Here is a 115,343-nt window from a genome sequence, read left to right as displayed (position 1 = left end):
CCTGCGCGACGCGCAGCGTGTCTCAGGCGCCGAGCGCGAAGAGGGACCGCTTCGAGCGGCTGGCCGAGGGCGGGGCGCGTGCGCCGCGTTGCGCCGGTCGACGGCGCAGGCGGGGCAGCAGAAAGCGAGGCAGCGATGGTCGTCCGGTCCGGGACGGCGGCGACGCGAGCAGCGCATGAAGCAGCATGGCGCCCAGCGCGACGAACAAGGATGCCCAGAACGGGCACGGGCCATCGTGCTGGGTGTGCTCGTCGCCATGCCGGTGATGATCGGCATGGCCAGCGTTGCTATCGTTCGCACCATCGCCCAGCGCGGGCATCGCGTGCGTCGCATGCATCGCGCCGGCATGTGTCGCCTGCGCTGCAGATGCCGGCGCGCCGCCCATCGGCAGCGCCCGCTCGGGTTGCACCGCGTGTGCGTGGCGGATCGCACTGTCGGGATCGTTGACGTATGCGTCGCCGTCGTGTGCCTCGTCCCCCGACGCGACGTGGCGGTGGTGCCCGTGGTGCGCGGCCGCGTGGCTCGGCGCGCCCGGTGACGGTGGCTGCGGCTGCGTGGCTCCGACCGTGACGGCAGCGTCGTCGGCGCCAGGCTGGCGTTGGCTCGGGCCCTGGTGTACGCGCCTCGGCGATGCCAGTCCGGAAGGCACTGCCCCGCTCTGTGCCGCTGCCGGCCAGCGCAGCACGCCACCGCCGTCGCACATCGCGAGCGCGAACGGATTCCCATCCGCTACATCGAGCATGTAGCCGGCCGGAATCAGGGCGCGCAGGAGCAGCAGCACGACGGCCAGCAGCAGCCAGGCATGTCGTGGATGGCGCGCCGTCGACGGGGACGAGGTCGGTCGCATGCCGCATTGTACTTAAAGCAGGCCAGTCGCCGCCGCGAGACGAGCGCGGTGCGGGCGCAGGAACGAGGCCACTGCGTTGCAGCACGGTCGGCCCGCCGGCGCGGCCGGGACGGCGCGCGCCAGGGCGCAGACAGGGCGCGGCGGCGCTGGCACAATAGGGCAGCATACCGGACGCCCTGCCGGTTCCATCATGCCGCCCGCGCGGCGAAGCGAGCAGCCGATCGCTTCACTCACGACGCATAGATGAACAAGAAGACCGCTTCCCTCGCCCTGGCTGTTTCCCTCTCCACTTCCTCGTGCGGCGCATTCGCGGGCTGCGGTGGCGGCTGGTTCGACCAGACCTGCCAGCGTATCTCGGATGTGGCGCACAACGGCGCCTGGGATCTCTATGTGACCGGCTATGGCTGGCACATCGACGGCTATGGCGACCGCCGTCACAGCCTGAACGCCAATTCCTACGGCTTCGGCGTCGGCAAGCATCTCACCGGTGCAAACGGTCACCAGGACATGCTGTTCGCCTTCGCCTTCCTGGACTCCCACAAGAACGTGCAGCCGATCGCCGGCTACGCGCGGCAGTGGTTCACCCGGCCCGTCGGCGACTTCTCGGTGGGCGGCGGCTACTTCATCGGTGTGACCGCCCGGCAGGACATCCTTCACTACGTGCCGATCCCGATCGGGCTGCCGATCGGCTCGCTGCGCTACAAGCGCGTCTCGCTGATGGCAACCTTCATCCCGCACCTGGGCAGCCTGAACGAAGGCAATCTGGCGTTCTTCTGGGGCCGCTACGAGTTCTGAGCCAGCGCGGACACCGTGGACGCCGCGGTGTCCGCGTCGGTGACCGCGAACCGGCGCGGCCGCAGCCCGGCATGGAACCACTCGCCCATGCTGACGATATCGAACACCGGCAGTGCCAGCGCCTCGGCGAGATCGGCGGAGTAGGGCGCGAAGTTCGCGCATTCGCTGACGATCGCACCGATGTCCGGATGAGCGGCGTGCAGCGCGCGCGCGCACGCCAGCAGTTCGCGGCCCTGCTCCGCCACGTCGACCCGCGCGGCATTCGAGAGGTTGTTGCGGAAGAACTGTGAATCCGCGGACAGGCCGCCCACCGGCAGGTCGGCGGGCAGGCCAAGCGCGGCGAAGTGTTCGGCACCGAGCGCGTCCGGCTTCGCGCACAGCACGCCAACCCGCTTGCCGGGCGGCAGCATCGCCGCCACCGACGGTATCTGCAGCAGGCTCGACGTGGCGACCGGCACCGCGCAGCGCGCGGCGAGCGCACGTTGATGCTTGACCAGGAAGCCGCAACTGGTCGTGATGCCGTCGACGCCGAGCCGGACCAGTGCATCCGCCGCCTCGACGAAGCGCGTCAGCACCTCGCCGCGCCCGTCGATCACGTCCGGGCCGTGGACGCCGCGAACGACGCCATACTGAACCGGGAACGGCCAGGTCGCCGCATGGCCGATGTCGCCGGGCACGCGCTGGAAGCCGGTGTCGAGCATCAGAATGCCGAGGGTCACGCCATGCACGGTGCGCTGGCGGGGCGTCAGTTCACGAAGCATTGGCATTTCTCGAAAGAGGCCGGCACCGCCATGCCCAGTTGAGCAAGTTTCTGCCGGTTGATCAGCGCGAGGTAGTCGGACGGCTGCGGCCGGTAGATGGCCAACGACGAAGGCTTGACGCCCTTGAGCAACTGCAGCGCCAGTTGCGCGGCGTGCGCCCCCTGCGATTCGTAGGAGGGCGCATACGCCACTGCGATGATGTTTCCCTTGCGGATCAGCTCGTGCTCGGCGCTCAGAATCGGCATCTTCATGCGGTCGGTGACCGAGGCCACGGCCGGCAGCGACGACTGAACCAGATTCGATCCGATCGCGTAGAAGAAGTCGGCGCCCTTCATGGTGCCGGTGCGCTGCGGCACGTCGATCGTGCTGTCGACCGAGGTGGCGAGCATCTTCAAGCCCGCCTTCGCGGCGGCGGTCTTCAGACTGTCGATCGCGGCCACGTCGTTGACCTCGCCCGCGTTGTACAGCACGCCGAACGACTTTGCCTGTGGGAAGACCTTCTTCGCGAAAGACAGCACGGCATCGTAGTCGGTCACGCTGGCCGAACCGACGATCCGATCGCTGCCGTGCTGCCAGTCCGGCACCAGACCGGCCGCCACCGGATTGGTGACCTGCGAGAACACCAGCGGAATCGAGCGGTCGCTGACATTGCGCACGGAGGCCTGCGCGACCGGCGTGGTGACGGTGAGAATCAGCGCCGGCTTCTGGGACACGATCTGAGCCAGCGTCTGCGGGATCAGGCCGGGTGTGAAGTTCGCATCGCTGTACACATAGTGCACCGTCTTGCCGTCGACGTAGCCGGCCTTCGTCATTTCATCCTTGAAACCGGCGATGGTGCGCGCCAGCGCCGGATGCGGGCCGAAGTTGGCAATGCCGATCGTCGTTTCCGCCGCAGCGCTGGCGGCGGTACAGCAGGCCAGAACGGCAGTGGCCAGCGACAGCGCGCGCAGCGCGCGTCGGGGTAAAGCGCATTTCATTGCGTCCATGTCCTTATCACGGTGGCCGGAAACATGGGCATTGTCCCCAGATCAAAAAGACGGGCCACGCGTCGTGAACCAAGCAGGTCCGAATTCCTATCAAAGAAGACGTGCGGGCCAACATCGCCGCGGCGATCGCGTGAGCCCGTGAGCGCGTGAGCGCTCTTTGCCGGCGCCGGCATCGGCGCCATCCCGGCGCGTCCTGCCGACGTGGCGGCGGATCGACGGATGGGGGGCGCATCGCGGCAAACGGCAACGGCAACGGCAACGGCAAGGCCAGCGAATTCCGATCAAACAGAACTGAAACCCGTTAGCAAAGGATTGCCGGCGGCGCCGCTTTTAGAGTGGGCACTATCGTTTCGGCGCGGCGGCCCGTACACGCGTCCGTCCTCGGGATACTGTGATGACTGTTCAAGCTTTCTCGGCCACGGCGGCCCCTGCCACCACGCACCACGCGTCGCGCTGTCGTGTCGGTATCGACATCGGCGGCACCTTCACCGATTTCGTGCTCGAGGCGGACGGCAGCCGTTTCACCCACAAGGTATTGACCACGCCACAGGCGCCCGAGCAGGGCGTGCTCGCCGGGCTCGGCGTGCTGCTGGCACGCGCTGGCATTGCACCCGGTGCGCTCGACGCGGTGCTGCACGGTACGACGCTCGCCACCAATGCGTTGCTGGAACGGCGCGGCGCACGGTCCGCGCTGCTGACGACCGAAGGCTTCCGGGACGTCATCGAAACCGGTACCGAAAGCCGCTGCGACCAGTACGACCTGATGCTCGGCAAGGGCGCGCCGCTGATCGAACGCGACTTGCGTTTCGTGGTGCCGGAGCGTGTCGATGCACGCGGACAGGTGTTGTTGCCGCTCGATGTCGACGCGGTGGCCGGCCATGCGCGGCGCATCGCGGAACTCGGCGTCGCGAGCCTCGCGATCGCGTTCATGCACAGCTACGCGAACCCGGCGCACGAACGCGCCGCCGCGGAAATCGTTGCGCGCCATGCGCCGGGCGTGGCGATCTCGCTGTCGTCGGACGTCTCGCCGGAGATCCGCGAATTCGAGCGCTTCTCCACCACCTGCGTCAACGCCTACGTGCAGCCGCTGATGCAGGCCTACGTCGAACGCCTGCACGTGGGACTCGCGGCGCTCGGCGTGCGGGCGCCGCTGCTGCTGATGCTGTCGAACGGTGGGCTGTGCGATGTCGCCACCGCGTGTCGCTACCCGGTTCGCCTGCTCGAATCGGGGCCGGCTGGCGGGGCGTTGCTGGCCGCCCGGCTGGCGCAGCGCCACGGCTTCGACGCCGTGCTGTCGCTCGACATCGGCGGCACCACGGCCAAGCTGTGCTTCATCGACCACGGCGAGCCGCAGACGGCCCGCTCGCTGGAAGTGGCACGGCACTACCGCTTCAAGCCCGGTAGTGGCATCCCCTTGCGCATCCCCGTCATCGAGTTGGCCGAGATCGGCGCCGGCGGCGGATCGATCGCGCGCGTCGACGCGCTGGGCCGCGTCACGGTCGGTCCGGACAGCGCCGGCTCCGCGCCCGGGCCCGCGTGCTATGGCCGGGGCGGCGTGGCGGCGACACTGACCGACGCGCATCTGCACGCGGGGCGACTCGACCCGCGATATTTTGCGGCCGGCACGCTCGCGCTCGACGCGGCGGCGGCGCGGCGCGTCATCGCCGAGCAGGTGGGCGAAGCGCTGGGCACCGATGCCGACGAGGCCGCGTATGCGGTCGCGGAGGTGGCCGACGAGGCCATGGCGCAGGCGGCGCGCGAGCATGCGGTCGAGACCGGCCGCAGCGTCGCGGGCCGCGTGCTGATTGCCTTCGGCGGCTCGGCCCCACTGCATGCGGCGCGCCTCGCCGACAAGCTGGGCATCGACCGCGTCCTGATTCCGGCGCAGGCCGGCGTCGGCTCGGCGCTGGGATTCCTGCATGCGCCGCTTGCCTTCGAGGCCTCGCAGAGCCTCTATCAACGGCTCGATACGCTCGATATCGACGCGGTCGCGGCAGTGCTCGAGACGCTCGCATCACGCGCCGCTGCGGTGCTTGCCGGTCTGGCGCCCGACGCGCCACGCTGCGTGTCGCGCCACGCGTTTCTGCGCTATGCGGGGCAGGGCCACGAACTGCGGGTGCCGGTGCCCGACGGCGCGCTCGGCAGCGACGCGGCCGCGCATCTGGCGGATGCCTTTGCCACCGCATACCGGGAACGATACGGGCTGACCATCGTGGGGGCGCGCGTCGAGGCACTCGGCTGGACCGTGCGGGTGACCGTCGACGAAGGCGCTCACGCGCAGGTGGCCGACAGCCGCCCGGTCGGTGCCGGGCCGGGGCATGCGGACGAGGCGTCGCGACAGGATGGCGAACCGGTGGTGCCCGAGACCGTGCGCGCGGTGCTGGATTAGGCGACCCGGGCACGCGCGGATCATCGCATCGTTGCCCGTCCGGGCCTGGCACACGGCACGCGCCTCGACGGCCCGGCCGTGCTGCTCGACGACGAGACGACGATCGTCGTGCCGCCCGCTTTCGACGCGCGGATTCTCAACGGCGGCGATCTGCTGATGAGCCGCCGCGTGCCCGCCGTGGACGATGCGGCGTCACCGGCCGCGCGCGCGGCGCGGCCCTCGCCCGGTGCCGCGCCGCTCGACGCGATCGGCCTACAGATCGTCTGGAGCCGGCTGATTGCAACCGTCGAGGAACAGGCGCGTGTGCTGATGCGCACCGCGTTCAGTCCGACGGTGCGCGAGGCCGGCGACCTGTCGGCCGGTGTGTTCGACGCACGCGGCCGGCTTGTCGCGCAGGCGGTCACCGGCACGCCCGGCCACGTCAATTCGATGGCCGAGGCGGTGCGCCATTTCCTGGTCCGCTTCCCGCTGGACACGCTCGGCGACGGCGACCACTTCATCACGAACGACCCCTGGCTCTCGTCCGGCCACCTGCACGACGTGACGGTGGTGTCGCCCGTCTTCGCGAACGGCCGGCCCATCGCCTTCTTTGCCTGCACCTGCCATCAGGTCGACATCGGCGGGCTCGGGCAGGGGCCCGACGGTCGCTCGGTCTACGAAGAGGGCCTGTTCATCCCGATCATGCGGCTGATGCGCGCCGGCAGCGTCAACCAGGATCTGCTCGACATCGTACGCGCCAATGTCCGTCAGCCCGACCAGGTGGTGGGCGACCTGATGTCCTACGTCACGGCGAATTCCGTCAGCGGCCGGCGGCTGGTCGCCACGCTGCACGAATACGGGATAGCGGATTTCCAGGCGCTGGCCGAGCTCGTCATCGAACGGTCGCGCGTCGCCACGCGCGAGGCGATCCGCGCGCTGCCCGACGGCGTGCATCGCTACGCGATGCAGATCGACGGCTACGACAGACCGGTCGACCTCTGTGCCACGCTGACGATCGACGGGGAGCGCCTGAGCGTGGATTTCGGCGGGTCCTCGCCGGCCAGTCCCCGCGGCATCAATCTCGTGTTGAACTACACCCGCGCGTATTCCGCGTTCGGACTGCGCGCCGCGATTGCGCCGCACGTGCCGAACAATGCCGGCTCACTGGCGCCTTTCGAGATCGACGCGCCACCCGGTTCCATCCTGAACGTGCAGCATCCGTGGCCGGTCAGCGCGCGGCACATCATCGGGCAATTCCTGCCGGACGTCGTGTTCGGCTGTCTTGCCGGCGTGCTGCCCGACCGTGTACCGGCCGAAGGCGCGTCCTGCGTCTGGGGCGCGCAGCTGCGCGGCGGTCCGCAAGTGAGCGCTGCGGTCGGCATGCCCGAACTGACGACCGAATCCTTCGAGACGCTGTTCTTCAACAGCGGCGGCAGCGGCGCGCGTCCGGGCGCCGACGGCCTGTCGGCCACTGCCTTTCCCAGCGGGATCAAGGCGATCTCATGCGAAGTGATCGAGGCCGGCAATCCGATCGTCATCTGGAAAAAGGAGTTGCTGCCGGCTTCCGGCGGCGCCGGCCGCTGGCGCGGCGGTGCCGGCCAACGCATCGAGATCGGCACGATCAACGGCGCGCCGTTTCAGTTCTTCGGCATGTACGACCGCGTCCAGCGCCCGGCACGCGGGCGGGCGGGCGGCGGCGATGGCGCGCCCGGCTGGGTCGGCCTGACCGATGGCACGGCGCTGGCCGCGATGGGCCTGCAGACGGTGCCGGCGCACGCGAGGCTGCGGCTCGACGTGCCTGGCGGCGGCGGTCATGGCGTGCCGCCCGACACGGCCGACCACGACCGATGACCACGGATGGTCGCGTGCAGGCGATGGCGGCGCGCCCTAGGCAAGTCAATTTCAGAAAGAGGAATTCGGTTCTAAGTATTTTGGGCACGTTGCCATAGCCGAGGCGCGTTCTTAGTCTTGCCTCCGGCGCCCCGATACCGCTTCGTGCGCCAGCCCGCCACCCAAAACTATTTCGTTGATCTGATCGAGATCCCTCATGAAAAAGGTCGCCGCCACCCTGGTTGTCGCCGCATTGTCCGCAGCCTGCAACACCGCGAACGCACAGTCCTCTCCGACGTCGAGCAGCGTCACGCTCTACGGTGTGCTGATGGGCGGCGTCATCTACACCAACAACTCGATTTCCGGAAAATCGTATTCGACCGCGAACGGGCCGAGCCGCTGGGGCATGCGCGGCGTCGAGGACCTGGGTGGCGGGCTGCGCTCGATCTTCACGCTGGAGGGCGGTTTCAATCCGAACACCGGCAGCAGTTCGCAGGGCGGACGTGAATTCGGCCGGCAGGCATTCGTCGGCGTGCAGGGCGATCATCTCGGCACGGTCACGTTCGGCCGCCAGTACGACCTGACGCAGGACTGGCTTGCGCAATATTCGACGCCGTACCGCTGGAACGGCTACACGGCGCACGTCGGCGACAACGACAACTTCAACTTCCAGTTCCGCACCAACAACACCGTCAAGTATGTGTCGCCGAGCTTCAGCGGTCTGCAATTCGGTGCGATGTACAGTTTCGGCGGCGTGGCCGGCAGCTTCGGCAACCAGGGTGCCGCGAGCTTTGGTGCAACCTACGCGAACGGCCCGCTGTCGCTGTCGGCCGCCTACATGCGCATGAATCATCCGGCCAGCGCCGCCAGCGAAGGCATCTGGACCACGACGCTGTATCCGTCGGTCAGCGCCAACTCGCCGCTCACCGCCTATGCGGTGACGCCGTCGAGCATGGAGATCTACGGCGCGGGCGGCAGCTACAAGATCGGCGAGACCACGCTCGGGCTGGTGGCCACGCACAGCCGCTACGACGACCTGGGCATCGCCGCGCTCGGACTCAGCCGGGCGCGCGCCGGCTACACCAATATCGAAGGCAACGTCAGCCACTTCTTCACGCCCGCCTACCAGGCCAACTTCGCCTATACCTACACGACGGGCAAGATCGAGCCGACCGGTTTTTCGCCGAAGTATCATCAGTTCAACCTGATCAACAACTACTTCCTGTCGAAGCGGACCGCGCTGTATCTGGTCGGCATCTTCCAGCTCGCCGCGGGTGACGCGCAGCACGCGAACATCGAGTATGCGAGCGGCGGCGGCGCATCGACCACGAAGCGGCAGGTGGCGATCACCGCCGGCATCTTCCACCGCTTCTGATCGCTGCCGCCGCGCGGCAGGCTACGGGAAATCCATGGGCGCACAACACGAGACGACGGCGGGCCGGTCCGGCAAGGGATCGGTGCACACGGCACCATCGCGCAACGGTGCGGACCTGTTCGCGCAGACACTCGTCGACTTCGGCGTGCCGGTCGTGACGATGGTGCCGGGCGAAGGCTTGTTCGACCTGCTCGACGCGCTGGCGCGTCGCGCGCCCGCCATCGAGCTGGTCAGTTTCCGGCACGAAGCCGGCAGCGCCTACGCGGCGCAGGCCATCGGGCAACTCAGCGGTCGCCCCGGCGTCTGCCTCGCCGCGCGCGCACCGGGCGCGCTCAACACCTGTCTGGCCTTGCATACCGCGCACACCGACAGCGCGCCGATGGTGCTCGTGATCGGCCAGGCGACGACCCGGCACGCGGGGCGCGAAGCTTTCCTCGGCGGCAACGATCTGATGCGGGTCTTCGGGCCAATCTCGAAATGGGTCGCCGAGATACCCGAGGCGGCGCAGATTCCCGCCTTCCTCAGCCGAGCTTGGCAACTCGCACTGAGCGGCCGCCGTGGGCCGGTCGTGCTGATCCTGCCGGAGGACGTGGCCGCGCAGCCGCTGACCTTGATCGAGGCGGCCGCGCTGCCGGCGCCGCGTGTATCGCGTGCAGCGCCGGCAGCCGCCGACCTGACCGCGTTGGCACAGCTGCTGTCGAGCGCCCGGCGACCGATGCTGGTCGTCGGCGGCACCGGCTGGGACGACGATGCATTGCTTGCGCTCCAGTCGTTCTGCGTGTCGCGCGGGCTGCCCATCGCGACGACGTATCGCCGCCGTGACCTGGTCGATCACGCACTGCCGGTGTTTTGCGGCGAGATCGGTTTGGGCATCGACCCGGCGCTCGCCGCGCAGATCGACGCCGCCGACCTGTTGCTTGTGCTGAACGCGCGACTTGGCGAACTCAACACGATCGGCGCTGGCGCGTTCGCCGGCTACACACTGCTCGATGCGCCGACACCGCGTCAACGGCTGGTTCACATTCATCCCGATGCAGCCGAGCTGAATGCGGTCTACCGCGCCGAGCTCGCCATTCAGTCCGATGCGAACGTCTTCGTCGCTGCGTGGACCGCGCACGCCGACGCGAACGCGACGGCTCCGCACGAGATCGATCGCGACTGGGTCGCGCGCGGCCGGCTCGCGCGCGATGCGTTGGTGAGCAGTGGCGGGTGCCCGGGGCCGCTCGACCTGCGGGTGGTCTATGCGCAGCTGCAAGAGGCACTCGGCGACGAGGGCCTGCTTACCTCGGGCGCGGGCGGCTACGCGCTCTGGCCGCAGCGCTATCTGCGTCACCGCCGGCCCCGAACCCAACTGGGTCCGAAAAGCGGTGCGATGGGCTATGGCCTGGCCGCTGCGATCGGGGCAGCGCTGCTCGAACGCAGCGAGTGCAACGCGCAGCCGGTCCGTCAGCCGCGCCGCATCGTCGCATTGGCGGGAGACGGCTGCTTCATGATGCACGCGGAGGAGCTGGAGACGGCCGTGCGGCTCGGCCTGTCGCTGCTGGTGTTGGTGCTCAACAATCGCAGCTATGGCGCGATCGACGTCGCGCAGCGCCGGATGCACGGTCGCACGACCGGCACCCGGCTTGGCGCGATCGACTTCGCGCAGTTCGCGCGCAGTTGCGGCGCGTTTGGTGAGACGGTCGCCACCACCGACGCGTTCGGGCCCGCGCTGGCGCGCGCCCTGGCGGTGCACGCCGTGTCGCTGATCGAATTGCGTGTTCCCGACTCGCTCGTCAAGCCGGGCGACGCACAGTCCGCCTCGCCGCCTGCTCCAGTCCCAGTTCCAGTTCCAGTTCCAGTTCCAGTTCCAGTCCCTTCCTCGGCTCCTGCCGGACCGCCCGCCGAACACTGATCGCTCCCCTGCGCTCGGCCGTGCCGCGTTCGCGGCCCTGCCAGTCTTGAAACACGTTTTTTCCTTCCGCTTTGTCGACCGGCTCCGCCATGTCTCTCGAATCTCCTTCCGTGATCGTCGTCGGCGCCGGCATTGCCGGCCTGACTGCCGCGCATCGCCTTCGTCGTGCCGGTTGGCGCGTGACCGTACTCGAGGCGCAAGGCGTCGTCGGCGGGCGCATGGGCGAGCGCCGCGATCATGATGTCGTGTTCAACAGCGGTGCGCGGCTGGTCTATCCGTTTGGCGAACCTTTCCACCGTCTGATCGACGAACTCGGCCTGCGCGGCGCACTGCATCCGCTGCGCGGACTGGGCGCGGACTGCGTCGGCCCCAACGGCGTCCATCGCATCGCCCTGATGCCCGGGCCGCGCGCGCTGGCCACGCCGGGTTTGCGAATGCCCGAGCGTTGGCGGCTGGCGGCATCGGCGCTCGAACTGATGCGCTTGCGCCGGCGCGTAGATCCCGACTGGGCCATCACCGCGCTCGAATACGACGACGTGACGCTGGCCGAGTACGTGCGCTCGCATCTCGGTCCAAATGTGCTGTCGCACATGATCGAACCGATCTTCCGCGCCACCCGCAGCTTCAATCCCGAAACCCTGTCGGCCCTGTTCTACGTGACCACCGCGCCGCATCTGCTCGGCGAGGACACCGTCTACACCTTCGACGGGGGCATGGGACGGGCGTGCCAGGCCTTGGCGGCCGGTCTGGACGACGTGCGGACCGGCGCAAGCGTGCGCCGTATCGCGCGTCGCCCTGCAGCCGAGGGTGCCAGTACCGCCGGCGCCGGGGTGCGCATCGATTTGACGGACGGCACCACGCTGCAGGCGGATCGTGCGGTGTGTGCGGTCGAGGGCGTGCTGGCGCGCGAGCTGATCGACGCGCCAGGCCAGGCCGAGCGCGGCATGCTCGGCGCCGTGCGCTACAACGCGCTGGGCGTGGTCCATTACGGCTTGAACCGGCCGCTGCCGCCCGCGCTGTGTTTCGCGATGCGCGGCATGCCGACACGCATCGCCACCTACCAACAGTTGCCGGCGGCGCCGCAGGCCGGCCGTCCGCTGCCGCAGTTGTACTGCCAGCTCACGCCAGAGGCGGCCGACGAAGCGGTGGCCCGCGGCCGCACGGGCGAGCTGGACAGCCTGATCAGGGATGAGTTGCGCGCGCGCTTGCCGGACTTCGACACGCAGGTCGGCCACGTCGTCAATCAGTGGATCCCACGCAAGCTGCCCGTCTTCTATCCGGGATACGGCCGCCGTGTCGCGCATTTCCAGGCCTGGCAGGCGCAAGCGGATGCGCCAGTCGTCTATTGCGGCGACTGGCTCTCGCAGGCCCTCCTGACCGGCGCCTGCGCGAGCGGCGAGCGCGCCGCGGGCTGGTTGATCGAGCGGCAGCTGCGGCAGCGTCAGAAATAGGCAAAACGGCGCATCTTTTAGCGAAACGGCAGGTGCACGCCCCTGCCTTTTTTTTCGCCCGGGCTTCGATGCTAAAAAAGAGGCAAGGCGCACCGCGGACCGTCACGCAGTGCCGCGACGCAGCGAACGCGGCTGCCGCCGCGCCGCGCCATCACCGGAACTTCGAGAGCGAAATGAAAGCAAAGAGCGTGCGGCGCCGGATCGGCTGCCTGGCAGCGATGCTGGTATTGGCGGGCTGCGGCCTGGCGTCATCCGTACAGGCGCAGACTGTGGTCGGGATCGCCAACCTCGGGCCGCACCCGGCGTTGACCAAGGTGATCGAAGGCTTCAAGGACGAGATGGCGCGCGAAGGCTATCGCGAGGGCAAGGCGGCGAACGACGTCGAATACGCCTACAGCGACGCCAACTTCACCCAGTCGATGATGCCGCAGATGTTCTCGTCGCTGATGTCGAAGCGCCCGAAGGCCATCCTGACGGTCTCGACCTCGGTGTCGCAGGTCGCGCGTTCCGCGGTCACCGACCACGCCGTGCCGCTGATCTTCGCGCTGGTGACGGACCCGGTCGCGGCCGGCCTGGTCAGTGGATGGCAGCACGGCAGCGACCGCTTCGCCGGCGCATCCGACCTGCAGGACTTCGACGCGGTCGTCGCATTCGGCAAGAAGCTGTTCCCCGGCGCGACGTCGTTCGGCACCCTGTACAACCCGGGCGAGGCCAACGATGTCGTGACCACCCGTGAACTCGAGGCCGCGGCGAAGCGCGGCGGCCTTGCGTTCAAGGCGATCAGCGTCGATACGGTCAACGACATCCCACAGCGCGCCCAGTTGCTGAAGGGCGTCGGTTTCGTCTACATCACCGGCTCGAACCTGGTGCAGTCGGCGATGCCCAGCGTGGCCGCTACGATGCAGCGGCTCCGGGTGCCCATCCTGAGTTCCGAAACCGAGGCGATCAAGACCGGGCTCGCCACGGCTTCCTATGCGGTGTCCCTGCAGTCGGTGGGCGCCAACTCGGCAAGGATCATGGTACGCGCGCTGCGCGGCGAGAAGACGTCGGCGTTGCCGGTCGTCAAGCCGTCGTCCTCCGACTACGTGACGTCGATCAGCAAGACCCAGTTCTCGAAACTCGGTCTGACCATCCCGTCCGCCTTCAGCGATTGCAAATGCTTCGTCAACTGAAACAACGGCATCTGAGCTCCGTCAACGCCATGCGTGAAACCTATATTCCGATGCTGTCCGTCGAAGGCGTCAGCAAGACCTTCCACGCGGGCACCGTCGACGAGCGCATCGCGTTGACCGACGTGTCGCTCAAGCTGGCGGCCGGCGACTTCGCGGTCGTGGTCGGAGGCAACGGCGCGGGCAAGTCCACCTTCCTCAACATGCTTGCCGGCGAAGTCACGCCCGACAGCGGGGTGATCGCGATCGACGGCCGTGACGTCACGCCGCTGCCGACGCACCGTCGCGCGCAGCACATCGCACGCGTGTTCCAGGATCCGTCGATCGGCACCGCCGCCGCGCTGAGTCTGGAGGAAAACCTGGCCGTCGCGCACCGGCGCGGCGCCAAACGCGGTTTCTCGCTGGGTCTGACGACGGCCTTGTCCGGCGAGTTCCGCGACCGCATTGCGTCCTTCGACCTCGGTCTCGAAAAGCGGCTGAAGGCGAAGGCGTCGCTGCTCTCGGGCGGGCAGCGCCAGGCGCTGTCGCTGCTGATGGCGGTGCTGCAGCGGCCGCAGTTGCTGCTGCTCGACGAGCATACGGCGGCGCTCGATCCCCGCACCGCCGAGATCGTGATGCGCGTCACCCATCAGGTGGTCACCGAGTCCCGGCTGACGACGCTGATGGTCACGCACAACATGCAACACGCGCTCGACTATGGCAACCGCCTCGTCATGATGCGCGACGGTCGGGTGGTCGGCGACCTGAGCGGCGACGCGAAGCGCGCGATGACGATGGAAAAGCTGATGGCCACTTTCAACGAGACGCCCGACGCGGCGATGACGGTGAACGCATGAACGTGATTTCAGGATTCATCGACCTGGTGCCGGTCGGCCTGCTCCAGGGACTGACCTATGCGTTGATCGCGATCGCGATCATGATTCCGTTCCGCATCCTCAACTTCGCCGACATGACCGGCGAGGGCGCGTTTCCGTTCGGTGCCTGCGTCTGCGCGAAACTGCTGATGCTGGGTCTGGATCCGGTCAGCGCGTTGCTGGGCGGCGCGTTCGCCGGGTTTCTGGCCGGGGTGCTGACCGGCTATATCCACGAGAAGGCGAAGATCAACACGCTGCTGTGCGGGATTCTGGTGCTGTCGATGCTGTATTCGGTCGACATCCGCGTGATGGGCCAGCCGAACGCGGCTCTGTTCAGCTACAAGAGCATCTTCTCGGCGCTGCCGGGCGACGGCAGCGGCTATCTGCCGCGCATCGCGATGCTGGGTCTGATCGACGTGGCGATCGCGGCGCTGGTGCTGTGGTTCCTGCGGACCGAACACGGCCTTGCGATGCGGGCGATCGGTTCCAGTCCGTCGATGGCGAAGGCGCAGGGCATCAACGTGAAGGTCTACACGCTGGTGGGGCTGGGTCTGGCCAATCTGTTCGCCGCGATGGGCGGCGCGATGCTCGCGCAGAACCAGGGCTTTGCCGACGTCAACATGGGCTTTGGCGTGTTGGTGAATGGCCTCGCGGCATTGCTGTTGGGCGAGGCCGTCATCGGCAACCGCACGATGACGCGGCAGGTGCTGGCGCCGGTGCTGGGTTCGCTGATCTACTTCCAGTTGATATCGCTGGTGCTGGCGTTCGGCTTCCAGCCGTCCGATCTGAAGCTGGTCACCGCGGTCTTCGTGCTCGTCACGCTGTTGTCGATGGCAACCCGGAAGAAGCGCGCGCCGGCTGCGCGACGCCAACTGGCGGTCGCAAAGCGCTGAGCGCGGACGCCGCGACGAACGCTGCGCTGCGCGACGCCCTGCGAGCCGCACCGACGTAGTGGTGCGCGGGGCGCGGTCTCCGGCCTGACTGAAACGCATTGTCGAGTTGGCGCACCGCGCCGCGCGGTCGCCCGCTCACCGTCGACAGCCGCGCTTGGATGGCATACCGCTGCGTGCAGCCGTGTGCCATCTTGCGTTGCATCGCGAGGCGGCTCGACGTGCGCCACGGGAACGCTCCACTCGACGCAAGCATGCTGGCGGCGTGTCTGCATTGGGCAGTGCCAGGCTGTAGATGCGGGATGAAAGTGTTTTGGCGTGTGCGCAGCTGGCTTTGCCGCGTGGGGCAGGGTTGGCGCGGCGAGTCAAGCGAGCGTCACCGCGAAGCCCGGCGCTCCGTCACCCGCAACGCTCGGTCAGCACGCTCAATCAGCACGCTCAGTAAGCATGCTCAGTCGGCGCGACGCTCAGCCACGCTCGCCGCCGATGCCACGCCAGCGTGCGTAGCTGGCTTCGTCGCTGCAGCCCAGTTGGTCGAGCACGCGCTGCGCCGTGTAGTCGACCAGTGCGGCGATATCGGTGGGCTTCGCATAGAACGCCGGCAGCGGCGGCATCACCACGCCGCCCATTTGCGTGACACGCGTCATGTTGTCGAGATGGGCCAGCGTCAGCGGCGTTTCCCGGGCGAGCAGGATCAACCGCCGGCGTTCCTTCAGCGTCACGTCAGCCGCGCGCGTGACCAGGTTGTCGTCCAGGCCGTGGGCGATTGCCGCGAGCGTCTTCATCGAACATGGAGCGATCACCATGCCGTCGTGCCGGAACGAACCGCTCGCGATCGATGCGCCGATTGCCTGGTGCTCGTGCAGCACGTCGGCCGCTCGTGCGAGCGCGGCGCGTCCGTTGCCGGTTTCGTCGTGCAACGTCAGCCAGCCGGCGCGCGACACGACGGCATGGGTTTCGACCTGCCGTTCGCGCAGCAGTGCCAGGATGCGCAGACCATAGATCGCGCCGGTGGCACCGGTGATCGCGACGACGATCCGCTTCATCGCAGGCCGCCGTGCTGCAGCTCCGGCACGTAGTCGGCCAGCGACAGCGTGTCCACGCCGGGAATGGTCTTGCGCTCGAATTCGCGTTCGCGTCCCCACGGCATGGTGGCATCGATCGCAAGCCGGCCCCAGTGATCCTTGTGTGCGTCGCGGTAGAAGCCGGGTACGTCGTGCAGCACCATGGTCCGGGTGTCCGCGCGTCCACGCGTCAGAAACGCCCAGATCACCTCGTCGAGGCTGTAGATGTCCACGTCCTTGTCGACCACCATCACCAGCTTGTTGTAATCGAGGTGCGAGCCGAGCGCCGCGAGCAGTGCATGCTGCGCGTGACCGTCGTACTGTTTGTCGATCTTGATGATCGTGTTCATCACCGTCGGCTGGCACGAGACATCCAGAACGCCGCGCACCTGCGCCGACACCGCCTTGAAGATGCGAGCGGCGGTGGCGGCTTCGAGCGGGCGCAGATCCTCGTCCGAGCCGCAGATCAGGCCGTGGAAGACGGCGCCCTCGCGCCAGCCGACATGAGTGATCTCGAAAACGTGGTTGTCGCCGACCTCGACGTAGTAGCCCATGAACTCCCCGAACGGTCCCTCGGGACGCCGCACGTTCGGCGCGATCCGTCCCTCGATGACGATCTCGGCGCTGGCGGGAATGTCGAGATCGATCGTGTGGGCGCGTCGCATCGCGATCGGACCGCCGCGCATGGCGGCGGCCAGCGCGATCTCGTCGCCCTCGGGCGGCAGGGAAACGCACGCCGCCATGAAGAGTTCGGGCGCCGCGCCGATCAGGATCGCCGCCTCCAGCGCTTCGCCGCGTGCTTCCGCGCGTTGCTGGTAGCGTGCGAGGTCGTGGCTGCTGCCCAGCCGGATGCGCAGTTCCGTGTCGGAGATCACCATCGAGCGGTGAAACGACAGGTTCGGCACGCCGCTGTCCGGATCGCGCGCGACGAAGATGCCGGACGTGATGTACGGTGCGCCGTCGCGTTCGTGATACGTCAGGATCGGCAGATCGGACAGCGCGCCGCTCACCCAGTCCGCCGGGGTCTCGACGCGCTCGGTGGCTTGCTCCAGCGTGGCGGCAATGCCGATCTCGCGGTCCAACCGCGCGCAGAACGTCTCGTCGACGCCGCAGCGGATGATCTCGCGCAGGCGCTGGTGATCGCTGTACACGTTGAGCAGCACCGGCATGTCGTAGCCGCGCACGTTCTCGAACAGGACGGGTTTGCGTGTCTCGCGCTGCAGGCGGCGCGCGACCGCTGCGGCTTCGTGCTGCGCCGCAACCTCGCGGGTGACGGTGATCAGTTCGCCGCGGGCGCGCAGCCGGTTCAGGTAGTGTCTCATTACAGGATTCCAGGACGCCGGTGGCGCGGTCGCACAGCGAACCGCGAGGCCCGCCGGCGTCGTCGACGAAGGGCATGCAGTGCCGTCAGATATACCGCCGCCCGCCGCCCGCCGTCCTCGCAAAGCCGCCCAGAAGATAGGGAAGCGGGTTTCTTTTTTCGGGTGGCTCCGAATAATGGCGCGGCCCGCTCGGCACCTATAATCGGGCGCAGTGCCGTGCGGGCGAACGCCGGCCCCGGGTCGCGGCACGCCGCGGCATCCAGTGCAGCCACTCCAGCCGATGAGGTGATCCGTCATGGCGCAAGCTGTTTCGACCGGCCTTTTCCGTACCGCGCTCGCCGGCCCCTTCGCCCGCATGAGCGAAGCGTTCCACCAGCTTCGCACACGGCCCGATTGCGTCAGCGCGGCGGACTTCGGGCTCTACGGCGCGGTGGTGCCGGTACCCGGCGATGCGGAGGAAGGCAGTTGGAAGATGGTCAGCATTCGCGACGACATTTTCGTCGTGGTCTCCGACTGCAACTACGCGCGCAGCCGCTGTGAAAACGTCCTGCCGGAAAGCTTCGTCGAGTTCCACTTTGCCGTGGCCGGGCCGGCCAGCGTCGACTTTTCGGACACGGGCCACATGCATGTCGGCTCGCCGGCCTTGCTCGTCTGCCAGCAGGGCAGTGATGTCCGCTACCAGGTGACGTGCGGACCGGGCCCGTGGCGGTCGGTGAGTTTCTATGTCACCCAGCGCTACATCAATCGCATGCTCCGCACCATGGGCGACGAGACGGCCGGTTTGCGGGACGAACTGGCCGAGGTCGGGGGCGACCAGATCTTTCACCGGCAGATGCCGCTGAGCGTGGATGCATTGCACGTTGTCGATCAGCTGCTGTCCAGCCGCTTTCAGGGCGCGCGCGAATTGTTCTACGTCGAGGGAAAATGCGTCGAACTACTGTGCGTCAGCATCGAGATGTGGCTTGCGCACCGGGCTGCCGACAAGCCGGGCGAGACGCTGTCTTCGCGAGACTTGCGCCTGATCGAGAAGGCGCGCGAACTGATCGTCGCCGATCTGCAGCAGACGCCGACGATTCCGGCTTTGGCGCGCGCCGTCGGGACCAATGCTTCCAAGTTGAAGCGCGGCTTCAAATTCCTGTTCGGCATGACCATCTTCGAATACGGGCAGCGCTGCAGAATGAACCACGCGCTGAAACTGCTGGTCGATGAACGCCTGCCGGTCGGGCAGGTGGCGCTGGCCGTCGGCTACCAGCACCAGACGAGCTTTACCGCATCGTTTCGGGATTATTTCGGTTTCTCGCCAAAGGATGCGCGCCGGCTTGCCAGCCCGATCGCGGGTGCGGCGGCCACCGTCGCGACGTCGCCGGCCGCGACGACGCGCACGCTGCCGTAGCCAGTGCCGTCGAGCGTATTGCAATGCGCTCTTTGATTTAGGATTTCGGCTGGATCGCACGACGTCCGCTGTTTTGCGAAAAACGGCGCTGATAGCATCGCCTCACCGATGGCCCCGCCGCGCACGACGCGCAGCCGGCCATGTGTTTGTGGAACGGACGAGGCGAACAATGACGTCGATGGCAGTACGAAACCCGCGGACCGGGGAGCAGGATTATCGTTTCGAGGCAGCCAGCGCGGAACAGGTGCGTGAAGTGGTCGGCGCGGCGCGGCGCGCGCAGCGGACATGGGCCGCTGGCGGCATCGAGCACCGCAACCGCGCCTTGCTGGCATGGGCCGATCAGTTGGAAAAGCACGGCGCGGACATCGTCGACGCGTTGAGCGTCGACACCGGACGCCAGCGCATCTCGCACGAGGAACTCGGCGCGATCGTGCATTTCCTGCATGGCTTCTGCGCGGCGGCCCCGGACGTACTGGCGACGCCTTTCCGCAAGCTGCCGGATCATCCGGATGTTGTCTTCAAGGTGACGTACGTCCCGTACGGCGTCGTCGGCGTCATCAGCCCCTGGAATTTCCCGCTGGTGCTGTCGTTCATCGACGCGATCCCAGCGCTGGTAGCCGGCGCCGCGGTGGTGATCAAGCCGAGCGAAGTCACGCCGCGTTTCGTCGAGCCGCTGCGGCGCTCGTTGGCTGCCGTGCCGGAATTGGCCGGCATCGTCAACCTCGTGCAGGGTGGCGCGGAAACCGGACAGGCCGTGGTGGCGGCGTCGGACGCGGTGGTCTTCACCGGCAGCGTGCCGACTGGACGGAAGATCGCGGTGGCGGCGGCACAGGCCTTCATTCCGGCGTTTCTCGAACTGGGCGGCAAGGACGCCGCGGTGGTGCTTGCCGGTTCGGATGTGGCGCGCGCCGCAACCAGCATTCTCCGCAGCGCGCTCTACAACTCCGGGCAGGTCTGTTACGCGATAGAACGCGTGTACGCGCATGCCTCGCTCTACGACGCGTTGGTGGCCGAACTGGTGTCGCAGGCCTCGACCCTGCGTCGCAGCGTTGCCGCGGGTGACGGTGGCCATTACGGCCCGATGATCTTCGACCGACAGGGCGCGATCATCGACGCGCAACTCGACGACGCGGTCGCCAAGGGCGCGAAGATCGTGCTGGGCGGCAACAGCGAAGTGCGTGACGGCGCGGTGTGGGTCGATCCCACCATCGTGACGGAGGTGGATCACTCGATGACGTTGATGACCGAGGAGACGTTCGGCCCGGTGGTACCGGTGATGCGCTTCACCGATGACGACGAGGCCGAACGGCTGATGAACGACAGCATCTTCGGGCTGAGCGGCGCGGTGTTCGGTCCCGACACGCACACCGCCGGTGATTTCGCGACGCGCATGGAGGCGGGCGGTGTCAGCATCAACGACACCGAGCTGCCGCGCGTGATGATGTTCGACGGCGAGAAGACCGCGTTCAAGCAGTCGGGCATGGGCGGATCGCGCTACGGAGCGACGAGCATCATGCGTTACGTGCGCAAGCGTGCGTTGCTGGCCAACGAGGGCGCCGTGCCGCCGCTCGACAAACTGTCCGAAACGGCCGAGTACGCGCCTGCCCATTGAGCCGCGTCTCGGCATGAGGCGCCGCGCCTGCACGGTGGGCCGGCATGCTTGCCTGCCGCGTCACGGCTGTTCCGCTCTCGTTCCGGCCCGTGCCATCAGGCCTGTTTCGGCTGGCCGTTCGAGGCGGTGAGGCCGCCGTCGACGGGCAGGTTCACGCCGGTCACGAAACGCGCGTCGTCGCTGGCGAGAAATGCGATGACCGAGGCGATGTCGTCGGGCTGGGCCGCGCGTCCCAGTGGGATGCGTTCCTCGAAACGCGCCATCAAGGCCTTGTCGTCCAGCATGTCCTGCGTCAGATCGGTGATCGTGAGGCTGGGGCAGACCGCATTGACGCGCACGCCGTCCCGGCCGTGATCCATCGCGAGCGAACGCGTGAAGTTGGTGACGGCACCCTTCGCTGCATTGTAGAAACTCATGCCCCAATCGCCGCCCAGGCCGGACACCGAGGACACATTGATGATGTTCCCCCGGCTCGCGATCAGGTGTCGGATCGCCGCGCGGGTGCAGTAGAACACGCCGTCCAGGTCGGACGACATCACGCTGCGCCAGTCCTCGACACTGGCTTCGTCGATGCGGCCCGTCGGCGCCACGCCAGCATTGTTGACCAGCACATCGACGTGTCCGAACCGGCTCACCGTGGCCGCGATCATCGTCTCGACCTGCGCCAGTTGCGATACGTCGGCGTCGTGCACCAATGTGCGCTCGGACGGCAGGTCTGCCGCCACCCGCTCCAGCTTGTCGCGGGTTCGTCCGACGAGCACGACTGCGGCGCCTTCCGCCGAGAACCGCCGCGCGCTGGCCTCGCCGATACCCGATCCAGCGCCGGTGACGATGATGACCTTGTTGTCAAAACGGTTCATTCGATGTGCTCCTGTGTGATGTCGGTGCGCGTCCCCGCCTGCCACGCGGGGCAATGCGCGTGTGTCGATGCAAGTCCGTCGGCGCCGCGGTCGTCGCGTTCGCCTGGCCCGCGCCAAGCACCTGCCGCAAGCGCCGTGCCGTCGCGGGAACGGCCCTTGCACGATCGGGCAGTGCAAAAAACGCGACGGCCCTGTTCGCACGTCGGATTACGCACTACGCACTACGCACTTCGCACTTCGCACTTCGCACTTCGCGATGACGCCAGGTCTTCTCGCCGAACAGGCGTTGCCAAGCCCATCTCAGACAGCGGGGAAGCACGACGATGGAACAACGATTCGACGTCGCCGTGATCGGCGGCGGCCCCGCCGGTCTGATCGGCGCGCTCGACCTTGCACGGCTTCGGCGACGTGTGATCCTGTTCGACGGCGGCCGCCCGCGCGCGGCGATGATTCCGGTGTCTCACAACTACCCCGGCGCGCTCGAGGGCATGCCCGGCACGCGATTGCTAGGCACGCTGCGCGAGCAGCTCGGGCGTTACGCGGTCGAGACAGTCCACGCCGCCGTTGAGCGGCTCGACACACGCGAGGACGGCGATGTCGAGGTGCGCTGGTCGGGCGGTGCGCTTGCGGTGCCTGCGGTCCTGCTGGCGACCGGCGCCGCGGATATCGAGCCAGAGATGCCCCATCTTGCCGAGGCGCGGCGAAGCGGGCACCTGCGGTACTGTCCGGTCTGCGATGGCTACGAGGTCATCGACCAGCGCGTTGGCGTGATCGTGGCGGACGACGCAGGTCTGGGCGAAGTGTCGTACTTGCGTCAATTCACCGCATCGCTGACCGTTTTGCTGGTACACGGGCATCGCATCAGCGAGGCGGCCCGGCGCAGCCTGCGCGAAACGGGGACGCCGTGTTTCGATACCGTGACGCAAGCCATCCGGGCCGAGGGCGCGGAGGTCATCGTGCCGCATGCGGGTGGTGAATTCCGATGCGATTCCCTGTACTGCGCGCTTGGCATGCGCGTTCACTCAGGCCTCGCCACCGCGCTCGGTGCGACGGCGGACGCCGCCGGCTACCTCGAGATCGATCCGCATCACCGCACCGGCATCCCCGGCCTGTACGCAGCGGGCGATGTCGCGCAGGGCCTGAACCAGATCACGGTAGCGTTCGGCGGCGCGGCGATTGCAGCGTCCGCGATCCATCTCGACCTCCGAGCCCGGGGCCGGTGAACGACTTGGCAGGCCTTTTGCGGATTAATGACGCGCCGCCTGCCTGGGGACAGCCCTATGCTCGCCTTCCCTGAGACGACGCCGGATCCGCCGCGATGCGACAATAGCGGTCAGCCAACCACACAGAATCGAGATTGGAGCGCGGATGCCGATCGCCCGATTGACGCATCCGAAAAGGTTTAATGGATTCTTATCCGAATTTACAAGATGTAACCCTATTGATCGTCGAAGATGACGATTCGACACGCGATGCGCTGGGCGCCGTGTTCGAAACGGCTGGCATGCAGCCTTTGTTCGCCAGCGATGCGGAGGACGGCATTCTGCTGGCCGAGTCGGCGTCCCCAGACGCCGTGATATGCGACATCGGTTTGCCGGGCATGGACGGCTATTACTTCGTCCAGCGCTTGCGCGATCACGAATTGCGCAACGGCTTGATGCCTTCGGTAGCGATTGCGTTGACCGGCGCAGTCAGCGATGTCGCGCGCTTGCGCAGCATGGCGGAGGGCTTCGACCACTTCGTCGAGAAGCCGGTGCGGCCGGAAGACCTGCTCGGCTTGCTGTCGCACGGTCTCCGCAAGCGTCGCGCCGGCTGATCCGCCGTTCGTGAGGGCGGCGGGGCGGCAGGGCGGCAGGAACCAGTCATGCCTGGTTTGACCCGCTCGACCGGGACATCTCGAACGCCGCGCGGCTACCAACCGTGCCGTGGCGCCTGGGCGGCGTCGCCCACTGCCTTGCGCTTCGGTTGAGCCGGAGCGACATGGCTGCGGCATAGCGCCCCCCTTCTTGCCCGAACGCTCTCGTCACATCCTGGGACGGGGCGCGGTGGCGACAGCGGCTGCCCACATCGGTGCCAGCGCAAGTACGACTGCCATTGCGATGAGCAGTGCCAAGATCATGGCGGCGCCCATCGTGATTCGTATCGTTCGCTCGCCCCAGACCATGGTCGCGGCCGGCGCTGCGCACCCCTTCGCGCCAGGCACGCGCCGCGTTCCGTTTCGAGACAGTGTTCGCGCCATGTCGTGCTCCCTCGCGTGCTCCTACGCGTACCACTTGACGTGCTACCGAGCCGTCCTGTTGTGCCGATCGACCAACACGCTTGCCTCCGCGCTTGCCCGACAGCTCGAAGCCGGTCCCCGTTACCACTTACCGCTTACCGCTTACCGCTTACCGCTTGCCGTTTACCGATAGCAGCGTGCTGCCGGCCGCTGCCTGCCAATTCCACTCCGCGATCGCCGATGCACGGTTTCGGCATCGTGAGCTCTGACATCGCACCGCTGCCGACCACTTGAGCCGATCCGGGCATCGCCGTTTGCTTTCCGACGCATTCCTGTCGTCGCCGCGATTCGGACGCAATGCGCGCACGGTTTCGATTAATCTCAAACCGATGCGGCCATTTAGTATCGCTTCGATTGGGATCGCGCATTCCACGCGGAACTTGATTTAAGTAAGCAATATCTGATTGGTTTATGGAGCCGTGTTACTGGATGTTACGTTGAAACCGAACTTTATGTAACGTGACCGCCGCCACACGTTGCTTTTCGAGCGCATGAATCAAACGGTCGTTTGGAGAGGCGTCTCTATGGACCGTCGACAATCGCCGGCGTGGCACTTGTAGCCGGCTCGAATATTTATTAACGTGCTGAAAAATAAGGATATTAAGTTTCAGAACAATCCTTTTTCGAAGGAGGAGCAAGGGTTTTCACTGAGAGGGAACAGGTGGGCTGGCGCGCCGACAAGCTTCTCCGAGTCTTTTTTGAAGCTTGTTTGTAATCATCCGATGATGTCCAATTCAACTCATCCGAACCGGAATGGCGCGGCAAAGACTTGGCCCGGACGGCTCCGATGTCTTGAAATGGTGGCGCTGCGGCATAACAGCAGTGCGTCTCAACATTAAGAGGTATGGCATGCAAAGCAGACTCTCCGTTAAAACCTTCCGTTCGACCGTGGGCCGATTTATCGCCGATGAAACCGGTGCGACCGCAATCGAATATGGGCTGATCGCGGGCTTCGTATCGGTGGCCATCATCGGTGCGCTCGGCACGATCTCCACCAGTCTCACGAGCATTTTCGATGGCATCAGCACGGCGTTGGGCAACGGCGCCGCAAAGGTGCCCAAGACCTGACCGAGGCACCGTCGCTCGCCAGCATGCATTGGCCGATCGCCCGCCGCGCATGAATGCCCTGGTGCTGCTGATCGTATGCGTCCCATTCGTCGCCTATGACCTGATTGCGCGGCGTGTACCGAATCGGCTGGTGCTGATCGTGGCGCTTGCGCAAGGCGTGCTGTTGTCGCTGGGGCGGGTGCCGCCTGGCTGGGGTGCGGCGCTGGCAGGATTCAGCGCGGCGGCGGCCTTGATGCTGCCGCTGTACGCGGTTCGCCTGCTCGGCGCGGGGGACGTCAAGTTCGCCGCGCTGTTGGGCCTGCTGATCGGGCCGGTGCCGCTGCTGGTGGCATGGCTGCTTGCCAACCTGGCTGCCGGTGCGCATGCACTGCTGCATTACGCCAGTGCGCGATACGGCACGGTGGGATGGCTGGGCGCCAGTCTCGGCCAACGGCAGTGGTGGCATCGGGTGCAGTCCGCCCGGCAGGGGCGGGAAGGTATTCCTTACGCGGCGTATATGGCGTTGGCCGCCTGCGTCGCGGTGCGATACCTCCCGCTCGCGAGCTGAGCGTCGTTTCGAAGGTGCAACACAGGGCTTGGCAAGGCGCGCCCATCCGCCCGGAGGATGAGCGCGGCAACGAGGCGGCAACGAGGCGGCAACGAGGCGGCAACGAGGCGGCAACGAGGCGGTCGACGCGTCGGCGACACAACCGAAGCGTGCGTCGATGTCGGACGGGGAAACACATGCTTGAAGCGAATCGGTCCATCCGGGACAAGCTGCATCGCAACGACCGTCACTTGCCGAAGCGCGGATTTGGCTGGCTGACGCCGCAGGTGGAGACACCGCAATGAACGCGGGCGTTCGTATCGTCGCCGCGCTGCTCATCTTCGTCGCGCTGGTGCTTGCGGTGCTCGCCTTTGTCGTGGGGCGGCGGCAACCGACGCCGGTGCCAGTCGCCTCGGCCAGCCCGGCTTCGCCCGTGTTCGCGGTCGTCGTGGCTGCGCGGTCGCTACCGGCCGGCGTGCCGCTGAAAGCCGAGCAACTGCGCCGTATCGACATGTCCGCCAAGCCGGAAGGCAGCTACGCGAGCATCGCCGCATTGGTGGGGCGAACGCCGCGCAGCCCGGTTGCCGCAGGCATGCCGTTGACCGACGCCGGCCTGGAGGCGGCCCTGCCGTCGCTTTTGGCGGCCGGCGAGCGCGCCATTGCGGTGCCTGTCGACGCAACGGTCGGCGTGGGGCATGCCATTGCACCGGGCGATACGGTCGACATTTTCTTCACCCTGCACGGCCGCAATGCCGTGCGTGCCGACGAGGCCGAGCGCACGCAAGCGCGCCTGCTATTGGCACGGATACGCGTGCTGAGCTACGGCAGCCGGGCACTCGGCACGGCCGGGCAGATCAACCCCAACGCGTTGCAACGCGAAACCCAAAACGACCTACGAGGCGACGTACGAAGCGACGTACGAGGCGCTGCGCGTACGGCGGTGCTCGCGGTGCCCGTCGCCGACGTCAACCGCCTGCTGCTTGCGATGCAGACCGGCAAGCTGGTGTTCGCGCTGCGCGATCCGCGCGACGACGGCGTACCGGAGCCGGCCCTCTTCGTGGCGCCGGCCGCTGCACTGCCCGTCCGTGCCGATCTTTCCGCCGCCGAGCGCGCGACGCTGGCGGCGCCGGAGAACCGGGCGTTCGCCGGCCTGGATTCCAACGGGCTGGCCGGCGCACTGGGCGCCGCGGTGCCGGTGCGGCGCAGCGCCAGACCGCGCGCGGTCGCCGCGCGCACGGGTTACGTCGAAGTCATACGCGGGACAAGCGTGTCGCGCCAGGCGGTTGTGCAATGAGACATACCTTGGGCGTCTATGCCTTGTGCCAAGTCGCGCGGCACGTCCTGTCCTGCCTGCCGCCACGCGTTGCGAAGGCGGCCTGGCTCTGGCGCGGCATCGTTCTGTGCGGGGCGACCGCTGGCGCATTGCCTGCCGTGGCCCAGGTGCCGCCCCTGCCGCCCGCACTGCTCGATCGCGGGTCCCTCGCACGCTCGCTCGCACTGTCGGTCGACGAACAGCGCATGGTGCCGGCGCCGGATCTCGAACGGGTGGCGATCGGCGATCCCGATGTGGCGGATGTGGTGCCCGTGCGCGGCGGCTTGCTGGTGATCGCAAAGAAGCCCGGGACCACGACACTGTCCGTCTGGCGCAACGGCCAGCGTGAGACGCGGCAGACCGTTCGCGTCCGCAGCGCGCTGGCCGATGCGCTGCTGCCCGCGTCCGGCCCTCGGCTCGAGGTCTACGGCGACACGGCGCTGCTGTCGGGGCAGGCCGGTTCGTCGCTCGATCACGAAGCGGCCGTTGCGGTCGCGGCACGCTCCGCGGCCCGCGTCGTCGATCGGTCAGTGGTGACGCCCTCCGGCGTCGTGCAAGTCGACGTGAAGGTGGTCGAGTTCAGCCGGCGGGTGCTCAAGGAGGCTGGCTTCAATCTGTTCACCAGCCGGGCCAACGGCTTCGGGTTCGGTGTTTTCAATCCGAACGGTGTCGCCAGCTATGCGGCAGGCACCGGTCTGTCCTTTGGCGACACGGTGGGCACCGGGATGTCCAGCGCCTTCAACCTGGTCGCCGGCCCGTTCGGCAACGGGCTGTTCGGCAACCTGAGCCTGCTCGAATCGAACGGCATGGCGCGGGTGCTCGCGGAGCCGTCGTTGGTGGCATTGTCCGGTCAGTCGGCGAGCTTCCTTGCCGGCGGCGAATTGCCGATTCCGGAAGCGGGCGGGCTGGGCACCACGACGATCACGTACAAATCGTTCGGCGTCGGATTGACGGTGACGCCTACGGTGCTGGGTCCCACGCGCATCGCGTTGAAGGTTGCGCCCGAAGCGAGCGATCTCGATTTCAATCGCGCGCTGGTGCTCAACGGCGTGGCGGTCCCGGCGATCACCACGCGGCGCGCGGATACGACGGTGGAACTTGGCGACGGCGAGAGCTTCGTGATCGGCGGCCTCGTGTCTCGCACCACCACGTCCAGCCTCGACAAGGTGCCGCTGCTGGGCGACTTGCCGATCATCGGCACGTTCTTCAAGCGGCTGAGCTATCAGCAGGACGACAAGGAACTGGTGATCGTGGTGACGCCGCACCTCGTACGCCCGATCGCGCGCGGCGTCGCGCTGGCGCTGCCGGGCCAGGCGCGCGACGCGGCGGACCAGCCGGTATGGGGCAGCTATCTCGGCGGCGCGACGGCCGACAACGAATTGCCCGGCTTCAGCCGCTGATCGCCATGAATGCGCTACCGTCCCAATCGTCCGATACCCGCCAAGCGCCAGCCACGCTGGTCTTCTTCAGCCAATCCGCCGAGCGGGCCCGGCGCCTGGCTGAATGCCTCGGCGGCATTGCCGACGTCCAGCACCAGACCGGCGACGCCGCATGCTTCGCGCGCTGCGCATCGACGCTGCGGCCGACGCTCGCATTCATCGACTTCAAGCCGGCCCCGGGCCCGCGTGGTCGCCTGCTCGACCCGATGGCGGCGACCTCGGTGGTGCGTGGCTGCGCGGACGGTGCATTGCTGGTGGGTGTCGGCAGCGCCACCGACAGCGCCACGATGCTGGCCGCAATGCGCGCGGGCGTGGTCGACTTCGTCGACCTGGACGAACCGGACGAGACCGTGCGCGCGGTCGTCAAGCGGCTCCTGAACCGGAACGACGCCGCCAAGGCGACGGTCGTGACGGTGACCAGCGCGCGCGCCGGTGTCGGCGCGTCGACGTTCGCCGCCCATTTCGCCGCGTTGGCGCGCAGCGGCGATGCGCAGCGTGCGACGGCGAAGCTCAGGCGCGTCGCGCTGCTCGACCTCGGCATGCCGGTAGGGGACGGTCTGCTCTACACGAACACGAGCGGTGGCTTCGATCTGGCGGACGCGGTGCACAGTCTGAGCCGGCTCGACGAGACGCTGGTGAAGACCGCCTTGCCCGAGTCTCCACACGGTCTCAGCGTGTTGTCCTTGCCGCAGGAGCTGGCGCGCATGCGTGCAGTTCAGCAGGCCGACGCGCTGGCGCTGGTCGAGCGCCTGCGCAGCTATTTCGACGTGCTGGTGATCGACCTGGGCGGGCTTGGCAACCCGGACCTCGGCGCGTCGCTGCTCAAGCGCGCCGACAGCGCGTTCGTGCTCGCCGAGCAAGGCGTGGCCGCCGTGGTGTCGCTCAAGACGCTGCTCGACGACTACGACGCCCGTGGCGTGCCGCGCAGTGCGCTGCAACTGGTCGTCAACCGTCACGATCCGCGTTGCGGTCTGGCGGCCGATCAGCTCGCGGCGCGTTTCTCGCTGCCGCTCGCCGGCACGCTGCCCGAGCACCGCGTCGCGCTGGCTGCGGCCGCGTCGGTCGGCAAGCTGCTCGCGCTGCGGCCGCGCGATCGGTATGTGAGATCGCTCGCTCGGCTGGTCGACACCGCGTTGCGCCGCGAGCCTGCTGCCGGGCACCACGGCGTGCAGGACGCCGCCGGCACCGGGGTGCCGCCCGCGCGGCCGCCGTTGCACTGGCTGCGCCAGTGGCGCGAGCGATTTTTCTGAGAGAGCCGATGGCCAACCAGATCGATTTTGCCGACGAGCAACCAGCCGACTTCATCCACTCGGAGCGCTTCGTCGCGATCCGTTCGCAGATGCATGCGCATCTGCTCGGCCGCATCGAGGAACTCGGCACCGAGTTCGGACGTTGGTCGCGGCGCGCGATCGAACAGTTCGTCGATCTGGAGGTCGAGGCCTGCGCCCGCTTGCGGCGCGTGCCGGTCAACGAAACCGAGCTGCGCGTGGTGGCCGCCGAGTTGACCAAGGAACTGGTCGGACTGGGCCCGCTGGAAGACCTGCTGCAGGATCCGAGCGTCGAGGACATCCTGATCAACGGACACGAGCAGGTCTTCGTTTCGCGCCACGGCCTGTTGCGCCGCGAGGCGATCCGCTTTGCCGACAACCAGCACGTGTTGCGCATCGTGCGCCGGGTGCTGGCGCCGCTCGGGCGGCGCGTCGATGAATCGAATCCGATGGTCGACGCGCGTCTGCCGGGCGGTGGGCGGCTGAACGTGGTGATCGAGCCGCTCGCGGTCGACGGGCCGATGGTGTCGATACGAAAGTTTCGCCAGCAGCCGCTGACGCCAGACGATCTGACGCGTCTTGGCACCTTCGACGAGGCGATCCGCCGACTGCTCGAAGCCGCCGTGAAAGGACACTGCAACATCCTGGTGTCCGGCGGCACCAGTTCGGGAAAGACGTCGCTGCTCAATGCGCTGGCCGCCTTCATCGATCCCGCCGAACGCGTGGTGACGGTGGAAGACACGGCCGAACTGTCGCTCAACCATCCGCACGTGGTGCGGCTCGAGGGCCGCCACGGCAGCTTCGAGGGCAGCGGCGCGGTGTCGATCCGCGACCTGCTGCGCAACAGCCTGCGGATGCGACCGGACCGGATCATCGTCGGCGAAGTGCGCGGCGCCGAGGTGCTGGAAATGTTGCAGGCGATGAACACTGGCCACGACGGTTCGATGGGCACCATTCACGCGAATTCACCGCGCGAGTGTCTGTACCGTATCGAGATGCTGGCCGGCTTCGCGGGCTTCAACGGCAGCGAAGGCAGCCTGCGCCGGCAGATCGCGAGCGCGCTCGACTTCATCCTGCAGATCGCGCGCCTGCCGAACGGCAAGCGTCGCATCGTCTCCGTCACTGAAGTGACCGGCTTCGGCGACAACATCGTGACCACGCAGGAGCTGTATCGCTACGACAGCGGCGTCGCGCCGGATGGACAGGAGAGCGAGTGGTGGACGTCGCTCGGCATAGCGCCGCACACGCCGAAGCTCGCGCGGCAGCGCGAGCAACTGCTGCCGAACGCGCCGCGCTCGCTCGCGCCGGACGATGGCGCGGGCCGCGGCGGTTGGTTCGGGAGGCGATGATGAACGCGCTGTCCCTCGCCTGCGCCGCCGCCGCCGTGATCCTGCTCGCGTCGGCGCTGGTCCTGCTCGCGCAACGCAACGCCGCCGCGCGCGCCGCGGCACGGCTCGCGTTCGTCGAGCAGCGGCTCGCGCCCGGTGCACCGCCGGCGCGGCGGGCGCCGGCGCAGCGCCTGGCGGAGGACATCGATCGCTTGCCGATGGTCGGCGGCTGGCTGCTGCGTGCGGGCATCGCGGCCGATTCGCGCCGTTTGCTGTGGAGCGTGCTCGTGGCGATGGCCGCCGTGGTGCTCGCGATGCTGTGGTTGGGTTCGCTGGCTGCCGCGGTGGTGGCCGTGCTCTGCGCGGTGGGCGGGCGTTTCTGGCTGTGGCTGCTGGCTGCGCGTCGCGAGGCGCGCACGATCCGTCAGCTGCCGACGTTTCTCGATGCCCTGGTCCGGCAGATGACGATCGGCACCAGCCTGCCGTCCGCGTTTCAACAGATCGCGCCGAATACCGATGCGCCGCTCGGCGAGATGCTCGCGCGCGCCGCTCGCCTGAGCCAGGCGGGCATCGATCTCGATGTCGCGGTCAAGCAGACCGCGCGGCACCACGGCATCGAACCGCTCTACGTGATCGGCGCGGTGCTCGGCATTGCCGTCCGTTTCGGCGGCCGCAGCGACCAGGTGTTGGATCGCATTGCCGGCCTGCTGCGCGATGCCGAGCAGGCGCGAGACGAACTCGCCGCGCTGTCCGCGGAGACCCGGCTGTCGGCGTGGATTCTGGGACTGTTGCCGCTCGGCATCGGCGGCTTTCTGGTGCTCTACAACAACAGCCTGTTCGTCTCGATGTGGGCGGACCCCACCGGCGCCCGCATGCTGGTTGGCGCGGCGGCGTTGCAAGCGGTGGGGTGCATCCTGTTGTACCGCCTCGCGAGGAGCCTATGAGCGCGCTGTCGGCCTTCTCGGAAACCACGCTTGCCTCGCTTGCCTGCCTGGCATTGGCCAGCGCCTTCCTGCTGATCGGCGCTGCGGTGCTGGCGCGCTTGCACATGCAGTCGCGCCGTCGCAGCGCGCTCGATCGCATGCTGCATGCGCGCGAAGCGGCCGCCGCCGCGTCGCCCGCGGCCGACTGGCGTCAGCGTGTCGTCGAGGTCGGTTCACGCGGCGCCGCATCCGGTCTCGGGCGCCAACTGGTCGCCGACGACGATCGCGCACTGCTCGACCGCTGCGGCTACGACGATCCGCGCGGTCGCGCCTTGTTCTTTCTGAGCCGCGCAGGGCTTGCCGTGCTCCTGCCGCTGTTGGGCGTGGTCCTGTTCGGCGGCGGTTCGATGATGCGGTGGTGGGCGATCGTCTTCTTCGGTTTCGCGCTCGGTTACATGGCGCCGAAGTTCTTCCTGCTGCGGCAGGCCAGCCTGCGCCGGCGTCGCGCCGACACCGAACTGCCTCTGCTGGTCGACCTGCTGAGGTTGCTGCAAGGCGTCGGCCTGGGCATCGATCAGTCGCTGCAGTTGATCGAGGACGAGATGCACGGCGCATTGCCGGTGCTGTCCTACGAGATCGCGCTGGCAGCGACGCAGTATCGTGGCGGCCGCGCGCGCCAACAGGCACTGCAGCGCTTCGCGACGGTGTTCCGCAACGACGATCTGGCGGCGGTAGCCTCGCTGATCGTCCAGCTCGATCGCTTCGGCGGTGGCGTGCAGGAGCAGCTGCGCCAGTTCGGCGAGCGCGTGCGCGAGCGCCAGCGTTTCGAGATGAAGGCGCGCGCCGGCAAGCTGACGGTCAAGATGACCGCCGTAATGGTGTTGACGTTGCTGCCGGCTCTGTTGGTGGTGACCGGCGGCGCGGGCTTCCTGGCGGTGATACGTGGCTTGTCGAGGCTGGGGGGATGATGGTGAGAGATTGCGTGCATGCAGGACGGTCGAGACAGGCTTCAGCCGACCCCGTCGCGTTGCGCCGGCGGCGGACGGGCCGGCTCGCGCTTGGCGTCATGCTGCTGCCGGCATGGCTCGCCATTGCCGGGCTCGCCATGGCCGGGCTCGGCGCCGTGGGTGGTTGCGCGAGCCGCGCCACGTCGGTCGAGCAAGTGGCCCGCGACGAGGCGCTGCGTCGCCAGCAGGCGGCCGAAGCGTCGCAGGCGCAAGCGGTGCCCGACGATCGCGGCCTGTATCTGTCGCTGATCAGGAAGATGCAGGACAAGCGCATGTATTACGCGTCGCTCGCGCACATCGATGCGTTTCAGAAGCGCTATGGCGCAGCCGACGACATTGCGTTGCTGCGTGCCGACGCGCTTCGCGCAACAGGGCAGGGCGACGCGGCGGTGGCCGTGTACCGCGCGCTGGAGCGCGGCGACACGGCCGCGCGTGCACTGAACGGCATCGGCCTTGTCGAGGCGTCGCGAGGGCGTTTCGATCTGGCGGTGCCTGCGCTGCGCGAGGCGGTGACGCATGCCCCGACGGATGTGTCGCTGCTCAACGATCTCGGCTATGCGCTCCTGCTGCAAGGCGATCTAGCCGGTGCCCGTGTCCCGGTGGCACAGGCGGCCGAACTGGCGCCCGGCAACCACAAGGTAATGAGCAATTTCGTGCTGTATCTACTGCTCAACGGCCAGGCGCAGGCGGCCGACGCAGTGATCGCACGCAGCAAGCTGCCGTCGGCCACGGTGCTGTCCATCCATGCGGTGGCAGCGCGCCTGAGTGCCCCGAACGCGCTCGCGGCGGCCGGTGCCGAGGGCTCCGCGCATGACTTGCCGCCGCAGTCCCCGCACAGCGCACCGCGCGACACCGAGTACCACGCGTCGCCGTTCGGCGCCGCTTCCGACGCGGCCATGCCACGGACCGACGACGCGTTCCAAGACGGTGACGCGATGCCGGCGCCCACGCTGCATTCGGCGTCCGCGGCCGCGTCCGGTCGCAACGCATTCGAGCCACGCGACGCGATGTTCGATACGCCTGGAGTCTTGCGATGAACGTGCCCCTGCTCGATGCGGATGCTGAAAGCGTGACCCCTACCGCGTTGCGCCGCGTGGCCCGCGGGTCCGCCGCCCGCGCGCCGCGTCTGCATGCGCTGTGGCTGTCACCGTTGCTGCTGCTGGCGTTCGCGACCTGTGGCTGGGCGCAAGAGGCAACCGAAACGACGGCACAGACGTCGTCGCCGGGCTCGGCCGCGCGTTTGGCACCGGCCGACGGGCCGCATGCGGTTGGCGATACAACGCGCGCGTTGCTGGCGGCGCAGGCCGACGGTACGCAGGCGGGCGCGCCGCTGCCGATGCTCGGCGAGACCGCAAGCCTGTCGTACAGGCGCTACGCCCAGAGCTTCTCGCACCCGATACCGGCGTTCTTCGAACAGGCGGTCTCGGCGGAGCATGCGAAATGAAGCCGACTCGCGCGCCACGCCTTCACAGGGCCGACGGTGTGCGTCGTGGCGAGGGCAGCGAGGGCAGCGAGCGCGGCGTTGCGGCATTGGAGTTTGCGCTGGTGTTCCCGCTGTTGTTCCTGCTGACCTATGGGCTGATGACGTTCGGTCTGATCCTGATTACCCAGCACACGCTGACGTTGGCGGCGGCCGAAGGGGCGCGAGCCGCATTGCGCTATAGCACCGACCCCGGCGCTGCCGCCTGCGCGGCGGCAAACCAGGCCACGCATTGGCTCGCCGGCGATTTGCTCGACTGTGTCGCGCAAAAGCCGGCGCCCACCGTCTGCCCTTACGACAGCACCCGGCAGTGCATGCGCGTGACCGTGATCTACCCGTATGGGACGCGGCCGCTGGTGCCGACGCTGCCGCTGATCGGCCTCGCGCTGCCGAACGAGCTCCGCGCGAGCGCCATGGTGCAACTGGAGCCCGCCCTCAGTGGCCATTGATCCAATGCGGAATGGCACGTCGGACACCCGACGGTCGGCCGGCAGGCGCCGCATGCGGCGTGGCCGGCATGCGCAAGCGCGCGGCGTGATCGTCGCGCCTGCGGCGCTGATGCTGCTGGTGGGCATCATCCTGCTCGAATCCCTGGTGGTCGGGTACCGCTTTCATCTACGGCGCGATCTTCAGAAAGTTGCCGACCTCAGCGCATTGGCGGGCGCGCAGCGGCTGCACGGCACGGATTGCAGCGACGCGTTGCAGAGCGTGGATGGCAACGCGGCGCAGAACGGCAGCTATCCATCGCTGCAGCGCGACTGCGGGCGCTGGTCGCCGACCTACGTCGAAGCATCGCACTACCATGTCGGTGTCGCGGACGGCGAACCGAACGCGGTGCACGTGACGGTCAGCAGTGCGTTGCCGTTCGCATTGCCCTGGTGGCATCTTCCGGACGTGACGGCCGAAGCCATCGCGATCCGCGATGGCGCTCCTGCCGCGGCGTTCTCGATCGGATCCACGCTCTTGCAACTGCAGGGGGGCGTGGTGCCGACCGCGTTGCGCACCGTGATCGACGTCGACCGCCTGGACGTCGCCACGCCGACGCAACTGCTGGGCGCCTCGGTGCGAACCGGCGACCTGCTGCGCGCGCTCGGCATCGACGTGCCGGCGGATGCACAGGTGGCAACGTTGGGGTCGTTGCTGCAGGCTCATGCGACGACCTTGTCACAGCTGCTGGATGCGCTGGGCAGCAGCAGCGGCGTGCCGAATCTCTCGACCGCGCTCGGCATCAACGCGGCAGCGCTCGGCCTGCCGGTGACGCTCGCCACGGTGGGAACCGTGCGCGGAGTGTTGACCATCGCAGGCGGGGACGGAAGCAGTGCGCCGGATACGCGGAGCATTCTCGACACCAGGCTGAACGCGCTCGACGTGGTGACCGCCGCGCTCGGCAACGTGGTGACGGGCCACGCGTTTACGGTGGATGCGTCGGCCGCGAGCGCCGCCGTGCAGATGCGGGTGATCGAACCGCCTTCGATCGGCATCGGCGGCGTCGGCACTACCGCCTATTCCGCGCAGGTCCGGCTCTATGCGCACCTGGACAGCAGTGCGCTACCCGCCATCTCCGGGTTGCTGAAGAGCACGCTCGTCACCAGTGCCGACCTGCCGATCGTGATCGACGTCGCCAACGGTTCGGCACGGCTCGATTCGATGTGTACCGAGCAGAACGCGGCCGGCAACGATCTGGCCACCTTCAGCGTCGCCTCACCATTGCTGCGCGTGTGCGTCGGCGATTTCGCGCCGGACACGGTTTTCAGCCAGCAGGCGTCGTGTTCGGAAGGGCTGCAAGCCAAGCAGGTACTCAACCTCTTGAATGGCACCGTGGTGCTCAAGGCGGGTTTTGCATTGACGCCGCTGCCGAACGACAGCGGACCGTACACGCTTGCGCAGGGCGAGTCGGTACTGACCGGCAGCAACGCACTGTCGGTCGGCACGACACTGGATCAGACGTTGCGCAGCTTGAGCACCGCAGTCGGCGCGCAATTGCTCGGTACGCTGCTGAACGGTCGCAACGGCAGCCAGGCAAGCACCGATACGACCGCGATCTCGACGCGCCTGCTCGCCGCCTCCTCCGACGGGCTCAAGTCCGCGGCCAGTTTCGTGAACAGTGCGCTTGCCGCGCTGCCGACGCTGACCAACGCACTCGACGCCACCGTGCAAGCGTTGCTGCCGAGCGACGCCACCACGCTGCCCGCCACGCTCGGCGCGGTGTCGGCCGCCAGCACCACCTTGGTCGGCTCGATCCAGCAGATCGTCAACGGGCTGGTCGGTGGCCTGGTCGGGGTCTGTGGGCTGAAGGCACTGGGGGGCGACGAGCAGAAATGCCTGGCTTCGAAGCTGATCGGCAGCACCGGCGGTTTTGCCAACACGCAGCTCACCGCGCTCGGCATGGTCGAGAAGCTGCTGCAACCGCCTCTCGATGCGCTGGGCGCCGCGCTGGCCACTGCATTGAAGGGATTTTTCGGCACCGGCCTGGGGCGCGACGAACTTGCGCTGCAATACCTCGGCTGTCTCGGCACGCGGGTGCGACTGGTGCACTGACGAACGGAAACCGCATATGGACTCGAGGCTCGAGCGACGCATTCCCGGCAGCAGAGGCGCGCAGCGCAAACGCGCGCTCGAAGGCGTCGACATCTTCGTGGTGGAAGGCAGCGCCGACATCTACGAGCGCATCGAGCGTTGCCTGAGCGGGCCCGAAACCACTGTGTCACGCGCCGAGACGCGGCTGCCGCCGTGCCGGCGCGGACATCATTGCATCGCCATCGTCAGCGCGACCGCGGTCGACGGCGCCAACTGGGCGCGCGATTGCGAGGCGACGCAGGGAATGGCGGTGGTGTGGATCGGTTCGATGCCGCGCGACCGGCCCGTGCGCAGCTACGCGACCGAGTACGAAACCATTCTGCCGGCGGATTTCTCGTGCGCGGAATTGCGCAAGCTGACCGAGCTGGTCGGCGAGCAACTGTTTGCCGGCGAGGCACACGAGCGCACCGGTTCGCGCTTCGTCGCCGAATCGCAGGCAATGCGCGAGCTGTTGCATGAAGTGGCGATCTTCGCCGATTGCGACGCCAGCGTGCTGATCCACGGCGAGACCGGCGTCGGCAAGGAGCGCATCGCGCATTTGCTGCATGACGGTCACCGGCGCTTTGGGCAGGGGCCGTTCGTCGCCGTGAACTGCGGTGCGATTCCGGAGGGGCGGTTCGAATCGTTGTTCTTCGGACATGTGAAGGGCGCGCTCGCGGGCGCGACCGGCACCCATCTCGGCTTCTTCGAGCAGGCCGCGGGCGGTACGCTGTTCCTCGACGAAATTGCCGATCTGCCGCCCTATCAACAGGTCAAACTGCTGCGGGTGCTGGAAGAGGGGACCGTCACGCGGCTCGGCGCGTCGGTGCCGACGCGCACGCAGTTTCGGCTGGTCGCGGCGACGAACCGCGACGTGCTCGCGATGGTCGCGGAGGACCGGTTCCGCGCCGACCTGTTCTATCGGATCGCCGTCGTCGAGCTGGCGGTGCCGAGCCTGGAGCAGCGTGGCGCGGCCGACAAGATCGCGATCTTCCGCAGCTTCGTCGAGGAAACCATCGGCGACGCGCGGCCGGGCGGCCTGGCCGACATGCCGCGCTGGCTGCTCGATGCGGTTGCCAACCTGCGCTTTGCCGGCAATGTGCGAGAGCTGCGCAACTTCTCGGAGCGCGTCGGCGTGATCGTTCGTCAGCTTGGCGACTGGGACGCGACTCGGATCCGCCGTATGTTGGCGAACGCACATTCCGAACGGGAGGCGGTTGCGGTGGCGTCACGTCAGACGCCGCGCGCGCGTTGGGACCCGGAGGAACGCTCGCGGCTGCTCGCGGTGCTCGACGACAACCAGTGGCGCCGGCAGGCGAGCGCACGCGTGCTCGGCATCAGCCGCAAGGTGTTGTGGGAGAAGATGCGCAAATACCAGCTGTTCGACGACGAGCCCGGACTGCGCGCCGGCAACACATGACGGCCGACGCAGCGCGGCTGTCGGTCGACGCGACCGACGATCCGAGGCCCATTACTCGGCAGACAGAAGCCACGCCGCGATGGACGGCCGGCGCACGGCCAGCGCACGTGGCGCGCGCGTCAACCGCCCAACTGAGCCAGGCTGCCTGGCGGCAGCAGGCCGGCGCTGACGACGGCGCGCAGCATCTGATCCGTTTCCCGAACGAGCTCCGTCTCGTTGCAGTCGACGCCGATGACCGCATGCCACAGCTTGCCGAAGCGAACCAACAGCGTGCGCATCGTCATGCCGGGCTCGGCCAGTGCCGCGCCGATCATGATACCGGTGTTCAGATTGCCGACGGTACTCGGCACCGCATTGATCAGGGTGCGGGCGCGCCAACGCACTTCCTCGCTCACCGGGCCGGGCACGCACATCTGCAAGGCGGCGTCGAAACGCTCGCTCACGCTCGCGTAGCGCCGGGAGATGTAGTCGCGCACCACCGGCGACGGATCCGACGAAAGCCGGCGCAACATCATCGAATAATGCGTTTCCTGGCCGGCGGAGGCCTGCCGGACGATCATCGGGATCACCACCGAGGCGATCACGTGCAGCGGCCGCAACTGCCCTGGGTGCAGGCCTTCGAGACAATTGAGGATGTCGAGGCGCTCGAAGCAGAGCGGATCCAGCAGCCGCGCGCTCATCGCCTGGATCAGCGCTTCCTTCGAACGGAAGTGATAGTTCACCGCGGCGAGGTTGACGCCCGCCACCTGGGTGATCTGTCTGAGGGTGACGCCTTCCTGTCCGTGCTCCGCGTATAGGGTTTCGGCCGCATCGAGCAACTTGCTCTTGGTGACGGTCGCATATCGTGTCGGCATAGTGTTGTCTTGATTCGGGCTACGACGACCGGGTTAGTGTGCATACTGACGGCGCCACTGTTTCCCGTCAAGCCGGGCAGACCACAGTTGCCTGGCTTCATCGTCCGCCATCTCGAATCAGCCGCCGGCGACGGCCGCGCCAGCCGCGCCGCGCTGCCAGCCGCCACCCAGCGCGGCCTGCAGCGCAACCGTGGCCTGCAGGGTCTGGAGGCGCAGCAGAACAGCCCGATCACGCGCTTCGTACAGCGTGCGTTGCGCGTCGAGGAGCGTGAGCAGCGTATCGCTGCCGGCGCGGTACCGCGCCTCGGCGAGCTTGTATGCGCGTTGTGCCTCGTCCAATACGCGCTGCTGGGCGAGCGCTTGCGCGCCCAGTGACTGCCGCAGGGCGAGCGCGCCTTCGGTCTCCCCGAATGCATTCACGATCGCGCCGTGGTAGTCGCTCAACAATGCCTGGCGGCGGGCGGCGGCGATGTCGCGCTCGGCCTGGCGCTGGTCCGCGTCGAAAATCGGCGCCGTCAGCGCCGCGGCAAGGCCGTAGAGCGGATTCGACAGGATCTGCCGCAAGCGGTTGCCGCCGCCGCCCACGCTGGCCGCCAGATCGATCGACGGCAACAGCGCGGCTCGCGCGGCGCGCAGGTCGGCGTCCGCGGCGGCCAGCGCCGCTTCGGCGCGCGCAAGGTCCGGCCGCCGGAGCAGCAGGGTGGCCGGCAGTCCGACATCGATGCGGGGGCAGGCGAGCGCATCGAGACGTGCGTTCGCGAGCAATGGCGGCACCTCGGCCGCATTGCCGCCGAGCAGGATCGCCAGCCGTGCTTCGGCCTGGCGCGCCGCGCCGTGCATTGCCGCTGCGTCGCGTTCGCGCTCGGCGAGCAGGGCGCGCTGCGTGGCGAGATCCAGCGACGTGACCACGCCGGCCTGCTGGCGCACGGCGACGAGGTCGAGAACACGCCGCGCAAGGTCGGCGTTCGCCCGCGCAATCGTGAGCCGTTCGCCAAGCGCGACCGTTTCGAGCCACGCGGAAGCGGTCGCCGCTGCCACCGTCAGGCGTACCGTGGCGAGGTCGTGGACGCTGGCGCGTTGGCGTGCCAGCGCGGCCGCCTGCAAGGCACGCCGCTCGCCCCACAGATCGAGCGTGTGCGTGATCTCCAGCGTGGCGAACGCCGCGTTGCCGCTGGCCTCGCGCGTGCCGGCGAGGCGGCCTTCGCGTTCGACGCCGAGCGTCGCGCTCGCGTGCGGCAGTCGTTGCGCGCCCGCGAGACGGGCAACGGCCGCCGCTTCGTCGAGTCGGGCGGCCGCCGTCGCGGTATCGCTTCCGTGCCGCAACGCAAGGTCCACCGCGCGATCCAGGCCTGGCGCGCCGTAGACTTGCCACCAGCGCTCGGCAAAGCCATCGACAGGGGCCGACGCTGCGGCTGCGGCGCGCGCCTCGGTCCGCGCACCCGCGTCAACGTCTTGCGGCGCGGCGTTGCGCCAGGCCGCCGGCACGCGCGCTGCCGCGGCGCGATCGGCTTCTTCCGAGGGCGAGGCGCAGGCCGACACGAGCAGGCATGCCACCAGCGCCAAACCGCACGCTGTCGCCGCCGCGACGCGCCGCCGGCCGAAGGGCGTGTAGCGGGGCAGGATCGTCCGTCTCATGCGCCGTGCAGTGCAACCACCGGGTCGAGTCGCGCGGCCTGCCGCGCCGGCATGTAGCCGAACACCAGGCCGGTCGCCAGCGAGCAGCCGAACGCGGCCAGTATGGCGCGCAGCGAGAACACGGCCGGCACGCCGGCCGCGAGCAGGCCCAGCCCGATCGCCAGGCCGATCAAGACACCGAGCACGCCGCCGGTAATCGAGACGAGCATCGCCTCGGTAAGGAACTGCCGCACGATGTCGCCGTGGCGCGCGCCGGTCGCGATGCGAATGCCGATCTCACGTGTGCGCTCGCGTACCGTCATCAGCATGACGTTCATCACGCCGATGCCGCCCACCACCAGCGATACAACCGCGATCAAACTCAGCATCACCGTCATTGCATCCTGGGTCTTGGCCTGCGCCGCCAGCGACGCGGCCGAGTTGAAGATCTGGAAGTCGCGCATCCGGTGGCGTTTCTCGATCAAGGCCGCGACCGCCGTTTCGGTGATCGCCACGCGCGCCACGTCGCGCACGGCGATGACCGCGTAGGTCGGCTCGCGCTGGCCGAACACCCGCACCGACGCGGTGCTGAACGGGACCAGAACGACGTTATCGTCATCCTTCTCGCCGGTCAGCGCACCCTTTGCGCTCATCACGCCGATCACGAGGAACGGGGTGCGGCCGATCAACAAGGTCCGGCCAACCGGGTCGGCGGTGTCGGGCAGCAATTCGCGCGCGACCTTGCTGCCGAGCACGGCGACCGTTGCAACCTGGCGTTCGTCCTCGGCGTCGAAGAAGCTGCCCTGCGCGAGCTGCCAGTTCTGCACCGACGGCAGCGCCGGCCCGGTGCCGCGCACATAGGTCTGCATGTCGTGGCTGCCGGCACGCACGACGCGGTTGCCGGTGATGTTGGGCAGCACGTGCGCGATGTCCGGCAATGCGGCGATCGCGTCGAGATCGGCCAGCGTCAGGCTGCGCCCGGGCATGCGGGACGACTCGCCGATCGCGGCCATGTAGAGCAGGTTCGACCCGAACGCGCCGATCTGCGTCATGACCCGGTCCTTCGCGCCCAGACCGATCGCGAACATCACGATCACCGAGGCGACGCCGATCACGATGCCAAGCAAGGTCAACGCCGTGCGGAAACGGTTGAGGCCCATCACGCGCCAGGCCGCGCGCGCGGCGGCGCGATCGAAGGGCCAGCGGCGCGGGCCGCTGCGGGCCGGTCGTGCCGGCCAGTGGAATGGCGCGGCATCGGCGTTCGCCGCTGGCGCCGACGGGTCCGCCGTGTCGCGCACGATCGTGCCGTCCCGAATCTCGATGACGCGGCGCGCGCAGGCGGCCAGCGTCGCGTCGTGTGTGATCAGGATGACGGTGTGGCCGGCATCGGCCAGGTCGGACAGCAATTGCATCACTTCGGCGCCGCTCGCGGAGTCGAGCGCGCCGGTAGGTTCGTCGGCGAGCACGACGCGCCCGCCGTTCATCAATGCGCGGGCGATCGAAACGCGCTGCTGCTGACCGCCGGACAACTGATTCGGCCGGTGGCTCACGCGTTGCGCAAGGCCCAGGCGCCCGAGCAGTTGCCGAGCGCGCGCGTGGCGCTCGGCTTCGCCGGTGCCGGCATAGATCGCCGGCATTTCGACGTTCTCGAGCGCCGAATCGGTCGGCACCAGGTGGTAGCCCTGGAAGACGAAGCCGAATGCCTCGCGTCGCAGCCACGCCAGTTCGTCGGCCGTCAGCGTGGCAACGTCCCGGCCCGCGAAACGGTAGCGGCCTTCGCTGGGCCGGTCCAGGCAGCCGAGCACATTCATCAGCGTCGACTTGCCGGAGCCGGAGGCGCCGACGATGGCGACGAACTCGCCGGCCGCGATGCGCAGCGACACGCCGCGCAGGATGTCGACCACGGGCGCGCCATCGATGCCGCCATAGCGCTTGCGCAGGTTCTCGACTTCGATCAACGGTGCGCTCATAGTCGGAAACGCCCCTTCAGGCCACCGACGCGCCGTTCGCCGGTCACCAGCCGCTCGCCCTGTCGCAGTCCGTCGAGCACCTCGACGGCGATCCGGTTGCCGACGCCAACGCGCACCGTGCGCAGCTCGACCTCGCCGTGTGCGCCCAGCACGCGCGCGGTGAACCGGTCGGGCGAGTCCGCGACGGCGGTCAACGCGCTGCGGGGCGCCACCAGCACCTTGTGCGCCGCGGCGCTGACGAAGGACACTTGCGCGGTCATCTGGGGCATCAGTGCGTGATCGGCGTTGTGCACGTCGAACAGCACCGTGTACAGCACCACCTTGTTCGCGGGCGGCGTTGCGGCAGCCGTCGTGCCCTTGTTTTCGGGCACCGGCGGCGCCGGCAGGATCTGGCGGACGGTGCCTTGCCAGCGCCGCGTGTCGTCGCCCAGCGTCGTGAAATACACCGGCATGCCGGCGCGCACGCGCCGCACGTCGGCCTCGGATACTTCGGTCCAGACGGTCATGACCGACAGGTCGGCGATGCGCAGGATATTGGGAGTCTGGTACGTCGCATTGAGGGTCTGCCCCTCGCGGGCCTCGACCGAGACCACCGTGCCGGCCATCGGCGCATAGATGCGCGTGTAACCGAGGCGTGCCTCGTCGGCTCGCATATTGGCCTGCGTCTGCGCGATCAGGGCCGCCAGATTGGCGATGCGCGCACGCGCGGCGGCGGCGCTGGCGGCCGCGCTTTCGACGTCTTCGTCGCGGGTGGCGCCAGCCGCGGCAAGCGCGCGCTGGCGCGCGTCCTGTTGCGCCGCAAGGCGGGATTGCGCGCGTTGTTCGTCCAGCTGCGCGCGCAGCGCGGCGAGACCGGCACGGCCGGCGTCGACCGTCGCCTGTTGCACGCTCGGATCGATTTCGACCAGGGCCTGGCCGCGCCGCACCTCGCTGCCGGGACGCACATACAGGCGCATGATCTGCCCGGAGACCTGCGCGCCGACGTCGACGTAGGCGGCCGGCTGCAGTGTACCGACCGCGAGCACGGTCGCCTCGATGTCGCCCCGGCCGACCGCCTGCGTCGTGTATTCGATACGCGGGCGCAGCGCCACCGCGAGCGCGCCGAGCGCAAGCAATGCGACGGCCGTCGCGCCGAGGCGCAACGCGCGGCGCCGGCCTGCGCCGTGCGCCGTTTGCCGCTGCGCCGACTGCTGCGATGCACGCGTCACCGGCCAGCCTCGAAGCTCAGCGTGGCAACGTAGCGTGCATTCGCATACCGTGGATCGTCGCCCGGTGCCGCGGCGGGCCCGGATGCCCGCGCCGCGATCTCGAGCACGTACAGGGCCGGGAACGGCGTCGGCAGCGTCACCGAGCCATCCGTGGCTGGCAGCAGCGTCCGGCGCCAGCCGGCCGAGGTGCTGACCAACACCTTGCTCGCTGGCACCACGCGGCCTTGCCAGATGAGCACGAAGCGATTGCCACCCGCTTCGGTGGGCACCAGTTCGAGCGCGTTGCGTGCTTCCGTCTCGTTGCGGCCGAAGCGTGCCAGGTAGATTACCGGCTCGCCGTCCGGCCCGAGCCGGCGGGCGCTCAGGCGCGTGTCGACGCTGGCTGCCGGCGACGCGGCGAGCGCGCCACTGGCAACCGTCAACGGTTCGCCGGCACGCGACGCCTGCACGGCTTCCAGCGCATCGGGCGTTCGCGGCGCGTCGGGCACGCCGGCATGCAGGCGCAAGGTCGTGCCGGCGGGCGCCAGCCATAGCGCGTCGGCCGCCGCGCCGGTACTGCACACAGCCAGCGCGAGGCAGCCGGCACGCAGCAGGTTGCGAAAGTTCATGTCGACAGTCTCGTGGGCGGCCGCGCGTGCGGCCGCGGCATTCAGAAGGCGATGCGCGCGTTCAGGGCCAGCGTGCGCGGCGCGCTGATCTGGATGTACGAGTCGCCGTTGTAGAACCAGAAGCGACGGTTGGCGAGATTCTGGATCTGCGCGCTGAGCGTCACTTCGCTCTGGCGCAGCCGCAGCCGGTACACCGCGCCCAGATCCATCACGAAGTACGACGGCAGGTTGATCGTGTTCGCCGTATCGAGCTTCGACGTGCCGACGAACTTGCCGCCCGCCTGCAGGCTGAGTGCATCGATCGACGGCACGTCGTAGATCACGCGCGCCGCGGCCTGCCAGTGCGGCGTGCCGGTGGTGCGCTTGCCGTCGAGGTTGCTTGTGTTCTCGATGTAGCTCGTCTGCAGGTACATCAGGCTGCCGTGTATCGTCAGCCCGGTGGCCGGCCGGTAGCGCCCGGCCATGTCGACGCCGGTATAGCGGGTCTGGCCGTTCTGCACGTAGTAGTTGTTCGCGTCCAGATACTCGGCGGTCTGTTGCAGGCGGAACAGTGCCGCACTTGCCGCCCAGCGATCCTGCTCGGCCTTGAAGCCCAGCTCGTACTGCCGGCTGCGACGCGGCCCCAGGACTTCGTTGGCGTTGGCCGCGGTCGCGCTCGCGCGGCCCCCCTGTTCGAGCGATTCGACGTAGCTCGCATACAGCGTCGTGCCGGGCGTTGGCTTGAACATCAACGCGACGGTCGGCGACAGCGGGTTGCGAATGTAGCCGTTGGTCTGGCTGCCCTGGCCGTTGTAGTCGGCCTGGTCGAAGTGCGTGTAGCGCAGTCCGCCGATCAGCGACCAGCGGCCGAGACTCACGGTGTCGCTTGCGAACAGCGAGCTTTGGCGAATCTTGTTGTACGTATATGTGGATTGATCGCCCTGATAGGGCGAAACGACGCTCAGCGTCGACGGGCGATAGATGTTGCCGGTGCCCAGCTGACCCCAGTAGCCGTCGCGGCCGCCGATCGAATCGATCTCGTACCGGTTCGCGCCGAACACCAATTGGTGGCCAAGCGCGCCCGTGCGGGCTTCGCCTTCGACCTGCATGTTCAACTGACGATTGATCGAGCCGTAGCGGCCCGCCGTTTCGCTCGCGGAGTAGTTGCCCGCCGCGTCCTCGATGGCCAGATCGCCATACACATAGTTGAAGTCCTGCCGTGCATACCGGTATGCGATGCTCGCCCTCCACTGCGGCGAGATGCGCCACGCCAGTCCCGCGGTGAACAGTGCGGTGCTCGTCTCGTAATAGCTGCCGGCCGGTGCCGCGGTGATCGACGGGTCGACCGTCGCGGGCAGCGTCAGTCCCGAGCCGAGGTAGTAGCCCCAGAACATCTGCCGGTTGGTCTTGCGCTTCGCATACAGTCCGTCGAGCGTCAGCGTCAGATCGGGCGTCAGGCGGGCGTCGAAGGCCGCCGCGACCCCGTCGCGCCGCTGCCGTCCATCGTCTGTGTAGGTGCCGCCCTGTTCGTGAATCGCGTTGAAACGGTAGCCGAACATGCGGTCGTTACCGAAGCGGCCGCCGGCGTCGACGTGTTCCGAAAAAAGCGAATCGGTCTTGTAGCCGACGTCCGCCGAAAACAGCGTGCGCTCGGTCGGCCGCTTGCTGACATAGTTGACGATGCCGCCCGGCGCGCCGAAGCCGTACATGAAGGCGGTCGAACCCTTGAGCAGTTCGACGCTGTCGAACAGCTCCAGCGGCAATTGATTGCCCCATCCGGGCAGCGCGAGACCGTCGACCTTGAATCCGAAGGAGTCCGAGATGCCCAGCCCGCGCACCATGATGGAGGCGTCACGGGCGTACTCGCTGTTGCTCGCCGTGGTCGACGCGTCGTAGCGGAAGGCCTGTTCGAGCGTCGTGACCTGACGATCCGCCAGTTCTTCCTGATCGATCACGCTGATCGAGTAGGGCGTGTCGAGCACCGCGCGCGAGCCGAGCGCGCCGGCCTGCGCCGGACGCGCCAGGCCCGTGGCGGCGACCGCGGCGCTGACATTGATCAGCGGCAGGGCGTCGCCCTGAATCGCACCGACGCTGTCGTCGGCAACGGCGTGCAACAGGTAGCTGCCGTCGGCGCCGCGTCGGGCTTCCAGTCCCGAACCGGCGAGCAGCACGGTGAAGCCTTCGTCGACGCTGTAGTCGCCCCGCAAGCCGGCGCTTTGGCGCCCCCGCGCCAGTGCCGGCGGCGTGACGAGCAGGACGTGCGCGCGTCCCGCGAACGTGTTCAGGGTCTGGTCGAGCGGACCGGGCGCAATCTCGTAATGCTGACGCGCGGCGGTCGGACGGTTCGTGCCGGTGATGGTGGCGTCCTCCGGTTCCGCGCCGAAGCCCGGCCCGGACATGCACGAGAGCCCAAGCAGGATGCTGCTGGCGAGCACCGTGCGGCGCGGCAATGGCAGCGGCAGACGCGTCGCCGGCCGGGCGGCTGGCGAGCCGTTGCGGGACGCCAGCCGGTGCGGGTCGCGTCGCCGGTCGCGTCGCTGGTCGTGGCACTGGTCGTGGCACTGGTCGCGGCGCTGTTGCGATACCGAAGGGCGGAGCATGGCAGTTTCCTCTTTCGCGGTCTTGAAATTGTTTTTGCTTCTCAAGACATCCCGGACGAAACGGAAAAAGCGTTACGGTTTTCGCAGAATAAAGTTCAGGCGGTGCGGGGCGTGACTCGCACCCAGAAGCGCGTCGTCCGTTGCACACGGATCGGCAACGCGCGCGCGAGGGAATCGAGCACGCGGTCCGTGTCGTCGAGCGGAAAGACGCCGGAGACCAAGGTGGTCGCGAGCGCGGGGTCGCAGTCGACGACGCCTCGCCGGTAGCGCGCCAGATCTGTCAGCAGGTCCGGCAACGGGCGCTCGCGTGCCACCAGCAAGCCGTCCCGCCAGGCCTGCGCGTCGCGGTCCAGCGCCTGTGTCGGCCACATGCCGGAGAGATCGAAGCGGGCTTGCGTACCGGCGTCGAGCGCGCGGCCGTGCCCGCTGCGGGGACGGACCTCGACGCGTCCGTCCAGGACCGCCACCAGTGCATCGTGCTCGCGCTGCCGTACCGAGAAGCGAGTGCCGAGCGCCTGTACCGTGCCCCGCACGGTCTCGACAAGGAACGGTCGTGCGGCCCATGCAGCGGCATGACCGGTCTCGACCATGATCGCGCCCGCGTGCAGTTGCAGGCGGCGTTCGCGGACATCGAAGCGTGCGTCGAGCGCGGTCGCCGTGTCCAGCAGCACGCGCGTCCCGTCTTCGAAGGCCAGCCAGCGCTGTTCGCCGGTCGCGGTACGGTAGGTGGCACCCATCGTGGCGCTCAGGGTGGCCAGCTCGCGACGCCTGTCGAAACCGACCACGGCGCCGGTCGCGACGGCGGCGCCGACCCACCCGAGCAGTTGCCGGCGCGTCGCCGCCCGCCGCTTGTCCGGTGCCTGCAGCACGCGGCCGCCGAGCGCGGCCGGCACCGCGGCCAGCGCATTGCCGGTGCGGGTGACGCGTTGCCATGCCGCCGTGTGGTCGGGCGCGGCATGCAGCCAGCTTTGGAAAGCCTCGCGTTCGTCCGGCGTGACCTCGCCCGAACAGAACGTCACCAGCCATTCCAGCGCTTCGTCCAGCGCGCGGGCGCTGATGCCGTCCTGCCGGGACGCGAACGGAGATGCAGCGCTCATGCGGCCGGCACCTCGTCCAGTGCGGCATGGCAGGCCTGCAGCGCCTGGAACATGTACTTGCGCACCGCGCCGAGCGAGATGCCGAGCCGGGCCGCGATCTCGCTATATTTGAGACCGTCGAACTGCGACAGACAGAATGTTTCGCGTACGCGTGGCGGCAGCGCGTCCAGCGCCCGGTCGATCGCGACCAGCGTCTGCAGCAGCATCATCTGCGTCTCGTGCGATGGTACGCATGCTTCGGGCAGCGCCTGCAGCGACTCGTAGTAGGCGTGCTCGAGCAGGCGGCGGCGATGCAGATCGACCACCAGGCCCTTTGCCACTTGCGTGAGGAAGGCGCGCGATTGCTCGGGTGTCGGTTGACGCTGGCCCGTCATGACCCGGATGAAAGTGTCATGTGCCAGATCTGCCGCGTCGCCCAGATTGCCGAGACGGCGGTTCAGCCACTGCAACAGCCAGCCATGATGGTCGCTGTACAGCGTGTGCAGGGCATCTGTACGAAAAAGAGAAGAATTCATGCGACGACGCGCGGACGGAACGCGCGGCGCCAGCGCTCACGCTTTATAAATGAGAATCGTTATCATATATCAGCCTCTGATCGCTTAGAACCGTCGGCCAACGAGCGTTGCGCGCGACCCACGAAAACGCGGTGCGCGCCGTTGACGGGATCGAGGCGGGGTCAGCCGCGTGGCTGGAAGGCAATCACGGCCATGCCGGCCAACGCGAGCGCGACGCCGAGGAAGTCGTAGCGTGTCGGTGGCACACGGTCGACAAGCCACAGCCAGAGCATTGCGAACGTGATGTAGACGCCGCCGTAGGCTGCGTAGGTACGTCCGGCGGCCGACGGTTGCAGGCTGAGCAGCCACGCGAACAGTGCCAGCGCGCCTGCCGCCGGCAGCAGCAACCAGACGCTGCCGCCTGCCCGCAGCCAGCGGTACGGCAGATAGCAGCCGACGATTTCCGCGAGGGCGGCAGCGGCGAACAGCAGCAAGGATTTCATTATCGGACCGAGGGAGGCGGGATCTCGTCGCCGCGAGCGCGGCGGCGCGGGAATGGTCGCACATCCTGCCTTGCTGCAGCGACGATGTCGGATCGTGGGGCAACAGCGGGCTTTCGCCTGGGCGGCCAGCACGCTCTCGCGGCGGCGCCGAGTCACTGCCTGGAAGCCGCGCGTCCGCAACGCAACGCAAGGCGGAGCGGGGTAGGGCAAGGGCATCGGAGCACACCGCGCGGTCGTCAACGAACGCGCAAGCGCCTCACGGGCAATGGCTTGGTCAGGCAGTCTGCGGCGCAGCGTGGCCGAGCAGTCGCCACTGGCCGGACAGCAATGCGAGATACGCGACCAGTTCCGCGCATTCCTCGGCGATCTGCGCAGGGCCGGCGGTCAGCGGCAGCGACAGATGCGCGTGGCCTTCGGTGGCGGTCGACACGATGAAACCGATGGCCGCCACTACCAGTTCGAAGAAGGGAAATCGACCGGACCGGTGCACGTTCGCGAGCAGCCGTATCCCACGTCTCACGAAGAGTTGGTAGAGCGAGAACGCAATCAGCAGCCCGACCGCCGGATGCACGACGGGCTTGTAGAACAGCGCGTGCGACGAGAAGACCGGGCCTTCGGGCGTCATGTCGAGCGGCGTCAGGAACACTGCCCCCCAACTCAATTCACGACCGAAGAAGATGAGCCACAGCGGGGCGGCAGCAAGCCAGAACGCGCGCGCTTCGCGGGTCCGCGCGCGGGCGGCGGACAGCCCCGCGACGATGGCGCCGAACAGCAGCACGATGGCCTGCGCGTTTTCGACCGGGCCATTTTCCCAAACGACCCACTGCGGCAGTCGGGTCACCAGGGGCACGGTAACAAGGGCCAGCGCCAGAATCAGCAGACGGAGGGCGTTCTGGGACAGCGAGCGATAGTGTGTTTCCACGGGGAGTCGGTCGGCCTTTGCACCGACGCGCTTGGCGGGGACCACACATTTTCGCACGTTGATGCATGATCGGCAGTACGCTAACTCACAGACGCTGCCATGGCTCATGCCAGCCGAGGCTGGTCGCATGCATGGCGCATGTCGCCGCACCCGGCGCCCTCGCTTTTGGTGGTGCCCTGTCAAGGGAGAGGAACCGGCGGGACATGCCGCGGTGAAGCACGGTCAAGCGCGGGTCAATTGCAGCCATCAAGCGCATTGTCCGTTGCTTGGCGCAACGGCTGACGCGTCATGCCGGCCCGGTCGGCTCGGCCAGTTGTTTCGGACGGCGGTTGCGAATCAGTGCGAGCGCAGGCATCACGATCAGCGCCAGCAGCACGGCCACGCAGGCGACCAGCGTGAGCGTGCGGTTCCAGAGCTTGGCGAGTGCGAGGTCGGTGGTCGCAAGGTCGGGGTGCGCCGGGTCGGCCATCACGCGCACCGTGTAGTCGCCGACGTGTACGCCGGTGAACACGTAGTTCACGCGTCTGGCCACGGCTCCCGCGGGCGTCGGCACGACCAGCGTGGCGTCGCAGATATGGAACACCAGCTTCGCGTGGCACTTGCCCTCGCTGACGTCGCCTTCATCGATCGGGCGCGCGGTCTCGCGAATCCGCCAGTCGGACAGTACGGCCGGCGCGGTATGGATGGCGGCGGCCAGCAGCATTCCGCCGAACATCAGGATGGCCAGTATCACCCAGAGCGTCTGTTTCCAGTCGCGATCGGGCGGCGGCAGCCGCAGTTCGGCGCGATGGTCATACGGTTGCGTCATGGCGGGTCTCGGGCGGCAGGGGAAAATCGGTCGGCTCGGTGGGCCGCGCATGATGCTCGGTCAGCAGTGTCCTGGCCTGGGCGGCGCGTCGATACAGACCCAGCAGTTCGGCGACCTGGCGCGGTGCCATTTTGCGCGGCACACCGATGCGCAACGTGATGATGCGCCGCTCGGTGTCGAGCTTGAGGGCGCGGCTGCGCTGCGTGCACTGCGGAAACGGCGCCTCTGGCGGCAGCAACAGGCGGATGCCGATGCCGTTGTAGCGCATGTGCATGTCGAGGTCGGCGATGTCGTGCCACGGAAGCGGACGATCGAGCGCCGGTATCACGAGCGCGTCTGGACGCAGCGTCAGGAGCACGCGTTCGCCGCGTCGCAGGCGCACGATGCCGACTGCCGCGAACACTGCGCCGGGTGCGCAGGCGAACCATGCGACGACATGCGCTTCTGGTCGCGACAGCCCCGGGAAGCCGAGAATCGCGAGCGCCAGGGATGCGAGCAGGAACACGGCGCCGACGGCGCTGCAGAAGATCGCTGGCCGGCGGCTGTTGTCGAACAGCACGCGCGCTTCCTCGCCGACCTCCGCAGCGGTGGCTTCCAGATGCGCCTGGTAGACGTGGTGATGCTCGCGCACGACGCCGACGAAATCCGCTGTCGCGTTTTCGCAGACTCGCGCCGGGTCGGCGAAGTACCGCGCCAAGGTTTGATGGGCGTCAGGTTCCGGCGGCGCGGCGGCTGCGGCAAGCAAGGTCGGCGTGAGCGACCCGCCGAAGCGGGCGAGCCGGTCGCGCGTCGTCGGGTGCGTGTCCGTCGGATGCGCCTGCTCGATGCCCAGATGTTCGCCTGGATCGTCGAGGCCGCGCGCAAGCGCTGTTTCGATCGATGCCGTGACCAGATCGGCCGGCGCCGCATGCGGAAATTCGATCGCGTGGTCCAGCGTCTCGTTCACGCGTGGCGTTACCGCGCCAGTGCGCAACAGCGCTCGCATCGCCGCATCTGGCGAGGTGGGCCGCACGCTCAGCGCGTCCGCCGCGAATTCGCGTTCCCGGCTCCAGTGGCGCACCGCGTAGTGGAACTGGTCCATCACGAACGAGCCGAGCCGCATGGCCGGGCGCAGCAAACCGAAGGCGGAACCGCTCGCCGCGCCGTCCGCCACGGCGCTCAACGAGCGGTCGACGCCCGCGTAGATGGGCAGGAAGCGCAGACTGTAGGACGTGTCGCCGCCCGCGAAGTGCGCCAGTTCGTGGCTGATGATCGTCGCGATTTCGTCCGGCCGCAGCAGGGCGAGGTAGGGCAGCGGCACATACAGCGTACGGCCGTCCAGCGCCTGCTCGGCCGGCTCCAGTATTTTGGGACCGGCACTGACCGAGAAGCCTTCGGTCAGGCCGACGACGATCGACTCCGGCGCAAGCGCGTCCAGCTTCGTCGCCAGTTCGGTCACCAGACGCCAGAGGCCGGGCGCCTCGGCCGGGCCGACCGGACGACCCAGCATCGGCAAAGGGTCCGGCTCGAAAGCCGCCAGTGCATGTCTCAGGCGAAGCAGTGTCTTGCCCGCTACCCATAGACTGGCCAGCACCGCCGCGATCGCGACCGCGATCATCTTCATTTCGGCGCTGCCCAGCCCCGGCTGTGCCAACGCCGCGGCTTCGAATGCCACGGCGGCGACGAACGCGACTGTCCCGAGCGTGATGCGCAGCGCCAGCACCGGCGGCAGCACGCGCCGCATCGCCGCAAAGCCGCGTACCAGCGTCTCACGAGAAGCGCGGCCGAAGCGGCCGAGCAGGCCGCCCGCCACCAGCACCGCTGCCGACAGCACGCCGGCGAGGCCGGCGGCCCAACTGACGACCGGCGGCAGCATGCGCCGGATGGACATCAGCGTCGACAACGTCGCGGCTTCGTCGCGTGCGGCACGCGCCTGTGTTATCGCGTACGGACCGCCATACAACTGCCCGCGACGTCGGAACTGGATGGTGAAGTCCGGCGGCGCGCCGGGCGGCATCCGGGCCTCCAACTGTGCGACGAGGCGCGCAAGCCTGAGATGCTCATTCTCGAAATCGATCCAGTCGGCTGTGGCGCGCTGTTGCTCCCAGATGCCGACGAACACGCCTGCCAATGGAAACAGCAGTGTCGCGGCGAGCAGGCTCAGGACACGGCGCGAACGCGATAGGTGACGAATGATGCCTCCCGATGACAACTGCCGGCCCGGTGGCCTGCGGTGCCGTGCTGTACGGAGAAAACATATCGGCGCGTGCCGCTGGACGAACCATGCGCGCGGCGGGCGCGCGACGAACCGGGCGATTGTCGCGATCCGCCGCCCGAGGCATGGCAACCCTCGAATGGCGTGACGTGGCCGCAATGGCGTGACGTGGCCGCCTTTAAGCGCGGGCCTGACCGGATCGCCCACGGGTCCGCAGCGCCGCTTTTTGAGAATAGCATGGGCGCGATGTGGCTCGCCGCCCGTGGCGGCAACTGCCGGCTTGACGCTTCAACCAGGGCACGCAGCCAATGTGTTCGACCGAAGCACGCGACTGAAGCACGCGACTGAAGCACGCGACTGAAGGACGTGACTGACGCATGCGATGGCCATTCGCAGCCGAGACAGCGGCAACCGGTTGCCGCAGGGGCTTTACGAGGCACGGGTGACCGTGAGCCGCATACAATCGGGCGTGCGGCCGCCTGATGACATTTCACGCGGTGAGCGCGCTTCTCGGGGCAGGCAAGCGCGAAATCGCATGCTGTCGATTGCCGGCCGATGTTGTCTTTCCGAATCGGGTCGATGCAGGCAGCGATATCCAAGAATCGATGCGTCAGTTGACCGGCTATCGCGTGGCTGGCGAGCACGGGGATCCTGATGACCATTCGTACCGATGCAGATGCTCGCCGATGAAAACATTGATGCAATCGATTTGTTTGCCTGCTTCGGCCGTCATTCTCGCCGTCAGTCTGATAGTGGGCGGCTTGCTTGCCGCGAGCCCGGGCAATGGCGGATTCTTTCCGGGCCTGGGCGCCGCGTTGGGTATGCAGGCGCTTGGCGCCGGAAACTGTCTTTCGTTTTTTCTCAATGCAGTCTGTTGGGGTTCAGGCTTTCGCCCCCGCTGGCTCCGGCTGCTGCTTCTGATCCAGGCGGTCCCCGCGCTCTTCTACGCCGGCTGGGCAGTCAGTGCGCTTTGGACAGGCGGCCTGGAACAATCGGCATATGCTCAGCGCCGCGCCATCGAGGACGCGATCGGCAAGGACGATCTCCCGGCGTTGCTGCGCGCGCGGGAGGCGTGCAGCAAGCGTTGCCAAGCCCTCTCGAACCAGCATGACGATCTGCTCGTCGCGACTTGGGCGAGTTCGCACCATGTGGCGACGTATCTGGTCGGCCGAGGCGCCCGGGTCAGCGTCGGCAATTGGTATCCTTCGCAAACGGATCTGCGCACCTGCGAGGGGTCGTATATTCCGAATCCCATGCCGCTCAGCGTCGCCGTGGCCAAACGCGACATGGACATGATGCGCCTCCTGCTGCCGGTCAGCGATGCGTACGCGAGAAGCGAGGCATTGCAGCTCGCCGCCCGGCTGGACCGGCTCGACCTCGTGACGTTTCTGTCATCGAACGGCATTCCGTTGCAGCGCGGGGGGCCGGGCCAGCGCGGCGATCATCTGCTCGTGGCGGCCGCCAGCGGTGCCGCGATGCACGTCGGGAAATGGTTGCTGACAGCGCAGCCCGTGGCAATCGAGCATGCCGAGATGCAGAAGGCTACGGAGGCGCTTTATGCGTTCATGGACAACGTCCAGGTCGCCCGGTCGCTCGACTTCGCCAGGATGCTCAAAGCCAACGGCGCGGACTTCAATGCAGCGTTTCGTGGCGAGCCAAGCTTTCTCGACGAAGCAATCCGAACAAAGCGCAAGGACATTGCGCAGGTGCTTCTGGCGGTCGGTGTCGATTCGTCTCGCTTGTCACCCGCACGCGTCGCCGCCTTGAGCGAGCTTTTGCACGAGCCGGACAAGCCCTTCTATAACGCGCGCACGGAAGGGTGCTTCGAAACGGGCGTCTGATGCCTTGTCGTTCTGTGTAACCTGTGCCGTGTATCCCGCGCCGCTTATCCCGCGCCGCTTATCCCGCGCCGCTTATCCCAATGCGTCGCCCCAGCGAAGACGAATATGAAGGGCGCCAATCACCGATCTAATGCGGCGTCGGCCGAGGCCGGCTTGCCGGCGGGAGCGCCAAACTGGCGGAAGAGGTGGGATTCGAACCCACGGATGGTCGCCCATCGCCGGTTTTCAAGACCGGTGCATTCAACCGCTCTGCCACTCTTCCTGAGACTGCCGGTATCCGCCGATGACGGCGGCGGGACGGCCGGCGACCGTGCTCCGAAGGCGCGATTGTAGCGCAATCCACTGGCTGCCCGCGAGCAGCCGGCCGCGCGGCGGCCCGAGCCGATCCCGACGATGCGCGGCCCGCGCCACCGGCGGACCGCGGCGCCGCAGGCGCGCGTGCCTGGGTGCAAACGCATGGGGGCAAGCGCCTGGCAGGCGCGGCGTGTTCGGCCACCAAGCCGCCGAGCCCGCCCGCGTCGTAAATGGCTGGCGGCAGTCGTCCGCATGCGTTTCGGCGCCGCCACACTGCGGCAGCGGTCGGCGCGTCCGCGCCAGCCGTTTTACACTACGCGCTTTCGACGGCCGGCGCGACGGTCGTCCCGCCGCCGATCGCCATGACCGCTCCCCGTCCCGCACCCGTCCGACGCTTTCACTATGCATGGGTGATGGTGATCGTCACCTTCCTGGTCCTGCTGGCGGCAGCCGGCACGCGCTCGGCGCCCGGCGTGCTGCTGGTCCCGTTCGAGAAAAGCTTCGGCTGGACGCGCGCGGACACGTCGGCGGCGATCTCGATCAACCTGGTGCTGTACGGACTGGTCGGCCCCTTTGCCGCCGCGCTGATGCAGGCCATCGGCGTGCGACGGACGGTGCTGGCTGCGCTGACGCTGCTCAGTGCCGGCTCGCTGGGCAGCCTGCTGATGCACAATGTCTGGCAGTTGACACTGTCGTGGGGCGTACTGGTCGGCACCGGTTCGGGCATGGCCGCGCTGACCCTGGGCGCCACGGTGGTCAACCGCTGGTTCCACACCCGGCGCGGTCTGGCGATGGGTTTGATGACGGCCAGTTCGGCCACCGGGCAACTGGTTTTCCTGCCCCTGCTCGCGATGCTCGCACAGCGTTACGGCTGGCAGGCGCCGGCGCTGGCGGTTGGCCTCGCGACGTTGGCGATGCTGCCGTTCGCGGCGTGGCTGCTGCGCGATTCGCCGGCACAGGTGGGACTGCGCACCTATGGCGCGACCGCATCGACGCCGGACGAGGCGCCGCGTACCGCGATGAATCCGGCGCGGCTGGCGATCACGACGCTCGTCGATGCGTCGAAGACGCGCGGATTCTGGTTGCTGTTCGCCAGCTTCTTCGTGTGCGGCGCGAGTACCAACGGTTTCATCGGCACCCACTTCATCTCGATGTGCATCGACCAGGGCTATTCGGCGGTGCAGGGCGCCGGCCTGCTGGCGGCGATGGGCGCGTTCGACCTGGTCGGCACGACGCTGTCGGGCTGGTTGTCGGATCGCTACAGCAGCCGCGTGCTGCTGTCGTGGTACTACGGGCTGCGCGGCCTGTCGCTGATCTTCCTGCCGTTTGCGTTCGGCTTCGACTTCTTCGGCCTGCCGGTGTTCGCGGTGTTCTACGGCCTGGACTGGATCGCGACCGTGCCGCCGACGGTACGCCTCAGCAACGACCTTTTCGGTCGGGAGCGCGGTGCCATCGTGTTCGGCTGGGTGGTGGCCGGGCACCAGCTCGGTGCGGCGAGCGCGGCCGTGCTCGCCGGCACGATGCGCGCGTCGCTCGGCAATTATCAACTCGTCACCATCATGATCGGGGTCGTGTGCGTGCTGACCGCCGGACTGGTGTTGCGCATCGGCAGCCAACGACCACGGCCGGCGATTGCCTAGCAGGGAACGCGGTCGCGCGGCGCCTGACGCCGCGGTGTGCCGACCTTTGATGTCGATGGATTCGATGGAACAGCAAACCTCTCAACGCGCGTTGCTCTGGATCGTGGCGGCGGGCTTTTTCATGCAGGCGCTCGACACCACGATCGTCAACACGGCGCTGCCCGCGATGGCGCACAGCCTGGGCGAGCGGCCGCTGGCGATGCAGCCGGTGGTGGTCGCGTATTCGCTCACGATGGCGATGCTGACCCCGTCGTCGGGCTGGCTGGCCGACCGTTTCGGGACGCGACGCGTGTATTTCGCGGCGATCCTCATTTTCGCGATCGGCTCGGCGTTCTGCGCCAGCGCGCCGACGCTGGGCGCGCTGGTGATCGCCCGCATCGTGCAGGGCGCCGGCGGTTCGATGCTGTTGCCGATCGGCCGGCTGGCGGTGCTGCGCTCGTTCAGCGGCGAAGCGTATCTGTCGGCGCTGGCGTTCGTGTCGATTTCGGGACAGATCGGGCCGCTGATCGGCCCGACGCTGGGCGGTTGGCTGGTGCAGGTCACCTCGTGGCACTGGATCTTCCTGATCAACCTGCCGATCGGCCTGGTCGGCCTGTTTGCGGTACGTCGCTTTCTGCCCGTCGAACGAGCAATGGAAGCACCACCGCCTTTCGATATCGCTGGCTTCGCGCTGTTGTCGGTCTGCATGGTGGCGTTTTCGCTGGCGCTCGATGCGCCCGCCGGCAGCGGACACCGGATCGGCTGGGCGCTGGGACTGCTCGCGCTGAGCTTGGTCGCGGCCTACGCCTACCTGCCTCATGCACGGCGCCGCGCGCAACCGCTGTTTCCGCTCTCGCTGTTCGAGTCGGAGAGTTTCCGGCTCGGCTTGATCGGCAACCTCGTCGCACGCGTTGGCAGCAGTGCCGTGCCGTTCCTGTTGCCGTTGCTGTTGCAGTTGCAGCTCGGCTACAGCCCGCTGCATTCCGGCCTGATGATGCTGCCGGTGGCCATCGCCGGGGCGTTGAGCAAGCGTGGCGTGATGCCGCTGGTGCGGCGCTTCGGCTATGCCGGCTTCCTGGTTGCGAACACCTTGCTGGTCGGCGCGTCGATCATCGGTTTCGCGGCGCTGGCGCCGGGTTGGCCGCTGCCGGTTGCGCTGTTGCAACTGGCGGTGTTCGGCGCGGCGAATTCACTGCAGTTCGCGGCGATGAACAGCGTGACGCTGAAAGACCTGGACCGGCGTCAGGCGAGCAGCGGCAACAGCCTGTTCTCGATGGCGCAGATGCTGGCGATGGGCTTGGGGGTCACGGTCGGCGGCGGGCTCGTGGATCTCTTCACCGGGCATGTCGGCGCGGTGGTCGCGTTCCGTCTCGCCTTCGTCAGTGTCGGCGTCATCACGCTGCTGTCGGCGGCGGTGTTTCATCGCATCGGGACCGTGACGCGGGCGCACAGCGCTGGTTGAGCCGGGCGCCGCCGTCCGGGTTGCGCCGCTTCAGTCGCGCAGGAACAGCGCCTGCAGGTCGTTCAGGAAGCGGTGTCCGAGTTCGGTCGGCGCGATGCGGGTCGGGTCGAGCTGCAGCAGGCCGCGCTGTGCTGCCTCGGCGAGACGACGCTGCACGACCGTCGACGGCAGGCCGGTGCGTTCGGTGAACCGGCTGGCGGCAACACCGTTGGTCAGCCGCAGCGCATTGAGCATGAACTCGAACGGCAGGTCCTCGGCCGCAACCTCGCGTGCTTCCTGCACCGCGTCGCCGGCAAGCGCCGCGTCCATATACCGTTGCGGTTGCTTGAAACGTGCCTGGCGCAGGACCCGTTCGGGAAACGACAGCTTGCCGTGCGCGCCGGCACCGATGCCGAGGTAGTCGCCGAATTCCCAATAATTGACGTTGTGTCGGCTGCGTCGCCCCGGCCTGGCGTACGCCGACACCTCGTAGTGCTCGAAGCCGGCCTCCGCAGTGCGCGCCTCGATCCACTCCTGCATGTCGGCCGACAGGTCGTCGTCCGGCAGCGACGGCGGATACTTGTGGAAGTAGGTGTTCGGTTCCAGCGTCAGATGGTAGAGCGACAGATGCGGCGGCGCGAACGACAGCGCCGTCTCCACGTCCGCCCGGCAATCGTCCAGGGACTGGCCGGGCAGCGCATACATCAGGTCCAGATTGAAGTTGTCGAAGGTGCGCGCGGCGATCTCGACCGCGCTGCGCGCCTGCTGGTCGTCGTGGATGCGGCCCAGCGCCGCGAGGAAGCGCGCGTCGAAACTCTGAATGCCGATCGACAGGCGGTTCACGCCACTCTTGCGGTATTCGGCAAAGCGCGCGGCCTCGAAGGTGCCCGGGTTCGCCTCCATCGTGATTTCCGCGTCGGGATCGATCGGCAGGCGTGCGCGCAGGTCGCCCAGCAGGCGGTCCATGCCGGCGGCCGACAGCAGGCTTGGCGTGCCACCGCCGATGAACACGCTGTGCACCGCGCGTCCCCAGACCAGCGGCAGCGCGCTTTCGAGATCGGCGACCAAGGCGTCGAGATAGCGCGTTTCCGGGATGCCGTCGGGGCCTGCCTCGTGCGAATTGAAGTCGCAGTACGGACACTTGCGCACGCACCACGGGAAGTGGACGTAGAGCGCCAGCGGCGGCGAGCCGGGCAGGGCGATGCGCCCCGGCACGAGGAAATTCGCGATGGCCGGCCGTGCGCCGGCCGCGCCCGTTGCACCGTTCGGGTCCGCTGCCGCCACGACGTGTGCCGCCGTGGCGGCATCGATCGCGTCCGCAGCGCGCGTCACGCGCCGCTCGCGCGGTTCGTCCGCCCTGACGATCGGGATGATGCCGGCGCGTGGCGCGGCGGGACCGGAGCCGTTCACGCTGCGTGTGCGGACAGGCGCGCGAGCAGGGAGGCTAGCGCCTGCCCACGGTGACTGATCCGGTTCTTTTCTTCCGGCGCCAGCTCGGCGGCGGTGAGACCGCTGTCGGGCAGCAGGAAGTAGGGATCGTAGCCGAAACCGTTGTCGCCGCGCGGCGCATCGAGCACCGTGCCCGGCCAGATACCCTCGGCGATCAGCGGGCACGGATCGTCGGCGCTGCGGATCAGCACCAGCACGCAGTAGTAGAAGCCGCGTCGATCGCCCGCCGCGCCGAGCGCGGCAAGCTCGGCGAGCAGCCGGGCATTGTTGGCCGCATCGCTCTTTTCGCCGCCGACCAGCGCCGCATACCGCGCCGAGTAGACGCCCGGCGCGCCGCCGAGTGCCGGCACGACCAGCCCCGAATCGTCGGCCAGCGCCGCCAGACCCGTCGCCTGAGCGGCATGCCGGGCCTTCGCGAGCGCGTTCTCGACGAAAGTGCCGAACGGCTCGTCGGCCTCGCTGACCCCCAGCGCGCCTTGCGCGACCACGTCGAAACCGGTGGGACGCAGCAGCGCGCCGAACTCGCGCAGCTTGCCGGCATTGTTCGATGCGAGGACCAGGCGTCGCGTTGCGCTCATGCCGGCACCCCCAGGGCCTGCCGCTGCGCGGCGATCAGCGCGGCCGTGCCGCGGCTTGCCAGGTCGAGCAGGCGGTCCAGTTCGGCGCGCGAGAACGCCACGCCCTCGGCGGTCCCCTGGACTTCGACGAACTGGCCGGCGCCGGTCATCACGACGTTCATGTCGGTGCCGCAACGCGAGTCTTCGCTGTAGTCGAGGTCGAGCAGCGGCACGCCGTCGACGATGCCCACCGAGACCGCCGCGACGAAGTCGGCGATCGGCAGGCGCGGCAGCAGGCCCTTGGCGACCAGCGACGACAGTGCATCGTGCACCGCCACGAAGGCGCCGGTGATGCTCGCGGTGCGCGTGCCGCCGTCGGCCTGGATCACGTCGCAATCGATATGCAGCGTGCGGGGCCCCAGCGCGTCGAGATCGACGACGGCGCGCAGCGCGCGCCCGATCAATCGCTGAATCTCTTGCGTGCGGCCACTCTGCTTGCCGCGCGCCGCTTCGCGGTCGCTGCGGGTATGCGTGGCGCGCGGCAGCATCCCGTATTCGGCCGTCATCCAGCCGCCGCCGCTCGCGCGACGGAATTCGGGCACGCGCTCGACAACGCTGGCGGTGCAAATCACCTGCGTGTCGCCGAAGGCGATCAGCACCGAGCCTTCGGCGTGCTTGGTGAAATGGCGCGTCAGGCGCACCGGGCGCAACGCATCGGCGGCGCGGCCGCTGGCGCGGGCAGGCATCGTGACGGACGAAGAGGGCATACGCGTGGCTGAGGGCAAAAGCGCAATTCTACCGCCGCCATGGCCGACACCCCGGAGCCCGCGGCGATCGGCATCGGGCGACGGCGAAAATGCGATAATCGCGGGCTACCCGCAGAATGCCGGCCGCGCAGGCGGCGACGGTCGCGGGCGACGCGCCGGCGCTTGCCGGCCGCGGCTTGGAGAGAGCCCGTCGAGGGCGTGCGGCAGGAGGCCGGCGATGATTTTCAGTATGACAGGTTATGCGACCGCGACGCGCGACGTGCGTGCGCGCGCGCGCGGCGGCAGCGTGGGCGATGGCGCGGACGAGCCCGCCGCGGCCAGCGTCTCGGTGGACCTGCGCAGCGTCAATTCACGGTTCCTGGACCTGCATTTCCGCATGCCGGAGGAATTGCGCGCCGCTGAGCCGCCCTTGCGCGAAGCGCTCAACGCGCGGCTGGGGCGCGGCAAGGTGGAGATCCGGATCAACCTGCAGAACCGCGAAACGACCACGCTCGGCGCCATCAATCCCGAGGCGCTGGACGAACTCGCGGCGCTGTCGCAGCAGGTAAGCGCGGTATTCCCCGCCGCGGGCGCGCTGCGCGTGGCCGACATCCTGCGCTGGCCCGGCGTATTGGCGCAAACGACGATCGATCCGGCCGACCTGCGCGCCGCGGTGTTGGCCGCCGGCGAGGAAGCGCTTGCCGCGCTGGTCGAGAGCCGGCAGCGGGAGGGCGCGCAACTGCGCACGATGCTGGTGGAGCGCATCGCGCAAATGGAAGCGATCATCGCCGACGTGACACCGATGGTTCCCGAACTGCTCGCCAAGCAACAGCAGAAGATCGTCGAACGCCTGCGCGAGGCGCTCGACGCCACCGGCTCGGGCGGCGCGACACTCAGCCGCGAGGAAGTCGACGACCGGATCCGGCAAGAGGTCACCGTCTATGGGATCCGGATCGACGTTGCCGAGGAACTGTCGCGCCTGTCGGCGCACCTGATCGAAACGCGGCGCGTGCTCGAAGCCGGCGGCCGGGTCGGCAAACGCCTGGATTTCCTGATGCAGGAGCTCAATCGCGAAGCGAACACGCTGGGCTCGAAGGCCGCCGCGCGCGAGCTGGCCGATGCGTCGATGGCGCTGAAGCTGCTGATCGAACAGATGCGCGAGCAGGTCCAGAATCTCGAATGAACCGGAACGGAGAAAACCACGCGATGAATGCACAGGACGCACGCGGCGCGGCGAACGAGGCAGCGCGGGAGCGCGATTTTCCCGGCAACCTGTTCGTGGTGGTCGCCCCTTCGGGAGCCGGCAAGTCGACACTGGTCAACGCATTGCTGCGCGACGACGCGGCCATCCGCTTGTCGGTCTCCTATACGAGCCGGCCGCCGCGGCCGGGCGAGTCGCATGGCCGCGAGTATCACTTCGTCGATGCGGCGGAATTCCTGCAGCGCCGCAGCGCCGGCGAATTCCTCGAAAGCGCGGAAGTGCACGGCAACTACTACGGCACATCACGGCTGTGGATCGAGGAACAGATGCGTCGCGGCGACGACGTCCTGCTCGAAATCGACTGGCAGGGCGCGCAGCAGGTGCGCCGCCAGTTCCGCAACGCGGTCGAGATCTTCATCCTGCCGCCCTCGCTGGCGGCGCTGGAAGAACGTCTGAACAAGCGCGGGCAGGACGAGCCGCACGTGATCACGCGTCGCCTGCTGGCCGCCGGCGGCGAGATCGCGCATGCGTCCGAAGCCGATTACGTGGTCATCAACGAGGTGTTCGAGCGCGCGCTGGCCGAGCTGCGCTGCGTGATCGCCGCGACGCGCCTGCGCTTCGGCTCGCAGCGGGCCCGCCATGCAGCATTGTTCGCCGAGTTGGGCGTGCACGCCGAACCGTCCGTCTGAGCTGTACCCGCTGGCATCGGCCGGGCACGCGCATGGGCGTTCGCCCGAGCCTGCGCGCCGGCTAGGTTAGAATACTGGAACACACCGAGGAACAGGCTATGGCCCGCATCACCACTGAAGATTGCCAGAAACATATTACGAATCGCTTCGAGCTGGCGCTCGCCGCGACCTACCGCGCGCGACAGCTCGCGCAGGGCCACACGCCCAAGATCGAAAGCCGCGACAAGCCGACCGTGGTCGCGCTGCGCGAGATCGCGGAAGGCCTGGTGGGTATCGAGATGTTGAAGAAGGTGCCGATCTGAGCGACATGACGCGCCGCGCCGCTCGCGCATCGTGCCTTGCCGTGGCGCCATCGCCGCGTTGCGCGAGTGCGCGCCGGCCGACGGCGATGTGCTGAGCCTGCGTCCGTCCACATAGTCACATCCAGCCAGGAGGCGTCGATGAGTACCCCGCCCGCAGTCGCCTCCAGCGAAACCAAACCTTCGAACCGCTTCATCGACGCCGTGCTGGAACAATCGTTCCGGCATCTGTTCGGGCCGACCGCGACGCCGGAACAGCCGCGCCGTCATGAAGTCGTCTCCATCGCCAACCTTTCCGCGGCCCTCGGCGAGTATCTGAGCCCGGCCGAGGTCAAGGACGTCAAGGCGGCGTTCCAGTTCAGCGACGAGGCCCACCTCGGCCAGTATCGGCAGAGCGGTGAGCCGTACATCACGCACCCGGTTGCGGTGGCGGAGCTGTGCGCAAGCTGGCGCCTCGACGCGCAGGCCATCATGGCGGCGTTGCTGCACGACGTGATGGAGGATCAGGGCGTCAGCAAGACCGAGCTTGCCGAGCGTTTCGGGCCCAAGGTGGCCGAACTGGTCGACGGCCTGTCGAAGCTGGACAAGATGGAGTTCCGCTCGCGCGCGGAAGCGCAGGCCGAGAACTTCCGCAAGATGATGCTGGCGATGGCGCGCGACGTGCGCGTGATCATCGTCAAGCTCGCCGACCGGCTGCACAATATGCGCACGCTCGGCGCGGTCTCGACCGAGAAGCGCCGGCGCGTGGCGCGCGAGACGCTCGATATCTACGCGCCGATCGCGCACCGGCTGGGGCTGAACAACATCTACCGGGAACTGCAGGATCTCAGTTTCCAGAACTTCCATCCGGTCCGTTACGCGACGCTGAACAAGGCCGTCAAGGCCGCGCGCGGCAACCGTCGCGAGGTCGTCAGCAAGATTCTAGAGTCAGTGCAACGCGCGTTCGCCGAGGTCGGCATCGCCGCGGAGATCACCGGGCGCGAGAAGACGATCTTCAGCATCTACCAAAAGATGCGGGAAAAGCAGCTGTCGTTCTCGCAGGTGCTCGACATCTACGGCTTCCGGGTGGTTGTCGACGAGACGCTGCACTGCTACACGTCGCTGGGCGTGCTGCACGGCCTTTACAAGCCGGTGCCGGGCAAGTTCAAGGACTACATCGCGATCGGCAAGGTCAACGGCTACCAGTCGCTGCACACCACGCTGGTGGGCCCGTTCGGCACGCCGATCGAGTTCCAGATCCGGACCCGCCACATGCACGAGATCGCCGAGTCCGGCGTGGCCGCGCATTGGATGTACAAGGATGGCAGCACCGATCTGAACGACGTGCAGGCGCTGGCGCATCAGTGGGTGAAGTCGCTGCTCGACATCCAGTCGGAGGCACGCGATTCGACCGAGTTTCTCGAAAACGTCAAGATCGACCTGTTCCCCGATGCGGTCTACGTGTTCACGCCGACCTCCGAGATCATGGCCTTGCCGCGCGGCGCCACCGCGCTGGATTTCGCCTATACGGTGCACAGCGATCTCGGCAATCAGTGCGTCGCGGTCAAGATCAACAACGAGCTGCTGCCGTTGCGCACCGAGCTCAAGAGCGGCGACATCGTCGAGGTGATCACCGCGCCGTATTCGAAGCCCAATCCAGCGTGGTTGAGTTTCGTCAGGACCGGCAAGGCGCGCTCCGCGATCCGTCATTACCTGAAGACGATGCGTTTCAACGAGTCGCTGCAGTTCGGCGAACGCCTCGTCGACCAGTCGCTCAAGGGCTATGGCCTGACGCTTGCCGAGGTCACGCCGGACGTGTGGGAAAAGCTGGAGCAGTGGACCGGCAACAAGACGCGTCAGGAAATCTTCGCCGACATCGGTCTCGGGCGTCGCTATGCAGCCGTGATGGCCAAGCGCATCGAGGTATTGATGAGCGGGCGTGAGGACGAAGAGGATCCGGCGCGCCCGGTCGAAGGCGGGCCGGGCGGTGCGCCGGTGGTGATCACCGGTGCGGAAGGCATGTCGGTGCAGCTTGCGCCGTGTTGCCGGCCGATTCCGGGCGACGATGTGATGGGTTACATCGGCATAGGCCTGGGCATGGTGATCCACAAGACCGACTGCCGGGTGGCGCGCCGCATCCATCGGCGCGATCCGAGCCGCTGGATCGATGTGGCCTGGGCACCGCAGCCGGGTCGGCTGTTCGATGTCGGCATCAAGGTCATAGTGCGCCGTACCAAGGGCGTTTTCGCGCGGGTGGCGGCAGACGTGACGGCTGCGGCCAACATCGTGCAGGTGGCGATGGACGAAGACGGCTCCGACAATACCACTGCGCTGCGCTTCGTGATCCAGGTGGCCGACCGCGTCCATCTCGCCAACGTGATACGGCGGGCACGCGGCAACCCGGACGTCCTGCGCATCGTGCGCGAGAAGCCGGGCGAGGCAGGGCAGGCGGCGCGCGAACGCGCGATGCGCATGGCCGGCGAAAGCAGCGATGGCGCGGAAGGCGGCGGCGCGGAATTCGGCGACTGAGCAGGCCGTCGCGCGCCAGCCGCACCGGCGCGCGACGCGTTCAATGTCCGTCGCGCGGCGGATAGTGAACGTCGACGATGTCCAGGTGATCGAGACCCGCCGGGGTTTGCAGACTGACCGTGTCGCCGATGCGCGCCTTCGTCAGCGCCCGCGCGACCGGTGATACCCAACTGATCCTGCCATTCTCGAGGTCGACCTCGTCGACGCCGACGATGGTCACCCGATGCGCCTGCCTTGCGCCGTCTTCGTAGTCGACAGTCGCCCCGAAGAACACCTGGTCGACGTTCTCCTGCAGGCTGCTGTCGACGACTTCCGCAAGGTCCAGGCGCCGCGTCAGGAAGCGGATGCGGCGATCGATCTCGCGCAGGCGCCGCTTGCCGTAGATGTAGTCGCCATTTTCGGAACGGTCGCCATTGGAAGCAGCCCACGACACCAGCTTGACCACTTGCGGACGCTCGACGTCGATCAACGTCAGCAATTCGTCCTTCAGGCGGCGGTAGCCGTCGGGCGTGATGTAATTTTTGGCGCCGGGCGGGATGGGCGGCGCGCCCGCGTCGAGATCATCGTCGTCGTCGCGATCGCTCTCCTTGACGAAAGCTTTGTTCATGGCGGAAACAGCGTGCAAAAGAGATAGCCTACCCGATCGTCGCCATAAATTTTTTTTGCGAAAAAGACTTCCCTTTTTCTGGAACTCCGCTATAATTCTTTTCTCTAGACGTGCGGGTGTAGCTCAGTTGGATAGAGTACTTGGCTACGAACCAAGGGGTCGTGGGTTCGAATCCTGCCACCCGCACCATCTATTCGGGGCTGACAAGGTTTTCCTTGTCAGCCCTTTTCTTTTGGTGCTTGCGCAGTCGTCCTTGGCTGCTTCGCGCTGGCGCTTCATTCCGCACCCGGCGTTCTTCCCCGGCAGTTTCCCCAGCGTTCCCCTCCAGCAGTCCGGCTCAGCGCTCTTCGGTCACAGTCTGGTCATAGCGTCCGTTCGCTCACTCGCTTTCTGCCTTTGCCTCGGCAGGCCATCGTTGCAGGGTGGGGCAACCGGGTAGGGCGGCGATTGCGCAACGATCCCACAGGTTCAGGCTGGTGCGCCAGTGCACCCACATCAAGCTGGGCGGCGTTGCCGCGCGGTGCCGTCTCTGCACGGCGATTGACACGCGCCAGCCAAGCCAACGAACACCGACGAATACCGGTGACGCGTCCGGTATTGGCGGACATGCATCTCTGCGTCGAACGAAGGGATTGGCCAGTACGACCTCAGTCCCTTGACCCGTACTGGCCAATGCGTGCTGATCAACGCATGCTGGCCGACGCGTGCGTGAAATCGGTCCGGTCTGCAGCCACCCGGTCCGACCGAGGCAAGGTCACGAATCTCTCGACGGAGCGCGAATCACTAGTGTCGGCTTGACGATCGATCTCATCAGGTGGCGCTGGCCGCGGTACGCGTCCACGCCTCGCTGATGACGCAAGGCATCGCCGGCAAGCTGCTTGCCGGGCGGGTTTGGCTTCCCGCTCCCTTGCTTGTCCGGCAGGACGGCCAGCGATCGTCAACAGGGGGCAGACAGATGTGCCTGGCTGCTTGGCGCTGGCTGGCTATCTGCGCGATGATCATACGGGCCGGACGGGCCGGACGTGGCGAGGCGTAAGCGCACGCGGCAGCTGTCGCCGACCGGAGCGCGACGGTGGTGGACCTCAAGCTGGCTTGCGCGGACTTGGTTGGCAGCCGCTCAAGGCTTCCCGCGCACGCGTGCCGCAGGGAACGGCAACGCTACGATGCGTCGGGCGTTGTGTGCGACGCGTTTGCTCTGCAACGCGCTTTCTTTGCCACGAATCACGCGCGCAAAAAAAACGCCTCCAAACGGAGGCGTTTCGCACGTGCCGCCGACCAAGCGGCGGCAGTGAGTCGATGCTTAGAAGCGGTGACGCACGCCGGCGGTCACGGCAACTTGGCGATCGGTCGACGACTGGCCGACACCGTAGATGCCAGCGCCGCCGAACACGTCGTCGCCGCTCAGGCGCTGATACACGCCTTGCAGGTACACGTCGGTGCGCTTCGACAGCGAGTACGCGGTCATCAGGCTGACGGTGTGGAACTTCGGCTTGTACTGGCCGCCGTCCGTGCCCGACACGCCGCTCGCACGACCGTCGGTGTAGGTGTACTGACCCGACACGTTCCAAGCCGGCGTCAGGTTGTAGCGGGCGTTGACTTCGTAGTTGTTGAAGCGCAGGTCGTTCGCCGTGAAGCCGGTGTAGGTGGCCGAACCAGCCGAGCCCACCACGCCGTCGTCGTAGCGGCTTTGCGTGAACACGAAGCCGACTTGAGCCGGGCCGAACGCGTAGTTCAGGCCAGCGCCCCAGGTGCGTTGACGCGTGCCGGTCAGCGGTGCATCACCGTAGACGGCGCCCGACGTGTTCAGGCCGGTCAGGCTGTTGTTGCGTTGCAGGTAACCCGCGGCGATGTTGAAGCCAGCGAAGTTATACGACGCACCAGCGCTCCACGAGCGGTTGTTCGCGAACTCCGAGGTATTCGAGAAGCCGTACTGGCCGCCAAAGCGGAAGCCGTTGTAGTTGGCGCTCGTGTACTTGATCGAGTTGTTGACGCGGAACGAGTTGTCCAGGTTGTCGTTGTCGAACGGGTGAGCAGCGTACGTACCGCCGTAGCCCGTACCGGTCAGCGACAGCGGGCCGAGGAAGTCGACCACGGAGTCATACTGGCGACCCAGGGTCACTTGGCCGTACTGGTTGCTCGACAGACCGACAAACGCTTGACGACCGAACATGCGGCCATTTTGGCCGTTCGTGCCGTTCATGATGTTGAAGCCATTCTCCAACACGAAGATCGCCTTCAGGCCGCCGCCCAGATCTTCCGTACCACGCAGGCCCCAACGGCTACCGTTGATGTTGCCGCTCGTGGCCGCCCAGCGGGCGCCCGATCCGGTCGCGCTGCGAACGTTGTTCGAATACGTGAAACCGGCGTCGATCAGGCCGTACAGGGTCACGCTGCTTTGTGCGTGCGCAACGCTGGCGAACAGGCCAGTGACGGCTGCGACGACGAGAGTCTTTTTCATGCTTTCTCACTCCACTAGAAGACGGATTCTTGGCCCGTCGGCGGCGCTGGACTGCTGTGCGGCGCTTCCGGTTCTTTACAAGACAGGCAGAGTGTAAAGACGGGTAACGGCGTGGCCCATTACGCGGGCCGAAACGGTTAATTGCGCGCTTCGCAATAAAACGGTTGTTTGTCGCAAACTGCTGATTTTCCTGCGTTAATTTTTGTTACACGGCTAGCGCAAGCAATTCAATCTGGCAAGCGTTGCGATTTGCCGACGCTCGTGGCGTTGTGGGCGAGCAACAAAGCGTTGCTCCGGCCATCGCCGCCCAGCGCGTGGGCGAAAAAAAACCCGCCGGTGGCGGGTTTCATTCGAGCACAGCGCGTTCAGGCGCTGAACTTCCGTCTCGGTCCGTAGCCGTCGATGCTCACCTCCGGCTCGCAGTCGTGGCACTCCGCGGTGTCGTTCCACTCTTCCATCGCGTAGCGTCGCGCGTCCATCGGACTGGCGAGCACATTCTGCCAGCGGTCACCGTGCAGATAGCGTTGTACTTCGGCCGGCGAGTCGACGTGATACATACGCGTTTCGGACAGATTCGCCCGGAATGCCTCGGCCAGGTGGCTCAGCGCCTTGTTCAATCCGTTGGCCATCACGCCCTCCTGTTTTGAATAGCTCTATCGCTTCAATTTAGGAGAGACACAGATTGTTACAATGAGCGTTAACCCGGAATCGGCCTTTTTGGGACGTTGTGCGTGGTCTGCCGAACGGCAGAATCAGCCGAGCGCCGACATGCCTCCGCGTTTGCAAACATGCTGAAGGGCGCGATCTAGTGCCGCCGCCTGCTCGCTGTCGAGCGTGACCATGCGGGTACGCCAGTTCTGCACCGTTTCGCGAAGCTGGCTGGTGCAGTCAGGCGCGCCGCTGATCGCTTCGATGCGGGCCAGTCCCGCGAGCATGGCCTGGGACACCCGGTTGATCTCATTGCGCGCACTGACGAGCGCATCTGCACCGACGGGCGCGGGCGACTGCAGGCGCCATTGCGCGAACCGCGCGTTCTGCAACAGCTTGCTCGCTTCTATTTGATCGCGGAAGAACGCCTCCGCTTGGTCGGCATCGACGCCGTACATCGGTGCCGCGCGACGCATGTCGGCGATCAGTTGCGTCTCACGCGCCGCATCGGTGGCCGGCAGTTTCTTCTGCCATTTGTACTTCGCGATCGGTTCGGCTTGCGCAAGGCGTTGCGACGCTAGCGCGACGATGTTGATCAGCGCCGTGTTGTCCACTGCATGCGCCTGCCACGGCGCGAGCGCCAGCGCGGCGGCAAGCCCGCATGAGAGGAGGGAACGGAGGGCGTTCTGGATCGGCATGGCAGAAATGGAAAAAGGCCTGGGGGTCAGCGACACCCGGGCCTTTCTATCATGTCCGCGCTTCGTACGAAAGACGAAGTCGCGCAACCTTGCGCCGCGACTGCGGCAGCGTCCAGCCTATTCCATCTTGGCGGACGCCAGCTGTTCATCGAGGAAGGCGCGCACGTGCTGCGGCAGATCCGCGTTCAAGAATTCGACAGCGACCGGCTCAGGGTCGGCGGACGAAACTTCGGACGCGGGCGGAACCTTCGTGTAGTCGATATCCATATGCACCTCCTTCAACGATCCAGACCATTATCGATACAAGGGCGACAATCGGCGAGCGGCAAGTTATCTCAAATCGTAACCGTGGTACGAAACGCACATGCCGCTGCGCGTTTAGCCCGCCATCTCGCCGGCAGCCATCGCACCGATGAAGCTTTGATTGAAGCGAAACGCGTGCCTGCGTTGGGGCTGGCGATGCGCGACAGATCGATCTCTGTACAGGAGACGCATCGTGGGCGCGCAGCAGATGGCGCTTGCCTTCCTGTCTGACCGGGACGTTAACAAGGCCGTGTGACAGACGCATTACTGCCATGCAAGCCTGTTGTTTCTGACGCGTGACTGTTATCGCTACCTAACATCCGGGGTCCGACATTCCGCCCGCCCGACAGTGTCTGCATCATCTGGCTACGGTGCGGTCGCCGTAGCCGCGTTCAAGGCGCCGCGCTCAGGGCGCCGTATCAAGGCGCCGTATCAAGGCGCCGCATCAGGGTGCCGCATCTCATCGACCGCATCGGGTCACATCAGGTCGCACCAATTGCATGTTGCGAGCGGGGCAACGAGCGGGCGCAGACGCATCGTCGCGAGGCAAGGGATGATGCCGATACCAGCGCATGGCGGAGCGCTCGCATCAGATGTTGCGAATGCCGGCACAGGCTGCAGCCGTGGCCCAACTGCCGACAGCCAACGGGGTGTGGGGATTTGCAGGCGCGACGCCATCGAGCCGCCAAGCGTTGCGGTCCGCAGAGCCGGAAACGCGGCGCATGAGGGTCGCCGTTCAACTACCGGCAAGGTTATGCGCAGTCGGTGCCGCGCATGGTGCGGCGCGGGTCGCGTGTCGAGCATGGATGATGCGCAGGCGTGGCTGTACGGGCGGCGGGCTCATGCGCGGGCCGTGTGGAGCGCGGGCCTTATGGAACGGGAGCCGTCGCGCGCCGCGATCGCTCGCAGCCGTCGGCCCGTCACACCCGGAAAAAAGAAAACCCGTGCAGCTTTCGCATACACGGGTTGATTCTGGTGCCGGAAAGAGGAATCGAACCCCCGACCTTCGCATTACGAATGCGCTGCTCTACCGTCTGAGCTATTCCGGCAAGACAATCATTATAGGATGGTCGATCCGGTTTTGCCAAGCGGTGGCCGAAGAAAATGTTCTCAACCTCGATTGGCGTTGCGTTGGTCCACTCAGCCAGCGTTCGAGTCTGCGTGATAACCGGTTACCCGTTCCACCTCGTTCTTGGAGCCGAGGAACACCGCGACGCGCTCGTGGATCTGCTGCGGCTGGATGTCCAGAATCCGTTCGGTGCCATTGGTGGCCTTGCCGCCGGCTTGCTCGACCAGGAAGGCCATCGGGTTGGCTTCATACATCAGGCGCAGCTTGCCGGGTTTCGACGGATCGCGCTTGTCGGCCGGATACATGAAGATGCCGCCACGGCACAGGATGCGATGCACGTCGGTGACCATCGCCGCAATCCAGCGCATATTGAAGTTCTTCTGGCGCGGGCCGTCCTTGCCGGCCACCAGTTCATCGATGTAGCGCGTGACCGGCGGGTACCAGTGGCGTGCGTTCGACGCGTTGATTGCATATTCCGCCGTGTCCTCCGGAATGCGCATGTCCGGCTGCGTCAGCACCCAGGAACCCATCTCGCGGTCGAGCGTGAAGCAGTTTACGCCGTTGCCCGTGGTCAGCACCAGCACCGTCTGCGGACCGTAGATGGCATAGCCGGCCGCGACCTGCTTCGAACCCGGCTGCAGGAACGATTGCGCCGTGGTGTCGGCGCCGTCGGGCGAGCGGAGGACCGAGAAGATGGTGCCGATCGACACGTTGACGTCGATGTTGGACGAGCCGTCCAGCGGATCGAACAGCAACAGGTATTCGCCTTTCGGATAGGTCGACGGGATCGGATGGATCTCTTCTAGTTCCTCCGAAGCCATCGCGGCGAGATTGCCACCCCACTCGTTGGCTTCGAGCAGGATCTCGTTCGAGATCACGTCGAGCTTCTTCTGCACCTCGCCCTGCACGTTTTCGCTGCCCGCCGAGCCCAGCACGCCACCGAGGGCGCCCTTGCTGACGTGATAGCTGATCGCCTTGCAAGCGCGTGCGACGACTTCGATCAGGAGCCGGAGGTCGGCCGGGATGGTGTTGTTCTCACGCTGCTGTTCAATCAGGTACTGCGTGAGGGTCTTGCGTCGCTGCATCGACGGGTCTCCGAGGGTTTAAATAGAAGTCTGTGCCGATTCTACCTCTTGGCCGCGTCGCCGATCGTGGCCTGGCGAGCGCTGCGCCGGGCAGTCACCGCTGAAACCGCGCTTCAGCGGCTTCCGGGGCGGTGGCAAGGCATCGATCGGCACGCTTCGGGCGTGCCGCCGACACGCTGCCTGAAGGTGGCAGCGTGCTTCTGATGGTGCGTTCGGCGCACCATCAGAAGCGCCCGCCACGCCACCAGCGGTTCAGAGCAGATCGATGCCTGGCAGCGTGGCGAGGCAGGTTTCCCGCATCACGGCGACGAAGTCCGCCACGAACGGCCTCTGCGTGAACGAAGGCAGCGTTGCCGCATACAGTTCGCCGACCAGCGGCGGATCGCCGATCGGTCGCGCGCTGACGTAGCCGCGCTCCAGATAGGGCGCCACGGCCCACAGCGGCAAGGCGGCCAGGCCGCGCCGGCTCGCCACCAATTGCAGGATGGCGATCGTCAGTTCGGCGGTGCGCCGCTTCGGCGCGACGCCGGCCGGTGTCAGCACCTGCCGGAGCACGTCAAGCATCTCGTCGGGCACCGGATAGGTGATCAGTGTCTCGTCGCGGAAATCCGCTGCGGCCAGCCGGTCGCGGACCAGCAGTGGATGGTCGTTCGCCAGCAGGCCGACGATCTGGAAGCGGAACAACGGGTGGTAGTCGACCGCTTCGTCGGGGTCGGGCACCGCGATGATCGCGAGGTCGGCGCGGTCTTCATGCAGCAGGCCGATCGAATCCGGATGGAAGCCCGACACGATATCCAGGTCGACGTCTGGCCAGCGTTGTCTGAACGCGTCCATCGACGGCATCAGCCAGTCGAAACAGGTATGGCATTCCACCGTGATGCGCAGGCTGCCGCCAGCACCGGCAGCCAACCGCGCAATGTCGCGCTCGGCTTCCTCGGCTGCCGGGATGACTGTCTCCGCCAGTTCCAGCAGGCGTTTGCCTGCCGGCGTGAAGCGCAATGGCGACGACTTGCGCACGAACAGCGCGCAGCCAAAGAACGACTCCAGGGCCTTGATCTGGTGCGACAGCGCCGACTGCGTCAGGCACAGGCCCTGGGCCGCGCGCGACAGGCTACCGGTGCTGCGCAGCATGCGCAGCGTATGCAGGTGACGAAGCTCGAGCGGAGTGCGCATCAGCCCCGGTTCAGCCCAGCGCCTTGCCGACCACTTCGCGCACGTCGCGCGACCGGGCGCCGGCCATCACCCGTTGCAGGGCCGCCTCCATGCCGTCGCGCAGCGTCGGGACATACTTGCGCCAGCGCTCCAGCACGCGTGCGAGCCGGGCCGCGACCTGCGGATTGAGCGCGTCGAGCGCCAGAACCTGTTCCGCCCAGAACGCATAGCCCGACGCGTCGGCGGCATGGAACGCGGCCGGGTTGCCGGCGCAGAAGCTGAAAATCAGCGAGCGCGCGCGGTTCGGGTTCTTCAGGTTGAAGGCGGGATGCGTGAACAGGCGACGGACCGTGTCGATGGTGCGCGCCGCGCCGTCCGGCTGCATCGCCTGCAGCGCGAACCATTTGTCGATCACCAGCGGTTCGTGCTCGAAGCGGCGGTAGAAGTCCTGCAACGCGTCCTGCGCCGCGGTGCCGCCGATGCGCGCCAGAGCGCCCAGCGCACTGAAGCGGTCGGTCATGTTGTCGGCTTCGCGATACTGCGTCTCGGCAAGCGTCGCCGCCGCGGCATCGGGCAATTCCGCGAGATAGCCCAGCGCGAGATTCCTCAGCGCGCGTCGGCCGGCATCTACCGCCGTCGGACGGTACGGTCCATCGGTGCGATGCGCTTCGTAGATGCGCTGCCAGAGCGCGGCGTGCGCTTCGGCCAGGCGTCCCCGCATTTGCGTGCGCGCCGCGTGGACCGCGCCCGGGTCGGCCTCGATCATCTGTTCGGCCAGAAACGTCTCCGAGGGCAGAGTCAGCGCCTGCTCCCTGAACGCCGGCGCGAGGGTGTCGTCGGCCAGCACCTTGCCGAACGCGTCGACCACCGTCTCGCTCAGACGCGCCTGACCACCGGCGCTCAGCGTCTGGGCCATCTCGAGCAGCGCGCGCGTGGCCAGTCGCTGGCCTGCTTCCCAGCGGTTGAACGCGTCGCTGTCATGGGCCAGCAGAAAGGCCAGCGCGGCGTCGTCGTATTCGTAGTCGACGATGACCGGCGCGGAAAAGTGACGCAGCAGTGACGGTGTCGGCGTCGCTCCGTCGATCGGCAGTCCGACAAATTCAAAGGTCTGTTCCGCCCCGGTCAGCGCAAGCACGCGGGTGGTGGCCGCGGCCGACTCCGGCTCGTCGTTGAGACGCAAGGGCAGGTCGCGGCCGGCCGCGTCCAGCAGGCCTACCGCGAACGGAATCAGCAACGGGTCGGCCGGCGTGTCGCTGCGGCGGTCCTCCGCGTAGTGCTGGCGCAGGGTCAGGCGATAACGGCCCGCCGCCGCATCGTAGGCGGTCTCCACGGCCACCCGCGGCGTGCCCGCCTGGCTGTACCAACGTTCGAACTGGGCGAGGTCGGCGCCATTGGCGTCGGCCATCGCCTGACGGAAGTCGTCGCACGTGACGGCCTGACCGTCGTGACGCTGGAAGTACAGGTCCATGCCGCGCCGGAAACCGTCACGGCCGAACAGCGTCTGGTACATCCGCACCACTTCGGCGCCTTTCTCGTACACCGTCACGGTGTAGAAGTTGTTGATCTCCGCATAGCTTTCCGGGCGCACCGGATGGGCCATCGGGCCCGCGTCCTCGGCGAACTGCGTCTGCCGCAGCATGCGCACGTCCTCGATGCGCTTGACCGCGACGGCGCTGGCCGCCTGTGCGGCGTCGCCCTCGCCGGCGGCCATGTCGGCCGAGAACTCCTGGTCGCGGAACACGGTCAGGCCTTCCTTCAGGCTGAGCTGGAACCAGTCGCGGCAAGTCACCCGATTGCCGGTCCAGTTATGGAAGTACTCGTGGCCGACGACGGCCTCGACATTCGCGAAATCGGTGTCTGTGGCGGTCTGCTGGTCGGCCAGCACATACTTCGTATTGAAGATGTTGAGGCCCTTGTTCTCCATCGCGCCCATGTTGAAGTCGCCGACCGCGACGATCATGAAGCGGTCGAGATCGAGGGGCAGACCGTAGCGCCGCTCGTCCCAGCGAATCGACGCGATCAACGAATCCATCGCATGCCGGGTCTTCGGCAGGTCTTGCGGCTCGACCCAGACCTGCAGGAGCTTCGGCGTGCCATCGGCGATCTGGATCGTTTCCTCCAGCGCGACCAGCTTGCCCGCGACCAGCGCGAACAGATAGCTCGGCTTCGCGAACGGGTCGACCCACTTCGCGTAATGGCGTCCGTCGGGGAGCGGGCCCGATTCGACCAGGTTGCCGTTCGACAGCAGCACCGGATACGCTTCCTTGTCGGCGGCGAGCGTCACCGTGTAGGTCGCCATCACGTCCGGGCGATCCAGGAAGTAGGTGATCTTGCGGAAACCCTCGGCCTCGCACTGCGTGAAGAAGTTGCCGTTCGACACGTAGAGGCCCATCAGCGAGCTGTTGGCCGCCGGATCGCAGTGCGTCGTGACGGTCAGTTCGAAGCTGGCGCGACCCGCGGCGACGCGCAGGCGGCCATCCGCATCGCTGGCCTCGGCGGCCACGCCGTCGAGCGTGACGGCTTCGAGTTGCAGTCCTTCGCCGAGCAATTCAAGCGGCGTGTCCGCCGGGACGCCGTCGCGTCGTACGATGCGCATCGTGTTGCGCACCACGGTGCGGTGCGGATCGAGGTCGAAATGCAGGTCGACCGTTTCGATCCGGTACGGCGGCGGCATGTAGTCGCGGCGGTGGATGACGGTGGGCGCGTTGTCTGACATGGCCGATAATGTTCGAGTGTCGTTGGGCGGGCGAACCGGCCGGCATCTGAAGGCCGCGTCCGCTTCGCGCAGAGAGGTCCATTGTACTGAAGCGCCGGGAGCGGCATCGGTGCGACGGTTCGTGGAACGCCGCGCGGTTTTCGCGGTCGAAGCTGACTTGCAGGCGCCGCGTTGTCCGGTAGTGTTGCGTGCAGCGTGCCCGGCCGGGTGAGGAGGCCAGGGCGCACTGTACCCAGGCCGACCCGCCGCGACCCGGCATGACGCAACAACTTGAGAAAACGTGATGAGAGTCAGAGCAGGAATCGCCGCATTGACGCTGGCCTTGCTGAGCGGCTGCGCCAGCTATGTGACGAGCGACGTCACCGCGTTCCAGAACTGGTCGGCGGGCGATGCCGACAAGCGTTTCGCGTTCGATCCGCGTCAGTCGAACGATCTGGAGACCAACACCTATCAACGCCTGGTGCAGGAAGAGCTGTCGCCGCATGGCTTCCGCCTGACCCCGCTGGCGGAGGCCGCCTATCTCGTCACGTTGTCCTACGGAACCCGGCCGACGACCGTGATGGTGCCGCAGGTCGTGTCCAGTCCGTGGGGGCCGCCGATCGGCTGGGGTCCATGGGGCGGCTGGGGTCCGCGACCCTTCGGCTGGGGGCCGTGGGGCGGCTGGGGTCCGCCGGTCATCGATACGCCTTACCCGGCGACCGATGCGTTTCTCACCGTCAAGATCAGCCAACAGAACGATGGCCGCGAGGTCTACCGCGTCACGGCGCGGCACGTCGGCGACGATGGCAGCCTGCCACGCCTGATGCCCTACCTGGTGCGCAGCGCGCTGGGCGACTTCCCGCTGCCGAACGGTACGGTTCGCGAAGTGCGCATCGACCGCCAGAAGAACGCTGGCGTCGTCAACGAGGTAGTGCCCGCCGGCACTGCGGCGGCAGGCAACGCGAACGAACGGCTGGTCAGCCCCGCGCGTTGAGCGGCGCCCGGCCTCGGCTTGCAACGGGCATCGTGTGCCCGTGGTGGCCCGTGCGGGCTGCGCGACGAGCGGGGTGCAGGCGGCACGGGCGCGATGTTGGTCCGATGCCGTTTTTATCGCGCGCTGATGATGCCCCGATGCTGCCCGGATGCAGCCTCGATGCCGCTCCGATGCCGAGTGACGATGATTGGCTGGCGACGGCCGATCGGCACAGGGCGCCGAAGGCATGCGGCGGCGGGCATGCGACTGACGATGCGATGGCCAGGCCGCACAGGCCAGGGTGCGTGGCCCAGGGTGCGTGGCCCGTGTGGCGCATTCGTAGGCGTGCGGTGGGAAGCACGGCGAACGATGGCGGTGCCGATCAGGGTAAGCCGAACGAGGCCGGCGACGGCGGCTCAGCCCGCGTTGCGCAGCGCGTCGCGCGCGCGCAGCAGTTGCGCCGCGACTGAGATGGCCATCACGGCCGGGGCGCCGTCGGCGATGCCCGCAATGCCGGCCGATTCGGCCAGCGGCGCAAGGCGACCCGGGTCGATGCCGGCGCTGGCCAGCTGCATTTCGCAGCGTCGCCGCTTCGCGGGCGTACCCAACACTGCCACGAAGGCGGCGTCGCCGCGACGCAGGATTGGATCCAGCAATGCGACGTCGAGCGGTTCGCTGTCCGTGGCAAGCAGATAGAACGCGTCGGCGGGTGCGTCGCCGATCGCCTGCATGGGCTTCGATGCCGGCTGCACATTGGGCGGCAGGTCCGGCACCGTAGGGGCAACATCGTCGACCCATACCGCCTTGAACGGCAACGGGGCGAGCAGGCCGACAAGCGCGCGTGCCACCGGGCCGGCGCCCACGATGTAGAGTGGCTGGCTGTCGTCGACGATCGTTTCGGTGAGCAGCGGCCCGGCGTCCCACAGCAGGCAATCGGCGCGGCGGCGCTCGGCATCGCTGATCAGCACCGGCGCGGTCGGGTCGCCGAAGCCGACCGTCCGCACGCTGGCGGTGCCGACCGCCGCGCGTTTGGCCAGGCGGCTGACCCAGGGCAGGTCCGCGACGCTGAGTCGTTCGAACGCCAATACCGCGGCGCTGCCCGGACTGGCGTCGTCGAGCCCGAAACGTTGCAGGAGGCGTGGGGTGTCGCCGTCGCGCAGCATCTGTCTGGCGATTTCGACGGCGCGGACTTCGAGCCCGCCGCCGCCGATGCTGCCGACGAGCCGGTCCCTGGCGACGATCATCTTGGTGCCGGCGTGCCGAGGCGCGTCGCCTTCCGCGCGGGCGACCGTCAGCAGCACGGCCGCGTCGCCGTGGGCGAGCAGCGCCTGAAGTTCACCGAGCCAGCCGATCATCGGTGCCTCAGGCGCGCATCGCACCGGCGCGGCGCCGGGCGAGCAGGTTGGACAGGACGGCCGCGGCGGCGACGACGAACGCGATCAACGACCAGGTCGGCAGCGAAAGGCCGAGCAGTGGCGGATACAGGGTCTCGCACAGGCCCGCTGTGCGAAACAGCGTCGGCAGCCACTGCGCGGGCGGCAAGCCGTCGACCAGCGGCTGCAGGGTGTCGAAGCCGCAACTGAACGACGGGTGCGATTGCACCCAGACGTGGCGCGCGGCAATGCCAATGCCGGCCAGCGCCGAGAGCAGCGTGAGGACCTTGAACGCGATGCGTACGCCGCCCGCCCGGCTGGCCGCGGTCGCGAACGCGAAGATCGCGATCAGCAGGAACGCATAGCGTTGCATGATGCACAGCGGGCAGGGATCCTCGCCTTTCGCGAGCTGCAGATACACCGCGCCGGCGACAAGCGCGACGCATACGATGCCGAGCAAGGCATAAAGATGCGCATCACGCGGTTTCGGGTCGGTCAGTCGGAAAGACGTGGAAGGCATGTCGAATCGATCGGTGATTGAGTGGCACGCAGGCGCCGGCCGATGCGGTGTGCGAAGCGAGACCGTCCGGGGCGTCGGCGCGGCGACGCGGTGCATCCCGCCGATTGTAGCCGCGTCTCGCGCCTGTCTGGGCGACTGCGCGCGAACGCCGCACGGTGGGCGGGGGCAAGCGGCACGAGCGGCACGAGCAGCACGAGCAGCACGAGCGGTGTGACGCCAGGCGCGGCAGCACGGCTGGCCGACACGCAGGCGGGGGCGAGTGGAGAACGGGCCAGCGGCAGCGGCGTGGGCCGGCTGCTCAGATCAGCGACGCGGTCGTCCGGATCGGCAGCGGCAAGCCGATCGGGCCGCATCCCGGCGGTCATGCGCACGCGACGGCCTGGGACGGCGCGCGGTATCGCGCGGTCGCACCGCATTGCAATGCGCCACTGGCGGTGCGGCGAATTTGGGCGAAAGGCGTCGCCGTGATATTTTCAGGAACCTTACGGTGGCGCCCGGCCCACCGGCAGCAACAGGAGATTGTGTGCAATGCATCACGCGGCCGGTTTCATCCAGGATCTGGCAGTCATCATGGCGCTCGCGGGCGTCGTGACGGTCCTCTTTCACCGCTTCAAACAGCCGGTCGTGCTCGGGTATATCGTCGCGGGCGTCATCATCGGCCCGCATACCCCGCCGTTCGAGTTGATCAGCAACGAGGAGACGATCTCGACGCTGGGCGAACTCGGCGTGGTGTTCCTGCTGTTCTCGCTCGGTCTGGAGTTCAGCCTCAAGAAACTGTTCCGGGTCGGCGCCACCGCGCTGGTCGCGGCCTTCGTCGAGATCGTCGTGATGCTTGGCATTGGCTACGGCATCGGCCATGCGTTCGGTTGGTCGGCGATGGATTCGCTGTTCCTCGGCGCCATGCTGGCCATCTCGTCGACGACCATCATTGTCAAGGCGCTCGACGAGCTCAAGCTGAAGCGCGAGCGCTTCGCCCAGCTGATCTTCGGTATCTTGATCGTCGAGGACATCCTGGCCATCGCGATGATCGCGCTGCTGTCCGGCATAGCCGGCAGCGGCTCGGTCGACACGGCCGCCGTTCTGATAACGCTGGCGAAGCTCGCGCTGTTCATGACGGTGTCGCTGGTGGTCGGCGTGTTGGTGGTGCCGCGTCTGCTCGATTACGTGGCGCGCTTCAACAGCCAGGAGATGCTGCTGATCGCCGTGCTCGGCCTGTGTTTCGGTTTCTGCCTGCTGGTCATCAAGCTCGACTACAGCGTCGCGCTGGGGGCCTTCCTGATCGGCGCGATCATCGCCGAATCGCGGCAACTGCATGCGATCGAGCGATTGATCGAGCCGGTTCGCGACATGTTCAGTGCGATCTTCTTCGTCACCATCGGGCTGATGCTGGATCCGACCGTCCTTGGCCGCTACGCGGTGCCGATCCTGGTGATCTCGGTCGCGGTGATCGTCGGCAAGATCGTCAGTTGCAGCGTCAGCGCCTTTGTCTCGGGGCAGGATGCGCGCACCTCGATGCGCGTCGGCATGGGGCTGGCGCAGATCGGCGAGTTCTCGTTCATCATCGCCGCGCTGGGCCTGTCGCTGAAAGTGACCAGCGACTTCCTCTACCCGATCGCCGTCGCGGTCTCCGCGCTGACGACGCTCACCACGCCCTATCTGATCCGCGGCGCCGACCCGTTCACGCGTCGGCTGGCGGCTGCGATGCCGCCCTGGCTCGCCGGGCTGTTCGGCGCCTATACGAACTGGGTGCAAAGCCTGGGCAAGGGCGGCGACGCATCGATCGTGCTGGGCATGGTGCGGCGCATCGTGCTGCAGGTGGCGATCAACCTGGCCATCGTCGCCGCGATCTTCATCGTGATTTCGTATTTCGCGGCGCCGCTGGAGCGGCTGCTCAGTCCATGGCTGGACACTGTGCGCGCACGGCAGGCAGTGCTGTGGGGCGGTGCGCTGGTGATGGCGATGCCGTTTCTCGTCGCGGTGTATCGCAAGGTGAAGTCGCTGAGCCTGCTGCTGGCCGAGGTCAGTGTCCAGCCGGCGTTCACCGGCCGCTTCACCGCGCAGATCAGACGGACCCTGGCCGAATTGATTCCGGCGGCCGCGATGTTTGGCGTGTTCGTGCTGGTGGCGGCGCTCAGCGGTGCGATCCTGCCGCCGACCGACCTGTTGATCGCGGTTTTGCTCGCCGCGGCGATCCTGCTGACCCTGGCCTGGCGATGGTTCGTCCGCCTGCACGCTCGCCTGCAGATCGCGCTGAACGAAACCCTCGACCGGGGCGACGACCGGCTCGGTCACTGAGCGCGGTCCGAGCGGGGCTTCAGCGCCGCCGAGCGCGGCCTGCTTGCTCGCCACCCGATGGCGCCCGGCATGCGAGCTGATGGCGGTCCGATCATGACCGCGGCCATCGGCCATCGGCCACGCTGCGGCTTGGATCAGCTGCAGCGGGCTTTTTTGGCTGTCGGTTTGGCTGTGGCCGTGGCTTCGCTGATAATGGGACGACCCTCATCAGTCGGCCAGGAGGCCTTTTCGTGATGGACGAGACGCATCCGGGTGCATCGCCGCAACGTGCAACGACGGACACCGCCCCAGCCGCGCCGTCCCTCACCGCGGTCGACCGCCCGTCGTCCATCACCGCCGTGCCGCCAGGTCCCGCCGTCGATCCCGCGGCTGCGGCGGCGCGCGAGGACCTCGACGATACGCTGCAGTCGATGCCGGCTGGCGACGCCGTTGTCGCTCTGGTTGCGCCAGCCGGGGGGGGCGTTACATCCGCTTCCCCCACGCCCGCCACGCCCGCCACGCCCGCCACGCCCGCAGTGTCCGCAGTGTCGATTTCCGCCGTTCCGGCCAATGCCTCTGTTCCTGCCCCCGCCGGTGTCCGCACGGTAGGCGGCAGTTCGGATGGCCTGCCAGCCGAAGCGTCGGCGCTGCCGCGGGACGCGGAGGTGGGCGCGTCTGCCGCAAGCGGGGCTGCGGCAAGCGGGGCTGCGGCAAGCGGGGCTGCGGCAAGCGGGGCTGCGGCAAGCGGCGGGGCGCCGTCCGGACCGGCGCCATATGGTGATGGCGCCGGCGACTTCGATCCGTCCGGGCCGTCGCAGCCGGCCTACCTGCATCGCAGCGATACCCCGTGGTCCATCCTCGGACGGATCTTCAAGGCACGCACGCGTGCGTTGTTCCACCGGGCAGGGCAGCGCATCACCCAGCGGACGCTGCACATCGGCGTCTCGGCGCGGATCTTCCACCCGGAGCCGGATGGCGTTGGCCTGCGCGGCAAGACGCTTCAATATCTGGAAGAGTCGATCGCGCACTGGATCATGTCGCGTGATGTGATCGTGTTCATGATCCCGACCGTGGCTCAACAGGGGATGCTGCATTACAGCAACATCCGCTTGCGCGACTATGCAAGTCATCTTGACGCACTGGTCCTGCAGGGCGGTGCCGACGTCTCGCCCCAGTCGTATTCGCTGCAGACGACGCGCCCGGAATGGCCCGGCGATCGCGTGCGCGACATGTACGAGCTGGAACTGCTGCATGCGTTCGTCGAGGCCGGCAAACCGGTGTTAGGCGTGTGCCGGGGCTGCCAGTTGATCAATGTGGCGTTCGGCGGGACGCTCTACCAGGACATCGTCAGCGATGTGCCCGAGGCGCAGCCGCACGTCGCCGACAGCTACGACCGGCATCGCCATGCAATCACTTTCCCGACCGGCTCGTCGCTCGCGGGCATGTTCGGCGGCGTGGAACGGGCGATGGTCAACTCGATTCATCACCAGGCCGTGCGCACGTTTGGCCCGGACGTGAGCGTCGAAGCGCGCTCGAGCGACGATGGCATCGTCGAGGCGATTCGGTATCGGAAGGCGCCGTTCGTGGTGGGCGTGCAATGGCATCCCGAGTTCCATCGGGCCGGCGGTGAAGAGTTGCTCGACTGCACGCCGCTCCTCGATCACTTCCTGCGCGCGGCGCGCGAGACCCGCTTCTAGCACCGGACCCAGACCGGATCAGGCAGACGCGTATCGAGTACGTGCCGAGCAGGCGGCTGCGGCTCATCGACCGGCATGCGCCCGGCCCGGCCGGCGGTGTCGGCGCCGCTTCACTGTCGGACGGCTCTCGCTGGCTTGGTGGCCAGCGCGCTTTACGAGGCTGCGCGGCAGGCTGCCAATCTGCCAGTGTTCGGCATCGGTTCAGGAGGTCGCGACGTGGCATGCGCCTCGCGCTTGGTATTGCTTGTTCGGAGCATAAGCTCCGGCAATGGCACGGGCTGGATGCCGCGCAGTCGGCGCGCAACACCTTTCAATCTACTTTCGAAGAAGAAGCGGAAAGTTCTCGTCGTCATGCCGCCAGTAAGCGACAAGCAGCCGACCCGGCGCCGCAGTACACTGGGTCGAGATGCAAGCGCCGAGCGCGGCAGATCGCGCACCGGCGCAACGACGATCGAGGAACACATGGCAACGGTGGCTTTGCAGGAATCCAGGGCGAAAACGGTCTTCCGTGTCGTCAGCGGCAACTTCCTCGAAATGTACGACTTCATGGTCTATGGCTATTACGCACATGCGATAGCCAAGACCTACTTTCCGACCGGCAGCGATTTCGCATCCCTGATGCTGTCGTTGTCGGTATTCGGCGCGGGCTTCCTGATGCGGCCGCTGGGCGCGATTTTCCTCGGCGCTTACATCGATCATCACGGACGTCGCAAGGGACTGATCCTGACGCTGCTGTTGATGGCGATCGGCACGCTGGTAGTGGCGGCCACGCCAAGCTACGGCACGATCGGTGCACTGGCGCCGGCTCTGGTGTTGCTCGGGCGTCTGTTGCAGGGCTTTTCAGCTGGGGTCGAACTGGGCGGCGTCTCGGTATACCTTGCCGAAATGTCGCCGCCAGGGAAACGCGGCTTCTATTGTTCGTGGCAGTCCGGCAGCCAGCAGGTCGCGGTCATCTTTGCGGCATTGCTGGGTGTCGTGCTGAATCTGTGGCTGCCGGTGGATGCGATGGCGGACTGGGGTTGGCGTGTGCCGTTCCTGGTCGGCTGCCTGATCGTGCCGTTCCTGTTCATCGTGCGCCGCTCGTTGAAGGAGACGGATGCCTTCCTGGCGCGTCGGACGCGTCCGACTATCCCGCAGATCTTTCGGTCGATCGGTAGTAACTGGGCCTTGGTGCTGGCTGGCATGATGCTGGTGGTGATGACCACCGTGTCGTTCTATCTGATCACCGCGTACACGCCGACCTTCGGCAGGCAGGAGCTGGCGTTGTCGAGCCTGTCGGTGCTGATCGTCACGACCTGTGTCGGCATTTCGAACCTGTTCTGGCTGCCGGTGATGGGGGCGCTGTCGGACCGCATCGGCCGTCGCCCGCTGCTGCTCGGCTTCTCGCTGCTGGCGATCGTCACGGTCTATCCCGCGGTGTCCTGGCTGGTCGCGCAGCCGTCGTTCGGCCGCTTGCTGATCGTGGAACTGTGGCTGTCGTTCATCTACGCCAGCTACAACGGCGCGATGGTGGTCGCGCTCACCGAGGTGATGCCGGTCGAGGTGAGAACAGTAGGCTTCTCGCTTGCTTATAGTTTGGCGACGGCCATCTTCGGCGGTTTCACGCCGGCCATTTCGACTTATCTGATCCACGTCACCGGCAACAAGGCGGCGCCCGGCATCTGGATGTCGCTGGCGGCCGTTTGCGGGCTGGTGGCGACCATCGTTCTGTTCCGGAGCGAAGCGGCGCGCCAGCAACACCGACATTGAGAGAGCACGCGACGGGTGCGGCAGGGCCATGAGGCCTGTCGCGGGTCAGCGTGCCGAAGGCAGGACCGATGAACCCCTATGAGCCGCTGTCGTTGCATCTGGTCGAAAGCGTTGGCTTCAAGACCTTCCTGATCTTCATGGCGCTGCGCGTCGTGTTGCTGCTGATGCTTGGCGGCCTGCCGCGGCGCGCGTTGTTCGTGTGGGGCACGTTCGCGATCGCACTGATCGCGTATTGCGCACCCCAGCTCGAGGCCTTGTTCGACGCGGCTGCGAGCGGTGCCGATCTCGCCGACGGCGTCGCGGCCCAGCTGCAAGGCAAGCTGATGGGCGGCGCGCTGGCCGCATTGGCGGGCACCATTCTTTGCCAGAACCTTGGCTTGGAGTAGCGGCGGATCGTGCCCGGCCGAGCCACCTCATTGTGCATGGCCGCTGTGCATGGCCGGCGCGCATGGCCGACATGCATCGCTACAGGTAAGGCCGCATGTATCGCCGACCTATATGGCCGGCATATGTGGCTGATGCGGGGCCGGTAGCGAGATCGCGCGACCGGGGCATTGCCCTCGCAGGCTCGCGCGTGCCTGCCGCTGTTGTACCCGTCCGAGTACGCGTCCGACTTGCCGGAAGTCCGCGGTCGGGAAATATCGGTAACCGGAACCGCCCGAGCCAGGCAGTCAGACGATCAGTCAGTGACGCACGTCGCGCATCGGGTCTTGTCAGACGCGGCAAGCGGCAAGCGGCAAGCGGCAAGCGGCAAGCGGCAAGCGGCAAGCGGCAAGCGGCAAGCGGCAAGCGGCAAGCGGCAAGCGGCAAGCGGCGCGGCCGAGTCGGCCGCAAATCGAGCCGCATCTCCGCGTCGCGCCGCGAAGCGCTGTCGCGCCGTTCTGCGGCAATGGCAATTCGAGTCGGTTGTAAGAAGGGTCCCGGCGTTAGCTGGCACCGATGTGCCGATGGTTTGGCCGGCCGACAAGCCCCGATGGGACGTACAAAAAAGAAACGGCCCCCGAAGGGGCCGCCATCCCTATTCTGTTGCCAAGTCGGGAAGACTCCGTAAGCGGTTATTAGGCCGCTTGCAAGAAACGCTCATCGTTGGCATTTCTGAGATTGTGCGCATAACGTGCGTCACCTTCCGAGTCGTCCGCGTCCGTTTCCTCACCCCGTCGAAACCAGGTCGGCCCCAGGGGATGGACACCAGGCAACGAGAAATTGACCTCGTCAGCAGCGATGTCCATCTGGTGGAGCCGGGGGGAATCGAACCCCCGTCCGGAGCGTACCCACATGGCGGTCTTGATACGACCATGGTGCAATTTTACCATAATCGCGCTGCACGCAATGCTGTGCTAGGTTAGTTCCCGGAGCAGGGCGATCAACTCGTCGGTGGTCTCCACGAGGGCGTCTGCGCCCCACGACGCTGGCGCGGTCTCGCCGCAATAGCCAAAGCCGGCGGCTATGGTCAGCATCCCTGCCGCGCGCCCCGCCTGGATGTCGCGCAGATCGTCGCCGACGTAGAGGCATTGCGCGGGCGGCAATTGCAGCAATTGCGCGGCGTGTAGCAGCGGCGCAGGGTGCGGTTTGGAAAACGGCGTGGTATCGCCGCCGACAATGCAGGCAGCCCGGGTGCCGAGCCCAAGCTGTTCAACCAGCGGCCGCGCAAGCGACTCGACCTTGTTGGTGACGATGCCCCAGCGCACGCCACGCGATTCGAGTTCGGCGAGCAGGGCATCGATGCCGGGGAACAGGATCGTCTCGACGCACAGATCGCTGGCGTAATTGGCCAGAAATTCCTCGCGCAGGGCGGGATAGTCCGGGTGCTCCGGCGTGATACCGAAACCGGCTCCGAGCAGCCCGCGCGCGCCTGCCGACGCGACCGGCCGCAAGGTCTCGTAAGGAACGAGCGGCAGACCACGGCCGACCAGCATCCGATTCACCGCCGCCGCCAGATCCGGCGCAGTGTCGGCAAGCGTGCCGTCGAGATCGAACAGCACTGCGCGGGCGGTGCCAAGCGCATCCTCGATCTCGCGCTGCGGGGATGGCGTTGCCACCGGATCCAGATCGTCTGTATCCGGGATGGCGGCCGGTGCGTTGTCGGGCGTGCCGAACGGATCAGTGTCGGTCATCGCTGGCTCCGGTCGGCGCGGGCAGCAACAACGGCGTGCCGTCAGGGGAGACGGTACTGTCGAGCGGACGCTGACAAGCGAACATATAGTTCACATCGAGGTCGTCGGCCAGCGCGAATGTCCTGCTGAGCGGCTTGTACACCAGGCCCTTGTAAGCCCGCGGCAACAGCCCGGCAGCGCGGGCATGCGCGGCCAATTCGGCCGGGCGGATGAAGCGCTCGTAGTCATGCGTGCCCTTGGGCAGCATGCGTGCAATGTATTCGGCGCCGATGACGGCAAGCAGGTATGCCTTCGGATTGCGGTTCAGGGTCGAGAAGAAGACCCAGCCGCCCGGCCGCACCAACTGCGCGGCCGCTTCGACGATCTCCGCGGGACGAGGCACATGCTCGAGCATTTCCATGCAGGTGACGACGTCGTAGGTGCCGGGTTCCCGCGCGGCAATCGTCTCCGCGGCGACCGCTTCGTACTCGACGGTCACGCCGGTTTCAAGACTGTGCAGGTCCGCGACGCCTAGCGCGTCTTCCGAGAGGTCGATGCCCTTGACGCGTGCGCCGCGCAGCGCCATCGACTCACTGAGAATGCCACCTCCGCAGCCGATATCGATCACGCGCATGCCCGGCAGGCTGGCCAGACGGTCGATCCAGTCCAGGCGCAGCGGGTTGATCTCGTGCAGTGGGCGGAATTCCGCCTGCGTATCCCACCATCGGCTGGCAAGATCGCTGAATTTCTTCACTTCCTGAGGATCGACGTTCATCTCGGGTCCGTAATGACTTGTAGGACAGGGCGCTCGCTGCAACTTCTGCCGGGCCGATCCCGGCAGCGCCCCGCCTCGGGGTGGCGGCAGTCGTGCGCGAAGCATCCATGAATGCGCTGCGTTGACGGTAAACGCAATGGTAAAGGCAAATCACGCGCCGGGCCCGCCGCCGACGGTCGCATACGTTTCAGTTGCCTGAACGGCCGACGGGAAATGCCCACACGCATGCGGCGTGGGGACAGGGCAATTGGACGCGGGGCGGCTGTCCCGCCCTGGCGGATGCGATGGCGTGCCGCTCCACTTGCCGGTCCGTTTGCACGTCCGCGTGTAGGTGCGCGTGTAGGTGCGCGTGTAGGCGCGCTTGTAGGTGCGCGTTGAGGTCCGCGTTGAGGTGCGCGTGTAGATCTGCCATTCGCAGGCGGTAAAGGTGGAACCGGTGGAACCGTTCGCAGCGATCGAAATCCGTGCTGGGCGGTCCGGGCCGGTTGGGCCGGCGACGAAGGCGCGGCCTGTCTGTGGCGTTCCCGAACTTCGCAACGCCGCATCGCCCGTCAATTGGTGCTGGCCATAAAAAAAGCCCTGCCAAGGCAGGGCTTTTCGGCAAAACGCAGATGCTTACTGTTGCGGCTGTTGCGTTTGCGTTTGTTGCGTACCGACGACTTCCACTTCCACGCGACGGTCCGGAGCCAGGCAGGCGATGAGCGCCTTGCGGTTGCGTTGCTGGCACTTGTTGCCCGTGACCGGCTGACGCTTGCCCTTGCCTTCCGTGTAGATGCGGTTGGCTTCGATGCCGCGGCTGACCAGGTAGGCCTTCACGGCTTGCGCACGGCGCAGCGACAGACGATCGTTGTAGCGGTCCGAACCGATACGGTCGGTGTGGCCCGTGGCGACGACGACTTCGAGGTTGATGTTGCGGATGCGGGCAGCCAGTTCGTCCAGAGCCGAGCGGCCAGCCGGCTTCAGCACGGCCTTGTCGAAGTCGAACAGTGCGTCGGCTTGATACGTGACCTTCTGGCTCGAGATGACCGGCGCGGCAACAGGCGGCGGGGCCGGCGGCGTCGGGGCTTGAACGACCAGCGCGCCGTCGCACTTGGCGTTGGCGGTTGCCGGGGTCCAGAAGGCATCGCGCCAGCACAGTTCATTCGTGCCGTTCATCCAGACGTATTCGCCCGTGCCGTTGACCCAGTTGTCGTTGGTCGCCTGGCGCGACGCGGGGACAGATTGCGCAAAAGCGGACGCAGTTGTAACTGCGGCGACCGCAATGAACGCAAGCTTTTTGAAGTTATTCATTGTTTCTCCTCTCGAATTGAGAATGCAGCAGTGATACTGCGTGCCTGATCACGAGTTCAAGTCTTGGACTGCTCGGAGTATATCATTACCGGCGGCTGCAACAGCCCGCTCGCACTTCGAGGGAAGCCTGACTCTGCGACGCATTCTGCCATACGGGGCGGGACCTTTCGATAAAAATCCAGTGCCCGGCAAGCCTCGTTCGTCGCTGCCTGTGGTACGTCAACAACATCCCCCTGAGGGTAAGCCAGTCCGACTCCAGTCCAGTCGCGACAAGCCGTCGCGGCCGAGTCCCCATGAGCAAAAACGGGGCCGAGCACGGCCCCCATGCTAAAATTACAAGATACGACTTCGATCCAAAGCTATTGGATAGGGGCAAGGGATAGTCGGGTTCTATGGATCAATTCGCGAAAGAAACGCTGCCCATCTCGCTCGAAGACGAGATGCGCCGGTCCTACCTTGATTACGCAATGAGCGTGATCGTCGGTCGGGCGCTGCCGGACGTACGCGACGGCCTCAAGCCGGTGCATCGTCGGGTGCTGTACTCGATGCACGAACTGAACAACGACTGGAATCGCGCATACAAGAAGTCCGCGCGTATCGTTGGCGACGTCATCGGTAAATATCACCCGCACGGCGACCAGTCCGTGTACGACACGATCGTCCGGATGGCGCAGGACTTTTCCCTGCGTTACCTGTTGATCGACGGCCAGGGCAATTTCGGTTCGGTCGACGGCGACAGCGCCGCCGCGATGCGGTACACCGAAATCCGCATGTCGAAGATCGGCCACGAACTGCTGGCCGACCTCGACCAGGAAACGGTCGACTACGTCCCGAACTACGACGGCAGCGAGAGCGAGCCGGCCGTCCTGCCGGCGCGCCTGCCGAACCTGATCGTCAATGGCTCGTCCGGTATCGCGGTCGGCATGGCGACCAACATCCCGCCGCACAATCTGAACGAGGTGACCGATGCGTGCCGGCACCTGCTCGCGCATCCCGAAGCCAGCGTCGACGACCTGATCGAGTTCATCCCGGCGCCCGATTTCCCGACGGCCGGCATCATCTACGGCATCACCGGCGTGCATGACGGCTACCGCACCGGCCGCGGCCGGGTGGTGATGCGCGCGCGGACCCACTTCGAGGAGATCGATCGCGGACAGCGCGAGGCGATCATCGTCGACGAGCTGCCGTATCAGGTCAACAAGCGCTCGCTGCTCGAGCGCATTGCCGAACTGGTGCACGAGAAGCGCATCGAGGGCATCTCCGACATCCGCGACGAGTCCGACAAGAGCGGCATGCGGGTGGTGATCGAGCTGAAGCGCGGCGAAGTGCCCGAGGTCATCCTCAACAATCTGTTCAAGCAGACGCAGTTGCAGGATACGTTTGGGATCAATATGGTCGCGCTGGTCGACGGCCAGCCGAAGCTGCTGAACCTGCGGGAAGTGCTGTCGCATTTCCTGTCGCATCGGCGCGAAGTGGTCACGCGCCGCACCATCTATCAGTTGCGCAAGGCGCGCGAGCGCGGCCATGTGCTGGAAGGCCTGGCGGTCGCGCTCGCCAACATCGACGACTTCATCCAGATCATCCGCGCGGCGCCGACGCCGCCGGTGGCCAAGCAGGAGTTGATGACCCGCGCCTGGGATGCCGCGCTGGTGCGCGACATGCTGGCGCGCGCCGAGGCCGATGCCCCGGGCGGCCGCAGCGCATACCGGCCGGACGGCCTGCTGCCGATCTATGGGATGGGCGACGACGGCCTGTATCGACTGTCCGACACGCAGGCGCAGGAAATCCTGCAGATGCGACTGCAGCGCCTGACCGGGCTCGAACAGGACAAGATCGTCGGCGAATATCGCGACATCATGGCGGAAATCGCCGACCTGCTCGACATCCTCGCGCGTCCGGAACGCATCACGGCGATCATCGACGGCGAGCTCGAGAAGCTCAAGTCGGAGTTTGGCGACGCGCGCCGTTCGTACATCGAGCACAGTGCGTTCGAACTGAACACCGAAGACCTGATCACACCGCAGGAAATGGTCGTGACCATGTCGCACGCCGGCTATATCAAGTCGCAGCCGCTGTCCGAGTATCGCGCGCAGAAGCGCGGTGGTCGCGGCAAGCAGGCGATCTCGATGAAGGAGGACGACTGGATCGAGACGCTGTTCGTGGCCAATACCCACGACTACATCCTGTGCTTCTCGAACCGCGGACGAGTGTATTGGGTCAAGGTCTACGAAGTGCCGCAGGGTTCGCGCAACGCGCGTGGCCGGCCGATCGTCAATATGTTCCCGCTGCAGGAAGGCGAGAAGATCAATGTCGTGCTGCCGGTCAAGACCTTCGCCTCGGATCGCTACGTGTTCATGGCGACTTCGTTCGGCACGGTGAAGAAGACGCCGCTCGAAGCGTTCAGCCGGCCCCTGCGCAAGGGCATCATCGCGGTCGGCCTGGACGACGGCGACTACCTGATCGGCGCCGCCATTACCGATGGCAAGCACGACGTGATGTTGTTCTCGGACGCTGGCAAGGCAGTGCGCTTCGATGAGAACGACGTGCGGCCGATGGGACGCGAGGCGCGCGGCGTGCGCGGCATGCAGCTGGACGAGGGGCAGTCGCTGATCGCGATGCTCGTCGCCGAGGACGACCAGCAATCGGTGCTTACCGCCACCGAGAACGGTTTCGGCAAGCGCACGCCGATCACCGAGTACACGCGCCACGGGCGCGGCACGAAAGGCATGATCGCGATCCAGACCAGCGAGCGCAACGGCCGCGTCGTGGCCGCGACGCTTGCCCACCCGGAACGCGAGATCATGCTGATCACGACCGCCGGCGTGCTGATCCGCACCCGCGTCTCCGAAATCCGCGAGATGGGCCGGGCGACGCAAGGTGTTACACTGATCAGTCTAGACGACGGCAGTCGCCTGTCCGGTTTGCAGCAAATTGCCGAGACGGACGCCGAAGTGGTCGACGGTATCGCCGACGACGCCGGCCTGGACGATGCCCAGGCGAGCGATGCCGACGTACCGGCCGAGGAACCGCCGGCTGCCGAGGACGAATGACGGTCGCCGACGCGGCCGATTCGAACGGATTTGATAAGATCGGGCAGTGCCTAGGGGCCGCTTGAATATTCTGACGGAGCAATGATGCAAAAACGTTTCAAACAACTGGTGTTGCTCGCTTCCCTCGTGCCGACCTTCGCCATGGCGCAGTCGCTCCAGGACCAGAACGCACCCCAGAGCGCGCCGGCGCCGGTGCAGATCGATGCCGACAAGGCTGCGGCCATCAACGATCTGCTTTCGGCCATCGATGCCAGCAAGCTCGCCGGTGCGATCGGCCAGAGCGCGCAGATGCAGGCCAAGCAGTTGGTGCCGGCCGTCCTGTCGGACGCGCTGACCGAGAACAAGTCGATGACGGACGCGCAGAAGCAGGCGGCCGTGCCGACGCTGCAGAAGAACGCGATTCCGAAGCTCGTCGATTCGGCGGGGCAGGTCTTCACGACCGCTCAGTTCCGCAACGACGCGGTCGAAGCGCAGAAGCAGGCCTATGCCCGCTACTACTCGACGCAGGAAATCAAGGACCTGACGACGTTCTACAAGAGCCCGGCCGGTCGCAAGTTCATCGAAGTGCAGGATCAGGTTGGCCGCGACGTGGTCAACGGCGTGATGCAGAAGTACATGCCGCAATCGATCCAGGCCACGCGTCAGCAGGCAGACCGTGAAGTGGCGGCTGCTGGCAAGGGCGGCTCGTCCGCACCGGCCGCGAGCGGCAAGTCGCGCAAGTAATCGCGCCAGTCTGACCCTGTGGTCCGCTGCGGTTGCGGACCGCACTGATGGCCGCTTGCCGAACAGCAAGCGGCCATTGCATTTTGCGGACGGCGGCGCATGCCGGCAAGCCGCGCAACAGCCCGGCGCAAGCGGCCAGCATCCGCGTCGGCACGATGCACGTTGGCGCTGCCAGCGTAGTCGTGATCGCTGTCGCACTTGTCTGAGTCGGTGCACGCAGTTGGTACGCGCAGTTGGTACTGTATGGCGCGGGCCGACGGCCGAGGCCGTGGCAACGCCGAGGCCGCGTGCATGTCTTGCGTGCATGTCTTGCGCGGTCATCGACGGCGCCGTCGTCCGGTTTGCCGACTGAAAGACGCGGCGCCGCTCCGGTGTGCGGTCCGACGATTCCGGTTCTGTCGGCCCAAGCCGTTTTTGTCTCTCCCGTCCCTTCCGCACGTTAACGAAGCGATCCAATCCATGCGCCCCTTCAATTTTTCCGCTGGCCCGGCCACCTTGCCGGTCGAAGTGCTCGAACAGGCAGCGAGCGAAATGCTCGACTGGCGGGGCTCGGGCATGAGCGTGATGGAGATGAGCCACCGGGGCAAGGAGTACATGGAGATCCACCAAACCGCGCTGGACGATCTGCGCGCGTTGCTGGAGATCCCTGCCAGTCACCGCATCCTGTTCACGCAGGGCGGCGCGATCGCCGAGAACGCGCTGATTCCGCTGAATCTGCTGGGCGCGCGCCAGAGCGCGGACTATGTGATCACCGGTTCGTGGTCGGAAAAATCGTTCAAGGAAGCGAAGAAGTACTGCACGCCGCATGTGGCCGTCTCGACCGCCGACGAGGGTTTCCGTCGCGTGCCGCCGGTCGAGCAGTGGCGCCTTTCGGACGATCCGGCCTATGTGCACGTCTGCACGAACGAGACGGTCAACGGCGTCGAGATGTTCGAAACGCCGAGCCTGGGCGATGTGCCGCTGGTCGCGGACGTGTCCTCCCATTTTCTGTCGCGTCCGATGGACGTCGCGAAATACGGTGTGATGTACGGCGGCGCACAGAAGAATGCCGGCATTGCAGGGCTGACGTTTGTCGTCGTACGCGAGGATTTGCTCGGCCGCACGCTCGGCATCTGCCCGAGCGCCTTCGACTGGAACCTGGTCGCGTTGAACAATTCGATGTACAACACGCCCCCCACCTATGCGATCTACATCGCGGGGCTGGTGTTCCAGTGGCTAAAGCGTCAGGGCGGGTTGCCGGCCATCGAAGCGCGCAACCGCGAAAAGGCCGGACTGCTGTACGGCGCCATCGACGCCAGCGATTTCTATGTCAACGACGTCGATCCGGCTGCCCGCTCGCTGATGAACGTGCCGTTCCGTCTGCATGACGAGACGCTGAACGAGGCGTTCCTCAAGGGCGCCAAGGAGCGTGGCCTGTTGCAGTTGAAGGGACACAAGAGTGTCGGTGGCATGCGGGCATCGATCTATAACGCGATGCCGCTCGAAGGCGTGCAAGCGGTCGCCGCCTACCTGCGCGACTTCGAACGGCAGGCGGGCTGAGGCCCGCGCCCGCCCTCGCGTCATCTCTCACGCCACCGAGCTTCGTTTCAAGATGGACAACGAGTTGGACCGGCGCCTCGCGCCGCTGCGCGCGCGCATCGACGAGATCGATGCCGCCCTGATCGACCTGCTGAACCAACGGGCGCGCGTCGCGCTCGAGGTCGGCGAGGTGAAGAAGCACTTCGATGCGCCGGTGTTCCGGCCGGAACGCGAACGGCAGGTCATCGAGCGCCTGCAACGTCTCGGACAGGGCCCGCTGGCCAACGAGCACGTCGAGGCGATCTGGCGCCAGATCATGTCGGCCAGCCGCGCGATCGAGGCGCCGCAAGCGGTGGCTTACCTCGGGCCGGAGGGCACGTTCAGCGAGCAGGCCGCGCTCGCTTATTTCGGCGACGCGACCGACCGGGTCGCGGCACCGTCGATCGACGAAGTGTTTCGCGCGGTCGAGAGCGGCGCCGTCGACTTCGCGGTCGTGCCGGTCGAAAACTCCACCGAGGGTGTGGTCTCGCGCACGCTCGACCTGTTGCTGCGCACCACCCGACCGATCACCGGCGAGGTCTCGCTGCCGATTCACCATCACCTGCTGTGCCGCGACGCGGGCGCCGAACTTGCATCGGTGGCGCGGGTATGTGCGCATCCGCAGGCGTTGGCGCAGTGTCAGCACTGGCTGAGCCAGCATCTGCCCAACGCCGAGCGAGTGCCCGTCTCGAGCAATGCGGAGGGCGCGCGTCGCGCCGCCATCGAGGCGGGCACCGCGGCGATTGCCGGTGAGCGCGCGTTGCAGCGTTATCAGCTGCACGCCGCGGCGCGGATGATCCAGGACGATCCGCACAATCGCACCCGCTTCTACGTGCTCGGCGGCACGCCGCCGTTGTCCACCGGGCGCGACCAGACCTCGCTGATCCTGTCGGTCCGGCACGAAGCCGGCGCGGTGCATCGGATGCTCGCGCCGCTGGCGCGCCACGGCGTGTCGATGAACCGCTTCGAATCGCGTCCGGCACGCAGCGGCGAGTGGGAGTACTACTTCTACGTCGATGTCGCGGGCCACGCGAACGACCAGGAAGTGGCCGCGGCGCTGGCCGATCTGCGTCGCGACGTGTTGTTCTTCAAGCTGCTGGGGTCCTATCCACGCGCGCAGTGACGAGCGTGGCCGGCGCGCTGGCGATGGTGCCGGGTCGCTCGGCCGTTGCATCTGGGGATCGGTACGAGCGCGCCCATCCATGGCTTGGACGGACGCCGCGTCGACCGCCAGCCGCGGTCGCATGCATGCCCGATGCCCGATGCCCGATGCCCGATGCCCGATGCCCGATGCCCGATGCCCGATGCCCGATGCCTTCCGGCCTCGCCGCGAACGGTTCGAGCAGGCCGTCATTCGCGCAACGACCGGCGGCCAGAGCGCGCGACGGCGGCCGTCGTTTCGGAGCCGGGCGCGCGATGCCGGGCAGGGCTGCGGCAGGATTCACCGCCGGCCTCGCAAGACTTGCCTTTCCATCTGAACGACTGAGCCAATCATCGACGTGAGCGACCTTCCGTTCCAGCGCATCGTGCTCTTCGGTACCGGCCTGATCGGCGGGTCTCTGGCGCTTGCGCTGCGCCGCGCCGTCCCCGCGCTGACCGTGACGGGCGTCGATCCCGCCGCCGGCGACGAGGCCCTGGCGCGTGGCGTGGTCGACGCGTTGATAGCCGACGGCGACGAGGAGGCGCTTGACGCGGCCCTGGCGGCCGCCGATGTCGTCGTGCTGGCGGCGCCCGTCGCGCAGAGCGCAACGCTGCTCGCACGCGCCGCCTCGACGCTCCGACCGGACGCGGTGATCACCGATGTGGGCAGCGTGAAGCACGACATCGTGGCCGCGGCGTGTGATCTGGCGGGACCAAGGTGGCGCCGCTTCGTGCCGGCGCATCCGATTGCCGGCAGCGAAGCGAACGGTCCGGCCGCCGCGCGCGCCGATCTCTTTGCTGGCAAGACCACGATTCTCTGCGCGGACGCGGCGGATGCCGACGCGGCGCAGCAAGTGGCGGCGATCTGGCGCGCAGTCGGCGCCAGGACGCTGGCGATGTCCGCCGTGCAGCACGACGCCGTCTTCTCGGCCGTCAGTCACCTGCCGCACGTGCTCGCCTTCGCCTATCTCGAACAGGTGCTGCATCGCGACGACGCGGCCGCCACCCTTGCGCTGGCCGGCAGCGGATTCCGCGACTTCACCCGCATCGCAGCGTCCGATCCGGCCGTCTGGCGAGACATCTGCCTCGCGAACCGTCAGCCATTGCTGCGCGACATCGACGGTCTGCTGGCGAGGTTGACCTCGCTGCGCAAGGCCATCGCCTCGGACGACGGCGCCGGCCTGCATCGCCGTTTCGCGGCAGCCGCCAACGCGCGGCGGCAGTGGCCGGCGCAGGCCGCCGCCGTTCCGACCGTCACATCGCACGGCGCGCCGCCGGAAGCGCTGTCCGATGCGCTGCCCGCCGCGCCGCATGAGACGTTGCCCGACACGCCGCATGAAACGTTGCCCGGCACGCCGCATGAAACGCCGCCTGAAGCCCCGTCCAACGCGCCGTCCGACACTTCCAAGCCCTAGTACATTTCACCATGGAACAGCTTCATCTCCCTGCCGCGCAGCGGGCCGCTGGCCTTGTCGCCTTGCCCGGTTCAAAGAGCATTTCCAACCGCGTGCTGTTGCTTGCGGCGCTGGCTGACGGTGTCACCGAGATCGACAATCTGCTCGAGTCGGACGACACGGCGGTCATGCTCGACGCGTTGCGCAAGCTGGGTATCGACTGGCGACGCGACGGCAACCGCCACGTGGTGACGGGCGGTGGCGGCAGCTTCGCCACCAAGCGGGCGGACCTGTTCGTCGGCAACGCCGGCACCGCCGTGCGGCCGTTGACGGCCGCGCTCGCGCTGGCCGACGGGGAATACCGGATCGACGGGGTCGCCCGCATGCACGAGCGCCCGATCGGCGATCTGGTCGACACGTTGCGACAACTGGGCGCGCGCATCGACTATCGCGGCAACGACGGCTATCCGCCGCTGACCATCGGCGCGCGCGCCGCGAATCGCCCGGCCAGCGTCTCGGTGCGAGGCGACGTGTCGAGCCAGTTCCTCACCGCGCTGCTGCTCGCGCTGCCCAATGCACTCGCCGCGGCAGGCGAAACCGGTCTTGCGATCGTCGTCGAAGGCGAGCTGATCTCGAAGCCGTATGTCGAGATCACGCTCGATCTGATGCAGCGCTTCGGCGTCGCCGTGCAACGCGACGGCTGGCAGCGCTTCGACGTGCCGGCCGTGCGCTATCGTTCGCCGGGCCGCGTGCTGGTCGAGGGCGATGCCTCGTCCGCTTCCTATTTCCTGGCGGCCGGCGCCATCGGCGGCGGACCGGTGCGCGTGAGCGGCGTCGGACGTGCCAGCGTGCAGGGCGATGTCCGCTTCGCCGACGCGCTGCTTGCGATGGGTGCGCAGTGCCGGATCGACGCGGATGCGATCGAGGTCAGCGCGCCGTCCGACGGCCGGCTGCGGGCCATCGACCTGGACTGCAACCTGATCCCGGACGCGGCGATGACGCTGGCGGTGGTGGCGCTGTTCGCGCAAGGCCGGACCTGCCTGCGCAACATCGGCAGCTGGCGGGTGAAGGAGACCGACCGCATCGCCGCCCTCGCCACCGAACTGCGCAAGTTCGGCGCGGCGGTGGAGGAGGGCGAGGATTGGCTGGCCGTGACGCCGCCCGCGGCGCTGACGCCTGGCGTGGCCGTCGACACCTACGACGACCATCGCGTCGCGATGTGCTTCTCCCTGGCATCGCTTGGCAACGTGCCGGTGACGATCAACGACCCGCGTTGCGTCGCCAAGACCTTCCCCGACTATTTCGACCACTTCGCGGAGATCGTCCGATGAACGCCCATTCCGTATCCATTCCGGTCGTCACGCTCGACGGTCCGACCGCGTCCGGCAAGGGCACCGTCGCCGCGCGCGTGGCCGCCACGCTTGGCTATCACCTGCTCGACAGCGGCGCGCTGTACCGGCTCACCGCGCTGTCCGCGACCCGTGCGGGCGTGCCCAGCGACGCGGTCGACGCGCTCGCGTCGCTTGCCGCGGGGCTGGACGTGCGCTTCGGCGACGACACCATCGAAATGGGCGGCGAGGACGTCTCCCGGGCCATCCGGGAGGAGGCGATCGGCCTCTTCGCGTCCGCGATCGCCGTGCATCAGCCGGTCCGCGACGCGCTGGTGGCGCGCCAGCATGGCTTTCGGCGCGCGCCCGGCCTGGTTGCGGATGGCCGCGACATGGGCTCCGTGATCTTCCCGGACGCCCCGGTCAAGGTGTTCCTGACCGCGAGCGTCGAGGCTCGCGCGGCGCGCCGGTATAAGCAATTGAAGGAAAAAGGGTTTTCTGCTAATATCCAAGACCTTTCCGAAGCGCTCAGAGAGCGCGACGCCCGTGACACGGCGCGCGCCGCGGCACCACTGGTCGCGCCGCAAGGCGCTCACCGGCTCGACACGTCCGAAATGATGGTCGATCAGGCGGTCGAGTCAGTGCTCGGCTGGTGCCGCGACGCGGGGCTGGTGTAGCGCCGCCGCGACACTGCGCATTCGGTTCGGTAGCGGTTCATCGGCAGCGACGCGTCGTTTGGACGGGTCGATGCCGGCGCTCCGGTACCGGCGGTTTTGGTATTCGCTCTGCAGTTGCATTGGTATTCGCTGTAGCAACACTGTTGTAACCGGGCGTCAACGCCCGTTTCGTTCAACCCCCAACCCGCGCGCTCAGCGCGAGATGAAGACGCGCCGGCCATCCGAAGGCCGGCACCGTGCGACATCCGCCACAGCCCGCATTTACCTTTTATGTCCGATCAACAAATCTCCCAGTCCACCCAGTCCGGCAATGAATCGTTCGCGGCGCTGTTCGAAGAGTCGCTGAAGCAGCAGGACATGCGCACGGGCGAAGTCATCTCGGCGGAAGTCGTCGGGATCGATCCGAAGTTCGTCATTCTGAATGCTGGACTGAAGTCGTACGCGTACATTCCTCGCGAGGAATTCCTGAACGACCAGGGTGAACTGGAAGCCAGCCCTGGCGACTTCGTTCCGGTGGCGATCGACGCGCTCGAAAACGGCTACGGCGACACCATCCTGTCGCGCGACAAGGCCAAGCGTCTCGCCTCGTGGAGCATGCTGGAAAAGGCGCTGGAGAACCGCGAGTTCGTCCAGGGCACGATCACCGGCAAGGTCAAGGGCGGCCTGACCGTCATGGTCAACGGCATCCGCGCGTTCCTGCCGGGTTCGCTGGTCGACGTGCGTCCGGTCAAGGACACGTCGGCGCTCGAAGGCAAGTCCGATCGCTTCCAGGTCATCAAGCTCGACCCGAAGCGCAACAACGTCGTGCTGTCGCGCCGTGCGGCGCTTGAAGAGTCGCAAGGCGAAGAGCGCGAAAAGCTGCTCGCCACGCTGAAGGAAGGCGATGTGGTCGACGGCGTCGTGAAGAGTCTGACCGACTACGGCGCGTTCGTCGACCTCGGCGGCATCGACGGTCTGCTGCACATCACCGACATGGCCTTCGGCCGCGTGCGTCACCCGTCCGACATGACCAATGTCGGCGACGACATCCGCGTCAAGGTGCTGCGCATCGACCGGGAACGCAACCGCGTCTCGCTGGGTATGAAGCAGCTCGGCGAAGATCCGTGGGTCGACATCGCTCGCCGCTACCCGGCCGGCACCCGCCAGTTCGGCAAGGTCACGAACCTGACCGACTACGGCGCGTTCGTCGAGATCGAAGACGGCATCGAGGGCCTGGTGCACGTCTCGGAAATGGACTGGACCAACAAGAACGTCGCGCCGAACAAGGTCGTGCACGTTGGCCAGGAAGTCGAAGTGATGGTGCTGAACATCGACGAAGACCGTCGCCGTATCAGCCTCGGCATGAAGCAGTGCGTGCCGAATCCTTGGGAAGACTTCGCGCAGAACCACGCCAAGGGCGACCGCATCAGCGGCGTGGTCAAGTCGATCACCGACTTCGGCCTGTTCATCGGCCTGCCGGGCAACATCGACGGCCTGGTCCACCTGTCCGACCTGTCGTGGAACGAGCCGGGCGAGCAAGCCGTGGTCAAGTACAAGAAGGGCGATGAAGTCGAGGCAGTCGTGCTCGGCATCGACGTGGACAAGGAACGCATCTCGCTGGGCATCAAGCAGCTTGAAGGCGATCCGTTCAACAACTTCGTGGCGCTGAACGACAAGGGTTCGGTGGTGCGTGGCACGGTCAAGACCGTCGATCCGAAGGGTGCGGTCATCGCGCTGAACGACGACGTCGAAGGCTACCTGCGCGCATCGGAAATCTCGCAGGATCGCGTCGAGGACGCCCGCAACGTGCTGAAGGAAGGCGCGGAAGTGACGGCGCTCGTGACGATGGTCGATCGCAAGGCCCGCAACATCCAGCTGTCGATCAAGGCCAAGGACAACGTCGAACAGCAGACCGCGATGCAGAAGTTCCAGGCCGAACCGTCGTCCGCTTCGAGCGGCACGACCAACCTCGGCGCCCTGCTCAAGGCCAAGCTGGACGGCCAGAGCCAGTAAGCCAGGCTGCCGGGTATGACGAAATCCGAGCTGGTCATCCAACTGGCCGAGCGCTTTCCGCAACTGGTGGTCAAGGATGCGGATTGCGCGGTCAAGACGATGCTCGATGCGATGTCCCGGGCCCTGGCCAACGGGCACCGCATCGAGATCCGAGGTTTCGGCAGTTTTTCGCTGAACCGGCGGCCGTCGCGTGTCGGACGCAATCCGAAGTCGGGCGAGAAAGTGTTGGTGCCGGAGAAATTCGTGCCGCACTTCAAGCCCGGCAAGGAACTGCGCGAGCGCGTCGACAAAAGCGCTGAATCGGCGACGGCAATCGTCAACGAGCCCGATTGACCGGCCTGGCTGGGCCGCCACGATCGATGCCTCGCGCTGCGATGCGTCGTCACGGTCCGGCCGGCCGCCAGCCGCCGTGCAACGCCCGTGGACACCCACGGGCGTTTTCATTTGTACGACCGGGCACGACTGGGCGGTGCCGCGCGAAGCCGTCGTGCTTCGTCGTCGCCACGGCCTTCCATTACAATACGGGCACGCCGGTGCTGGCGTCGCATGCGCGGCGGCCCGCGACCGGTTCCCGCCCCCATCTCGGCCATCCGCATGAAGTTCGTCGTCTGGTTGCTCAGGATCATCATCTTCATCGTGCTGCTGGTGCTGGCGCTGGCCAACACCCAGCCAGCCGAACTGCACGTGTTCGCCGACTACGTCTGGCATGCGCCGCTGATACTGATCGCCCTGGCCTTCTTCGTGGTCGGCATGGTGGCCGGTCTGCTGGCGGCCGTGCCCGCGGTGTTGCGGCTGCGCCGCGAGTCCGCCCGGCTGCGTCGCGAGTTGCGCGCACGCGATACGGTGGCTGTCGAGCCGCCGCCGATTCCCCCGATCATGTAAGTCGGCCTTCCGCCGTCTCCTCCTATGGATCTCGATTTCTGGTGGCTGCTGGCCATTCCGATCGTCTTCGGTCTCGGCTGGGTGGCCGCCCGTTTCGATCTAAAGAACCTGCTGAGCGACGCGTCGAACCTGCCGCGCTCGTACTTCCGCGGGCTCAACTTTCTGCTCAACGAACAACCCGACAAGGCGATCGACGCGTTCATCGAGGTCGTCAAGCTCGACCCCGAGACCACCGAGCTGCATTTCGCGCTTGGCAACCTGTTTCGACGCCGCGGCGAGACCGAACGGGCGATCCGCGTGCACCAGAACCTGCTCAGCCGGGCTGACCTGCCGACGGCCGAGCGCGATCACGCGCTCTACGAGCTTGGTCAGGACTTCTTGAAAGCGGGGCTTCTCGACCGCGCCGAACACGCGCTGCGTTCTCTGGGTGACGGGCTTTACAAGGCCGATGGCCTGCGCGCGCTGCTGACGATTTTCCAGACCGAACGCGACTGGAAGCAGGCGATCGAAACCGCGCGTCAGCTCGAAGCGCTCGGCGCGCCTTCGCTGCGTCGCGAAATCGCGCAGTTCCATTGCGAACTGGCGGCCGACGCAATGCAGCGCAACGATCGCTCGTCGGCCCGCGCGAACCTCAACCAGGCGCTGGAAATCAATGCGAACAACGCGCGCGCGACGATCCAGCTCGGCGACGTGGAGCTTGCGGCCGGCAATCCGGTCGGCGCGATCGCGAATTGGTCGCGCATCGAGCGCCAGAATCCGGTCTACCTGCCGCTGGTCGCGGATCGCCTGTTGCAGGCCTATGCGGCCGAGGGCCGGGCCGGCGAAGGCGTCGATCAACTGATCGCCTATCTGGACGCACACCCGTCCAACGATCTGCTCGACGTGGTGTACAAGCACGTCGCCGAACATCGCGGCGTCGACGAGGCACATGCGCTGGCGCTGGCCCAGATGCGCAAGACCCCGACGCTTGCCGGTTTGACGCGTCTGCTCGAAGGGCAGATCGCGGCCGCCGAGCCGGCGCGGCGCGGCGAACTCGAGCTGATGCAGACGCTGATCCGCCAGCGCACCAAGAACCTGCCGCGATACGTCTGCCAGAACTGCGGCTTCCGCGCCCGCCTTTTCTACTGGCAATGCCCGGGCTGCGGCGCGTGGGAAAGCTACGCGCCGCGCCGTACCGAAGTGCTGGGCAGTTCCAGCTGAATTCCTAGGTCAACCGCTCCATGAAGATCACCATCATCGGCACGGGCTACGTCGGTCTCGTCACCGGCGCCTGCCTGGCCGAAATCGGTAACGACGTGCTGTGTCTCGACGTCGATGCCCGCAAGATTGCCATTCTCGAAGCCGGCGGCGTACCGATTCACGAGCCCGGTCTCGAGGGCGTCATCGCGCGCAACCGCCACGCCGGACGAATTCGTTTCACGACCGATATCGAAGCGGCGGTCGCGCACGGCGACATCCAGTTCATCGCCGTCGGCACGCCGCCGGACGAGGACGGCTCGGCCGACCTGCAATACGTGCTCGCGGCCGCCCGCAACATCGGCCGCACGATGAGCGACTTCAAGGTGGTCGTCGACAAGTCCACCGTGCCGGTCGGCACCGCCGCGCGGGTGCGCGACGCGATCGCCGCCGAACTGCGCGCACGGGGCGCCGACGTGCCGTTCTCGGTCGTCTCGAATCCGGAATTCCTGAAGGAGGGCGCGGCGGTCGAGGACTTCATGCGGCCCGACCGCATCGTGCTCGGCTGCGACGATGACGCGAACGGGCGGCGGGCGCTGGCGCTGATGAAACAGTTGTACAGCCCGTTCAACCGCAACCACGAGCGCACGATGCTGATGGACGTCCGTTCGGCGGAGTTCACCAAGTACGCGGCGAATGCGATGCTGGCCACGCGTATCTCGTTCATGAACGAGCTGGCCAACCTCGCCGAGCGCGTCGGCGCCGATATCGAGGCCGTGCGGCGCGGCATCGGTTCCGATCCGCGCATCGGCTACAGCTTCCTGTATGCCGGTTGCGGCTACGGGGGCTCCTGCTTCCCGAAGGACGTGCAGGCGCTGGTGCGCACCGGCGACGAGCACGGACACCGGCTGCAGATCCTGCGCGCGGTCGAGGCCGTCAACGATGCGCAGAAGCAGGTTCTCGCGCAGAAAATCACCGCCCATTTCGGCGAGCGCCTCGACGACCTCAGTTTCGCCGTGTGGGGCCTGGCCTTCAAGCCGGAGACGGACGACATGCGCGAGGCGCCCAGCCGGGTGCTGGTGCGCGCGCTCCTGCAGCGCGGCGCCCGCGTGCGCGCGTTCGACCCCGTTGCGGTGGACGAGGCTCGCCGCGTGTTCGCGCTGGATCTGACTCAGGAGGAATCGGCGCGGTTGGACTTCTGCGACAGCCGCGAGGCGGCGGCCGACGGTGCCGACGCGCTGGTCGTGCTGACCGAATGGAAGGCGTTCAAGAGCCTGGACGCCGCCGACCTGAAGGAGCGGCTGCGCCGGCCGGTGATCTTCGACGGACGCAATCTCTACGACCCGGCGGTGCTGGCACGCGAAGGATTCGACTACTTCACGATAGGACGCACGCATGTCGACGCTTGACCATCCGATGCCGCCGCCGGCGGACACGGTCGCGCGCGCCGACCTCGCGCGTGCGCGGGTGCTGGTGGTGGGCGATGTGATGCTCGATCGCTACTGGTTCGGCGATGTCGAGCGCATTTCTCCGGAAGCGCCGGTGCCGGTCGCGCGTGTCGTGCGCAGTGAAGCGCGGCTGGGCGGCGCGGCCAACGTCGCGCGCAACATCGTGGCGCTCGGCGGGCGCGCCAGTCTGCTCGGCGCGGTGGGCGACGACGAGCCCGCCGCGTGTCTGCTCGCGCTCCTGAAGGAAGGGCGCGTCGACGCGCACCTGCAGCGTGACGCATCGCTCGAGACGACGGTCAAACTGCGCGTACTGGCCCGTCAGCAACAGCTGCTGCGCGTCGATTTCGAGAGCAGGCCGCAGGGTGACGTCTTGCAGGCTTGCCTGCGTGCCTACCGTGACCTGCTCGGCAGCCACGACGTGGTGCTGTTGTCGGATTATGCGAAGGGCGTGCTGACGCATGCCGAGACCTTGATCGAGCAGGCGCGCGCCGCCGGTGTGCCGGTGCTGGTCGACCCGAAGGGCGAGGACTGGGCGCGGTATCGCGGCGCGACCATGCTGACGCCGAATCGTGCCGAATTGCAGCAGGTGATCGGACGATGGCAATCCGAGGCCGAGCTGATCGAGCGCGTCGGAGCCTTGCGGGCTTCGCTGGAGCTCGATGCGATCCTGCTGACTCGTTCCGAGGAAGGCATGACGTTGTTCGACGCCGCCGGTTCGCACTCCGCGCCGGCCGAGGCGCGCGAGGTATTCGACGTCTCCGGCGCCGGCGATACCGTCATCGCGACCGTCGCCACCCTGCTGGCAGCGGGCTTGCCGCGGCTCGACTCGGTATATCATGCCAATCGCGCGGCCGGCATCGTGGTGGCCAAGCTGGGCACCGCGACAGTCGACTTCGACGAATTGTTCGGGGCCTGGACGCCGGCGCGCTGACAGGTGTTTCGGTCAACGTCCGACCGACGGCCGGTCGACGCGTTGGCCCGAGGCGTCGCGAAGCGGGCGTGCGAGCCGGACCGGCCGCCGGTGCCGTGCGCGAATCGTTTTCCGGCGCTGTCGTGACCACGGACGGCCCGCAGTGACACGGTATCGGTCGGGCGGCATCCGTAAGGCGATGTCGCCACGGCAGTCTCGATAAGGCCGTGGCCTGGCTGCGTCGTCGCTGCATTGCCGCTGCACTATCGCTGCATTGTTGCCGTGGCCGCTGGATCGTCGTTGCAATGGGAAGCCACGCCAGCGACGGGGCACGAACGGCGTGTCGCGTGGCCGCGCGGCCGCGCTGCCGTCCCAATTTTCTACTGCGTCCGCTGCGACGCCGCTCCGGCGGGCGCGCGGCGAACCCGAGACCTCTCATGACCATCATCGTTACCGGCGCCGCCGGCTTCGTCGGCAGCAACATCGTCAAGGCGCTCAATGAGCGCGGCGAGCATGACATCATCGCGGTCGACAACCTGACGCGCGCCGACAAGTTCGTCAACCTGGTCGACGGCGAGATCGCCGATTTTCTCGACAAGAGCGAGTTCGTCGAACGCTTCGCGCGAGGCGATTTCGGCCCGGTGCGCGCCGTGTTCCACGAAGGCGCATGCTCCGACACGATGGAGCACAACGGCCGCTACATGATGGAGAACAACTTCCGCTATTCGCGTTCGATGCTGGACGTTTGTCTGCGCGAGCGGATTCCGTTCCTGTATGCCTCGTCGGCGGCGGTGTATGGCGGCTCCGACCGTTTCGTCGAAAGCCGCGAGCTGGAGCGGCCATTGAACGTCTATGGCTACTCGAAGTTCCTGTTCGATCAGGTCGTTCGCCGCGCGCTGCCGCGCGCCAACAGCCAAATCGCCGGCTTTCGCTATTTCAACGTGTATGGCCCTCGCGAGCAGCACAAGGGCCGCATGGCGTCGGTCGCCTTCCACAACTTCAACCAGTTTCGCGAAGAGGGCCGGGTCAAGCTGTTCGGGGAGTACAACGGCTATGCGGCCGGCGCCCAGACTCGCGACTTCGTGTCCGTCGAGGACGTCGTCAAGGTCAATCTGTTCTTCTTCGACCATCCGGATCGGTCGGGAATCTTCAACCTGGGCACCGGCGCGGCGCAGCCGTTCAACGACATCGCCCGCACGGTCGTCAACACGCTGAACGCGATCGAGACCGGTGCGGCGCCCGCCACGCTGGAGGCACTCGTTGCCAGCGGCAAGATCGAATACATTCCTTTCCCCGACGCGTTGCGCGGCAAGTACCAGTGCTTCACGCAGGCCGATATCGGCGCCCTGCGGTCGGCAGGCTACGACGCCCCCTTCCTGACCGTCGAGCAAGGCGTCTCGCGCTATGTGAACTGGCTGACCGGCCAGGTGTAAGCGCGGCGGCTTTCTCCCTAGGATGGCAGGCAGTGCGGTCCATTCCAGGACCGCGCCACTTGGGAGATTGCCATGTTCAAACAAACCTGTGCCTTCCTGGGCGCGCTCCTCTTCGCCGCGCATGCGGTGGCGCTGGACGTCAACACCGCCGACAAGGCCGCGTTGGAAACGATGAAGGGTCTGGGCGCGGCGAAGGCGCAAGCGATCGTCAGCGAACGCGACGCGCACGGCGCGTATAAGGATGCCGCCGACCTGGCCGACCGCGTGAAGGGGCTCAGCACGCGGTCGGTCGGCAAACTCGTCGAGCAGGGGATGACGTTCGGCGGGGCACCCGCGCCGGGCAAGGGCGCGCGGGCGCCGACTGCCAAACCACCTGCCGCGCAGGGAAAACCCAGGAGTTGAGCGATGACGCGGCCCGATCGACGGCGCGCCGCAGACCCATTCGCGTCGCCTGTCGTCGTGTCGGGTCGGGTCGGGTCGGGTCGGGTCGCGGCGCGTCACGTCGCGGCGCGTCGAGCTTGCCAACTGCGACGCCGGCACGCAGCGTGGACGCATGTCACCGGCGAGCGCGGGCATGCCGCATGCGCTGCGAAGCGTGCACCGCTGCCGCCGGGCCAGGCGTGTCTCGGCGGCCCGACGCGGTCTGCGTCGCTGGCGACGATCTGCTGCCGTTTGCGACGGCTTATGGTGGCCTGCGACGGCCTGCGACGGCCTGCGACGGCTTGCGGCGGTCCGCCGGGGCCAGGTTTCGCCGCTTGCCTATGCACGACTTCACCGGCGCGGTGGGCTGGGCCGCGCGCGGTTGCGTCGCTTCCGGGCGTCCGACCGTATCCGCTGCTTCGGCTACAATCGACGCGACATTCGTTGGACGGCTCAAGATGAACTATCAGACTATCGAAGACACGATCGGCAAGACGCCGCTCGTCCGGCTGGTGCGGCTCGTGGACGAGTCGATCCGGCAGCGTAACAATGTCGTCCTCGCGAAGCTGGAAGGCAACAACCCGGCCGGTTCGGTGAAGGATCGACCGGCGCTGTCGATGATCCGCCACGCGGAAGCGCGCGGCACCATCAAGCCCGGCGATACGCTGATCGAAGCCACCAGCGGCAATACCGGCATTGCATTGGCGATGGCCGCTGCGCTGCGCGGCTATCGGATGGTGCTGATCATGCCCGAGGACCTGTCGGTCGAGCGGCGGCAGAGCATGGGTGCCTATGGCGCGGAGATCATCCTGACCCCGGTAAAGGGCGGCATGGAATGCGCACGCGACCTCGCCGAGCAGATGCAACGCGACGGCAAGGGCGTGATCCTCGATCAGTTCGCGAATCCCGACAATCCCCGTGCGCACTACGAATCGACCGGTCCCGAGCTATGGGACGACACGAACGGCGAGATTACGCACTTCGTGTCGTCGATGGGCACCACCGGCACGATCATGGGCACCTCGCAGTACCTGAAGGAACGCAATCCGGCGATCCAAATCGTCGGCGCGCAGCCCGAGGAGGGGTCGCGGATTCCAGGCATTCGTAAGTGGCCGGAAGCCTATCTGCCGAAGATCTTCGACCGCTCGCGCATCGATCGTGTCGAGTCCGTGTCGCAAGCCGTGGCCGAAGAGCGGACGCGGGAACTGGCGCGGCGCGAAGGTATCTTCGCGGGCGTGTCGTCCGGCGGGGCATGCGATGTCGCGTTGCGCATCGCGCGCGAAGTGGAAAACGCGACGATCGTCTTCATCGTTTGCGACCGCGGCGACCGCTACCTGTCGACCGGCGTCTTTCCCGCCTGAGCTCCCACCTGACTTTAAGCCCGAGTTCAGGCCCAAGTTCAGGCCCAAGTTCAGGCCCAAGTTCAGGCCCAAGTTCAGGCCCAAGTTCAGGCCCAAGTTCAGGCCCGACTTCCCGCCTGAATCTTCGCTCAAGTTTTCGCCTGACTCGTCCGCGCTGCCGTGGTTGCCGGGCGCTGGTCGGCGGCTTCGACTGCATTTCCTGTACCACCTGATTGCCGGGTACGATGCGCAGCGACAGGGTGTCTGGGCCGGCCGTGCCCGGTGCCGGAAAGATGCGCCGTCTGCGCCGCATGCGCCGTACTTGTCCCATGCGCCGTATTCGTCCCATGGGCCGCATACGTGCTGCGATGGCAAAGGGGGGGCGCTGGACCCGCCCAGGAATGTATTGGCCTGCGCTGACCCGCCATGAAGCAGGGGCGTCGCCGCGAGCTGTTGCGCGGCAAGCAGCGCTGCAAAGGATCGATCGCCGGCCGCTACGGATCAGCGGGGCGCATTAGCGGGGACGTAGCGGGGACGTAGCGGGGTGGCGCGGCGAGACCCGCTCGCCGCTCATGCGGCCCTTGCCCCGCGAGGCCGGCACACGGCTGGCACTTGCCGGGCTCATGAGGGCACACATAGCCCCACAAGGGCACGTGAGAGCACGTAAGGGCAGCCACGGACAAGCCGGCTGCGCACTCGGACGGCGGCCTGGCAGACCTTCTTCTATAAGGGGGCAATTCCACGCTGGCGACCCAACCGCGATCAGTCCTGCCCCGGGCTTGGCCCGTCCGTCGGGTGGCTGCGATCCGCTGCGGCAGTCGGTTCTTGCACTCAGCTCTCACGGTCCGCTCTCGCAGTCCGCTCTCGCAGTCCGCAATTGCAGGCAACGGTGCAGTCAGCCATGCATCGATCATCGCAGCGGCCGTTTGCCTGCTTGGACATGCCTGTCGAGCCCGAAGTGTTGGCGCCTTGCGCTGTGTTCGCTGCGCGTCGGCTGCCGCGTCGTGCTCGATTTGGACGGCGACAAGCATGCTCGGCTGCGTGATCCGCGCGTCTTCCATGCCTAGCAACAGAAGCGCATCGTAAAGGCTGGGGTGATCGGGATGCGCGGCGGCAATTGCCAATGCCGGTCAACGGTCGGCATCGTGGCAAGTAGCGTGGCAGTTCGGATGGTCCGATGGCAGGGCGCACGTCGCGCCGACTGCACGTGCCGCGGCTGTGCTTTCCGGAGCCGCGGATTGCCGAAGCCCCGAAGCCCCGCGCCCCGAGCGCCGAACAACGCTGACGGGCAGAACTGCAAAAGCGCGTCGTCAGGGGCCGGCTGCACGCGGGCGCACCGCCAGCCTCAGTTGACGATCTCGCCGGACGCCTTCATCCGCAGTCGGATGCGCTGCGCAAGTTCATGCACCGACATCGCATAGAAGAAGCTGCGGTTGTAGCGCGTAATCACGTAGAAGTTGCGCAGACCCAATGCGTACTGCGTCGGCATGCCGGGCGTCGGCAGATCGACGACCGTCAACGGCGTGCCGCGCTCGGTCTGCAGATCCAGCCCCGGCTCGTTGAGCAGCAGGCCGGCGCGCAGCAGTTGATCGAGCGACCAGCGCGGTTCCGGCGCGCCGTCGGCGGCAGCCTGCGCGATGCCCTGGCTGCCGGCGTCGCCGCGGATCTGCCAGACGACCGGCCGACCGCGTTCCCAACCGTTCTTGTTCAGGTAGTTGCCGACGCTGCCGATCGCATCGGACGCGCTGGCGCGCAGGTCGATCGACTGCGAACCGTCGAAGTCCACCGCGTACTGGATGATGCTGGTAGGCATGAACTGTGGGATGCCAATCGCGCCCGCGTAGGAGCCCAGCACACTCAACGGGTCGATATTCGACGAACGCGTCCAGACCAGGAAGTCCTCGAGGTTCTTGCGGAACATCGTCTGCCGATCGTCGCGGTTGCGCGTGTTCGGATAATCGAAGGACAGCGTGGTCAGCACATCGAGCACGCGGAAATTACCCATGAACCGGCCGTAGACGGTCTCGACGCCGATGATCGCGACGATATACTCGGGCGGCACGCCATACGTCTCGGCGGCGCGGTCGAGCGCCGCGCGGTTGCTGCGCCAGAAATTCACGCCGTTGTTGATGCGTACTGCGTCGAGGAAGCGGCTGCGGTACTTCTGCCAGTTCTTGACCGACGGCGAAGCGGCGGGCGTGATCAGCTTGACCGCCGTCGCCGAATAGCTGGCTTGGCGGAACAGCGCGCGCAACTGGTCCCGGTTGAAGTCGTAGCGCGCGACCATCATGTCGATGAACTGATTGACGGCGGCGCTGTCCGCATAACGCTGCGGCACGATCTCTTCTTCGAAAACCGTCCCGCTTTCGGTCGGTGTTTCAGGTTGTCCCTGCGCGGCCGCGCCGTTGGACAAAAGCAGCGTGGCAAGGGCGATCAGGGAAAGTGCCGCTCCCCGACGTACCCGCTGGCCTGGCGTCTGGCTCTGCGTCACTGTCATGGTCGATTGGGAAGAACATCGTTGCCCCAGTATAACCGACGCCCGTGTGTTACCTTATCGCGAAAAGACGGGCCGATCCGCCGACGGCGAGGCGACCGTTGCGCGCGGCGAGGCAGCCGGTGTGCAACGGCGCATCGGCTGCCGATCGGCCGGACGAGCCGACCACATGTCCACCGCTTTCTACACCCACGCCGACTGTCAGCGTCACGAGATGGGCGACTGGCACCCAGAGTGCCCGGCGCGCCTGCAGGCGATCGACGATCAACTCATTGCAAGCCGCATCGACATGGTGCTCGAGCGCGTCGATGCGCCGATGATCGACGAGGGCGAGCTTGCGCGCGTGCACTTGCCGGCCTATATCGATGAACTGCGCCACCGGCGGCCCGAGCATGGCTATGTCGATCTCGACAGCGACACGCGCCTGAATCCGTTCACGTGGCAGGCGGCGCTGCGTGCGGCCGGCGCAGCCGTGGCCGCCACCGACGCGGTGTTGGCCGGCGAATACGACAATGCGTTCTGCAGCGTGCGTCCGCCGGGCCATCACGCCGAGCCGGACCGCGCGATGGGCTTCTGCTTCTTCAACAATGTCGCGCTGGCGGCGCGTCATGCGCTGGACGTGCACGGCCTGAGCCGCGTGGCGATCGTCGACTTCGACGTGCACCACGGCAACGGCACGGAGATGGCGTTCGCGAACGAACCGCGCGTGCTGATGTGTGGCCTGTTCCAGCATCCTTTCTACCCGTTCTCCGGCGATCCGCCGCTCGGCGCGAACATGGCGAACACGCCGCTGCCGGCGCGCACCGACGGCGCGCAGATGCGGGACATTGCGTCGCGTACCTGGCTGCCGCGGCTCGACGCGTTCGCGCCAGAGTTGGTGCTGATCTCCGCGGGCTTCGATGCGCACATCGAGGACGACATGGGCAATCTCGCCCTGCGCGAGGCCGACTACGCATGGCTGACCGCGCGGATCATGGCGATCGCCGCCCGCCACGCGAACGGGCGCATCGTGAGCTGCCTGGAAGGCGGCTACAACCTCTCGGCGCTGGGGCGCTCGGTGGTCGCGCACCTGCGCGAACTGGCGCAGGTCTGACGCCGGCCTGACGTCGTGCGACGGCCGGGTCTGTCCGGCTTGCGTCACATAGCAAAGCGTTATAAGACGAGCAGAAACATGTCTGAGCCGGGCGAGCGCGACGGGGTAGAATCTCGCCTCGGCTCAATCGGCTGAGCGGGCCGACGCCCCTGTGCGGCGGCCCGCTCGCGTCCAACATGATAGAAATAAAGCACGTAAGCCAGCGCTTCCCGGGTCCGCGTGGACTGGTGGAGGCGCTGCGCGACATCAATCTGTCGATCGGCAGCGGGGAAATCTTCGGCATCATCGGTCGCAGCGGCGCCGGCAAGAGCACGCTGGTGCGTACGCTGAACCTGCTGACCCGTCCCAGCGAGGGCACGGTCGTCGTGGCCGGGCGCGACCTCACGCGCCTGAACGCGGCAGCGTTGCGCGAGGCACGGCGCGACATCGGCATGATCTTCCAGCACTTCAACCTGCTGTCGTCGCGCACCGTGTACGAGAACGTGGCGTTGCCGCTGGAGCTTGCCGGCAAGAGCCGCAGCGAAATCGAGGCGACGGTCGCGCCGTTGCTCGATCTGGTCGGTCTCGCGGCCCAGCGCGACCGCTACCCGGCGCAGATCAGCGGCGGTCAGAAGCAGCGGGTCGGCATCGCGCGCGCGCTGGCCAACCGGCCCAAGGTATTGCTGTCCGACGAGGCGACGTCCGCGCTCGATCCGGAAACCACCCGGTCGATCCTGGAGCTGTTGCGCCAGATCAATCGCGAGCTCGGCGTGACCATTGTGCTGATCACTCACCAGATGGAAGTGATCAAGCAGATCTGCGACCGCGTCGCCGTGCTCGAAACCGGCCGCGTGGTCGAGAGCGGCCGGGTGATCGACGTATTCCTGCGCCCTCACCACGAAGTCACCCGCGCGATGATCGGCGACGTGATCGCCAGCGAATTGCCGCCCGCCCTGAAGGCGCGCATCGCCGAGCGGCTGGTCGCCGGCCGCGACCACCTGCTGCGTCTGGCCTTCACCGGCGCCGGGGTCGGCGATCCAGTGCTGTCGGAGACGATCCGGCGGTATGCGCTCGAGATCAGCATCCTGCATGGTCAGGTCGACGAAATTCAGGGGCAAGCGTTCGGTTCGCTCGCCGTGCTGGCCAGCGGCGACGCGCGGCAGGTGGGCGAGGCGATCGATTTCCTGCGCGGCAAGGGCGTGATCGTCGAGGAGATTTCGCATGTTGAGTGAGATGCTGGACCTGTTCGTCTCGTCGTTCGGCGAGACCCTGCTGATGGTCGGCGTGTCGGGCGTGCTCGGCGCGGTCATCGGCGTGCCGCTGGGCATCGTGCTGCATCTGACCGACCGGAATGGCGTGTTGCCGAACGGCGCGGTGTATCGTTCGCTCGGCCTGGTCGTCAACGCGGTGCGCTCGGTGCCGTTCATCATCCTGCTGGTCGCGGTCATCCCGTTCACGCGGCTGGTGGTCGGATCGTCGATCGGCACCACGGCCGCGATCGTGCCGCTGACCATCGCCGCGGCCCCGTTCGTCGCCCGGCTGGTCGAGACGGCGCTGCGCGAAGTCGATCGCGGTCTGATCGAGGCCGCACAGGCGATGGGGGCCACGACCGGGCAGATCGTCTGGAAGATCCTGCTGCCCGAGGCATTGCCCGGCATCATCGCCGGTCTGACGATCACCTTCGTGAGCCTCGTCGGCTATTCGGCGATGGCGGGCGCGATCGGCGGCGGCGGTCTCGGCGACCTCGGCATCCGCTACGGCTATCAGCGCTTCCTGCCCGAAGTCATGCTGGCGGTCGTCGTCGTGCTCATCGTTTTCGTCCAGCTCGTTCAGTCGCTCGGCGACCTGATCGTGCGCAAACTCAGCCACCGCTGACCACGCTGTAGCAAACCCAAAAGGAAAAAAGATGCAACGACGTTTCGCTCTCAAGTTCGCGGCCGCCTTCGGCGCGGCGGCGCTGTTCGCCGGTGCCGCGCAGGCGGACCAGACGATCAAGGTCGGCGTCACCGGCGGTCCGCACGCGCAGGTGATGGAAGAAGTGAAGAAGGTCGCCGCCAAGGATGGCCTGAATATCAAGATCGTCGAATTCGCCGACTACGTGCAGCCGAACGCGGCACTTGCCAGCGGCGATCTGGACGCGAACAGCTACCAGCACCAGCCGTATCTGGATGCGCAGGTGCGCGATCGCGGCTACAAGCTGGTCAGCGTGGCCCAGACGGTGAATTTTCCGATGGGCATCTACTCGAAGAAGATCAAGTCGCTTGCCGAACTGAAGAACGGCGCGCGCATTGCGCTGCCGAACGATCCGACCAATGGCGGTCGCGCCTTGCTGTTGCTGCAGAAGCAGGGGCTGATCAAGCTGCGCGCCGATGCCGGCCTGAAGGCCACGCCGATCGACGTGATCGACAACCCGAAGAAGCTGAAGTTCGTCGAACTGGACGCGGCGCAGATCCCGCGCTCGCTTGACGACGTCGATGCCGCCGCGATCAACACGAATTTCGCGATGGAAGCCGGGCTGTCGCCGAAGAAGGATTCGATCGCGATCGAGCCGCCGACCGGTCCCTACAGCAACGTGATCGCCGTGCGCGCCGCCGACAAGGACAAGCCGTGGGTGGCTCAGCTGGTCAAGGCCTATCATTCGCCGGAAGTGAAGCAATTCATCACCAGCAAGTATCAGGGCGCCGTCTCGGCCTCCTGGTAAGCCGAACGCGCGTGGCGCAAGCCGCGCAGCCGCAAGCCCTGGCCCGCGCCAGGGCTTTTTTCTTGGTGCAAGCACAAAGCGATTCGCCTTTAATAGCACGATCGTGCTATAAATTCCGGGTTGCGGCGGGTGAAGAACACGCATGCTTTGTAGTGATTGCCGGGGAAGGCGCGCGTCGCACTTTATAATCGAAGGCTGACACTGTTTTCAGGACTGGAGCGTGGAATGAAAGTGCTGGTACCCGTGAAGCGCGTGGTGGACTACAACGTGAAGGTTCGCGTGAAGGCGGACGAGTCGGGCGTGGACCTGGCCAACGTGAAGATGTCGATGAACCCGTTCGACGAGATCGCCATCGAGGAGGCGGTACGCCTGCGCGAGGCCGGCGTGGCCACCGAGGTGGTGGCCGTGTCGTGTGGCGTGACGCAGTGCCAGGAGACGCTGCGCACGGCGCTGGCGATCGGCGCGGACCGCGCGCTGCTGGTCGAGACCAGCGCGGAGCTGCAGCCGCTGGCCGTGGCCAAGCTGATCAAGGCGGTGGTCGAGAAGGAAGCCCCTGAGCTGGTGATCCTCGGCAAG

General features: G+C 67.1%; 94 protein-coding genes, 3 tRNA genes, 1 other RNA gene and 1 pseudogene. 60 read left to right on the top strand and 39 right to left on the bottom strand.

Annotation, left to right across the window (positions count from 1 at the left end; genetic code table 11):
* Positions 1-22 precede the first annotated feature (22 nt).
* On the bottom strand, positions 23-847 hold the full coding sequence (locus BLU54_RS20890; protein WP_091912649.1) for a hypothetical protein: 825 nt from the start codon (positions 845-847) through the stop codon (positions 23-25).
* 243 nt (positions 848-1,090) lie between these two features.
* On the opposite strand from BLU54_RS20890, the gene BLU54_RS20885 reads away from it, so the two are divergent.
* Positions 1,091-1,642: an antimicrobial peptide resistance and lipid A acylation PagP gene (locus tag BLU54_RS20885; RefSeq protein WP_091912647.1), complete on the top strand. Its 552-nt coding sequence runs from the start codon at positions 1,091-1,093 to the stop codon at positions 1,640-1,642.
* Here BLU54_RS20885 and BLU54_RS20880 read toward each other — a convergent pair.
* Positions 1,630-2,403: an aspartate/glutamate racemase family protein gene (locus tag BLU54_RS20880; protein ID WP_235838063.1), complete on the bottom strand. Its 774-nt coding sequence runs from the start codon at positions 2,401-2,403 to the stop codon at positions 1,630-1,632. The two genes, BLU54_RS20885 and BLU54_RS20880, sit on opposite strands and share 13 nt — an antisense overlap.
* Positions 2,388-3,380, bottom strand: coding sequence for an ABC transporter substrate-binding protein (locus tag BLU54_RS20875; protein WP_235838062.1), 993 nt, complete (start codon positions 3,378-3,380; stop codon positions 2,388-2,390). The genes BLU54_RS20880 and BLU54_RS20875 overlap by 16 nt, the downstream gene beginning before the upstream one ends.
* A 403-nt stretch (positions 3,381-3,783) precedes the next feature.
* On the opposite strand from BLU54_RS20875, the gene BLU54_RS20870 reads away from it, so the two are divergent.
* The 8 genes from BLU54_RS20870 (at position 3,784) to BLU54_RS20840 (ending at position 15,223) form a co-directional block, all read left to right on the top strand.
* The gene (locus BLU54_RS20870) at positions 3,784-5,778 is read left to right on the top strand and encodes a hydantoinase/oxoprolinase family protein (protein WP_170845247.1); all 1,995 of its coding nucleotides are present in this window, start codon (positions 3,784-3,786) and stop codon (positions 5,776-5,778) included.
* Positions 5,779-5,856: 78 nt separating this feature from the next.
* Positions 5,857-7,608 carry a hydantoinase B/oxoprolinase family protein gene (locus BLU54_RS23885; protein WP_235838061.1) on the top strand — a complete coding sequence of 584 codons (1,752 nt, stop codon included), beginning with the start codon at positions 5,857-5,859 and terminating at the stop codon, positions 7,606-7,608.
* Between the two features lie 196 nt (positions 7,609-7,804).
* On the top strand, positions 7,805-8,962 hold the full coding sequence (locus BLU54_RS20865) for a porin (RefSeq protein ID WP_091912641.1): 1,158 nt from the start codon (positions 7,805-7,807) through the stop codon (positions 8,960-8,962).
* 34 nt (positions 8,963-8,996) lie between these two features.
* Positions 8,997-10,856, top strand: coding sequence for a thiamine pyrophosphate-dependent enzyme (locus tag BLU54_RS20860; RefSeq protein WP_091912639.1), 1,860 nt, complete (start codon positions 8,997-8,999; stop codon positions 10,854-10,856).
* 89 nt (positions 10,857-10,945) lie between these two features.
* A complete protein-coding gene (locus BLU54_RS20855; RefSeq protein ID WP_091912637.1) occupies positions 10,946-12,307 on the top strand; it encodes a protoporphyrinogen/coproporphyrinogen oxidase in 1,362 nt (453 codons plus the stop codon).
* A 173-nt stretch (positions 12,308-12,480) separates the two neighbouring features.
* Positions 12,481-13,479, top strand: coding sequence for an ABC transporter substrate-binding protein (locus BLU54_RS20850; RefSeq protein WP_091912740.1), 999 nt, complete (start codon positions 12,481-12,483; stop codon positions 13,477-13,479).
* A gap of 29 nt (positions 13,480-13,508) precedes the next feature.
* On the top strand, positions 13,509-14,312 hold the full coding sequence (locus tag BLU54_RS20845) for an ABC transporter ATP-binding protein (RefSeq protein ID WP_235838060.1): 804 nt from the start codon (positions 13,509-13,511) through the stop codon (positions 14,310-14,312).
* Positions 14,309-15,223, top strand: a complete 915-nt coding sequence (locus BLU54_RS20840) for an ABC transporter permease (RefSeq protein WP_091912635.1) — start codon at positions 14,309-14,311, stop codon at positions 15,221-15,223. Before BLU54_RS20845 ends, BLU54_RS20840 begins: the two co-directional genes overlap by 4 nt.
* Positions 15,224-15,687: 464 nt before the next feature.
* On the opposite strand, the gene BLU54_RS20835 is transcribed toward BLU54_RS20840, so the two are convergent.
* Together BLU54_RS20835 and BLU54_RS20830 are read right to left on the bottom strand one after the other, a co-directional pair.
* The gene (locus BLU54_RS20835; RefSeq protein ID WP_091912633.1) at positions 15,688-16,266 is read right to left on the bottom strand and encodes a UbiX family flavin prenyltransferase; all 579 of its coding nucleotides are present in this window, start codon (positions 16,264-16,266) and stop codon (positions 15,688-15,690) included.
* A complete protein-coding gene (locus BLU54_RS20830) occupies positions 16,263-17,606 on the bottom strand; it encodes a UbiD family decarboxylase (protein ID WP_091912630.1) in 1,344 nt (447 codons plus the stop codon). Before BLU54_RS20830 ends, BLU54_RS20835 begins: the two co-directional genes overlap by 4 nt.
* 295 nt (positions 17,607-17,901) lie before the next feature.
* Between BLU54_RS20830 and BLU54_RS20825 the strand changes: the two genes are divergently transcribed.
* Positions 17,902-18,999, top strand: a complete 1,098-nt coding sequence (locus tag BLU54_RS20825; protein ID WP_091912627.1) for a helix-turn-helix transcriptional regulator — start codon at positions 17,902-17,904, stop codon at positions 18,997-18,999.
* A gap of 178 nt (positions 19,000-19,177) precedes the next feature.
* Positions 19,178-20,611 carry an aldehyde dehydrogenase family protein gene (locus BLU54_RS20820; RefSeq protein ID WP_235838059.1) on the top strand — a complete coding sequence of 478 codons (1,434 nt, stop codon included), beginning with the start codon at positions 19,178-19,180 and terminating at the stop codon, positions 20,609-20,611.
* A gap of 95 nt (positions 20,612-20,706) precedes the next feature.
* On the opposite strand, the gene BLU54_RS20815 is transcribed toward BLU54_RS20820, so the two are convergent.
* Entirely contained in the window at positions 20,707-21,471 is a 765-nt protein-coding gene (locus BLU54_RS20815) for a meso-2,3-butanediol dehydrogenase (RefSeq protein WP_091912623.1), read from the bottom strand.
* A gap of 323 nt (positions 21,472-21,794) precedes the next feature.
* On the opposite strand from BLU54_RS20815, the gene BLU54_RS20810 reads away from it, so the two are divergent.
* The 15 genes from BLU54_RS20810 to BLU54_RS20740 all read left to right on the top strand — a co-directional run bounded on the left by BLU54_RS20810 (position 21,795) and on the right by BLU54_RS20740 (position 38,076).
* Entirely contained in the window at positions 21,795-22,694 is a 900-nt protein-coding gene (locus BLU54_RS20810; RefSeq protein WP_091912621.1) for an NAD(P)/FAD-dependent oxidoreductase, read from the top strand.
* Between the two features lie 218 nt (positions 22,695-22,912).
* Complete coding sequence (locus tag BLU54_RS20805) at positions 22,913-23,287, top strand: response regulator (protein WP_170845251.1); 375 nt, start codon at positions 22,913-22,915, stop codon at positions 23,285-23,287.
* Positions 23,288-24,502: 1,215 nt separating this feature from the next.
* Positions 24,503-24,817 (top strand): Flp family type IVb pilin, encoded by a 315-nt coding sequence (locus BLU54_RS20800; RefSeq protein ID WP_268874553.1) that lies wholly within the window; start codon positions 24,503-24,505, stop codon positions 24,815-24,817.
* A gap of 49 nt (positions 24,818-24,866) precedes the next feature.
* On the top strand, positions 24,867-25,364 hold the full coding sequence (locus BLU54_RS20795; RefSeq protein WP_091912736.1) for an A24 family peptidase: 498 nt from the start codon (positions 24,867-24,869) through the stop codon (positions 25,362-25,364).
* 280 nt (positions 25,365-25,644) lie between these two features.
* Positions 25,645-26,637: a Flp pilus assembly protein CpaB gene (gene cpaB / locus BLU54_RS20790; RefSeq protein ID WP_091912615.1), complete on the top strand. Its 993-nt coding sequence runs from the start codon at positions 25,645-25,647 to the stop codon at positions 26,635-26,637.
* The gene (locus BLU54_RS20785) at positions 26,634-28,055 is read left to right on the top strand and encodes a type II and III secretion system protein family protein (RefSeq protein WP_091912613.1); all 1,422 of its coding nucleotides are present in this window, start codon (positions 26,634-26,636) and stop codon (positions 28,053-28,055) included. Before cpaB ends, BLU54_RS20785 begins: the two co-directional genes overlap by 4 nt.
* Positions 28,056-28,060: 5 nt before the next feature.
* The gene (locus BLU54_RS20780) at positions 28,061-29,344 is read left to right on the top strand and encodes an AAA family ATPase (RefSeq protein ID WP_091912611.1); all 1,284 of its coding nucleotides are present in this window, start codon (positions 28,061-28,063) and stop codon (positions 29,342-29,344) included.
* Positions 29,345-29,352: 8 nt separating this feature from the next.
* Positions 29,353-30,711, top strand: coding sequence for a CpaF family protein (locus BLU54_RS20775; RefSeq protein ID WP_091912609.1), 1,359 nt, complete (start codon positions 29,353-29,355; stop codon positions 30,709-30,711).
* On the top strand, positions 30,711-31,634 hold the full coding sequence (locus tag BLU54_RS20770) for a type II secretion system F family protein (RefSeq protein WP_091912607.1): 924 nt from the start codon (positions 30,711-30,713) through the stop codon (positions 31,632-31,634). Before BLU54_RS20775 ends, BLU54_RS20770 begins: the two co-directional genes overlap by 1 nt.
* Positions 31,631-32,581, top strand: a complete 951-nt coding sequence (locus BLU54_RS20765) for a type II secretion system F family protein (protein ID WP_091912605.1) — start codon at positions 31,631-31,633, stop codon at positions 32,579-32,581. Before BLU54_RS20770 ends, BLU54_RS20765 begins: the two co-directional genes overlap by 4 nt.
* Positions 32,582-32,679: 98 nt before the next feature.
* Positions 32,680-33,657: a tetratricopeptide repeat protein gene (locus BLU54_RS20760; protein WP_139169785.1), complete on the top strand. Its 978-nt coding sequence runs from the start codon at positions 32,680-32,682 to the stop codon at positions 33,655-33,657.
* Positions 33,654-34,064, top strand: a complete 411-nt coding sequence (locus BLU54_RS20755) for a DUF3613 domain-containing protein (RefSeq protein ID WP_091912601.1) — start codon at positions 33,654-33,656, stop codon at positions 34,062-34,064. Before BLU54_RS20760 ends, BLU54_RS20755 begins: the two co-directional genes overlap by 4 nt.
* Complete coding sequence (locus BLU54_RS20750; protein WP_091912600.1) at positions 34,061-34,549, top strand: TadE family protein; 489 nt, start codon at positions 34,061-34,063, stop codon at positions 34,547-34,549. Before BLU54_RS20755 ends, BLU54_RS20750 begins: the two co-directional genes overlap by 4 nt.
* An 85-nt stretch (positions 34,550-34,634) precedes the next feature.
* A complete protein-coding gene (locus tag BLU54_RS20745; protein WP_170845250.1) occupies positions 34,635-36,638 on the top strand; it encodes a TadG family pilus assembly protein in 2,004 nt (667 codons plus the stop codon).
* A 16-nt stretch (positions 36,639-36,654) separates the two neighbouring features.
* A complete protein-coding gene (locus BLU54_RS20740; RefSeq protein ID WP_091912596.1) occupies positions 36,655-38,076 on the top strand; it encodes a sigma 54-interacting transcriptional regulator in 1,422 nt (473 codons plus the stop codon).
* Between the two features lie 119 nt (positions 38,077-38,195).
* Here BLU54_RS20740 and BLU54_RS20735 read toward each other — a convergent pair whose 3' ends face one another.
* The 12 genes from BLU54_RS20735 to BLU54_RS20680 form a co-directional block, all read right to left on the bottom strand.
* The gene (locus BLU54_RS20735; protein WP_091912594.1) at positions 38,196-38,930 is read right to left on the bottom strand and encodes a TetR/AcrR family transcriptional regulator; all 735 of its coding nucleotides are present in this window, start codon (positions 38,928-38,930) and stop codon (positions 38,196-38,198) included.
* 117 nt (positions 38,931-39,047) lie between these two features.
* Positions 39,048-40,565, bottom strand: a complete 1,518-nt coding sequence (locus tag BLU54_RS20730; RefSeq protein ID WP_091912592.1) for an efflux transporter outer membrane subunit — start codon at positions 40,563-40,565, stop codon at positions 39,048-39,050.
* The gene (locus BLU54_RS20725; RefSeq protein ID WP_091912590.1) at positions 40,562-42,514 is read right to left on the bottom strand and encodes a MacB family efflux pump subunit; all 1,953 of its coding nucleotides are present in this window, start codon (positions 42,512-42,514) and stop codon (positions 40,562-40,564) included. Before BLU54_RS20725 ends, BLU54_RS20730 begins: the two co-directional genes overlap by 4 nt.
* The gene (locus tag BLU54_RS20720) at positions 42,511-43,656 is read right to left on the bottom strand and encodes an efflux RND transporter periplasmic adaptor subunit (protein ID WP_091912735.1); all 1,146 of its coding nucleotides are present in this window, start codon (positions 43,654-43,656) and stop codon (positions 42,511-42,513) included. Before BLU54_RS20720 ends, BLU54_RS20725 begins: the two co-directional genes overlap by 4 nt.
* A 62-nt stretch (positions 43,657-43,718) precedes the next feature.
* Positions 43,719-44,330, bottom strand: coding sequence for a hypothetical protein (locus tag BLU54_RS20715; RefSeq protein ID WP_091912588.1), 612 nt, complete (start codon positions 44,328-44,330; stop codon positions 43,719-43,721).
* 41 nt (positions 44,331-44,371) lie between these two features.
* The gene (locus tag BLU54_RS20710) at positions 44,372-46,909 is read right to left on the bottom strand and encodes a TonB-dependent siderophore receptor (RefSeq protein WP_139169783.1); all 2,538 of its coding nucleotides are present in this window, start codon (positions 46,907-46,909) and stop codon (positions 44,372-44,374) included.
* A gap of 95 nt (positions 46,910-47,004) precedes the next feature.
* Complete coding sequence (locus tag BLU54_RS20705) at positions 47,005-48,006, bottom strand: FecR domain-containing protein (RefSeq protein ID WP_091912584.1); 1,002 nt, start codon at positions 48,004-48,006, stop codon at positions 47,005-47,007.
* The gene (locus BLU54_RS20700) at positions 48,003-48,521 is read right to left on the bottom strand and encodes a sigma-70 family RNA polymerase sigma factor (RefSeq protein WP_091912582.1); all 519 of its coding nucleotides are present in this window, start codon (positions 48,519-48,521) and stop codon (positions 48,003-48,005) included. The genes BLU54_RS20705 and BLU54_RS20700 overlap by 4 nt, the downstream gene beginning before the upstream one ends.
* 161 nt (positions 48,522-48,682) lie before the next feature.
* Positions 48,683-49,003 (bottom strand): YnfA family protein, encoded by a 321-nt coding sequence (locus tag BLU54_RS20695; RefSeq protein WP_091912580.1) that lies wholly within the window; start codon positions 49,001-49,003, stop codon positions 48,683-48,685.
* Between the two features lie 274 nt (positions 49,004-49,277).
* The gene (locus BLU54_RS20690; protein WP_139169782.1) at positions 49,278-49,925 is read right to left on the bottom strand and encodes a hypothetical protein; all 648 of its coding nucleotides are present in this window, start codon (positions 49,923-49,925) and stop codon (positions 49,278-49,280) included.
* A 286-nt stretch (positions 49,926-50,211) separates the two neighbouring features.
* Entirely contained in the window at positions 50,212-50,733 is a 522-nt protein-coding gene (locus BLU54_RS20685) for a hypothetical protein (RefSeq protein ID WP_091912576.1), read from the bottom strand.
* Positions 50,717-52,924 (bottom strand): M48 family metallopeptidase, encoded by a 2,208-nt coding sequence (locus tag BLU54_RS20680; protein WP_211435387.1) that lies wholly within the window; start codon positions 52,922-52,924, stop codon positions 50,717-50,719. Before BLU54_RS20680 ends, BLU54_RS20685 begins: the two co-directional genes overlap by 17 nt.
* A 617-nt stretch (positions 52,925-53,541) precedes the next feature.
* Between BLU54_RS20680 and BLU54_RS20675 the strand changes: the two genes are divergently transcribed.
* A complete protein-coding gene (locus BLU54_RS20675; RefSeq protein ID WP_139169781.1) occupies positions 53,542-54,768 on the top strand; it encodes an ankyrin repeat domain-containing protein in 1,227 nt (408 codons plus the stop codon).
* Between the two features lie 174 nt (positions 54,769-54,942).
* Here the strand turns inward: BLU54_RS20675 and BLU54_RS20670 are convergent.
* A tRNA-Ser gene (locus BLU54_RS20670) sits at positions 54,943-55,030 on the bottom strand.
* A 394-nt stretch (positions 55,031-55,424) separates the two neighbouring features.
* Here BLU54_RS20670 and BLU54_RS20665 point away from each other — a divergent pair.
* Together BLU54_RS20665 and mdtD are read left to right on the top strand one after the other, a co-directional pair.
* Entirely contained in the window at positions 55,425-56,702 is a 1,278-nt protein-coding gene (locus BLU54_RS20665; protein WP_091912731.1) for an MFS transporter, read from the top strand.
* Positions 56,703-56,766: 64 nt separating this feature from the next.
* The gene (mdtD, locus tag BLU54_RS20660) at positions 56,767-58,143 is read left to right on the top strand and encodes a multidrug transporter subunit MdtD (RefSeq protein WP_091912729.1); all 1,377 of its coding nucleotides are present in this window, start codon (positions 56,767-56,769) and stop codon (positions 58,141-58,143) included.
* A 30-nt stretch (positions 58,144-58,173) separates the two neighbouring features.
* On the opposite strand, the gene hemW is transcribed toward mdtD, so the two are convergent.
* The 3 genes from hemW to rph form a co-directional block, all read right to left on the bottom strand.
* The gene (hemW, locus tag BLU54_RS20655; RefSeq protein WP_091912727.1) at positions 58,174-59,406 is read right to left on the bottom strand and encodes a radical SAM family heme chaperone HemW; all 1,233 of its coding nucleotides are present in this window, start codon (positions 59,404-59,406) and stop codon (positions 58,174-58,176) included.
* 122 nt (positions 59,407-59,528) lie between these two features.
* Complete coding sequence (rdgB, locus tag BLU54_RS20650) at positions 59,529-60,149, bottom strand: RdgB/HAM1 family non-canonical purine NTP pyrophosphatase (RefSeq protein WP_091912572.1); 621 nt, start codon at positions 60,147-60,149, stop codon at positions 59,529-59,531.
* The gene (rph, locus tag BLU54_RS20645; protein ID WP_407919448.1) at positions 60,146-60,874 is read right to left on the bottom strand and encodes a ribonuclease PH; all 729 of its coding nucleotides are present in this window, start codon (positions 60,872-60,874) and stop codon (positions 60,146-60,148) included. Before rph ends, rdgB begins: the two co-directional genes overlap by 4 nt.
* Before the next feature lie 238 nt (positions 60,875-61,112).
* Here rph and BLU54_RS20640 point away from each other — a divergent pair, with 238 nt between their 5' ends.
* The 4 genes from BLU54_RS20640 to BLU54_RS20625 all read left to right on the top strand — a co-directional run bounded on the left by BLU54_RS20640 (position 61,113) and on the right by BLU54_RS20625 (position 65,571).
* Positions 61,113-62,057: a YicC/YloC family endoribonuclease gene (locus BLU54_RS20640; protein ID WP_091912567.1), complete on the top strand. Its 945-nt coding sequence runs from the start codon at positions 61,113-61,115 to the stop codon at positions 62,055-62,057.
* Positions 62,058-62,080: 23 nt separating this feature from the next.
* Positions 62,081-62,764 (top strand): guanylate kinase, encoded by a 684-nt coding sequence (gmk, locus tag BLU54_RS20635; RefSeq protein ID WP_091912723.1) that lies wholly within the window; start codon positions 62,081-62,083, stop codon positions 62,762-62,764.
* Between the two features lie 98 nt (positions 62,765-62,862).
* A complete protein-coding gene (rpoZ, locus tag BLU54_RS20630; protein ID WP_091912564.1) occupies positions 62,863-63,066 on the top strand; it encodes a DNA-directed RNA polymerase subunit omega in 204 nt (67 codons plus the stop codon).
* Positions 63,067-63,204: 138 nt separating this feature from the next.
* The gene (locus BLU54_RS20625; protein WP_091912561.1) at positions 63,205-65,571 is read left to right on the top strand and encodes a RelA/SpoT family protein; all 2,367 of its coding nucleotides are present in this window, start codon (positions 63,205-63,207) and stop codon (positions 65,569-65,571) included.
* Positions 65,572-65,611: 40 nt separating this feature from the next.
* On the opposite strand, the gene greB is transcribed toward BLU54_RS20625, so the two are convergent.
* Positions 65,612-66,178: a transcription elongation factor GreB gene (gene greB, locus BLU54_RS20620; protein WP_091912559.1), complete on the bottom strand. Its 567-nt coding sequence runs from the start codon at positions 66,176-66,178 to the stop codon at positions 65,612-65,614.
* Between the two features lie 112 nt (positions 66,179-66,290).
* Here greB and BLU54_RS20615 point away from each other — a divergent pair.
* A tRNA-Arg gene (locus tag BLU54_RS20615) sits at positions 66,291-66,367 on the top strand.
* Positions 66,368-67,478: 1,111 nt separating this feature from the next.
* On the opposite strand, the gene BLU54_RS20605 is transcribed toward BLU54_RS20615, so the two are convergent.
* From BLU54_RS20605 to pepN, 9 genes are all read right to left on the bottom strand, one after another.
* Entirely contained in the window at positions 67,479-68,636 is a 1,158-nt protein-coding gene (locus BLU54_RS20605) for a porin (RefSeq protein WP_091912555.1), read from the bottom strand.
* Positions 68,637-68,863: 227 nt separating this feature from the next.
* Positions 68,864-68,986, bottom strand: a complete 123-nt coding sequence (locus tag BLU54_RS24415; RefSeq protein WP_268874552.1) for a hypothetical protein — start codon at positions 68,984-68,986, stop codon at positions 68,864-68,866.
* 15 nt (positions 68,987-69,001) lie between these two features.
* The gene (locus BLU54_RS20600) at positions 69,002-69,265 is read right to left on the bottom strand and encodes a hypothetical protein (RefSeq protein WP_091912553.1); all 264 of its coding nucleotides are present in this window, start codon (positions 69,263-69,265) and stop codon (positions 69,002-69,004) included.
* A 123-nt stretch (positions 69,266-69,388) separates the two neighbouring features.
* Positions 69,389-69,982, bottom strand: coding sequence for a chorismate mutase (locus tag BLU54_RS20595; RefSeq protein WP_091912551.1), 594 nt, complete (start codon positions 69,980-69,982; stop codon positions 69,389-69,391).
* Positions 69,983-70,099: 117 nt separating this feature from the next.
* Positions 70,100-70,249, bottom strand: a complete 150-nt coding sequence (locus tag BLU54_RS23880; protein ID WP_170845249.1) for a hypothetical protein — start codon at positions 70,247-70,249, stop codon at positions 70,100-70,102.
* 1,009 nt (positions 70,250-71,258) lie between these two features.
* Positions 71,259-71,334 (bottom strand) — tRNA-Thr (locus BLU54_RS20590).
* Between the two features lie 91 nt (positions 71,335-71,425).
* Positions 71,426-72,439, bottom strand: a complete 1,014-nt coding sequence (locus tag BLU54_RS20585; protein WP_091912549.1) for a class 1 fructose-bisphosphatase — start codon at positions 72,437-72,439, stop codon at positions 71,426-71,428.
* Between the two features lie 252 nt (positions 72,440-72,691).
* A complete protein-coding gene (locus tag BLU54_RS20580) occupies positions 72,692-73,615 on the bottom strand; it encodes a LysR family transcriptional regulator (RefSeq protein ID WP_091912547.1) in 924 nt (307 codons plus the stop codon).
* 7 nt (positions 73,616-73,622) lie between these two features.
* On the bottom strand, positions 73,623-76,307 hold the full coding sequence (gene pepN / locus BLU54_RS20575; RefSeq protein ID WP_091912545.1) for an aminopeptidase N: 2,685 nt from the start codon (positions 76,305-76,307) through the stop codon (positions 73,623-73,625).
* A gap of 283 nt (positions 76,308-76,590) precedes the next feature.
* Between pepN and BLU54_RS20570 the strand changes: the two genes are divergently transcribed.
* A complete protein-coding gene (locus BLU54_RS20570) occupies positions 76,591-77,280 on the top strand; it encodes a DUF4136 domain-containing protein (protein ID WP_091912542.1) in 690 nt (229 codons plus the stop codon).
* Positions 77,281-77,675: 395 nt separating this feature from the next.
* Here the strand turns inward: BLU54_RS20570 and xdhC are convergent, their stop codons facing one another.
* Together xdhC and BLU54_RS20560 are read right to left on the bottom strand one after the other, a co-directional pair.
* Positions 77,676-78,614, bottom strand: a complete 939-nt coding sequence (gene xdhC / locus BLU54_RS20565) for a xanthine dehydrogenase accessory protein XdhC (RefSeq protein WP_091912540.1) — start codon at positions 78,612-78,614, stop codon at positions 77,676-77,678.
* A gap of 7 nt (positions 78,615-78,621) precedes the next feature.
* A complete protein-coding gene (locus BLU54_RS20560) occupies positions 78,622-79,152 on the bottom strand; it encodes a disulfide bond formation protein B (protein WP_091912538.1) in 531 nt (176 codons plus the stop codon).
* A gap of 528 nt (positions 79,153-79,680) precedes the next feature.
* Here BLU54_RS20560 and BLU54_RS20555 point away from each other — a divergent pair.
* The 4 genes from BLU54_RS20555 (at position 79,681) to BLU54_RS20540 (ending at position 85,258) form a co-directional block, all read left to right on the top strand.
* Positions 79,681-81,447, top strand: coding sequence for a cation:proton antiporter (locus BLU54_RS20555; protein WP_091912536.1), 1,767 nt, complete (start codon positions 79,681-79,683; stop codon positions 81,445-81,447).
* Positions 81,448-81,857: 410 nt separating this feature from the next.
* Entirely contained in the window at positions 81,858-83,123 is a 1,266-nt protein-coding gene (locus BLU54_RS20550) for a gamma-glutamyl-gamma-aminobutyrate hydrolase family protein (RefSeq protein ID WP_407919447.1), read from the top strand.
* Positions 83,124-83,585: 462 nt separating this feature from the next.
* Positions 83,586-84,872, top strand: a complete 1,287-nt coding sequence (gene tcuC / locus BLU54_RS20545) for an MFS transporter (RefSeq protein ID WP_091912721.1) — start codon at positions 83,586-83,588, stop codon at positions 84,870-84,872.
* A 68-nt stretch (positions 84,873-84,940) separates the two neighbouring features.
* A complete protein-coding gene (locus tag BLU54_RS20540; RefSeq protein ID WP_091912533.1) occupies positions 84,941-85,258 on the top strand; it encodes a hypothetical protein in 318 nt (105 codons plus the stop codon).
* A 603-nt stretch (positions 85,259-85,861) separates the two neighbouring features.
* Here the strand turns inward: BLU54_RS20540 and ssrA are convergent.
* From ssrA to ompA, 4 genes and pseudogenes are all read right to left on the bottom strand, one after another.
* Positions 85,862-86,216, bottom strand: a transfer-messenger RNA (tmRNA) gene (gene ssrA / locus BLU54_RS20535).
* Positions 86,210-86,911 carry a phosphoglycolate phosphatase gene (gene gph, locus BLU54_RS20530; RefSeq protein WP_235838066.1) on the bottom strand — a complete coding sequence of 234 codons (702 nt, stop codon included), beginning with the start codon at positions 86,909-86,911 and terminating at the stop codon, positions 86,210-86,212. The genes ssrA and gph overlap by 7 nt, the downstream gene beginning before the upstream one ends.
* 142 nt (positions 86,912-87,053) lie before the next feature.
* Positions 87,054-87,740: pseudogene (gene ubiG, locus BLU54_RS20525) on the bottom strand (bifunctional 2-polyprenyl-6-hydroxyphenol methylase/3-demethylubiquinol 3-O-methyltransferase UbiG); the annotation flags it as partial.
* Between the two features lie 615 nt (positions 87,741-88,355).
* On the bottom strand, positions 88,356-89,030 hold the full coding sequence (gene ompA / locus BLU54_RS20520) for an outer membrane protein OmpA (RefSeq protein WP_091912529.1): 675 nt from the start codon (positions 89,028-89,030) through the stop codon (positions 88,356-88,358).
* A gap of 392 nt (positions 89,031-89,422) precedes the next feature.
* Between ompA and gyrA the strand changes: the two genes are divergently transcribed.
* From gyrA to cysM, 16 genes are all read left to right on the top strand, one after another.
* Complete coding sequence (gyrA, locus tag BLU54_RS20515; RefSeq protein ID WP_091912527.1) at positions 89,423-92,080, top strand: DNA gyrase subunit A; 2,658 nt, start codon at positions 89,423-89,425, stop codon at positions 92,078-92,080.
* Positions 92,081-92,164: 84 nt separating this feature from the next.
* Entirely contained in the window at positions 92,165-92,803 is a 639-nt protein-coding gene (locus tag BLU54_RS20510) for a DUF2059 domain-containing protein (protein WP_091912719.1), read from the top strand.
* Positions 92,804-93,262: 459 nt separating this feature from the next.
* A complete protein-coding gene (gene serC / locus BLU54_RS20505; protein WP_091912525.1) occupies positions 93,263-94,342 on the top strand; it encodes a 3-phosphoserine/phosphohydroxythreonine transaminase in 1,080 nt (359 codons plus the stop codon).
* 52 nt (positions 94,343-94,394) lie between these two features.
* On the top strand, positions 94,395-95,483 hold the full coding sequence (pheA, locus tag BLU54_RS20500) for a prephenate dehydratase (RefSeq protein ID WP_091912523.1): 1,089 nt from the start codon (positions 94,395-94,397) through the stop codon (positions 95,481-95,483).
* A 376-nt stretch (positions 95,484-95,859) separates the two neighbouring features.
* Positions 95,860-96,915 carry a prephenate dehydrogenase/arogenate dehydrogenase family protein gene (locus tag BLU54_RS20490; RefSeq protein WP_235838058.1) on the top strand — a complete coding sequence of 352 codons (1,056 nt, stop codon included), beginning with the start codon at positions 95,860-95,862 and terminating at the stop codon, positions 96,913-96,915.
* An 11-nt stretch (positions 96,916-96,926) separates the two neighbouring features.
* A complete protein-coding gene (gene aroA, locus BLU54_RS20485; RefSeq protein ID WP_091912517.1) occupies positions 96,927-98,225 on the top strand; it encodes a 3-phosphoshikimate 1-carboxyvinyltransferase in 1,299 nt (432 codons plus the stop codon).
* A complete protein-coding gene (cmk, locus tag BLU54_RS20480) occupies positions 98,222-98,899 on the top strand; it encodes a (d)CMP kinase (protein WP_091912515.1) in 678 nt (225 codons plus the stop codon). The genes aroA and cmk overlap by 4 nt, the downstream gene beginning before the upstream one ends.
* A 270-nt stretch (positions 98,900-99,169) precedes the next feature.
* On the top strand, positions 99,170-100,891 hold the full coding sequence (rpsA, locus tag BLU54_RS20475; RefSeq protein WP_091912513.1) for a 30S ribosomal protein S1: 1,722 nt from the start codon (positions 99,170-99,172) through the stop codon (positions 100,889-100,891).
* Between the two features lie 15 nt (positions 100,892-100,906).
* The gene (locus tag BLU54_RS20470; protein WP_091912512.1) at positions 100,907-101,224 is read left to right on the top strand and encodes an integration host factor subunit beta; all 318 of its coding nucleotides are present in this window, start codon (positions 100,907-100,909) and stop codon (positions 101,222-101,224) included.
* Positions 101,225-101,485: 261 nt separating this feature from the next.
* On the top strand, positions 101,486-101,773 hold the full coding sequence (locus BLU54_RS20465; protein ID WP_091912717.1) for a LapA family protein: 288 nt from the start codon (positions 101,486-101,488) through the stop codon (positions 101,771-101,773).
* 24 nt (positions 101,774-101,797) lie between these two features.
* A complete protein-coding gene (gene lapB, locus BLU54_RS20460; protein ID WP_091912510.1) occupies positions 101,798-102,973 on the top strand; it encodes a lipopolysaccharide assembly protein LapB in 1,176 nt (391 codons plus the stop codon).
* Positions 102,974-102,993: 20 nt separating this feature from the next.
* Entirely contained in the window at positions 102,994-104,358 is a 1,365-nt protein-coding gene (locus BLU54_RS20455; protein ID WP_091912508.1) for a UDP-glucose dehydrogenase family protein, read from the top strand.
* A complete protein-coding gene (gene rfaE1 / locus BLU54_RS20450; protein ID WP_091912506.1) occupies positions 104,345-105,328 on the top strand; it encodes a D-glycero-beta-D-manno-heptose-7-phosphate kinase in 984 nt (327 codons plus the stop codon). The genes BLU54_RS20455 and rfaE1 overlap by 14 nt, the downstream gene beginning before the upstream one ends.
* A 416-nt stretch (positions 105,329-105,744) precedes the next feature.
* A complete protein-coding gene (rfaD, locus tag BLU54_RS20445; protein ID WP_091912504.1) occupies positions 105,745-106,740 on the top strand; it encodes an ADP-glyceromanno-heptose 6-epimerase in 996 nt (331 codons plus the stop codon).
* A 72-nt stretch (positions 106,741-106,812) separates the two neighbouring features.
* Positions 106,813-107,142: a ComEA family DNA-binding protein gene (locus tag BLU54_RS20440; RefSeq protein WP_091912502.1), complete on the top strand. Its 330-nt coding sequence runs from the start codon at positions 106,813-106,815 to the stop codon at positions 107,140-107,142.
* 476 nt (positions 107,143-107,618) lie between these two features.
* Positions 107,619-108,521, top strand: coding sequence for a cysteine synthase CysM (gene cysM, locus BLU54_RS20435; protein WP_091912714.1), 903 nt, complete (start codon positions 107,619-107,621; stop codon positions 108,519-108,521).
* Between the two features lie 1,324 nt (positions 108,522-109,845).
* On the opposite strand, the gene mltB is transcribed toward cysM, so the two are convergent.
* On the bottom strand, positions 109,846-110,997 hold the full coding sequence (mltB, locus tag BLU54_RS20430) for a lytic murein transglycosylase B (RefSeq protein ID WP_091912500.1): 1,152 nt from the start codon (positions 110,995-110,997) through the stop codon (positions 109,846-109,848).
* Positions 110,998-111,163: 166 nt separating this feature from the next.
* Here mltB and BLU54_RS20425 point away from each other — a divergent pair, with 166 nt between their 5' ends.
* The 5 genes from BLU54_RS20425 to BLU54_RS20405 all read left to right on the top strand — a co-directional run.
* Positions 111,164-112,087 (top strand): histone deacetylase family protein, encoded by a 924-nt coding sequence (locus BLU54_RS20425; RefSeq protein WP_091912712.1) that lies wholly within the window; start codon positions 111,164-111,166, stop codon positions 112,085-112,087.
* A 176-nt stretch (positions 112,088-112,263) separates the two neighbouring features.
* Positions 112,264-113,298 carry a methionine ABC transporter ATP-binding protein gene (locus BLU54_RS20420; protein WP_091912498.1) on the top strand — a complete coding sequence of 345 codons (1,035 nt, stop codon included), beginning with the start codon at positions 112,264-112,266 and terminating at the stop codon, positions 113,296-113,298.
* Complete coding sequence (locus tag BLU54_RS20415; RefSeq protein ID WP_091912496.1) at positions 113,288-113,941, top strand: methionine ABC transporter permease; 654 nt, start codon at positions 113,288-113,290, stop codon at positions 113,939-113,941. Before BLU54_RS20420 ends, BLU54_RS20415 begins: the two co-directional genes overlap by 11 nt.
* Positions 113,942-113,972: 31 nt before the next feature.
* Entirely contained in the window at positions 113,973-114,767 is a 795-nt protein-coding gene (locus BLU54_RS20410; protein WP_091912494.1) for a MetQ/NlpA family ABC transporter substrate-binding protein, read from the top strand.
* Between the two features lie 225 nt (positions 114,768-114,992).
* Positions 114,993-115,343, top strand: a 351-nt coding sequence (locus BLU54_RS20405) for an electron transfer flavoprotein subunit beta/FixA family protein (RefSeq protein WP_407919446.1), incomplete at its 3' end; no start/stop codon positions are given.

Origin of the sequence: Chitinasiproducens palmae (genome assembly GCF_900095735.1) — a bacterium.
Lineage (GTDB): Bacteria > Pseudomonadota > Gammaproteobacteria > Burkholderiales > Burkholderiaceae > Chitinasiproducens > Chitinasiproducens palmae.
The sequence above is the reverse complement of the archived record's forward strand: the minus strand, read 5'-3'. Positions and strand labels throughout refer to the sequence as shown.

Excerpts from the sequence above, each read along its gene's own strand:
- BLU54_RS20705 (WP_091912584.1), bottom strand. The coding sequence starts at position 48,006 with ATGAGCGCTGCATCTCCGTTCGCGTCCCGGCAGGACGGCATCAGCGCC.
- BLU54_RS20540 (WP_091912533.1), top strand. The coding sequence starts at position 84,941 with ATGAACCCCTATGAGCCGCTGTCGTTGCATCTGGTCGAAAGCGTTGGC.
- BLU54_RS20715 (WP_091912588.1), bottom strand. The coding sequence starts at position 44,330 with ATGAACTTTCGCAACCTGCTGCGTGCCGGCTGCCTCGCGCTGGCTGTG.
- serC (WP_091912525.1), top strand. The coding sequence starts at position 93,263 with ATGCGCCCCTTCAATTTTTCCGCTGGCCCGGCCACCTTGCCGGTCGAA.
- BLU54_RS20820 (WP_235838059.1), top strand. The coding sequence starts at position 19,178 with ATGGCAGTACGAAACCCGCGGACCGGGGAGCAGGATTATCGTTTCGAG.
- BLU54_RS20600 (WP_091912553.1), bottom strand. The coding sequence starts at position 69,265 with ATGGCCAACGGATTGAACAAGGCGCTGAGCCACCTGGCCGAGGCATTC.
- BLU54_RS20845 (WP_235838060.1), top strand. The coding sequence starts at position 13,509 with ATGCGTGAAACCTATATTCCGATGCTGTCCGTCGAAGGCGTCAGCAAG.
- BLU54_RS20585 (WP_091912549.1), bottom strand. The coding sequence starts at position 72,439 with ATGCAGCGACGCAAGACCCTCACGCAGTACCTGATTGAACAGCAGCGT.
- BLU54_RS20760 (WP_139169785.1), top strand. The coding sequence starts at position 32,680 with ATGCTGCTGCCGGCATGGCTCGCCATTGCCGGGCTCGCCATGGCCGGG.
- BLU54_RS20410 (WP_091912494.1), top strand. The coding sequence starts at position 113,973 with ATGCAACGACGTTTCGCTCTCAAGTTCGCGGCCGCCTTCGGCGCGGCG.
- BLU54_RS20830 (WP_091912630.1), bottom strand. The coding sequence starts at position 17,606 with ATGAGACACTACCTGAACCGGCTGCGCGCCCGCGGCGAACTGATCACC.
- xdhC (WP_091912540.1), bottom strand. The coding sequence starts at position 78,614 with ATGATCGGCTGGCTCGGTGAACTTCAGGCGCTGCTCGCCCACGGCGAC.
- cmk (WP_091912515.1), top strand. The coding sequence starts at position 98,222 with ATGAACGCCCATTCCGTATCCATTCCGGTCGTCACGCTCGACGGTCCG.
- BLU54_RS20860 (WP_091912639.1), top strand. The coding sequence starts at position 8,997 with ATGGGCGCACAACACGAGACGACGGCGGGCCGGTCCGGCAAGGGATCG.
- BLU54_RS20855 (WP_091912637.1), top strand. The coding sequence starts at position 10,946 with ATGTCTCTCGAATCTCCTTCCGTGATCGTCGTCGGCGCCGGCATTGCC.
- BLU54_RS20510 (WP_091912719.1), top strand. The coding sequence starts at position 92,165 with ATGCAAAAACGTTTCAAACAACTGGTGTTGCTCGCTTCCCTCGTGCCG.
- BLU54_RS20765 (WP_091912605.1), top strand. The coding sequence starts at position 31,631 with ATGAGCGCGCTGTCGGCCTTCTCGGAAACCACGCTTGCCTCGCTTGCC.
- BLU54_RS20550 (WP_407919447.1), top strand. The coding sequence starts at position 81,858 with ATGCCGGCTGGCGACGCCGTTGTCGCTCTGGTTGCGCCAGCCGGGGGG.
- BLU54_RS20640 (WP_091912567.1), top strand. The coding sequence starts at position 61,113 with ATGATTTTCAGTATGACAGGTTATGCGACCGCGACGCGCGACGTGCGT.
- BLU54_RS20780 (WP_091912611.1), top strand. The coding sequence starts at position 28,061 with ATGAATGCGCTACCGTCCCAATCGTCCGATACCCGCCAAGCGCCAGCC.
- mltB (WP_091912500.1), bottom strand. The coding sequence starts at position 110,997 with ATGACAGTGACGCAGAGCCAGACGCCAGGCCAGCGGGTACGTCGGGGA.
- rpsA (WP_091912513.1), top strand. The coding sequence starts at position 99,170 with ATGTCCGATCAACAAATCTCCCAGTCCACCCAGTCCGGCAATGAATCG.
- BLU54_RS20425 (WP_091912712.1), top strand. The coding sequence starts at position 111,164 with ATGTCCACCGCTTTCTACACCCACGCCGACTGTCAGCGTCACGAGATG.
- greB (WP_091912559.1), bottom strand. The coding sequence starts at position 66,178 with ATGAACAAAGCTTTCGTCAAGGAGAGCGATCGCGACGACGACGATGAT.
- BLU54_RS20710 (WP_139169783.1), bottom strand. The coding sequence starts at position 46,909 with ATGCTCCGCCCTTCGGTATCGCAACAGCGCCGCGACCAGTGCCACGAC.
- BLU54_RS20850 (WP_091912740.1), top strand. The coding sequence starts at position 12,481 with ATGAAAGCAAAGAGCGTGCGGCGCCGGATCGGCTGCCTGGCAGCGATG.
- BLU54_RS20605 (WP_091912555.1), bottom strand. The coding sequence starts at position 68,636 with ATGAAAAAGACTCTCGTCGTCGCAGCCGTCACTGGCCTGTTCGCCAGC.
- aroA (WP_091912517.1), top strand. The coding sequence starts at position 96,927 with ATGGAACAGCTTCATCTCCCTGCCGCGCAGCGGGCCGCTGGCCTTGTC.
- rph (WP_407919448.1), bottom strand. The coding sequence starts at position 60,874 with ATGCCTGCCCGCGCCAGCGGCCGCGCCGCCGATGCGTTGCGCCCGGTG.
- lapB (WP_091912510.1), top strand. The coding sequence starts at position 101,798 with ATGGATCTCGATTTCTGGTGGCTGCTGGCCATTCCGATCGTCTTCGGT.
- BLU54_RS20470 (WP_091912512.1), top strand. The coding sequence starts at position 100,907 with ATGACGAAATCCGAGCTGGTCATCCAACTGGCCGAGCGCTTTCCGCAA.
- rdgB (WP_091912572.1), bottom strand. The coding sequence starts at position 60,149 with ATGAGCGCAACGCGACGCCTGGTCCTCGCATCGAACAATGCCGGCAAG.
- BLU54_RS20695 (WP_091912580.1), bottom strand. The coding sequence starts at position 49,003 with ATGAAATCCTTGCTGCTGTTCGCCGCTGCCGCCCTCGCGGAAATCGTC.
- BLU54_RS20865 (WP_091912641.1), top strand. The coding sequence starts at position 7,805 with ATGAAAAAGGTCGCCGCCACCCTGGTTGTCGCCGCATTGTCCGCAGCC.
- BLU54_RS20785 (WP_091912613.1), top strand. The coding sequence starts at position 26,634 with ATGAGACATACCTTGGGCGTCTATGCCTTGTGCCAAGTCGCGCGGCAC.
- pepN (WP_091912545.1), bottom strand. The coding sequence starts at position 76,307 with ATGTCAGACAACGCGCCCACCGTCATCCACCGCCGCGACTACATGCCG.
- gmk (WP_091912723.1), top strand. The coding sequence starts at position 62,081 with ATGAATGCACAGGACGCACGCGGCGCGGCGAACGAGGCAGCGCGGGAG.
- BLU54_RS20875 (WP_235838062.1), bottom strand. The coding sequence starts at position 3,380 with ATGAAATGCGCTTTACCCCGACGCGCGCTGCGCGCGCTGTCGCTGGCC.
- gyrA (WP_091912527.1), top strand. The coding sequence starts at position 89,423 with ATGGATCAATTCGCGAAAGAAACGCTGCCCATCTCGCTCGAAGACGAG.
- BLU54_RS20560 (WP_091912538.1), bottom strand. The coding sequence starts at position 79,152 with ATGCCTTCCACGTCTTTCCGACTGACCGACCCGAAACCGCGTGATGCG.
- BLU54_RS20810 (WP_091912621.1), top strand. The coding sequence starts at position 21,795 with ATGGAACAACGATTCGACGTCGCCGTGATCGGCGGCGGCCCCGCCGGT.
- tcuC (WP_091912721.1), top strand. The coding sequence starts at position 83,586 with ATGGCAACGGTGGCTTTGCAGGAATCCAGGGCGAAAACGGTCTTCCGT.
- BLU54_RS20625 (WP_091912561.1), top strand. The coding sequence starts at position 63,205 with ATGAGTACCCCGCCCGCAGTCGCCTCCAGCGAAACCAAACCTTCGAAC.
- BLU54_RS20740 (WP_091912596.1), top strand. The coding sequence starts at position 36,655 with ATGGACTCGAGGCTCGAGCGACGCATTCCCGGCAGCAGAGGCGCGCAG.
- BLU54_RS20665 (WP_091912731.1), top strand. The coding sequence starts at position 55,425 with ATGACCGCTCCCCGTCCCGCACCCGTCCGACGCTTTCACTATGCATGG.
- BLU54_RS20775 (WP_091912609.1), top strand. The coding sequence starts at position 29,353 with ATGGCCAACCAGATCGATTTTGCCGACGAGCAACCAGCCGACTTCATC.
- BLU54_RS20825 (WP_091912627.1), top strand. The coding sequence starts at position 17,902 with ATGGCGCAAGCTGTTTCGACCGGCCTTTTCCGTACCGCGCTCGCCGGC.
- BLU54_RS20685 (WP_091912576.1), bottom strand. The coding sequence starts at position 50,733 with ATGACGCAACCGTATGACCATCGCGCCGAACTGCGGCTGCCGCCGCCC.
- BLU54_RS20730 (WP_091912592.1), bottom strand. The coding sequence starts at position 40,565 with ATGAGACGGACGATCCTGCCCCGCTACACGCCCTTCGGCCGGCGGCGC.
- BLU54_RS20870 (WP_170845247.1), top strand. The coding sequence starts at position 3,784 with ATGACTGTTCAAGCTTTCTCGGCCACGGCGGCCCCTGCCACCACGCAC.
- BLU54_RS20750 (WP_091912600.1), top strand. The coding sequence starts at position 34,061 with ATGAAGCCGACTCGCGCGCCACGCCTTCACAGGGCCGACGGTGTGCGT.
- cpaB (WP_091912615.1), top strand. The coding sequence starts at position 25,645 with ATGAACGCGGGCGTTCGTATCGTCGCCGCGCTGCTCATCTTCGTCGCG.
- BLU54_RS23880 (WP_170845249.1), bottom strand. The coding sequence starts at position 70,249 with ATGGATATCGACTACACGAAGGTTCCGCCCGCGTCCGAAGTTTCGTCC.
- BLU54_RS20700 (WP_091912582.1), bottom strand. The coding sequence starts at position 48,521 with ATGAATTCTTCTCTTTTTCGTACAGATGCCCTGCACACGCTGTACAGC.
- BLU54_RS20725 (WP_091912590.1), bottom strand. The coding sequence starts at position 42,514 with ATGAGCGCACCGTTGATCGAAGTCGAGAACCTGCGCAAGCGCTATGGC.
- BLU54_RS20835 (WP_091912633.1), bottom strand. The coding sequence starts at position 16,266 with ATGAAGCGGATCGTCGTCGCGATCACCGGTGCCACCGGCGCGATCTAT.
- BLU54_RS20800 (WP_268874553.1), top strand. The coding sequence starts at position 24,503 with ATGGCGCGGCAAAGACTTGGCCCGGACGGCTCCGATGTCTTGAAATGG.
- BLU54_RS20595 (WP_091912551.1), bottom strand. The coding sequence starts at position 69,982 with ATGCCGATCCAGAACGCCCTCCGTTCCCTCCTCTCATGCGGGCTTGCC.
- rpoZ (WP_091912564.1), top strand. The coding sequence starts at position 62,863 with ATGGCCCGCATCACCACTGAAGATTGCCAGAAACATATTACGAATCGC.
- BLU54_RS20755 (WP_091912601.1), top strand. The coding sequence starts at position 33,654 with ATGAACGTGCCCCTGCTCGATGCGGATGCTGAAAGCGTGACCCCTACC.
- BLU54_RS24415 (WP_268874552.1), bottom strand. The coding sequence starts at position 68,986 with ATGAAACCCGCCACCGGCGGGTTTTTTTTCGCCCACGCGCTGGGCGGC.
- rfaD (WP_091912504.1), top strand. The coding sequence starts at position 105,745 with ATGACCATCATCGTTACCGGCGCCGCCGGCTTCGTCGGCAGCAACATC.
- ompA (WP_091912529.1), bottom strand. The coding sequence starts at position 89,030 with ATGAATAACTTCAAAAAGCTTGCGTTCATTGCGGTCGCCGCAGTTACA.
- BLU54_RS20735 (WP_091912594.1), bottom strand. The coding sequence starts at position 38,930 with ATGCCGACACGATATGCGACCGTCACCAAGAGCAAGTTGCTCGATGCG.
- BLU54_RS20795 (WP_091912736.1), top strand. The coding sequence starts at position 24,867 with ATGAATGCCCTGGTGCTGCTGATCGTATGCGTCCCATTCGTCGCCTAT.
- rfaE1 (WP_091912506.1), top strand. The coding sequence starts at position 104,345 with ATGTCGACGCTTGACCATCCGATGCCGCCGCCGGCGGACACGGTCGCG.
- BLU54_RS20880 (WP_235838063.1), bottom strand. The coding sequence starts at position 2,403 with ATGCTTCGTGAACTGACGCCCCGCCAGCGCACCGTGCATGGCGTGACC.
- BLU54_RS20455 (WP_091912508.1), top strand. The coding sequence starts at position 102,994 with ATGAAGATCACCATCATCGGCACGGGCTACGTCGGTCTCGTCACCGGC.
- BLU54_RS20570 (WP_091912542.1), top strand. The coding sequence starts at position 76,591 with ATGAGAGTCAGAGCAGGAATCGCCGCATTGACGCTGGCCTTGCTGAGC.
- BLU54_RS20415 (WP_091912496.1), top strand. The coding sequence starts at position 113,288 with ATGTTGAGTGAGATGCTGGACCTGTTCGTCTCGTCGTTCGGCGAGACC.
- mdtD (WP_091912729.1), top strand. The coding sequence starts at position 56,767 with ATGGAACAGCAAACCTCTCAACGCGCGTTGCTCTGGATCGTGGCGGCG.
- BLU54_RS20840 (WP_091912635.1), top strand. The coding sequence starts at position 14,309 with ATGAACGTGATTTCAGGATTCATCGACCTGGTGCCGGTCGGCCTGCTC.
- BLU54_RS20815 (WP_091912623.1), bottom strand. The coding sequence starts at position 21,471 with ATGAACCGTTTTGACAACAAGGTCATCATCGTCACCGGCGCTGGATCG.
- pheA (WP_091912523.1), top strand. The coding sequence starts at position 94,395 with ATGGACAACGAGTTGGACCGGCGCCTCGCGCCGCTGCGCGCGCGCATC.
- BLU54_RS20885 (WP_091912647.1), top strand. The coding sequence starts at position 1,091 with ATGAACAAGAAGACCGCTTCCCTCGCCCTGGCTGTTTCCCTCTCCACT.
- BLU54_RS20555 (WP_091912536.1), top strand. The coding sequence starts at position 79,681 with ATGCATCACGCGGCCGGTTTCATCCAGGATCTGGCAGTCATCATGGCG.
- BLU54_RS20440 (WP_091912502.1), top strand. The coding sequence starts at position 106,813 with ATGTTCAAACAAACCTGTGCCTTCCTGGGCGCGCTCCTCTTCGCCGCG.
- cysM (WP_091912714.1), top strand. The coding sequence starts at position 107,619 with ATGAACTATCAGACTATCGAAGACACGATCGGCAAGACGCCGCTCGTC.
- BLU54_RS20770 (WP_091912607.1), top strand. The coding sequence starts at position 30,711 with ATGAACGCGCTGTCCCTCGCCTGCGCCGCCGCCGCCGTGATCCTGCTC.
- BLU54_RS20420 (WP_091912498.1), top strand. The coding sequence starts at position 112,264 with ATGATAGAAATAAAGCACGTAAGCCAGCGCTTCCCGGGTCCGCGTGGA.
- BLU54_RS20890 (WP_091912649.1), bottom strand. The coding sequence starts at position 847 with ATGCGACCGACCTCGTCCCCGTCGACGGCGCGCCATCCACGACATGCC.
- BLU54_RS20465 (WP_091912717.1), top strand. The coding sequence starts at position 101,486 with ATGAAGTTCGTCGTCTGGTTGCTCAGGATCATCATCTTCATCGTGCTG.